101 protein-coding genes, 1 tRNA gene, 1 other RNA gene and 1 pseudogene (1 of these 104 running past the window's edge) are annotated in these 113771 nt (G+C 64.6%); 48 read left to right on the top strand and 56 right to left on the bottom strand.

The genetic code is table 11. The features are described 5' to 3' along the window. The 9 genes from ABS769_RS01430 to ABS769_RS01390 form a co-directional block, all read right to left on the bottom strand. Nucleotides 1–2766 carry the 5' portion of a discoidin domain-containing protein gene (locus ABS769_RS01430; RefSeq protein WP_317060982.1) on the bottom strand. 372 nt of this gene lie to the left of the window's left edge, so only the first 2766 of its 3138 coding nucleotides appear in the window; its start codon is at nucleotides 2764–2766; its stop codon lies off the left edge, out of view. Nucleotides 2767–2792: 26 nt separating this feature from the next. Further along, a complete protein-coding gene (locus ABS769_RS01425; RefSeq protein WP_317060983.1) occupies nucleotides 2793–3629 on the bottom strand; it encodes a carbohydrate ABC transporter permease in 837 nt (278 codons plus the stop codon). Further along, nucleotides 3626–4510: a carbohydrate ABC transporter permease gene (locus tag ABS769_RS01420; RefSeq protein WP_006451816.1), complete on the bottom strand. Its 885-nt coding sequence runs from the start codon at nucleotides 4508–4510 to the stop codon at nucleotides 3626–3628. The genes ABS769_RS01425 and ABS769_RS01420 overlap by 4 nt, the downstream gene beginning before the upstream one ends. Next, entirely contained in the window at nucleotides 4507–5889 is a 1383-nt protein-coding gene (locus ABS769_RS01415) for a sugar ABC transporter substrate-binding protein (protein ID WP_317060984.1), read from the bottom strand. Before ABS769_RS01415 ends, ABS769_RS01420 begins: the two co-directional genes overlap by 4 nt. Nucleotides 5890–5892: 3 nt before the next feature. Continuing rightward, nucleotides 5893–7530: a glucoamylase family protein gene (locus ABS769_RS01410; RefSeq protein ID WP_317060985.1), complete on the bottom strand. Its 1638-nt coding sequence runs from the start codon at nucleotides 7528–7530 to the stop codon at nucleotides 5893–5895. A gap of 101 nt (nucleotides 7531–7631) precedes the next feature. Beyond that, nucleotides 7632–10619, bottom strand: coding sequence for a TonB-dependent receptor (locus ABS769_RS01405; protein WP_317060986.1), 2988 nt, complete (start codon nucleotides 10617–10619; stop codon nucleotides 7632–7634). Nucleotides 10620–10771: 152 nt separating this feature from the next. Continuing rightward, on the bottom strand, nucleotides 10772–11794 hold the full coding sequence (locus ABS769_RS01400) for a LacI family DNA-binding transcriptional regulator (protein WP_317060987.1): 1023 nt from the start codon (nucleotides 11792–11794) through the stop codon (nucleotides 10772–10774). Nucleotides 11795–12148: 354 nt separating this feature from the next. Beyond that, complete coding sequence (locus ABS769_RS01395; protein WP_317060988.1) at nucleotides 12149–12418, bottom strand: BolA family protein; 270 nt, start codon at nucleotides 12416–12418, stop codon at nucleotides 12149–12151. After that, nucleotides 12415–12714 carry a YciI family protein gene (locus tag ABS769_RS01390; RefSeq protein WP_176339860.1) on the bottom strand — a complete coding sequence of 100 codons (300 nt, stop codon included), beginning with the start codon at nucleotides 12712–12714 and terminating at the stop codon, nucleotides 12415–12417. Before ABS769_RS01390 ends, ABS769_RS01395 begins: the two co-directional genes overlap by 4 nt. Before the next feature lie 368 nt (nucleotides 12715–13082). On the opposite strand from ABS769_RS01390, the gene ABS769_RS01385 reads away from it, so the two are divergent. From ABS769_RS01385 to ABS769_RS01375, 3 genes are read left to right on the top strand one after another with little or no spacing between them, the layout of a single operon-like run. Beyond that, nucleotides 13083–13988 (top strand): segregation and condensation protein A, encoded by a 906-nt coding sequence (locus ABS769_RS01385; RefSeq protein WP_317060989.1) that lies wholly within the window; start codon nucleotides 13083–13085, stop codon nucleotides 13986–13988. Nucleotides 13989–14001: 13 nt separating this feature from the next. Beyond that, the gene (scpB, locus tag ABS769_RS01380) at nucleotides 14002–14955 is read left to right on the top strand and encodes an SMC-Scp complex subunit ScpB (RefSeq protein WP_350498046.1); all 954 of its coding nucleotides are present in this window, start codon (nucleotides 14002–14004) and stop codon (nucleotides 14953–14955) included. Then, nucleotides 14948–16579: a pseudouridine synthase gene (locus ABS769_RS01375; RefSeq protein ID WP_317060991.1), complete on the top strand. Its 1632-nt coding sequence runs from the start codon at nucleotides 14948–14950 to the stop codon at nucleotides 16577–16579. The genes scpB and ABS769_RS01375 overlap by 8 nt, the downstream gene beginning before the upstream one ends. Nucleotides 16580–17430: 851 nt before the next feature. On the opposite strand, the gene ABS769_RS01370 is transcribed toward ABS769_RS01375, so the two are convergent. After that, entirely contained in the window at nucleotides 17431–17868 is a 438-nt protein-coding gene (locus ABS769_RS01370) for a hypothetical protein (RefSeq protein WP_317060992.1), read from the bottom strand. Between the two features lie 165 nt (nucleotides 17869–18033). Here ABS769_RS01370 and ABS769_RS01365 point away from each other — a divergent pair, with 165 nt between their 5' ends. Next, a complete protein-coding gene (locus ABS769_RS01365) occupies nucleotides 18034–18804 on the top strand; it encodes a glutaminyl-peptide cyclotransferase (RefSeq protein ID WP_317060993.1) in 771 nt (256 codons plus the stop codon). 120 nt (nucleotides 18805–18924) lie between these two features. Here ABS769_RS01365 and ABS769_RS01360 read toward each other — a convergent pair whose 3' ends face one another. Further along, nucleotides 18925–19725 carry an amidohydrolase gene (locus tag ABS769_RS01360; protein ID WP_317060994.1) on the bottom strand — a complete coding sequence of 267 codons (801 nt, stop codon included), beginning with the start codon at nucleotides 19723–19725 and terminating at the stop codon, nucleotides 18925–18927. A gap of 163 nt (nucleotides 19726–19888) precedes the next feature. Then, the gene (locus ABS769_RS01355; protein WP_317060995.1) at nucleotides 19889–21037 is read right to left on the bottom strand and encodes a pyridoxal phosphate-dependent aminotransferase; all 1149 of its coding nucleotides are present in this window, start codon (nucleotides 21035–21037) and stop codon (nucleotides 19889–19891) included. 214 nt (nucleotides 21038–21251) lie between these two features. On the opposite strand from ABS769_RS01355, the gene ccmA reads away from it, so the two are divergent. The 9 genes from ccmA to ABS769_RS01310 all read left to right on the top strand — a co-directional run bounded on the left by ccmA (nucleotide 21252) and on the right by ABS769_RS01310 (nucleotide 28255). Further along, complete coding sequence (gene ccmA, locus ABS769_RS01350; RefSeq protein WP_006452114.1) at nucleotides 21252–21896, top strand: heme ABC exporter ATP-binding protein CcmA; 645 nt, start codon at nucleotides 21252–21254, stop codon at nucleotides 21894–21896. Further along, the gene (ccmB, locus tag ABS769_RS01345) at nucleotides 21893–22588 is read left to right on the top strand and encodes a heme exporter protein CcmB (RefSeq protein ID WP_006452115.1); all 696 of its coding nucleotides are present in this window, start codon (nucleotides 21893–21895) and stop codon (nucleotides 22586–22588) included. Before ccmA ends, ccmB begins: the two co-directional genes overlap by 4 nt. Nucleotides 22589–22717: 129 nt before the next feature. After that, nucleotides 22718–23470, top strand: a complete 753-nt coding sequence (ccmC, locus tag ABS769_RS01340) for a heme ABC transporter permease CcmC (protein ID WP_055826273.1) — start codon at nucleotides 22718–22720, stop codon at nucleotides 23468–23470. Continuing rightward, nucleotides 23467–23640 carry a heme exporter protein CcmD gene (locus ABS769_RS01335; RefSeq protein ID WP_023904167.1) on the top strand — a complete coding sequence of 58 codons (174 nt, stop codon included), beginning with the start codon at nucleotides 23467–23469 and terminating at the stop codon, nucleotides 23638–23640. The genes ccmC and ABS769_RS01335 overlap by 4 nt, the downstream gene beginning before the upstream one ends. Beyond that, complete coding sequence (gene ccmE, locus ABS769_RS01330) at nucleotides 23637–24107, top strand: cytochrome c maturation protein CcmE (RefSeq protein WP_176339854.1); 471 nt, start codon at nucleotides 23637–23639, stop codon at nucleotides 24105–24107. Before ABS769_RS01335 ends, ccmE begins: the two co-directional genes overlap by 4 nt. 174 nt (nucleotides 24108–24281) lie before the next feature. Beyond that, nucleotides 24282–26219 (top strand): heme lyase CcmF/NrfE family subunit, encoded by a 1938-nt coding sequence (locus tag ABS769_RS01325; protein ID WP_317060996.1) that lies wholly within the window; start codon nucleotides 24282–24284, stop codon nucleotides 26217–26219. Beyond that, complete coding sequence (locus tag ABS769_RS01320; RefSeq protein ID WP_317060997.1) at nucleotides 26212–26814, top strand: DsbE family thiol:disulfide interchange protein; 603 nt, start codon at nucleotides 26212–26214, stop codon at nucleotides 26812–26814. Before ABS769_RS01325 ends, ABS769_RS01320 begins: the two co-directional genes overlap by 8 nt. After that, a complete protein-coding gene (locus tag ABS769_RS01315; protein WP_317060998.1) occupies nucleotides 26811–27245 on the top strand; it encodes a cytochrome c-type biogenesis protein in 435 nt (144 codons plus the stop codon). Before ABS769_RS01320 ends, ABS769_RS01315 begins: the two co-directional genes overlap by 4 nt. Then, nucleotides 27245–28255: a tetratricopeptide repeat protein gene (locus ABS769_RS01310; RefSeq protein ID WP_317060999.1), complete on the top strand. Its 1011-nt coding sequence runs from the start codon at nucleotides 27245–27247 to the stop codon at nucleotides 28253–28255. Before ABS769_RS01315 ends, ABS769_RS01310 begins: the two co-directional genes overlap by 1 nt. A gap of 47 nt (nucleotides 28256–28302) precedes the next feature. Here ABS769_RS01310 and ABS769_RS01305 read toward each other — a convergent pair. Next, a non-coding RNA gene (locus tag ABS769_RS01305) (sX9 sRNA) lies at nucleotides 28303–28376 on the bottom strand. Nucleotides 28377–28929: 553 nt separating this feature from the next. Between ABS769_RS01305 and metX the strand changes: the two genes are divergently transcribed. After that, the gene (metX, locus tag ABS769_RS01300; RefSeq protein ID WP_317061000.1) at nucleotides 28930–30132 is read left to right on the top strand and encodes a homoserine O-acetyltransferase MetX; all 1203 of its coding nucleotides are present in this window, start codon (nucleotides 28930–28932) and stop codon (nucleotides 30130–30132) included. Between the two features lie 68 nt (nucleotides 30133–30200). Continuing rightward, on the top strand, nucleotides 30201–30548 hold the full coding sequence (locus tag ABS769_RS01295; RefSeq protein WP_317061001.1) for a DUF1294 domain-containing protein: 348 nt from the start codon (nucleotides 30201–30203) through the stop codon (nucleotides 30546–30548). Between the two features lie 116 nt (nucleotides 30549–30664). Here the strand turns inward: ABS769_RS01295 and cydC are convergent, their stop codons facing one another. Both cydC and cydD read right to left on the bottom strand, forming a co-directional pair. Then, complete coding sequence (gene cydC, locus ABS769_RS01290; protein ID WP_317061002.1) at nucleotides 30665–32341, bottom strand: thiol reductant ABC exporter subunit CydC; 1677 nt, start codon at nucleotides 32339–32341, stop codon at nucleotides 30665–30667. Next, nucleotides 32338–34050, bottom strand: a complete 1713-nt coding sequence (gene cydD, locus ABS769_RS01285) for a thiol reductant ABC exporter subunit CydD (RefSeq protein ID WP_317061003.1) — start codon at nucleotides 34048–34050, stop codon at nucleotides 32338–32340. Before cydD ends, cydC begins: the two co-directional genes overlap by 4 nt. Before the next feature lie 179 nt (nucleotides 34051–34229). Here cydD and ABS769_RS01280 point away from each other — a divergent pair, with 179 nt between their 5' ends. The 6 genes from ABS769_RS01280 (at nucleotide 34230) to ABS769_RS01255 (ending at nucleotide 40821) form a co-directional block, all read left to right on the top strand. Then, entirely contained in the window at nucleotides 34230–35852 is a 1623-nt protein-coding gene (locus tag ABS769_RS01280; protein ID WP_317061004.1) for a cytochrome ubiquinol oxidase subunit I, read from the top strand. 15 nt (nucleotides 35853–35867) lie between these two features. Next, nucleotides 35868–37019: a cytochrome d ubiquinol oxidase subunit II gene (gene cydB, locus ABS769_RS01275; protein ID WP_317061005.1), complete on the top strand. Its 1152-nt coding sequence runs from the start codon at nucleotides 35868–35870 to the stop codon at nucleotides 37017–37019. 87 nt (nucleotides 37020–37106) lie between these two features. Continuing rightward, nucleotides 37107–37217, top strand: coding sequence for a cytochrome bd-I oxidase subunit CydX (gene cydX / locus ABS769_RS01270; RefSeq protein ID WP_317061006.1), 111 nt, complete (start codon nucleotides 37107–37109; stop codon nucleotides 37215–37217). 59 nt (nucleotides 37218–37276) lie between these two features. Next, nucleotides 37277–37353: transfer RNA gene (locus ABS769_RS01265), tRNA-Pro, on the top strand. Between the two features lie 123 nt (nucleotides 37354–37476). Next, nucleotides 37477–38694, top strand: coding sequence for a CynX/NimT family MFS transporter (locus ABS769_RS01260; RefSeq protein WP_317061033.1), 1218 nt, complete (start codon nucleotides 37477–37479; stop codon nucleotides 38692–38694). Nucleotides 38695–38946: 252 nt separating this feature from the next. Continuing rightward, nucleotides 38947–40821, top strand: coding sequence for a CocE/NonD family hydrolase (locus ABS769_RS01255; RefSeq protein WP_430544144.1), 1875 nt, complete (start codon nucleotides 38947–38949; stop codon nucleotides 40819–40821). A 313-nt stretch (nucleotides 40822–41134) separates the two neighbouring features. Here ABS769_RS01255 and ABS769_RS01250 read toward each other — a convergent pair whose 3' ends face one another. The 14 genes from ABS769_RS01250 to ABS769_RS01185 all read right to left on the bottom strand — a co-directional run bounded on the left by ABS769_RS01250 (nucleotide 41135) and on the right by ABS769_RS01185 (nucleotide 55692). Next, nucleotides 41135–43048: a CocE/NonD family hydrolase gene (locus tag ABS769_RS01250; RefSeq protein ID WP_317061008.1), complete on the bottom strand. Its 1914-nt coding sequence runs from the start codon at nucleotides 43046–43048 to the stop codon at nucleotides 41135–41137. 188 nt (nucleotides 43049–43236) lie between these two features. Then, on the bottom strand, nucleotides 43237–44481 hold the full coding sequence (locus ABS769_RS01245) for a glutamate-5-semialdehyde dehydrogenase (protein ID WP_317061009.1): 1245 nt from the start codon (nucleotides 44479–44481) through the stop codon (nucleotides 43237–43239). 160 nt (nucleotides 44482–44641) lie between these two features. Next, the gene (gene proB / locus ABS769_RS01240; RefSeq protein ID WP_317061010.1) at nucleotides 44642–45796 is read right to left on the bottom strand and encodes a glutamate 5-kinase; all 1155 of its coding nucleotides are present in this window, start codon (nucleotides 45794–45796) and stop codon (nucleotides 44642–44644) included. 13 nt (nucleotides 45797–45809) lie between these two features. Further along, the gene (locus tag ABS769_RS01235) at nucleotides 45810–46070 is read right to left on the bottom strand and encodes a YciI family protein (protein WP_317061011.1); all 261 of its coding nucleotides are present in this window, start codon (nucleotides 46068–46070) and stop codon (nucleotides 45810–45812) included. After that, nucleotides 46070–46435, bottom strand: coding sequence for a cupin domain-containing protein (locus ABS769_RS01230; RefSeq protein ID WP_167393494.1), 366 nt, complete (start codon nucleotides 46433–46435; stop codon nucleotides 46070–46072). Before ABS769_RS01230 ends, ABS769_RS01235 begins: the two co-directional genes overlap by 1 nt. Next, entirely contained in the window at nucleotides 46435–47730 is a 1296-nt protein-coding gene (gene argH / locus ABS769_RS01225; RefSeq protein ID WP_317061012.1) for an argininosuccinate lyase, read from the bottom strand. Before argH ends, ABS769_RS01230 begins: the two co-directional genes overlap by 1 nt. A 124-nt stretch (nucleotides 47731–47854) precedes the next feature. After that, a complete protein-coding gene (gene argC / locus ABS769_RS01220; RefSeq protein ID WP_317061013.1) occupies nucleotides 47855–48802 on the bottom strand; it encodes an N-acetyl-gamma-glutamyl-phosphate reductase in 948 nt (315 codons plus the stop codon). Beyond that, nucleotides 48799–49410, bottom strand: coding sequence for a GNAT family N-acetyltransferase (locus ABS769_RS01215; RefSeq protein ID WP_317061014.1), 612 nt, complete (start codon nucleotides 49408–49410; stop codon nucleotides 48799–48801). The genes argC and ABS769_RS01215 overlap by 4 nt, the downstream gene beginning before the upstream one ends. A gap of 5 nt (nucleotides 49411–49415) precedes the next feature. Beyond that, entirely contained in the window at nucleotides 49416–50759 is a 1344-nt protein-coding gene (locus tag ABS769_RS01210; RefSeq protein WP_006449422.1) for an acetylglutamate kinase, read from the bottom strand. Between the two features lie 74 nt (nucleotides 50760–50833). Continuing rightward, nucleotides 50834–51934, bottom strand: a complete 1101-nt coding sequence (locus ABS769_RS01205; protein ID WP_317061015.1) for an acetylornithine deacetylase — start codon at nucleotides 51932–51934, stop codon at nucleotides 50834–50836. Between the two features lie 233 nt (nucleotides 51935–52167). After that, complete coding sequence (locus tag ABS769_RS01200) at nucleotides 52168–53361, bottom strand: argininosuccinate synthase (RefSeq protein WP_317061016.1); 1194 nt, start codon at nucleotides 53359–53361, stop codon at nucleotides 52168–52170. A gap of 31 nt (nucleotides 53362–53392) precedes the next feature. Further along, a complete protein-coding gene (locus tag ABS769_RS01195; RefSeq protein ID WP_317061017.1) occupies nucleotides 53393–53863 on the bottom strand; it encodes an OsmC family protein in 471 nt (156 codons plus the stop codon). Beyond that, nucleotides 53860–54879 carry an N-acetylornithine carbamoyltransferase gene (locus ABS769_RS01190; protein WP_317061018.1) on the bottom strand — a complete coding sequence of 340 codons (1020 nt, stop codon included), beginning with the start codon at nucleotides 54877–54879 and terminating at the stop codon, nucleotides 53860–53862. The genes ABS769_RS01195 and ABS769_RS01190 overlap by 4 nt, the downstream gene beginning before the upstream one ends. Nucleotides 54880–55191: 312 nt before the next feature. Continuing rightward, nucleotides 55192–55692: a hypothetical protein gene (locus ABS769_RS01185; RefSeq protein ID WP_317061034.1), complete on the bottom strand. Its 501-nt coding sequence runs from the start codon at nucleotides 55690–55692 to the stop codon at nucleotides 55192–55194. A gap of 199 nt (nucleotides 55693–55891) precedes the next feature. On the opposite strand from ABS769_RS01185, the gene cysS reads away from it, so the two are divergent. The 3 genes from cysS (at nucleotide 55892) to ABS769_RS01170 (ending at nucleotide 59220) form a co-directional block, all read left to right on the top strand. Next, complete coding sequence (cysS, locus tag ABS769_RS01180; RefSeq protein ID WP_317061019.1) at nucleotides 55892–57274, top strand: cysteine--tRNA ligase; 1383 nt, start codon at nucleotides 55892–55894, stop codon at nucleotides 57272–57274. Nucleotides 57275–57532: 258 nt separating this feature from the next. After that, on the top strand, nucleotides 57533–57970 hold the full coding sequence (locus ABS769_RS01175) for a SufE family protein (protein WP_006449428.1): 438 nt from the start codon (nucleotides 57533–57535) through the stop codon (nucleotides 57968–57970). Continuing rightward, nucleotides 57967–59220 carry an MFS transporter gene (locus tag ABS769_RS01170; protein ID WP_317061020.1) on the top strand — a complete coding sequence of 418 codons (1254 nt, stop codon included), beginning with the start codon at nucleotides 57967–57969 and terminating at the stop codon, nucleotides 59218–59220. The genes ABS769_RS01175 and ABS769_RS01170 overlap by 4 nt, the downstream gene beginning before the upstream one ends. A gap of 139 nt (nucleotides 59221–59359) precedes the next feature. Here the strand turns inward: ABS769_RS01170 and dksA are convergent, their stop codons facing one another. Further along, nucleotides 59360–59848 (bottom strand): RNA polymerase-binding protein DksA, encoded by a 489-nt coding sequence (dksA, locus tag ABS769_RS22690; protein WP_369910408.1) that lies wholly within the window; start codon nucleotides 59846–59848, stop codon nucleotides 59360–59362. On the opposite strand from dksA, the gene ABS769_RS22685 reads away from it, so the two are divergent. The 7 genes from ABS769_RS22685 to eutC all read left to right on the top strand — a co-directional run bounded on the left by ABS769_RS22685 (nucleotide 59838) and on the right by eutC (nucleotide 66814). Further along, a complete protein-coding gene (locus ABS769_RS22685) occupies nucleotides 59838–60485 on the top strand; it encodes a hypothetical protein (RefSeq protein ID WP_430544145.1) in 648 nt (215 codons plus the stop codon). The genes dksA and ABS769_RS22685 overlap by 11 nt on opposite strands. 5 nt (nucleotides 60486–60490) lie before the next feature. Next, nucleotides 60491–60784, top strand: a complete 294-nt coding sequence (gene yidD, locus ABS769_RS01160; RefSeq protein WP_043889253.1) for a membrane protein insertion efficiency factor YidD — start codon at nucleotides 60491–60493, stop codon at nucleotides 60782–60784. Beyond that, nucleotides 60781–62130: a dihydroorotase gene (locus tag ABS769_RS01155; RefSeq protein WP_168957392.1), complete on the top strand. Its 1350-nt coding sequence runs from the start codon at nucleotides 60781–60783 to the stop codon at nucleotides 62128–62130. The genes yidD and ABS769_RS01155 overlap by 4 nt, the downstream gene beginning before the upstream one ends. Continuing rightward, nucleotides 62130–62969, top strand: a complete 840-nt coding sequence (locus ABS769_RS01150; RefSeq protein WP_317061022.1) for a M23 family metallopeptidase — start codon at nucleotides 62130–62132, stop codon at nucleotides 62967–62969. Before ABS769_RS01155 ends, ABS769_RS01150 begins: the two co-directional genes overlap by 1 nt. 229 nt (nucleotides 62970–63198) lie before the next feature. Continuing rightward, on the top strand, nucleotides 63199–64563 hold the full coding sequence (gene eat, locus ABS769_RS01145) for an ethanolamine permease (RefSeq protein WP_317061023.1): 1365 nt from the start codon (nucleotides 63199–63201) through the stop codon (nucleotides 64561–64563). Then, nucleotides 64560–65966 (top strand): ethanolamine ammonia-lyase subunit EutB, encoded by a 1407-nt coding sequence (locus ABS769_RS01140; protein ID WP_317061024.1) that lies wholly within the window; start codon nucleotides 64560–64562, stop codon nucleotides 65964–65966. Before eat ends, ABS769_RS01140 begins: the two co-directional genes overlap by 4 nt. Beyond that, nucleotides 65966–66814: an ethanolamine ammonia-lyase subunit EutC gene (eutC, locus tag ABS769_RS01135; RefSeq protein WP_317061025.1), complete on the top strand. Its 849-nt coding sequence runs from the start codon at nucleotides 65966–65968 to the stop codon at nucleotides 66812–66814. Before ABS769_RS01140 ends, eutC begins: the two co-directional genes overlap by 1 nt. 91 nt (nucleotides 66815–66905) lie before the next feature. Here eutC and ABS769_RS01130 read toward each other — a convergent pair whose 3' ends face one another. From ABS769_RS01130 to ABS769_RS01120, 3 genes are all read right to left on the bottom strand, one after another. Continuing rightward, the gene (locus ABS769_RS01130; RefSeq protein WP_317061026.1) at nucleotides 66906–67715 is read right to left on the bottom strand and encodes a DUF4440 domain-containing protein; all 810 of its coding nucleotides are present in this window, start codon (nucleotides 67713–67715) and stop codon (nucleotides 66906–66908) included. A gap of 148 nt (nucleotides 67716–67863) precedes the next feature. After that, nucleotides 67864–68154: a hypothetical protein gene (locus ABS769_RS01125; protein WP_317061027.1), complete on the bottom strand. Its 291-nt coding sequence runs from the start codon at nucleotides 68152–68154 to the stop codon at nucleotides 67864–67866. Nucleotides 68155–68337: 183 nt separating this feature from the next. Then, a complete protein-coding gene (locus ABS769_RS01120) occupies nucleotides 68338–68826 on the bottom strand; it encodes a pyridoxamine 5'-phosphate oxidase family protein (RefSeq protein ID WP_043889254.1) in 489 nt (162 codons plus the stop codon). A 457-nt stretch (nucleotides 68827–69283) separates the two neighbouring features. On the opposite strand from ABS769_RS01120, the gene ABS769_RS01115 reads away from it, so the two are divergent. Further along, a complete protein-coding gene (locus tag ABS769_RS01115) occupies nucleotides 69284–70423 on the top strand; it encodes a putative acyl-CoA thioester hydrolase (protein WP_317061035.1) in 1140 nt (379 codons plus the stop codon). A 571-nt stretch (nucleotides 70424–70994) separates the two neighbouring features. Further along, entirely contained in the window at nucleotides 70995–72665 is a 1671-nt protein-coding gene (locus ABS769_RS01110; RefSeq protein WP_317061028.1) for a diffusible signal factor-reguated family 28 glycoside hydrolase, read from the top strand. Nucleotides 72666–72729: 64 nt separating this feature from the next. On the opposite strand, the pseudogene ABS769_RS01105 reads toward ABS769_RS01110, so the two are convergent. The 7 genes and pseudogenes from ABS769_RS01105 to efp form a co-directional block, all read right to left on the bottom strand. Then, nucleotides 72730–72920, bottom strand: a pseudogene (locus tag ABS769_RS01105) (hypothetical protein); the annotation flags it as partial. Between the two features lie 297 nt (nucleotides 72921–73217). Further along, a complete protein-coding gene (locus ABS769_RS01100; protein ID WP_317062510.1) occupies nucleotides 73218–73907 on the bottom strand; it encodes a phytoene/squalene synthase family protein in 690 nt (229 codons plus the stop codon). A gap of 28 nt (nucleotides 73908–73935) precedes the next feature. Beyond that, a complete protein-coding gene (locus tag ABS769_RS01095) occupies nucleotides 73936–74601 on the bottom strand; it encodes a phosphoglycolate phosphatase (protein WP_317062511.1) in 666 nt (221 codons plus the stop codon). A gap of 115 nt (nucleotides 74602–74716) precedes the next feature. After that, nucleotides 74717–75436, bottom strand: a complete 720-nt coding sequence (gene ubiG / locus ABS769_RS01090) for a bifunctional 2-polyprenyl-6-hydroxyphenol methylase/3-demethylubiquinol 3-O-methyltransferase UbiG (protein WP_006450329.1) — start codon at nucleotides 75434–75436, stop codon at nucleotides 74717–74719. A gap of 29 nt (nucleotides 75437–75465) precedes the next feature. Next, nucleotides 75466–76803: a TRZ/ATZ family hydrolase gene (locus ABS769_RS01085; RefSeq protein ID WP_317062509.1), complete on the bottom strand. Its 1338-nt coding sequence runs from the start codon at nucleotides 76801–76803 to the stop codon at nucleotides 75466–75468. Between the two features lie 18 nt (nucleotides 76804–76821). After that, nucleotides 76822–77619 carry a hypothetical protein gene (locus tag ABS769_RS01080; RefSeq protein WP_430544181.1) on the bottom strand — a complete coding sequence of 266 codons (798 nt, stop codon included), beginning with the start codon at nucleotides 77617–77619 and terminating at the stop codon, nucleotides 76822–76824. 56 nt (nucleotides 77620–77675) lie between these two features. Beyond that, nucleotides 77676–78242 carry an elongation factor P gene (gene efp / locus ABS769_RS01075; RefSeq protein WP_006450332.1) on the bottom strand — a complete coding sequence of 189 codons (567 nt, stop codon included), beginning with the start codon at nucleotides 78240–78242 and terminating at the stop codon, nucleotides 77676–77678. A gap of 103 nt (nucleotides 78243–78345) precedes the next feature. Here efp and epmB point away from each other — a divergent pair, with 103 nt between their 5' ends. Beyond that, nucleotides 78346–79374 (top strand): EF-P beta-lysylation protein EpmB, encoded by a 1029-nt coding sequence (gene epmB, locus ABS769_RS01070; RefSeq protein ID WP_317062507.1) that lies wholly within the window; start codon nucleotides 78346–78348, stop codon nucleotides 79372–79374. 139 nt (nucleotides 79375–79513) lie between these two features. Here the strand turns inward: epmB and ABS769_RS01065 are convergent, their stop codons facing one another. Genes ABS769_RS01065 through ABS769_RS01055 form a run of 3 tightly spaced genes read right to left on the bottom strand, consistent with a single transcriptional unit; the run spans nucleotide 79514 to nucleotide 83375 of the window. Beyond that, entirely contained in the window at nucleotides 79514–81631 is a 2118-nt protein-coding gene (locus ABS769_RS01065; protein ID WP_317062506.1) for a putative bifunctional diguanylate cyclase/phosphodiesterase, read from the bottom strand. Continuing rightward, on the bottom strand, nucleotides 81628–82557 hold the full coding sequence (locus ABS769_RS01060; RefSeq protein ID WP_317062505.1) for a phosphate/phosphite/phosphonate ABC transporter substrate-binding protein: 930 nt from the start codon (nucleotides 82555–82557) through the stop codon (nucleotides 81628–81630). Before ABS769_RS01060 ends, ABS769_RS01065 begins: the two co-directional genes overlap by 4 nt. Nucleotides 82558–82607: 50 nt before the next feature. Then, complete coding sequence (locus ABS769_RS01055) at nucleotides 82608–83375, bottom strand: RNA methyltransferase (protein WP_006450336.1); 768 nt, start codon at nucleotides 83373–83375, stop codon at nucleotides 82608–82610. A gap of 117 nt (nucleotides 83376–83492) precedes the next feature. On the opposite strand from ABS769_RS01055, the gene ABS769_RS01050 reads away from it, so the two are divergent. Beyond that, nucleotides 83493–84326, top strand: a complete 834-nt coding sequence (locus ABS769_RS01050; protein ID WP_006450337.1) for an inositol monophosphatase family protein — start codon at nucleotides 83493–83495, stop codon at nucleotides 84324–84326. Nucleotides 84327–84499: 173 nt separating this feature from the next. Here ABS769_RS01050 and ABS769_RS01045 read toward each other — a convergent pair whose 3' ends face one another. After that, nucleotides 84500–85111 (bottom strand): superoxide dismutase, encoded by a 612-nt coding sequence (locus ABS769_RS01045; RefSeq protein ID WP_016904847.1) that lies wholly within the window; start codon nucleotides 85109–85111, stop codon nucleotides 84500–84502. A 265-nt stretch (nucleotides 85112–85376) separates the two neighbouring features. Between ABS769_RS01045 and ABS769_RS01040 the strand changes: the two genes are divergently transcribed. Both ABS769_RS01040 and ABS769_RS01035 read left to right on the top strand, forming a co-directional pair. Beyond that, nucleotides 85377–85826 (top strand): ribonuclease, encoded by a 450-nt coding sequence (locus tag ABS769_RS01040; RefSeq protein WP_317062502.1) that lies wholly within the window; start codon nucleotides 85377–85379, stop codon nucleotides 85824–85826. Then, a complete protein-coding gene (locus tag ABS769_RS01035; protein WP_317062501.1) occupies nucleotides 85823–86248 on the top strand; it encodes a barstar family protein in 426 nt (141 codons plus the stop codon). The genes ABS769_RS01040 and ABS769_RS01035 overlap by 4 nt, the downstream gene beginning before the upstream one ends. 518 nt (nucleotides 86249–86766) lie before the next feature. Here ABS769_RS01035 and ABS769_RS01030 read toward each other — a convergent pair. Further along, on the bottom strand, nucleotides 86767–88662 hold the full coding sequence (locus ABS769_RS01030; protein WP_176339819.1) for an ATP-binding cassette domain-containing protein: 1896 nt from the start codon (nucleotides 88660–88662) through the stop codon (nucleotides 86767–86769). Nucleotides 88663–88762: 100 nt separating this feature from the next. Between ABS769_RS01030 and dbpA the strand changes: the two genes are divergently transcribed. Continuing rightward, complete coding sequence (dbpA, locus tag ABS769_RS01025) at nucleotides 88763–90139, top strand: ATP-dependent RNA helicase DbpA (RefSeq protein WP_006452773.1); 1377 nt, start codon at nucleotides 88763–88765, stop codon at nucleotides 90137–90139. Between the two features lie 148 nt (nucleotides 90140–90287). On the opposite strand, the gene ABS769_RS01020 is transcribed toward dbpA, so the two are convergent. Next, nucleotides 90288–90848: an adenine phosphoribosyltransferase gene (locus tag ABS769_RS01020; protein ID WP_317062500.1), complete on the bottom strand. Its 561-nt coding sequence runs from the start codon at nucleotides 90846–90848 to the stop codon at nucleotides 90288–90290. Nucleotides 90849–90944: 96 nt separating this feature from the next. Continuing rightward, nucleotides 90945–92501: a protein adenylyltransferase SelO gene (locus ABS769_RS01015; protein WP_317062499.1), complete on the bottom strand. Its 1557-nt coding sequence runs from the start codon at nucleotides 92499–92501 to the stop codon at nucleotides 90945–90947. Nucleotides 92502–92675: 174 nt separating this feature from the next. Here ABS769_RS01015 and ABS769_RS01010 point away from each other — a divergent pair, with 174 nt between their 5' ends. Next, on the top strand, nucleotides 92676–93542 hold the full coding sequence (locus ABS769_RS01010) for an alpha/beta hydrolase (protein ID WP_317062498.1): 867 nt from the start codon (nucleotides 92676–92678) through the stop codon (nucleotides 93540–93542). A gap of 139 nt (nucleotides 93543–93681) precedes the next feature. On the opposite strand, the gene ABS769_RS01005 is transcribed toward ABS769_RS01010, so the two are convergent. Beyond that, the gene (locus tag ABS769_RS01005) at nucleotides 93682–94380 is read right to left on the bottom strand and encodes a glutathione S-transferase (protein WP_317062497.1); all 699 of its coding nucleotides are present in this window, start codon (nucleotides 94378–94380) and stop codon (nucleotides 93682–93684) included. Between the two features lie 181 nt (nucleotides 94381–94561). Beyond that, nucleotides 94562–94771, bottom strand: a complete 210-nt coding sequence (locus ABS769_RS01000) for a cold-shock protein (protein WP_205394530.1) — start codon at nucleotides 94769–94771, stop codon at nucleotides 94562–94564. Nucleotides 94772–95039: 268 nt separating this feature from the next. On the opposite strand from ABS769_RS01000, the gene ABS769_RS00995 reads away from it, so the two are divergent. From ABS769_RS00995 to ABS769_RS00980, 4 genes are all read left to right on the top strand, one after another. Further along, entirely contained in the window at nucleotides 95040–95519 is a 480-nt protein-coding gene (locus ABS769_RS00995; protein ID WP_317062496.1) for a YaiI/YqxD family protein, read from the top strand. Nucleotides 95520–95581: 62 nt separating this feature from the next. Continuing rightward, nucleotides 95582–96130 carry a YaeQ family protein gene (locus ABS769_RS00990; RefSeq protein WP_115040186.1) on the top strand — a complete coding sequence of 183 codons (549 nt, stop codon included), beginning with the start codon at nucleotides 95582–95584 and terminating at the stop codon, nucleotides 96128–96130. After that, nucleotides 96127–97308, top strand: a complete 1182-nt coding sequence (locus ABS769_RS00985) for an NAD(P)/FAD-dependent oxidoreductase (RefSeq protein WP_317062494.1) — start codon at nucleotides 96127–96129, stop codon at nucleotides 97306–97308. Before ABS769_RS00990 ends, ABS769_RS00985 begins: the two co-directional genes overlap by 4 nt. A 118-nt stretch (nucleotides 97309–97426) precedes the next feature. Continuing rightward, nucleotides 97427–99496, top strand: a complete 2070-nt coding sequence (locus ABS769_RS00980; protein ID WP_317062493.1) for a GGDEF/EAL domain-containing response regulator — start codon at nucleotides 97427–97429, stop codon at nucleotides 99494–99496. Between the two features lie 256 nt (nucleotides 99497–99752). Here ABS769_RS00980 and htpX read toward each other — a convergent pair whose 3' ends face one another. Next, on the bottom strand, nucleotides 99753–100631 hold the full coding sequence (gene htpX, locus ABS769_RS00975) for a protease HtpX (RefSeq protein ID WP_317062492.1): 879 nt from the start codon (nucleotides 100629–100631) through the stop codon (nucleotides 99753–99755). Between the two features lie 98 nt (nucleotides 100632–100729). On the opposite strand from htpX, the gene gluQRS reads away from it, so the two are divergent. The 3 genes from gluQRS (at nucleotide 100730) to phaR (ending at nucleotide 103199) form a co-directional block, all read left to right on the top strand. After that, nucleotides 100730–101596, top strand: coding sequence for a tRNA glutamyl-Q(34) synthetase GluQRS (gluQRS, locus tag ABS769_RS00970; protein WP_317062491.1), 867 nt, complete (start codon nucleotides 100730–100732; stop codon nucleotides 101594–101596). A gap of 113 nt (nucleotides 101597–101709) precedes the next feature. After that, on the top strand, nucleotides 101710–102450 hold the full coding sequence (locus ABS769_RS00965) for a beta-ketoacyl-ACP reductase (protein ID WP_023904227.1): 741 nt from the start codon (nucleotides 101710–101712) through the stop codon (nucleotides 102448–102450). A gap of 158 nt (nucleotides 102451–102608) precedes the next feature. Continuing rightward, on the top strand, nucleotides 102609–103199 hold the full coding sequence (gene phaR, locus ABS769_RS00960) for a polyhydroxyalkanoate synthesis repressor PhaR (RefSeq protein ID WP_023904228.1): 591 nt from the start codon (nucleotides 102609–102611) through the stop codon (nucleotides 103197–103199). A gap of 47 nt (nucleotides 103200–103246) precedes the next feature. On the opposite strand, the gene ABS769_RS00955 is transcribed toward phaR, so the two are convergent. The 6 genes from ABS769_RS00955 to ABS769_RS00930 all read right to left on the bottom strand — a co-directional run bounded on the left by ABS769_RS00955 (nucleotide 103247) and on the right by ABS769_RS00930 (nucleotide 110949). After that, entirely contained in the window at nucleotides 103247–104212 is a 966-nt protein-coding gene (locus ABS769_RS00955) for a TraB/GumN family protein (RefSeq protein ID WP_317062489.1), read from the bottom strand. A gap of 16 nt (nucleotides 104213–104228) precedes the next feature. Then, complete coding sequence (locus ABS769_RS00950) at nucleotides 104229–105167, bottom strand: DUF1684 domain-containing protein (RefSeq protein ID WP_317062488.1); 939 nt, start codon at nucleotides 105165–105167, stop codon at nucleotides 104229–104231. After that, a complete protein-coding gene (gene mutL, locus ABS769_RS00945; RefSeq protein WP_317062487.1) occupies nucleotides 105167–107029 on the bottom strand; it encodes a DNA mismatch repair endonuclease MutL in 1863 nt (620 codons plus the stop codon). The genes ABS769_RS00950 and mutL overlap by 1 nt, the downstream gene beginning before the upstream one ends. Before the next feature lie 137 nt (nucleotides 107030–107166). Next, the gene (locus tag ABS769_RS00940) at nucleotides 107167–108894 is read right to left on the bottom strand and encodes an N-acetylmuramoyl-L-alanine amidase (RefSeq protein ID WP_317062485.1); all 1728 of its coding nucleotides are present in this window, start codon (nucleotides 108892–108894) and stop codon (nucleotides 107167–107169) included. 70 nt (nucleotides 108895–108964) lie between these two features. Then, on the bottom strand, nucleotides 108965–109465 hold the full coding sequence (tsaE, locus tag ABS769_RS00935; RefSeq protein WP_317062484.1) for a tRNA (adenosine(37)-N6)-threonylcarbamoyltransferase complex ATPase subunit type 1 TsaE: 501 nt from the start codon (nucleotides 109463–109465) through the stop codon (nucleotides 108965–108967). Continuing rightward, entirely contained in the window at nucleotides 109462–110949 is a 1488-nt protein-coding gene (locus tag ABS769_RS00930) for an NAD(P)H-hydrate dehydratase (RefSeq protein WP_317062483.1), read from the bottom strand. Before ABS769_RS00930 ends, tsaE begins: the two co-directional genes overlap by 4 nt. 24 nt (nucleotides 110950–110973) lie before the next feature. Here ABS769_RS00930 and queG point away from each other — a divergent pair, with 24 nt between their 5' ends. Beyond that, nucleotides 110974–112041, top strand: coding sequence for a tRNA epoxyqueuosine(34) reductase QueG (gene queG, locus ABS769_RS00925; RefSeq protein WP_317062481.1), 1068 nt, complete (start codon nucleotides 110974–110976; stop codon nucleotides 112039–112041). Between the two features lie 54 nt (nucleotides 112042–112095). Then, nucleotides 112096–113442: an exodeoxyribonuclease VII large subunit gene (gene xseA, locus ABS769_RS00920; RefSeq protein WP_317062479.1), complete on the top strand. Its 1347-nt coding sequence runs from the start codon at nucleotides 112096–112098 to the stop codon at nucleotides 113440–113442. Nucleotides 113443–113771: the final 329 nt, after the last annotated feature.

Below are 113771 nucleotides of genomic sequence, written 5' to 3'. Positions count from 1 at the left end.
CACGAAGTCCGAGGCGACCCAGGCATGCGGCAGGTCGCCGACGAAAAACGGCGTGCGTGGCGTGCGCGAGACCACTTCGGCCCATTGATTCCACGGTTGCGGCGCGCGGTCCTTGAAGAAGAACGCGGTGGCGTCCCAGGCGCGGTCGCGCCAGCCCAGGCGCACGAACGCGGCCACGTTGCGCCATTCGTACGGCGTGTAGTCTTTCCATTCGCGCTTGCTGTCGCGGCGGTCGGAGAACTCCTTCCAATAGCGCCCGAAGGTATTGGTCAGCAGATCCTGCGGCAGGCGTTGCTGCTCGCCACCCGGTGCCAGCGCGATGGTGGTCGAGGTCGCATCGAAGTCGCCGAGCTCGGCCGAGCCAGGCAGGAAATCGAGATTGTGCTGGCGCACCGCCGCACCCAGCGAGGCGATCAGGTCGCCACTGAATTCGTCGCGTGCGGTGCTGAAGCGGGCGACGTCATCCGGCTTGTCGAGCGCGCCGGCCAGCATCACCGCATCCTTGTAGCCGCGCAGCGCCCAGAAGTTGTCCCAGTACGAATGCACCGGCTTGGCCGAATAGCCCTCGTGACTGATCGACACCGGCATCATTCCGTAGAAGGCCGGATTGCGCATGAAGTTGTCTTCGGTGCGCTCGCTGGCGCGCAGCGTTTCCATGTAGTCGTAGGCGCCGGTGACGTGCGGCCACATCTTTTCCAGGAACGCCTTGTCGCCGGTATAGCGGTAGTACTCGGCGATGTTGAAGATCAGCTCGCCATGGCTGTCGTTCTCCGGCACCGGGTCGCTGCCGCGGTCGTCCACGCAGCACGGCACCATGCCGTTGTCGAACTGATACGGCGCGAACCAGTCGACGTACTCGCGCACCACGTCTTCGCGGCCGAGCCGCAACAGGCCTTCGGAAATCATTGCGCCATCGCGGATCCAGCTACGCGAGTACGAACGCGTCCCCGGCTGCAGACGCGGGCCGATACGCGAGATCAACATATGCGCCAGCGCGGTGCGCAAGGTATCGACCACCGGCTTGCCTTCGGCCGGGACGCTGATGCGTACGCGATCGAGCTTGCTGCGCCACTGCTGGGCAACCTGCTGTTGCGCCTTGTCGGCATCGAAGTCGGCCGGCAACTGCGCGGTGCCGGTTTGCGGAATCACCAACGCCACTTCGCGCCGTTGGCCAGGCTCCAGCTTCCAGCGATACAACAACACACCCGAGGCCAGACCGGTCTCGTCCTTGACCTGGGTGATCGTCGGCGGTGTGGCAGCGGTGAGATGGCTGACGTCCATGCCGCTGTCGAAAGCGCTGGCAAAGCCGGCATCCGGACGCTGCGCGGCGAATACGCGCGGCTTGCCGTTGACGCTGACCTGCGCGCCGTCCACGGCCAGTTGCTCGATCCGGCTGACGCCGCCCAGGGTGTTGAGGAACTGCGCCGGCGGGTTGACCTGGAACGGACGCACCGCCAATGCCAGGGTGAAGTCGCGCGCTTCCTTGCCGGTGTTGTGCAGTTGGTAGCGTGCGACCAGCTGCGCCTGATCCGGTGTGCCCTGCACGAAGGCAGTCACTCGCAGATTCATCAGGTCATGGTGCCAGTCGACGCTGGGAATCGGCAGGTAATCGTCCTGCAGGCTCTGCTCGCTGCTGACGTCGGACCAATGCAGCAGCTTGCCGCCGGTGACCACGAACGGTTCGATGCTGAAACCGCCCTTGCCCACTTCCACCGCGCCGTCTTCGCCGATCAGGCCCTGCTCGGTGCCGCCATCCAACCCCAGGATGGTCCAGTACGGCTGCTCGCCGGAAAAGCCACGCGGATAGCTGCCACGCGGCATCTGTGCGGCCAGCGACTTGATGAAGTCATTGGGTGTTGCGGCGAAGGCCAACGGCTGCAACTGCACTTCCTTGATGCCGTAACGCCAGTTGGGGCCATCCTTGAGATCGAAACGCAAATAGCGCGCCTCGGTGTCCGGCAGTGCCAGCCAATCGGTGCCGCCGGCACCGGCGGTGACGGTGCGCAGATCGCGCCAGCCACGCCCGTCGCTGGAGGCGCGCACCACGTATTGCGAGGCCTGCAGGCCCGGCACCCACTGCACCACTGCGCCGCCGAATTCGCGCACCTTGCCCAGATCCAGCGTCACGGTCTGTTGCTTGACCGCACCGCTCAGCCAGAAGGTCTCGGGCTTGCCGTCGGCCAGGCGTTGCTCCAGTGCGGGAGCGGTGTCGGTGATGGCCTCGGCCTTCAACGGCGAGGTGTCTTCTGGCGGCAGCGGGGTCAGCGTCAGGCGGTCGAAGCACACCGAGCCCTTGCCGCCGACCTTGTTGTAGATGGTGAATTCCACATCCGCACTGCTGCGCAGCTGCTTGTCCTGGCCAGGGCCCCAGGCTTTTTCGATATTCCGCTTGCGGTAGGCGAAGGTGGTCCAGCTCTTCGGAAAATTGAAACCCGGCCGGTTGACCCACCACACGTTGTCGCCGCTGGCATCGATCAGCTTGACCTGCAGATCGTTGGAGGGCGATTCGCCGCGCAGCGCAAAGCCAAGGCGGTAGTTGTCCGGATACTCGATCGGCAGGTTGCGACGGATGCCGACATAGCCGGACACGCCGTTGAAGTTGTAGTCCAGGCACAGCGCATGCCCGCCAGATGTGGTGGCCACCGGGCGCAGCGAGCCGCTGACCTGATTGGACACCACCAGGCGCCAGGCGCCGATGTCGTTGAAACCGTCGAGCACGCGCTCCTGCGCCTGCGCCGCGCCCGCAGACGTGACGACAGCGGCCATGGCAAACAGTCGCAGGAACACTCGCTTCACCCCTTCACACTCCCCAGCAGAAGACCTTGGATGTAGTAACGCTGCAGCGCGACGAACAATAGCAGCACCGGAATCACCGTCACCACCGCGCCGGCCATCATCAATTCCACGTCCATGATGTGCTCGCGCGACAGCGCCGCCAGCGCCACCGGCAAGGTGTATTGCTCTTGGTCGGTCAGCACGATCAGCGGCCACATGAAATCGTTCCACGAGCCCATGAAGGTGAAGATGGTCAAGGTGACCAGCACCGGCTTGAGCATCGGCAGCACGATCTGGAAGAAGATGCGCATCTCGCTGGCGCCATCGATGCGCGCCGCTTCGATCAGCTCATCGGGAATGCTGCGCGCGTACTGGCGCACCAGAAAGATGCCGAACACCGTCGCCAACGCCGGCACCACCACCCCGCCGATGTTGTTGACCAGATGCAACTGCTTCATCAGCAGGAACAATGGCAGCATCGCCACCTGCGCCGGGATCACCAGCGCGGCCATCAGGATCTTGAAGATGCGCTCGCGGCCGACGAACTGCAGCTTGGCGAACGCATAACCGGCCATGGTGTTGATCAGCAACGAGCCGAGCGTGATCAGCCCGGACACCATCAGGCTGTTGGCGAAGTTGCGCGCCATGCCGGTGCGCGCGAACAGCTCGTGGTAGTTGGCGGTGGTGAACGCCGAGGGCAGCATCGGCGGCGGAAAGCGGCTGGCCTCGCCGGTGGGCATGAACGACACCGACAGCATCCACAGCAGCGGCGCCAGGCTGACCAGCGCCAGCAGCAGCAGGCCACCGTTGATCAGCAAGCCATTCCAGCGCGATTGGCCGACATCACGACTCATATCAAATCCCTCTTGCGGCCAAAGCGCAGCATCACGGTGGTCACCGCCAGGATGATCAGGAACAACAGGAACGCCACCGCCGACGCGCGGCCGAGGTTCCACCACTTGAAGCCTTCCTCGAACATGAAATACAGCACGCTCACGGTGCTTTGCAGTGGGTCGCCGCGGGTCATCACATAGGGCTCGGCAAACAGCTGGAAGTAGCCGGAGATGGTGATCACCCCGACCACCATCAGCACCGGGCCGAGCATCGGCAAGGTGATGTGCAGGAACTGCTTCCAGCGCGAGGCGCCATCGATGCGCGCGGCTTCATACAGGTCCTGCGGAATCGCCTGCAGCCCGGCCAGGAAGATCACCATGTTGTAGCCGAAGTTCTTCCACACCGCGAACAGCATGATGGTCGGCATCGCCCAGCGCGGGTCGCCCAGCCAGTCGATCGGGGCGATACCCAGATGGCTCAGACCGAAGTTCACCAGGCCGTACTTGATGTGGAACAGGTAGCGCCAGATCACCGCCACCGCCACCAGCGTGGTCACCACCGGGGCGAACAACGCGGTGCGGAACACCGCCTTGAAGCGCGAGGCCTTGGCGTTGAGCAACAAGGCCGCGCCCAGCGACACGCCGATCGACATCGGCACGCCCAGCAGCACGAAATACGTGGTGTTCCACAACGATTTCCAGAACAGCGGCGTCTGCAGCAGTTCGATGTAATTGCCCAGGCCGACGAAGCGCAGATGGCTGCTGTCGGCCAGCGCGTACAGGTCGAAGTCGGTGACGCTGAGCACCAGCGCGGCGAACACCGGCACGCCGAAGAACATGCCCAGCACCAGGATCGAGGGCGCGGCAAACACCCAGCCGGCGACGGAATTGCGCTTCATCATCGTGCTGCCTCCTTGTCCGCTGCTGCAGCTGGCGCGGCGGCCGGCGTCACGACGGGCGCTGCGACCGGGGCAGCGGCAGGTTGGGCCGATTCACCTGCCGGACCGACATGCCCGCCCTCCTGTTCGAAGATCCAGCGGCGCTTGGCCAGAATCTCGTCCACGCGTTTATCCAGTTCCTGCACGGCGGCCTCGTGCGATTGGCCGCCACGCACCACGCGCTCGGTCACCAGGCGCATTTCCTGCACGATGCGCTCCCACTCCAGCACCTTGGGCGTGGCCTTGACCCGCTCCAGCTGGTCGCCGAAGGCATGCGCCAGTTCGTCGTTGGCCAGCGAGGGCAACTTCCAGGTGCTGCGACGCGGCGGCAGGTCGCCGATGATGGCGTGGAAGCGCGCCTGCACCTGCGGCTGCGACAAGTATTCGATCAGCTTCCAGCTGGCGTCCTTGTGCTGGGACGACTTGAAGATCACCAGGCTGGAACCGCCGGCAATGCCGGCACCCAAACCGTTCGGACCCGGCAACGGCGCGGTGCCCCACTTGCCTTCCATGCCCGGCGGCTGGCGCAACTTGAACTCGCGCACGTTCCACGGGCCGGACAGATAAAACGCGTAATAGCCGTTGAAGAATTCGTACCAGACATTGGAGACCTGGGTCTCGGAGACCTTCGGCGCCCAGCCTTTTTGATACATGTTGTCGTAGAAGCCCAGCGCCTTGCGGAAGCCTTCGCCACGGAAGTTGCCGTAGTTGTCGTGGTCGCGCAGCAGGCGGTCGTCCTGTTGCAGCGCGAACGAGAGCTGCTGCTCGAATTCGTTGAGCGGCATCAGGATGGCGTAGCGGTCGGGGCCGACCTTGCGCTTGATCGCCGCCATCACCTGTTCCATCCCGGCCCAGGTCTTGGGCATCTCGTCATAGCCGGCTTCGCGCAGCAGATCCTTGCGATAGAACAGCAGCCGCGTGTCCACATACCACGGCACCCCATACAAGGTGCCGTCGACCAGATTGGTGTCCCACACGCCCGGGAAGTAATCCTGCGGGTCGACGATCTTGGAGCGCGCCACGTACGGCTGCATCGGTTCCAGCGTGTCGAGCAAGGCGAACTCCGGCAGCCAGGTGTTGCCGAGCTGGCACACGTCCGGCAAGCCATCCGCAGCGAAGGCGGTGAGCAGTTTTTCGTGCGCCGCCGTCATCGGAATGTTCTGCACATCCACCCGGATGTCCGGGTTCTGCTTCTCGAACTCGGTCACCAACTCGGCGACCACCTCGGCCTCCTTGCCCATGGCCCAGAAGCGCACGGTGGTCTTGGCCGGGTCGGCGCGGTCGCATCCCGCCGCACCTGCACACAGGGCGGCGGCCAGTATCAACAATTTCAAAAGGCGCACGGATTACTCGGGTTTGGGGCGTTGCGTGGAGTTTTGCCGCTGCGATGGGTCCTGCTGGGCCTGGGCGGCGGCGGCGCGCGACTCGGCCATACCCAGCGAGCGGGCAGCGGCTGCCTGCTCGTCCTTCTTGGGCAACGGCTGCGGCTCGCCTTCGGGGGTGAGCCAACCGCCGGTGAAGCCGGCACGTTCCAGACCGGCGCGGATGTAGGGGTTCTTCTTCATCACCGTCCAGACGAATTCGTTCTGGTAGTTGGCGATCATTGCCAGGATCGGGCCCTGGTCGATGGCGATGTAGTCGCTGGCCACCCAGCCGCGGTCCGGCACCATGCGCCCGGTCTTGAGCGGGATGTCGTAGTTGAAGCTGGGGTTGAACGAATCCAGAAAGCCGTAGCTGGAATACAGGAAGTCGCCGTAGCGCTTGTGCATTTCTTCGGCCGCCGGAATCACCACCTCGGGCGCGAACACGATCGAGGAGATCGCCGCCGATGGCACGATGGTGCCGTCGTCGAAGTTCTCGCGCAGGCCGGCGCCGCGCGAGGAGTAATGGCGGAACTGACGCTGCTCGCCACGGTATTCCTGGCTGGTGTTCTGCGGGCCGTCGCCGGCGGTCAGGCCCCAGACGTTCTCGCCGTAGTCCTTCCACTTCATCGGATTGTCGATGGCGTAGTCGCGCTGGGCCAGCGTGGCGCGGCGGCTGTTGAGGAAGTAGTCGATGCCGCGCTCGCGCATGTACTGGTCCTGGATATCGCGGAAGTCGATCCAGACATGGCTGTATTGGTGACCGAACAGCGGGCCGAAGGACAGATATTCCTGACCCTGGTAGACGCCCCAGTCGTTGTTGTAGGTGCGGGTCCAGCTGGTCCATGCCTCGGCATCGACACCGTGGGTGGGCGAGCCGAGCGCGAGGATGTACAGCATCATCGCTTCGTTGTAGCCCATCCAGTCGTGGTCGATGAAGCCGCTCTCGGGGAACCAGCCCATCGAGATCAGCGGTGCACGCTGCTGCAGCCAGCGCCAATCGACGCGCTTGTACAGCGTGTCGGCGATCTGGCGGATCTCTTTCTCGCGCGGGTCCTCGCCGTCGTAATACGACTGGGTGAACAACACGCCCATCATCAGCAGCGCGGTGTCCACGCTCGACAGCTCGACCCAGCTGTCGTAACGGTTGCCCTGCTGCATGTCCAGGAAATGGTAGTAGAAGCCCTTGTAACCGGCCCTACCGGTCCGCTGCGGCCCCATTGGCGCATCGCGGAAGAATTTGAGTGTGGTCAGGGTGCGGTCGATCGCCTGATTGCGACTGACCCAGCCGTTCTCGATGCCGATCGGGTACGCGGTCAGCGCGAACCCCACCGAGGCGATGCTGGCGAACGGACGTGACGGAAACCGGTCCGGCGACAGCCCATTGAGTTCGTTGGTGGTGTCCCAGAAAAACTGGAAAGTGCGGCGCTCGATGTCCGAGAACAGCGGCGGCAGCGCGGGTTTGACCGGCTTGGGTGGCAGCTGCGCTTCCACCAGGATGACTTTCACCGGCGCCTTCTTTTCGGCCACTTTGGGTTCCTCGGCCTGCTTGCAGGACGCCAGCACCAGCGCACCCAGCAATAGTGGAATCGTCAACCAATACGAAGTCCTGCCCCTGTTCATCCGCCCCCCACGTGTGTAATCGATTACATCTCGCACGCCAACCTACCCTATCCAAGCGCCGAGTTCGACCGCCCCGGCAACTGCCGGGGCGGTCGAGTACCTCACCAGTTCAGGCCGAAGGCCAGACGGAAGGTACGCATCGGCGACGCCAGCACACCGGTCGGGGTGCCGTAAGCCGTGTTCAAGTCTCCGAGTGTCCCGGTCTCGCCGTTAAAGTTGGCGTAGTTCACCCAATTGAACACGTTGAGGATATCCGCACGCACGTTGAATTTGACACCTGCGCCGGTATCCCACTCTTTATTGGCGGCGATGCTGAACTCCTTGTAGCCCAACGTGCCGTCCGGCTTGAACTGCACGATGTAGCACTGGTCGTTGCCGGCCAGGCAGTTCTGCCCATAACGCGCGGTCTGGCTGGCCAGCGACAGCTTGCCGGACAGCTTGATCTCGTACGGCAGCTCGTAGATGCCGGTGACCACCAGGCGATTCTTCGGAATGCCGCCGGCCTCGCGCCAGCCGTAGTCCTCGATGCGTTCGCGATCCAGGGCGTAATGCTCGCCAAACTGGCGGTTCTCCTTGGCATCGGAATAGGTGTAGGCCACCGTCAGGCCCCAGCCGGACTCCTCGTCGAACGGCTTCTCGACCTGCAGGGCGAGCTGGTTGTTGCGGGTTTCAACGCCGTTGGTCCCCAGCACGATGGCGCTGTAGCCATCCGGGCCGTCGGTCGGCGAGCCGGAGGTGGTACCCGGCTGGAAGAACGACCCGTCCGGCAGACGGTTGCCGCGCACGAACGCGAAGCCGTCATGGCTTTCGATGCGGCTCAGGGTCACGTCGGTGAACCAGTCCTGGCCCCACAGCGGCACCATGTTGCGCATGCCGATGCTGAATTGATCCGAGTACGGGGTCTTGATGTTGTTGTCGATCAGGTAGACCTCGCGACCGCCGCCGCCACTGCTGGTCGCCGCCAGTGCATCGAGACCTTCCTGGGTGTTGTAGGCCGGATTCCAGGCCACGCACGGGTCGCCCAGGCAGGCTTGGCTATTCTGGTTGTTGGGGTTGGTGAAGTAATAGCTGTAGGACTTGAACGAGTTGTTGAGCTGCTCGAGCGCCAGATAGTCGAAGATGTTGCGGTCGTAGGCACGGCCGGCACCACCGTAGATCACGTGGGCCTGATCGCCGAACAGGTCATAGGAAGCACCCAGGCGCGGCTGCCAGGCGTTCTTGAACGCCTTGCGGTTGTTGCCGGTGCTGATGAAGTTGTTGATGTCGTAGTTGGCGTTCTGCAGGTTGGGCCAGTTCTGCAGCGCACCGGCGACGTCGGACGGGGTCACGAAGTCCAGGAACGCCGGGGTTTCTTCGTAGTCATAGCGCACGCCCAGGTTCAGGGTCCAGTGCTCGTTGACCTCCCAGTCGTCCTGCAGGTAGATGCCGTACTGCTTGTTCTTGGACACCACCGAACCGCCACCTTCGACCAGCGGCGCACCGAAGCGCACCCGGTACGGCGTTTCGAGATCGCCGAGGATGTTGTAGTAGTACTGCGGGTTGGCCGGATTGAACTGGGTGGAATCCAGATCGATGCTCTTGAACTTCACGCCCATCTTGACGGTGTGCGCGCCGTGCCATTCCAGGCTGTTGAGGGTCAGGTCGTCCTGGAAGGTCCAGCCCTTCTGGCCCTTGCGCTGGAAGCTGCTGCCGGCGCCGGCGGACAGCACTTCGTCCTCGATGCCGCGCACTGGCGCATAACTCAGCACATAGCCGGTGCCGTTGTTGATCGGCGCCTGGTTCCAGAACGCGCTTTCGTAGCTGAGGTTGGCTTCGTTGAGGAAGTTGGCACCGCTGTATTGCCAACGCAGGTTGGCGCGCTTTTCTTCCTGGCCGTTGATGCTGCCGTGCTCGAGGGTCGAGGTGCCGCCGACGTCGTTGAGCTCGTCTTCCTTGCGGTACTTGCCGCTCAGCTCGAACAGGTTGTTGTCGCCGATGGTCCAGTCGATCTTGGCGAAGTACAGGTCTTCCTTGAACGGGGTGCTGTAGGTGGCCACCAGCGGCTGCAGCTGCGCGGGCAGCTGGTCGATGCGGTCGGAATAGATCGAGCCGGGGATCACCACATTCGGGGTGGTGTATTCCTTGGCCTCATAGGCGATGAAGAAATGCGCCTTGTCCTTGAGGATCGGGCCGCTGAAGGTCGCGCCGTACTGGGTCTCTTCGAAGTCGTCGCGCACGCCGGCACGCTTTTCCAGCGGGCTCTCTTCGCGCCAGCCGTCGTTGCTGGTGTCCCAGAAGAAGCTGCCATGGAAATCGTTGGTACCGGACTTGGACGAGGCCACGATGGCCGCGCCGCTGACCTGGTCGAACTCGGCCTTGTAGTTCGAAGTGATGACCTTGTACTCGCCGATCGCCGACTGCGGGAACGGGTTGCCGCGGCTGGAATCCTGGCCGCTGACGCCGCCGGTCAGCACGTAGTTCTTCTGGCTCACGCCGTCGATGTAGACGTTGGTGCCTTCGGCCGAGGTGGCGCCCGAACGGACCTTGGTGGTGCCGTTGGCATCGCGGGTGAACTGCACGTTCGGCACGGTGTCGGCCAGTTCCAGGAAGTTGCGCGTGGCACGCGGCAGGTTCTGGATCTGCACGTTGGAGATATACGTGGCGTTCTCGGAGGTGCGGGTTTCCACCAAGACTGGCGGGGCCTTCACCTGCACCGCATCCAGCGTGGTGGCGTTACCACCGTCGGCCGTGGCGGGTTCGCCGCCGACGCCCAGGTTCAGCGTGGCGGTCTGGCCGACCTGCACGGTGACGTTCTGCGAGGTGGTCTGGCCGTTGGCGGTGACGTCCAGGCGGTACGAACCCGGCGGCAGGCCGCCGAGCGAATAGCCGCCGTTGCTGACCTGCACGCTGCGGGTCAGACCGGTGGCCAGGTTGGTGGCGGTGACCTGTGCCTGGGTAGCAGGTGCGGAGTCGACTGTGACCTGGCCGCGGATGGTCGCGGCAGCACTCTGCGCGAAGGCCGGTGCGGCGCCCAGCAGCAGGCAACTGGCCAGGGCGCAGCTGAGCAGCTTGCGCGCCGGACTGGCGGAATAGGGGTTGTGGTGGCGCATTGGTCCCTCCAGGGATCGGTACAGAGTGTTGTTGTGGCGTTGCGGTCTTGCAGGAACGACCGCTGCGGGGGCAGCGGGAGCGGACAGAACGTCCGCGAAGAGGTCAGTGGCCAGACAAAGATCAGGGCCGAATGGATCAGCAGCGAATGGAGTCAGAGGCCAGGCTCGCCGGCACCGCAGGAGGCGCGGATCACCAGCTCTGGCGTCAGCAACTGGCGGATGCCGTCGTCGTCGCCGGTCTGGTCGACCAGCCGCATCAGCCGGGTCATCGCCTGCCCGCCCAGGTGCGCGATGCTGACCCGCATCGTGGTCAGTGCCGGATGGACGAAACGGGCCAGCGGAATATCGTCGAAGCCCGCCAGAGCCACATCGCCAGGCACCGAGACATCGGCCTGCGCAAACGCGTACAGGCAGCCCAGCGCGGTCATGTCGTTGGCGGCGAACACCGCATCCGGCAACGTGCCGTCGGCCAGCATCGCCAGCCCGGCGCGGTGACCGGAGGCCTCGTCGAAATCGCCCGGATATTCCAGACCCTGTGCTTGATCGCCATGCGCGGCGATCGCATCGCGGAACCCGCGCAGGCGTTCGCGCGCATCGAAATTGAGCGCCGGCCCGCCGATGAAGGCGATGCGCCGATGGCCGGCGCGCAGTAGATGCTCGGTCATCGCCATGGCGCCGGCATGGTCGTCGATGCTCAGCACCGGGTAATCGGCGCCGGGAAGATGCGCGTTGATCAACACCGTCGGCAGCGCCTGCGGCAGGTTGTCGGTGAGAAAACCCGGCTGCTCGGCGTAGGGAGACAGCACCAGCAAGCCGTCCACGCGTCCGCGCATGGACTGCAACGCCCTGCCCTGCGCTTCCGGGTCGCCGTGATAGCTGGACACCAGCAGGTGCTGGCCAGCGGCGCGCGCCGCACCATCGATGCCGCGGATCAGTTCGGAAAAGAATTCGCCGTACAGATCCGGCAGCACCACGCCCAGGGTCTGGGTGCGTCGGCTGCTGAGGCTGCGCGCCGCCGCATGCGGGCTGTAGCGCAACCGTGCGGCCACTTCCTGCACCAACTGGCGCACCGGCCCGGCGACGTTTTCGTGCCCATTGAGCGCACGCGACACCGTTGCGACGGAGACCTGTGCTTCCCGAGCGACATCTTTGATGGTGACCGCACCATTGGCCATTCGTGTCGCCCTCCGCGACCGAGTTCCCAAAACTGGCGCGGACTGTAAGCGTTTTCATATGAGGGCGTAAACCCCCATCTTCACATCAATGAAAACGCTTACAGATCAAATAGCTGCAGGTGATGAATAGGTGAAAGATTGTGCTGCGTCGCAACAATCCCGCACTGTCGTGTCCACAAGCGAACCACAACGTGGATCACGGTTGGGGCAGTTTGTCCGCCATGTCGGAGGACAGTCGACCCCGTAGGAGCGCACCTGGGCACGACGGGCCTTACCGATAACCCCTGTTGCGCCCAGGTGCGCTCCTACGACGGCGATCAAGCGAGTGCGCAGAGCGCTCACCTCCTGCTTCGCCTACCCGGCCTCACTAGGCGCAAACGCCTCGATCGACAAGGCATGGATATCGGTCTGCATCATCTCGCCGACTGCGGCATACACGGCGCGGTGGCGCGCCAGAGGCGCCTTTCCAACGAACGCGGCACTGACCACGCGCACATTGAAATGCCCGCGCCCATCGCGCGCACCGGCATGCCCGGCGTGGCGATGGCTGTCGTCCACCACCTCCAGCTCGCTCGGCGCCAGGGCCATCTGCAATGCGGTGCGGATCCGCTCGACCCGGCTCATGGCAGCACCCGCCGGAACGGGCGGACCTCGGTGCGCACATACACGCCCGCCGCCACATACGGATCGGCATCGGCCCAGGCGCGGGCCTGTTCCAGCGATTCGAATTCGGCGATGACCACGCTGCCGCTGAAACCGGCCGGACCCGGATCCTCGGCATCGATGGCCGGGCATGGGCCCGCCACCAGCAAGCGGCCGGACGCCGCAAGCGCCTGCAAACGTGCCAGATGCGCCGGTCGCGCCTGCTGCCGCGCGGCCAGTGCGTCGGCCTGGTCATACCCTTCGATTACGTACCACACACGCCACCTCGCCAAAGACTTGAAGATCACTGCCGGAGATTCTAGCCGTGTCAGCGCTGGACACCGCCCCCGCGCACGCATTACCCTTGGCACCACTGCACACGCAACCGGACGCAGCGGCCCGTCGGCCCAGGCCCCACGCCTCACTCGACGACCGATTCGCTGTCTACCACCGGCCCGTGTAGACGACCTCCTCGCTGTTCCGTCGCCGCATGCCACGTGGCGCCTGCTTTCATGTGGATTGGCGTATGTGGATTTGTGGGATCGTGCCGGCACAGGCGCGACATTAGATTGTAATTACTCAAGGCAAAGCCCTGCAGGCGCGGCTCAGACCGCGGCCGGCGACCGTAACACCCGATGTCGACCTGATGAATTCCGAACTCGCGCACGACGCGAATCCGCCAGCCACAAGCGCGCCGCCACAGCAGCAGGAAATGCCGCTGGCGGTGGTGCATGGGCAACCGGTGCTGCAGATCCCGCAGGATCTGTATATTCCGCCGGACGCGCTGGAAGTCATCCTGGATGCCTTCGAAGGCCCGCTGGATCTGCTGCTGTATCTGATCCGCCGCCAGAATCTGGACATTCTGGATATTCCCGTTGCCGAGATCACCCGGCAGTACGTGGACTACATCAATGTGATGCAGGAGCTGCGCTTCGAACTGGCGGCCGAATATCTGGTGATGGCCGCGATCCTGGCCGAGATCAAATCGCGCATGCTGTTACCGCGCCCGCCCAGCCAGGAAGGCGAAGAAAACGATCCGCGTGCCGAGTTGGTACGCCGGTTGCAGGAATACGAACGCTTCAAACAGGCGGCCGAGGATCTGGACACCCTGCCCCGCATGGGCCGCGACAGTGCGCCGGTGCAGGCGCATCTGCCCGAGCGCGCCGCGGTCAAGCTGCCGCCGCCGGTGGAACTGAAAGAAATGCTGATGGCGCTGTACGACGTGCTCAAGCGCGCCGAACTGTTCACCGGCCATGCGATCAAGCGCGAGGCGCTGAGTGTGCGCCAGCGCATGGGCGATGTGCTGAGCCGTCTGGACAATGGCAAGTTTTACCGTTTCGAATCGCTGTTCACTGCCGAAGAAGGCAAGCTCGGCGTGCTGGTCACCTTTTTGGCGCTGCTCGAATTGGCCAAGGAGCAGTTGCTGGACATCGTGCAGGAAGCGCCGCTGGCGCCGATCTACGTGAAGTCGCTGGCGTTGGGCAATACCAATGCGCCGTTGCAATTCTCCAGCGAATTCGACGACAGCGATGCCGCCAACGAACCTATCTGAAGCCGATCACCGAATGGATCAAGCGTTGATCACCCGCATTATCGAAGCCGCCCTGTTGGCGAGCAGCCAGCCGCTGACGCTGGCGCAGCTGCAGGGGCTGTTTCCGGAAGAAGAACCGGCGCCGCCTGGCAGCGTCGAGCGCGCGCTGGAACGGTTGCGCGAGGGCTGCGCCGACCGCGGCGTGGAACTGGTCGAGGTGGCCTCGGGCTTCCGCTTCCAGGTCAAGGCCGACGTGCATGGCTGGGTTGCCCGGCTGTGGACCGAGCGCCGCACCAAGTACACCCGCGCCACGCTGGAAACCCTGGCGCTGATCGCCTACCGGCAACCGATCACCCGCGGCGAGATCGAGCAGGTGCGCGGCGTGGCGGTCAGCAGCAACATCATCCAGGCCCTGGAAGAACGCGAATGGATCCGCGTGGTAGGCCACCGCGACGTGCCCGGCAAGCCGGCCCTGTTCGGCACCACCAAGGGGTTTCTGGACTACTTCGGGCTAAAGCGATTGGACGAGCTGCCGCCATTGTCTGAGTTGAAGGACATCGCCGAGCTGGAACCGCAGTTGCCGCTGGACCGCGATGGTCAGCTGGATGGCGCAGTGCCGGCATCGGTGGCGATGGATGCAGCGCTGGGTGAGACGGATGCCGATGCGGCGGACGCGGACTCAGAGGGCGATAGCACCGATGCCCAATTGGATGAAGAAACACACGACTCCGGCGATGCAGACAACGCCGCCGACCCGATCGACGCAACACCGCAACACTCCGAGCATGCCTCGGCGCAGGAACAGAACACGTTGGACCCAGACGACGCCCGTGAGGGCGCCCCCGACACCGCGCCGGGCACGCGCGCGGATGCAGTGAACGAAGACGAAGACAACGCCGTCGCGACGACGACCGTGGCTGTTGACGAAGCCGATTCCGACCCAGAGGCCGACCCGCAACGCGTCGGCCGGAGCCAGACACATGAGTGACACCCCCCGCAAGCTGTCGTTGAACAAACTCTCCCTCAAGCGCGACAGCGCGCCCGAAGCGCCCAAGCTGGAAGAGCGCCTGCACAAGGTGCTGGCCCAGGCCGGCCTGGGGTCGCGCCGCGCGCTGGAACAGCGCATTGCCGATGGCCTGATCAAGGTCAATGGCGCCGTCGCGCAGACCGGCATGTCGGTGCGCAGCGGCGACAAGATCGAGCTGGACGGCCGCAGTTTCGTCGCCAGCGCGCTGACCGAACCTTCGCGCGTGCTGATCTACAACAAGCCCGAAGGCGAAGTGACCACGCGCGAAGATCCCGAAGGCCGCCCGACCGTGTTCGAGTCGCTGCCGGCATTGAAGGGCTCGCGCTGGATCGCGATCGGCCGCCTGGATATCAACACCACCGGCCTGCTGCTGCTGACCACCGACGGTGAGTTGGCCAACGCGATGATGCATCCCTCTTACGAGGTCGAACGCGAATACGTGGTGCGCGTGCGCGCGCCGGAAGGCGAGGACAAGGTCTCCGACGCCATCATCGAGCGCCTGTCGCGCGGTGTGCTGCTGGAAGACGGCGGCGCCAAGTTCGACGAAATCGAACGCATCGGCGGCACCGACTCGCACGACTGGTTCCGCGTGGTGGTCAAGGAAGGCCGCAATCGTGAAGTGCGCCGCCTGTGGGAGTCGCAAGGCTGCCAGGTCAGCCGCCTCAAGCGCAGCCGCTACGGCAAGATCTCGCTGCCGCGCGAGTTGCTGCGTGGGCAGTCGGTCGAAGTGGCGCAGGAAAAGGTCGACGCCCTGCGCGCCGAACTCAAGCTGGAAGAAGGCGCACCGTCGGCACTGACGCTGCAGCCGGTGATCGGCCAGCGCCGTGCGGCCAAGTCCACCGTGCACGTCTCGCGCGATGGTCGCAGCAACGCCTACGTCAACGGCCAGACTTCCGGCGCAGACGAAGGCCGCGAGCTGCGTCGCTTCGATAACCCGCGCGACGATCGTGGCGGCCGTGGTCGCGGCAAGCCCGGCGGTTTCAAGGGTGGCCTGACGGTCAGCGGCGAAGCGGCCGCGCGGCAGTCGCAGCAGCGCCCGTTCAAGCCGCGCGCGCCGGGCAAGGGCGATCGCGCGTTGCCGGACGGCAATCCGGCCGCGTTCCGCAGCTGGTATGTGCCCGATGGCGTGAGCACCGGCCCGAGCGGCCACCGCAACGCCGGCCCCAGCGGTCCCGGCACCGGCCAGGCACGTCCGTATGCGAAGAAGGGTCCGGGCGGCGCGCGTCCAGGTGCAGGCGGTCAGGGCCAGGGTCAAGGCCGTGGCGGTGCTGGCGGCGGTGGACAAGGCCAGTCGCAGGGTCAAGGCCAGGGTCAGCGCAAGCATCCGTACGGTCACCCGGGCAACGCACCGAGCTTCCCGTCCGACCACGCCAACCCGGGCTTCAGCCCGTATGGCGCGGCACGTCCGGCAGCTGGTCGCCCGACCGGCGCACGTGCAGGCGGCCCCGGCGGCAACCGTGGACCGGGCGGTAATCGTGGTCCCGGTGGCCCGGGCGGCGCTCCACGTGGCCCAGGTGGTCCGGGTGGTCGTCCCCCGGGTGGCGGTAACCGTCGGCCACCAGGTGGCGGCAATCGCGGTCGCTAAGCTACAAGACGCGCAATAAAAAAACGGCCCTGCGAAGGGCCGTTTTTCGTTTTCGCTTGGATCATGTCCGCTTGAATCACGCGATACATCGAAGTAAGCGCGAAGACATTAACTGTGGCTCGCACCAGCGAACCGGCACACCAGCTTTAGAGCGGCCAACAAAATGACTGCGCCTACCGCTAAGGCGGGCGCGCCCAATTTGGGTTTTCCATCAGCACACGATCATATTGCCAGGTGCGATGTCCTCACCGCTTGCGGGACCGTGTGGCGGCATGGATGCCGCCACCGAGCCTACATGGACGTACTTGCGGCGTGTCCTGCAAGCGGTGAGGGCATCGCGCCCTCGACTAACCAAGCTTTTTGACTCCATCTAAATGCGGCTAATACTCGACATTTCGATTGTCTTCTCTTGTCTTGGAGTGGAAAGTGCGGATAGATCACTTGCAGAGCGGCTTATCTGCGGCTTGGCTGCAGGGTCCTTGCCCGCCCACCGTCGCGGGACACGCTGCAAGTACTTCCATGTAAGCTCTTATGCGGCATCCATGCCGCATAAGGTCCCGCGCCGGTGGGCGGGCAAGGACCAGTCGAGAATGTCGGTGTGCATGTGCGAGCAGTGCATGCCGCGCGGGCATCCGAACTAGTTGCCGGTTTGATCAAGTCCATTCGATCCGAGCAATGTCGCTTCCAGCCCGACATCATTCCACTCGTCAATCAAGGCGAGTGTGGCCAATACGTTGTCGCCATCGCTACACGTTCCAGAGGCTTTGTTAACCACTCTTGGTAACAAAGCCTCTCGCGTACAGACTGCGCTTGTGGAGTGCAGTGCCGTCTTCAGCGCGATCTGCTGCGTCTTACTTGAGACGCTCGATCACGAAGTTGCCTACATTGACGCCCAGATCCACGCCCTCGCCCGTTCCGGCCAGGGCCAGCGAAATGTCGCCCTTGGTGACGACCTGTGCGGTGCTGGATTTGACGATGCCGGCGTGCGCTTCGGCCGCCGCGTAGGTGCCGAGCAGATCATTGAGGCTGTAGGCGCCGCTGAAGGTGCCGCGGCCGCCGGTGATCTTGGACTTGCCGACCGTCAGACCACCGCCCTTGCTGGAGATCTTGACCGGAATCACTGCACCGTTGTCGCAGGTGATGGTGCCGGTGCCGCTGGCGGTCTTGTAGAACACCGACCAGCCTTCCAGATTGAACGACAGTTTGCAGTCGATGTTGCCTGCAGCCTGGGCCTGCGGTGCGAGTGCGGCAGCGCCCAGCAGCGCGAAAAGAGAAAGCGACTTGATCATGTGGGCATTCCGGTTGATGAACGTGGCGCCGAGCCTAGCAGCGCCGGCGTGGCAGTCGCGACAACTTCCGGGCATCGCACAGGCGACCGTTCAGCGAATGATTGCCGCTGCCGCCAGGCGTGCCTGGTGATGCAGGAAGCGCCTTGCGCATGGGATGATCGCGGCATGTTACGCACCGCTCACGTCACCCTGTTGACCGCCCTGCTGTTGCCATCTGTGGCCATTGCCCGTGAGGCCATTCCGACCCAGCGCTACACCGTGGTGAAGACCTATCCGCACGACACCGCCGCGTTCACCGAGGGCCTGTTCTATCTGGACGGGTATCTGTACGAAAGCACCGGGGAACTTGGCCGTTCCAGCGTACGCAAGGTCGAGCTGGACACCGGCCGTGTGCTGCAGCAAGCCACGACACCGCCGCCCTACTTCGGCGAAGGCATCGTGGCCTGGCGCGACACGCTGATTCAACTGACCTGGCGCAATCAGCAGGGCTTTGTCTACGACCTGGCCACCCTGACGCCGCGCACGCGTTTTGCGTATTCCGGCGAGGGCTGGGCGCTGACCAGCGATGCCAGCAGCCTGTACATGAGCGATGGCAGCGCCACCATCCGCCGCCTCGATCCGGAGACGCTGCAACAGGTCGGCAGTATCAAGGTCACCGCCAGCGGCAGGCCACTGGACAACCTCAACGAGCTGGAATGGGTGAAAGGCGAGTTGTTGGCAAACGTCTGGCTGACCACGCGCATCGCACGCATCGACCCGGCCAGCGGCAAGGTGGTCGGCTGGATCGATCTGAAGGCACTGGTGCCGGATGACCAGACACTGACGGATCCGGGCAACGATGTGCTCAACGGCATCGCCTATGACGCCAAGCACGATCGCCTGTTCGTGACCGGCAAGCATTGGCCGAAGCTTTACGAAATTCGGCTGGCTGAGTAGCCGGGATTGGGGATTGGGGATTGGATATTCGGGATTCGGGATTCGGGATTGGCGCAGGCAGCAGCATGCCCGCAGTTGCGAATCCCTAATCCCTAATCCCTAATTCCTAATCCCAACCGCCTACTCCGTCAACGAAAACGTATCGGCATCCAGCATCGCAGGGAAGCGCGCGCGATGCTCGGCCAGCGCCGACGCACTGATGGTGGTGGTGACCACTTGCGGCCGCTCGCGGATTTCCACTTGCGGCTGGCCCAGGAAATCGATCACCGCGCTATCGCCGGCGTAGTGCAGCTGGTTGCCGTCGACGCCGACGCGGTTGACCGCCGCCACAAAGCACAGGTTCTCGATCGCACGCGCGCGCAGCAGCGTCTTCCACGCATAGGCGCGCGCAGACGGCCAGTTGGCCACGAACAATTGCAGATCGAAATCCATCTGGCCCGGCCGCTCGACATCGTAGCGATTGCGACAGAACACCGGAAAACGCAGGTCGTAGCAGACCTGTGGATTGATCCGCCAGCCCTTCCATTCCACCGTCAGGCGATCGCGCCCGGCGGCATAGCGCAGATGCTCGTTGCCGAAGCGGAACAGATGGCGTTTGTCGTAGTACTGCAGCGTGCCATTCGGGGTAGCCCATAGCAGGCGGTTGAACACGCCCTGCTCGGTGCGTACCTGCACGCTGCCGGTGATGGCCGCCCCCAGCGTTGCTGCCTGTGCACGGATCCACGCCACCGTGGGGCCGTCCATGCCTTCCGCCTTGAAGATGGCATCGTTGGAGAACCCACTGGTAAAGGTCTCCGGCAGGATCACCAGATCAGTCTGCCCGACCAACGGCTCCAGCAACGCGCCGTAGTAATCGCGATTACCGGCCGGGTCATGCCAGCGGGTGTCGCCCTGGACAAGCGAGATGCGGAGGTCGTGCATAAGAGGCTCGGGAATAGGGATTCGGGAATAGGGATTCGGGATTGGGGATTCGAACAGCGGGGGCTCGGGCGGTTTTATGTCTTCGGGCTTTCTGCGGATTCACATCAACAAACGAGCAACCGCCGTTGCGAATCCCAAATCCCGAATCCCGAATCCCAGCCCCTCAGAGCTTCTGCAAACGCTCGATCGCCGCATCCAATGTCGCATCGTTCTTGGCAAAGCACAGCCGTGCCAGACGCTGGCCAGCGGGCGCGGTTTCATAGAACGGCGAGAGCGGAATCGCTGCCACGCCCTTCTCCACCGTCAGCCACTTCACGAACTCGGTGTCGGGCAAATCGCTGATCGCCGAATAATCCACCAGCTGGAAATAGCCGCCGGGCACCGGCAATGGTTTCAGACGTGTGGTCAGCAGCTGCTCGCGGAAACGGTCGCGCTTGGCTTGGTAGAACGCGCCCAGTTGCTCGTCGTGTTCGGGTTCGTCGCGGATCATTGCGGCAAACGCGTGCTGGGCCGGGCCGAAGCTGGTGAAGGTGTTGTACTGGTGCACCTTGCGGAATTCGGCGCTCAGTGTGGGCGGTGCGATGGCGTAGCCGATCTTCCAGCCGGTGCAGTGATAGGTCTTGCCGAAGCTGGAAATCACGAATGCGCGCTCGCGCAACTCCGGCCAGCGCAACACCGACTCGTGACGGCGGCCGTCGAACACGATGTGTTCGTAGACCTCGTCCGAGAGCAGGAAGATCTCGGTGCCGCGCAGCAGTTCGGTCAGCGTCTGCATGTCGGCGGCAGACAGCATCGCGCCGGATGGGTTGTGCGGCGAGTTGATCATCAGCAAGCGCGTCTTCGGCGTGATCGCCGCGCGCAAGGCATCCCAATCGACCGCGAAGGTCTGCGGGTGCAGCGCCACGTGCACCGCGCGCGCGCCGGCCAGATCGATCGCCGGCTCGTAGCAGTCGTAGGCCGGGTCCAGCACGATGACCTCCTCGCCTGCGCGCACCACCGCGTGGATGGCGTTGAAGATCGCCTCGGTGGCGCCGCTGGTGACGGTGATCTCGCTGTCGGCATCGACCTGCGCGCCGTAGCAACGCTGCGCCTTGCCGGCGATGGCCTGGCGCAACGCCGCCACACCGGTCATCGGCGGGTACTGGTTGTGGCCGGCCGCCATGGCCTTGGTCAGTTCATCGACCAGCCGCGACGGCACCGCGAAATCGGGAAAACCCTGGCCCAGATTCACCGCGCCGTGCTCGGCCGCCAGCTGCGACATGACGGTGAAGATGGTGGTGCCTACCTTGGGCAGCTTGGTCGTGAGGGGCATCGTGCCGGTCCAGACAAGAAACGGGGGACCGCGAGTGTACGCAAAGCCGCCAGGCGGTTGCTCCCAGCCGGTGCAAACAGCGTTCCCGGACACATCAGGCCGCCCGGTGCACCCCCGACACCGGGCCATCGTCGCTACAATGCGCGCCCAGTCTGGAGCGTGCCATGCCCAGGCCCTTCCCCATGCCGTCCCGCGACGGGAGCCCGCTGCGCCGATGATCGAACCGCTGCACACTGCGCCACCGCTGCTGGCCGCGCGCGCCCTGGCCTTCAGCCGCAACGAGGAGCCGGTGTTCGGCCCGCTGGATTTCCATGTCGATGCCGGTGAGGCCTTGCTGGTGCAGGGCGACAATGGCGCCGGCAAGACCACGCTGTTGCGGGTGCTGGCCGGCTTGCTGCATGTGGAGCGCGGGCAGATCCTGATCGACGGCAAGACCGCGCGGCGCGGCGACCGCAGCCGCTTCATGGCCTATCTCGGTCACCTGCCGGGCCTGAAGGCTGACCTCAGCACGCTGGAGAACCTGCACTTTCTGTGCGGTTTGCATGGCCGCCGCGCCAAGCAGATGCCCGGCAGTGCGCTGGCCATCGTTGGCCTGGCCGGATACGAAGATGCGCTGGTGCGTCAATTGTCGGCCGGCCAACGCAAGCGCCTGGCATTGGCGCGGTTGTGGCTGTCGCCGGCCCCGCTGTGGCTGCTGGACGAGCCCTACGCCAACCTGGATCTGGACGGCATCACCCTGGTCAACCGGATGATCTCCGCGCATCTGCGCGGCGGTGGCGCGGCGCTGGTCACCACCCACGGCGCCTATGCGGCGCCGCCGGTGCGCACGCGCATGCTCACGCTGGAGGCGGCGGCATGAGCCTGCATTCGCCACAACCCTCGCTGTGGCAGGCCGCGCGCGCCTTGCTCAGCCGCGATCTGCAATTGCTGTGGCGGCGCCGCAGCGACGCGCTGCAGCCGGCCCTGTTCGCGCTGCTGATCGTGGTGTTGTTCGCGCTGGGCCTGGGCGGACGCCCGGACCTGCTGGCGCAGGCCGCGCCAGCGGTGCTGTGGTTGTCGGTACTGCTGGCCGGCTTGCTGTCGCTGGATGCGTTGTTCCGCAGCGATGTGGAAGACGGCTCGATGGAGCAATGGCTGCTGGCGCCGGTGCCGCTGGCTTGGCTGATCGCGGTGCGCGTGCTGCTGCACTGGGCGACCAGTGCGTTGCCGCTGATTGCGGTGACGCCGCTGCTGGGCGAATTGCTGCACCTGCCACATGACCAACTCCCTGTGTTGCTGGCATCGTTGGCGCTGGGAACACCGCTTTTAAGTCTGCTCGGCGCCGTGGTTGCAGCGCTGACGGTGACGATGAAACGCTCTGGTATTCTCGTGGCGTTGCTGGCGTTGCCGTTGTATGTGCCGGTGCTGGTGTTCGGTGCCGGCAGTGTTGCGGCAAGTGGACAAGGACAGGATGCGGTGGGTGCGTTGTTGTTGTTGGGCGCCGGCTTGGTGATCGGTGTGGTGCTGGCGCCGCTGGCTGCGGCTGCCGCGATCCGCATTTCGCTGAGCTGAGTGTGTGATCGATGCGATGGTGATGAGGCGCACAGCGCCGAGCGCCATTGCAGTTGCAAGCGCTATTTCAGTTGCAAGCGCTCCTGCTGTTTCGAGAGCTAATGCCATTCCAAGGGCTACTGCCATCGTATGAACGTCGTCGTCCACTGGTTCCACCAACTCGCCTCCCCCCCGATCTTCGACCGTTTTACTGCGCGCTGGGCGCCGTGGTGCTACGCGCTGGCCGCAGTGCTGCTGGGCGTGGGCATCTGGCAGGCCTTGTTCGCAGTGCCGGCCGATTACCAGCAGGGCGACAGCTTCCGCATTCTCTACATCCATGTGCCCAGCGCGTGGATGAGCCTGTTCGTGTTCGGGCTGATGGCTTTGTATGCGGCGATTGCGCTGATCTGGCGCATCAAGATCTGCGAAATCCTGGCGATGGCCTGCGCGCCGATCGGCGCTGCGTTCACCGTGATCACCCTGCTGACCGGCAGCATCTGGGGCAAGCCGATGTGGGGCGCATGGTGGGATTGGGACCCGCGCCTGACCACCGAATTGATCCTGTTGTTCCTGTATCTGGGCGTGATCGGCCTGTATCACGCCATCGACGATCGACGTCAGGCTGCGCGCGCGGCGGCGTTGCTGGCGATCGTCGGCGTGGCGCTGCTGCCGGTGATCCGCTATTCGGTGGTGTGGTGGAACTCGCTGCATCAAGGCCAGAGCATTCGCCTGCTCGGCCCCTCGACCATCGATGCGAGCATGTTGCTGCCGCTGTGGCTGATGGTGATCGGCACCAAGTTCTGGTTCGCCGGTTCGCTGCTGACGCGTGCACGCGCCGACAACCTGCGTCGCGAGGCCGGCAAGGCCTGGATCGTGCGCGATGCCCCGGAGGGCGCGGCATGAGCTACCTGCCCTACGTCATCGCCGCCTACGCGGTGTTCGTGCTGGTACTGCTGTGGGACCTGATCGCCGGCCGCTGGCAGGTGCGCCGCGCCTTGAAGATTGCGCAGGCGCGGCGCCTGCGCGAGCGCAAGCGCGCGGCGGTGCCCACCGATGCGGAGCTGATCCGGTGAATCCGCAACGGCGCCGCCGGATGTGGTTGGTGATCGCGCTGGTGCTGGCCGGCGGGCTGGCGACCACGCTGGTGGCGATGGCGCTGCAGCGCAACGTGGCCTATCTGTACACGCCGTCGGAAGTGCTGCGTGGCGACGCCGGCGACCACGCGCGTTTCCGGCTCGGCGGCATGGTGGAAAAAGGCTCGTTCAAACGCGCGTCCGGCTCGCTGGAAGCGCAGTTCCGTGTCACCGATGGCGATGCCCAGTTGCCGGTGCGCTACGACCGCATCCTGCCGGACCTGTTCCGCGAGGGGCAGGCGGTGGTGGCCACCGGTCGCATGCAGCAAGGCGTGTTCGTGGCCGAAGATATCCTGGCCAAGCACGACGAGACCTATATGCCGAAGGAAGTCGCCGACAAGATGGGCAGTGCGCATCGCAAGCACGATGTGCCGGCGGCGGCGGACCAGGCTGGAGGGCTGCGTTGATGGCAGATGTCGGTATGACCGTGGCGTTGCTGCAAGATGGTGGCTGGCGCGAAAGCAGCCTGGCTGACAACGTCGCTGTAGCTGCGCAACGCTACGCCGACGCTGCATCGATGAGGCCTCGTCATTGCGCGCGCAATCGCTGCACTGCTTCATCTTCAAAAACGCGCCTGCCCGATGCTGCCTGAGCTCGGCACCTTCCTGCTGATTCTGGCGTTGCTGGTGGCATTGGTGCAGGCCGCGCTGCCGCTGGCCGGCGCGCAGCGCGGACGCAGTAGCTGGATGGCGGTCGCGCGGCCGGCAGCCCTGGTGCAGCTGGGCCTGATCGCCGCTGCATTCGCGCTGTTGACGCATGCCTTCCTGGTGCAGGACTTTTCGGTGCGCTACGTCGCCGAGAATTCCAACAGTTTGTTGCCGGTGATGTATCGCTACTCGGCGGTGTGGGGCGCGCACGAAGGCTCGTTGCTGCTGTGGACGCTGGTGCTGGCGCTGTGGACCGGCGCGGTGGCGATCTGGTCGCGGCAGTTGCCCGCGCACGTTATCGCGCGCGTACTCGGCGTGATGGCGCTGGTGAGTATCGGATTCCTGGCGTTTTTGCTGTTTACCTCCAATCCGTTCGCGCGCCTGTTTCCGGTGCCGCTGGAGGGCGCCGATCTCAATCCGCTGTTGCAGGATCCGGGCCTGATCATCCATCCGCCGATGTTGTACTGCGGCTACGTCGGCTTTGCGGTGCCGTTCGCCTTCGCCATCGCCGCGCTGCTGGAAGGCCGCATGGATGCGCGCTGGCTGCGCTGGACGCGGCCATGGACCAACGTGGCCTGGGCGATGCTCACCGTCGGCATCGCGCTGGGCAGCTGGTGGGCGTATTACGAATTGGGCTGGGGCGGTTGGTGGTTCTGGGACCCGGTGGAAAACGCCAGTTTCATGCCGTGGCTGGTGGGCACTGCGTTGCTGCATTCGCAGGCGGTCACCGAAAAGCGCGGCAGCTTCGCCAGCTGGACCTTGTTGCTGGCGATCGCTGCATTTTCGCTATCGCTGTTGGGTACGTTTTTGGTGCGCTCGGGCGTGCTGACCAGCGTGCATTCGTTTGCGGCCGATCCCTCGCGCGGGCTGTTTATTCTGGTGTTCCTGCTGGCGGTGGTCGGTGGTTCGCTGGTGCTGTATGCGATTCGCGCGCCGCGCTTGTCGTTGGTGGACGATCCGCGCCGCGCGTTCGCCGGCAGCTCGCGCGAAACCTTGTTGCTGTTGAACAACCTGCTGCTCACCTGCGCCTGCGCGATGGTGCTGCTAGGCACGCTGTATCCGCTGCTGGCCGACGCGCTTGGGCTGGGCAAGTTGTCGGTGGGCCCGCCCTACTTCGGCACGCTGTTTTTGGTATTGATGGCGCCGCTGGTGGCGCTGCTGCCGTTCGGCCCGCTGACCCGCTGGCAGCGCGAGCAGGCCTCGCGCCCGTTGGCGATGTTGGCGCCCTGGGCGGGCCTGGCGGTTGCCGCAGGCGTGCTGGCATGGTTCGTTGCCCCGCAGGGTCAGCTGAAAGCGGCGATCGGTGTGGCCGGCGCAGTGTGGGTGCTGCTCGGCACGTTGCGCTTCCTGTGGACGCGACGCGCGGCCAAGGGCCGGAAATTCACTGCGGAAATGCTTGGCATGGTGCTGGCGCATCTGGGCGTGGCGGTGTTCCTGGCCGGTGCGCTGCTGGTGGAATCGCTGAGCCTGCAACGCGAGGTCGCCTTGGCACCCGGTGAGCAGATGCAGATCGGCCGCTACGCGCTGCACTTCGATCACGTCGAAGAATTGCGCGGGCCCAATTACGTCTCCGATCGTGCCAACCTGCAGGTGTTCAAGGACGATGCGCCGGTGGGCCTGTTGCATGCGGAAAAACGCCGCTACGCCAGCGGCGGGCAGACCTTGACCGAGGCGGCGATCCGTCCCGGTCCATTCGGCGATTTGTATGTCGCCCTTGGCGAACCCCTGGGCAATCAGGCCTGGGCGGTCCGCGTCCACCTCAAACCGTTCGTCCGCTGGATCTGGCTGGGAGCGCTGCTGATGGCGCTCGGCGGCCTGGTCACCGCGGCCGACCGGCGTTTTCGTCGTTCTCCGGAGATCCAAGATGGTTGAGTCACGTTCGCCCCGCCTACCCACTGCCGTACTCGTGGGTGCCATCGTGCTGCTGCTCGCACTTGCAGCGCTGCTGGTCTACGCGGTGGTGCGCTCCGGTCAGGACGATCGCAATGCCCTGCCCTCTGCGCTGATCGGCAAGCCTGCGCCGGAGTTCGCGCTGCCATTGCTGCACGATCCCAGCATCGTGGTGCACGCACGCGAGCTGCGCGGCGCGCCGTACATCATCAACGTGTGGGGCAGCTGGTGCCCGGCATGCCGCGAAGAACACCCGGTGCTGAGCCGCTTCGCACTGACCAAGCGCGTGCGCGTGATCGGCTACAACTGGAAGGACGAGCGCACCGATGCGCTGCGCTGGCTCGAACAACTGGGCAACCCGTATCTGCTGGTGGTCGCCGACAAAGACGGCCGTACCGCGATCGACTTCGGTATTGCCGCGGCGCCGGAAACCTTTCTGGTCGACGGGCGCGGCGTGGTGCGCTGGAAATACAGCGGCATGCTCACCCAATCCATCATCGACACCCAGCTGATTCCGGCGCTGAGCAAGATCGAGCGCTCGCCTAGCGCCGCACCGGACCTGCACACCAGCCGATGATGCGCGCCTGGCTGCTCATGCTGCTGTTGTTGCCCTGGCTGGCCTTGGCCCAGCCGGTCGGCGACCCGGCGCCGCTGCGTTATGCCTCTGCCGAAGAAGAAGCACGCTTCCACGCATTGACTGCCGAATTACGTTGCGTGCAATGCCAGAACCAGTCGCTGGCCGACTCCAACGCGCAAATTGCGCAGGACCTGCGCCGCGAAGTGTTGGCGTTGATGCGCGAAGGCCGCAGCGATACGCAGATCCGCCAATTTCTGGTCGCGCGCTATGGCGAGTTCGTGCTGTATCGCCCGCGTGTCGAATCGCGCACCTGGCTGCTGTGGTTCGGCCCGCTGCTGGTGTTGTTGCTGGGCGGTGGAGCGGTTGTGTTCGTGGTGCGCAGACGCAGCGTTGCTGCGCCCGCCCTGCCCGCCGATGAGCAGGAGTGGTGATGGTCGGCTTCGTCGTTGCAGTGGTGTTACTGGCATTGCTGGCCTTCGGTGTGGCGCTGCGGCCGCTGTGGCGCCAGACGCGCGGGCTGGCGGCCAGCGTCGCGGTGTTGTTGCTGGCGGCGAGCGCGGCCTTGTATTGGCTGGTCGGCACGCCGAGCGCGATTCAACAGCCGGCCAATCGACCGGCCACACCGCGCTCGTTGGACGAAGCCATCGTGCAACTGCGCGCGGCATTGGCAAGCAATCCCGATCAGGCCGAAGGCTGGGTATTGCTGGGCCGCTCACTGTCCAGCCAGCAGAAATTCGCCGAAGCGCGTGATGCGTTTGCACGCGCGGTTGCCTTGCGCCCGGATGAGCCAGACGTGCTGGTGGCTGCCGCGCAATCGCGCATGCTCGCCGACGACAGCGGGCGCCCTGACCCGGAGGCCATGCGCTTGCTCGAACACGCACTGGTGGTGCAACCGGACCATCAACGCGCGCGCTGGTTTCTGGGTGTCGTGCAGCGCCAGGCCGGTCAGCCGGCCAAGGCCAGCGAGACCTGGACGCCGTTACTCGCTGTGGTCGATGCCAACACGCGCCCCGGCTTGCTCAAACAGATCAATGCCGCGCGCCAGGAAGCAAAGCTTGAGCCGATTCAGGCACCGGATGCGCCTGCTGCTGCAGCCAGCGGCAAACGCATCCAGGTGCGCGTGACGCTGGACGCCGAATTCGCCAAACGCGCCGGATTGCCCGGCGATACCAGCGTCTTCGTGATCGCACGCGCCGCAGATACCCCGATGCCGGTAGCGGTGGAAAAACACGCGCTCAGCGACTTGCCGTTGACCATCACCCTGGACGATAGCGACAGCCCGATGCCGACGCGCACGCTGTCGTCGCTGGACAAAGTGCAGGTGCTGGCACGGCTGTCGCGCAGCGGCAACGCAATGCGCCAGGCCGACGATGTGGAAAGCGCGCCAGTGATGGTGACACTGCCTGCCGACGCGCCAGTGGAGTTGGTGATCGGGCGCTGATTGCTCGCCACGTTTCGTTGCGACGCTTGGGCCAATGGACGAAGAGCGGCCACAAAACGTAGCGCGCAGTCGTAAGGCCGATGTGGACGGCGCCGAGGAATCGGAGTGTCACGCATCACATGCCGCACCGAGTAACGGCTGCGCCATCGTTGTGTTAGCTGCTACCAACGTCATCTGGATGGTCCCAAGCCGCGTTGGTCGAGGGCGCGATGCCCTCGCCGCTCGCGGGACACGCCGTAAACCCGTCCATGGGGGCTCGGTGGCGGCATCCATGCCGCCACACGGTCCCGCAATCGGCAAGGACACCGCGCCAGGAAGTTGGTCGGTAGCCAAGTAAAAAGCGGGTCATCTCGCGGGTTGTATTGGCTTGCGAGTACGGGCCGCAACTACAGAGATCCAGCGCATCAGAAGCACGTCATGCATTGCTTGCACCATGCACACCGACCATATCGACTGGTGCTTGCCCGCCCACCGTCGCGGGACCTTACGCGGCATGGATGCCGCGTAAGAGCCTACACGGACGTACTTGCGGCGTGTCCCGCGACAGTGGGCGGGCAAGGGCCCTGCAGCCAAGAAGCAGATCAGCGCTCTGAAGGCTGACATCAAGCAGCGCAAGGGCTCAAACCCATTCCCATCCTGCACCCGGCGCACGCCATGGCAGATAGAATTGCGACATGACTGAATTCATTCCCCCCGGCACGCGCTTCCACGCCCTGCCCTCGCCGTTTCCGATGAAGCGCGGCGGCGTGCTGCATCAAGCACACGTCGCCTACGAAACCTGGGGCACGCTGGCCGCCGATTGCAGCAATGCGGTGTTGATCGTCACCGGCTTGTCGCCCAACGCGCATGCTGCGGCAAATCAAGCCAATCCAGAGCCCGGTTGGTGGGAAGCGATGCTCGGGCCAGGCAAGCCGATTGATACCGAGCGCTGGTTCGTGGTGTGCGTCAATTCCTTGGGCAGTTGCAAGGGCTCGACCGGCCCGGCCTCGATCGACCCTGCTACAGGTGCGCTGTATCGCCTGACATTCCCGGAGTTATCGATCGAAGATGTGGCCGATGCCGCAGCCGATGTCGTGCGTGCGTTGGGCATCGAACAACTTGCCTGCCTGATCGGCAACTCGATGGGCGGCATGACCGCGTTGGCGTTGCTGCTGCGGCACCAAGGCATTGCGCGCAGCCACATCAACATCTCCGGCAGCGCGCAGGCGTTGCCGTTCTCGATCGCCATCCGCTCGCTGCAGCGTGAAGCCATCCGCCTGGATCCGCACTGGAACGGCGGCCATTACGACGACACCCGTTATCCCGAATCGGGCATGCGTATGGCGCGCAAACTCGGCGTGATCACCTACCGCTCCGCGCTGGAATGGGACGGTAGGTTTGGTCGCGTACGATTGGATTCCGAGCAGGCCGCCGACGACCCGTTCGGCCTGGAATTCCAGGTCGAAAGTTATCTGGAAGGTCACGCGCGCCGCTTCGTGCGCTTCTTCGATCCTAATTGCTATCTGTATCTAAGCCGCTCGATGGACTGGTTCGATCTGGCCGAATATGTCGACGACAAGCCGGTCATTGACGCGCGTGTCGATGGCACGCAGCTCGACAACCCACACCTCGCCGCCAAGCCCGATACAGGCGTCTCCACCGACGCCACGGTGCTGGCCGGCCTGGCGCAGATCCGCATCGCGCGTGCGCTGGCGATCGGTGCCAACACCGACATCCTGTTTCCCGTGCAGCAACAGGAACAGATCGCCGAAGGCTTGCGCGCCGGTGGTGCAGATGCCCAGTTTCTCGGGCTGGATTCGCCACAGGGCCACGACGCCTTCCTGGTCGATTTCGCGCGCTTCGGTCCGGCCGTGCGTAACTTTCTGGACGCTTGCTGATTTCCAGAACCAAGCAACAGCGGCGTGACCTGCCGCAGCGTGGTGGTCTACCGCGCAAGACGCTGGCCGTGCTGTTTCTGACCGGCATGGCAGCGATGGTGGTTGCAGGTCGACTGCCGGCGCTACTGGCACTGTGGTACGCGGCCGCCAGCGTAGTGGCGATGATCGCCTACCGGCGCGACAAAAGCGCAGCACAGCGCGGCCAGCAACGCACGCCGGAAACGAGATTGCACATCATCGCGCTGCTCGGCGGATGGCCGGGGGCATTGTTGGCGCAAGGGCTGTTCCGACATAAATCCAGCAAGGCGGCCTTCCAGGCGTGGTTCTGGATCATCGTTATGGTGAACGTCGCCGTGTTGGTTCTGACATTACGCCAGCCTGCACTGATGGCTGCATTACACGCGTTGCTGAAATGAGCCGCACACGTGCAATGCGTGCGTGCAAGAAATCAACGCGAAGACCTGCAACACCCGTCCGCACGACATGGGCACGGGTCACCACCTATTCGCTGCCGGCGCATTGAAGAAAGGTTTCAGGCCAACGTTTCCAACACACCCGCACGCATGCGATACCGCCGATGCACCACACCGGCCGGCACGCTGTCGTGCGTGATCATCACCAGGCTGCGCTCGCCGAGTGCAGCGGAGAGATCCAGCAGCAACGCGTGTGCGGTGTCCACGTCCAGGCCGTCGGTGGGTTCGTCCAGCAATAGGATCGGTGCGTCGCGCAGCAGCGTGCGTGCGAGTGCCAGCCGCCGCGCCTGGCCGGCCGAGAGCGTGGCACCATTTTCGCCAACCCAGGTGTCCAGGCCGTTCTGCGCAGTGGCCCACTCGCGCAGCCGCACCTGCTCCAGCACATGCCACATCGCGGCATCGCTGGCGCTGGCATCGCCAATCAGCAGATTTTCGCGCACCGTGCCGGCAAAGACCGGGGCATTCTGCGGCAGCCAGGCGATGCGTTGATGCCATTGCGCCTGCGCGACGTGGCGCAGGTCGATATCGGCGTAGGTCACCTGCCCGGCCTGCGGGTCCCATAGCCGCAACAGCAGTGCGGACAAGGTGCTCTTGCCGCTGCCGCTGTCGCCGCTGATGGCGATACGCTCGCCAGGCGCCAGCGTCAGATCGAGCGCCTGCAGCACCGGACGCGCACTGCCCGGCCACGCAAAGCCGATCTGATGCAGTTGCAGCGTGCCGCTGCGTGGCGCATCCGTTGCGTGCGGCGGATCGACGACCGACGGCGCCTGATCGACGATGGACTGCAGGCGTTTGGCCGCAACGCGTGCGCTCTGCAGTGCCTGCAAGGCGAGCCCGGCCCCGGCCCAGACTTCCAGCAACGCCATGGTCAAAAACACTAAGCCGGCCGCCATTTCCGCCGCAATCAATCCGCGCTCTGCCGCACTCAACCCAAGCCACACCATGCCGGCCAGGCCGATGCCGCCACAGACGGCGTGCAGCAGATTGCCGCCGATCAAGCGACGGCGCTGAATGCGGTCGCCATCGACGACGGCCGCCGCTGCTGCATCGACCTGATGCAGCCAGGCACCTTGCGCATCGACAGCGGCGAGATCGGCTGCGCCTTCCAGCCCTTCGAAGGCCTGCGTCCGCAATGCGGTGCGTTGCTGCGCGCGCAGCTGTTCGCGCTGCGCACCGCCGCGTGCCACCTGCCACGGCACCACGCCACCAATGACCACACCGAGCACCATCAGCAACAGCGCGGCGGGCGGATAGATCAGCGCCGCTGCACCCGCACCAGCAAGCCAGATCCCGAGCAATGCGGTCAACGGCGCCAGCGCGCGCACGCTCAGGCCATCGACTTCGCCGATATCGGACATCAGCCGCGCCAGCAGATCGCCGGTACGCGTGGCCGACAACCGGCCTGGCGCAAGCGGCAACGCACGGCGGAAGAACCACACGCGCAGATCGCGGGCGATGCGCAGGGTAGCATCGTGGCCGATCAATTTTTCGCCATAGCGCGAAACGATGCGCGCAAAGGTCAGCGCGCGAATGCCGGCCGAGGGCGAGAAGAAATTGAAACCCGTGCCCATGCCGGCAACACCCGCCAATGCAGCGGCGGTCAGGAAACTGCCGGACAGACCGAGCAAACCGACGCCTGCCAGCATGGTGACCAGCACCAACAAGGCCGACAGCAGCAGGCGCCAGACATGCTGGCGGAATACATCGCGCAGACGATCGGGCTGTGTGATGTTCATGGCAGCTCCGTTGCGACGGCGACGCCGCGCAGATCGATCACGGTATCGGCCCAGCGCATCACCGCCGCGCTGTGCGTGGCCAGGATCACCGCACGGCTGCGTGCGAACACGCCCAGCGTGCGCAGCAATTCCGCTTCGGTGTCGGGGTCGAGAAACGCAGTGGGCTCGTCCAGCAGCAACAGGTCCGGCTCACGCAGCAACAGCCGCGCCAGGGCCACGCGCCGCGCCTCGCCACCGGAGAGCCCGAAGCCGCGTTCGCCGATCACCGTGTCCAGGCCGGCCGGCAACTGCGCGGCAAAGCGCAGTACCTGCGCCGCGTCGGCAACCGCGTGCAGCCGCGCGTCGCTGGCCTGTGGATCGGCCAGGCGCAGGTTGTCGGCGATGCTGCCGTGAAACAGATACGGCCGCTGCGTGGCATAGCCGATACGTGCACCCGGACGCAGCGCAACGCTACCCGCCTCGGGCGCAAGCCAGCTGGCCAGACCTTCCAGCAAAGTGCTCTTGCCGCTGCCGCTTGCACCGATCACCGCCACGCGCTGCCCGGGCTGCAAGATCAGCGAAAAATTCTCCACCACCACGTGTGGCGCGCCCGGTGGACGCAGCGCCAGTCCACGCGCCTGCAACAGGGGTGTATTTGCCTGCGCCGGTTCCAATGCACGCGGCGGCACCGTGGCTGCTTGCGCGATTGCGGGCGGCGCGAACCCTTCCAGCAAGCGCTCGGCTTCGGCCACCGCCGCCAGCGCATTGGCACGGTCGTGGTAATGCGCGGCCAGCCGCCGCAGCGGCGCAAAGAATTCCGGTGCCAGCAGCAGGCAGAACATGCCCGCGCCCAGCGTCGGCAAGCCGTGCAGATCGAGCATGCCCAGATAACTCAGGCCGAAGTACAGCGCCACGATCGCCACGCTCACCGAAGCGAAGAATTCCAACACGGTGGACGACAGAAACGCGATGCGCAGCACCTTGAGCGAGCGCTCGCGCACGCCCTCGGCTGCGGCGGCAATGCCGCTCAACTCGGCCTCGCCGCGCCCGTACGCACGCAGCAGGCCCAGGCCTTTGAGGCGATCGGCAAAATGCCCGCCCATCCGCGCCAGCTCGCCGAGTTGCTCGCGCCCCGCAGCTTCGGCGCCCCAGCCCACCAGCATCATGAAGAACGGGATCAGTGGCGCAGTCAGCAGCAACACCAGGCCCACCACCCAGTCGACCGAAAACACCGCGATCAAAATCAGCGGCGGCACCAGCATCATCTCGGTACGCGCGAGTTGGTAGCCGACGAAATAGCCTTCCAGCGCATCGGTGTGGGCCAGGCTCAATTCGCCCAGCTCGCCGCTGCGTTGGCGGCGCAACCACACCGGGCCGTGCTGCACCAGCCGGCGTGCGATGCGGGCACGCAGCTCGCGCTTGGCCACATCGGCCACCTCGCCGGTCAGCGACTGCGCCCAGGCATTGAGCAAGGCGCGTCCGACCAGCACAGCCAACAATCCCACGCCCACGTCGCGTAAGTGCAGCAGTGGCAGATGTTGCACCAGCACCGCCTGCAACAACCAGGCGATCGCCGCCGCCTGCGCCAGCAGCAGCACGCCCGACACCGCGACCGCCACACCAGCCAGCCGCTTCGCACGCGCAGCCGGTGCGGCGAGCGCATCCAGCCATTGGCCGCGTTGACGGCGCTGGGCTGGCGTTTCGCTGGCTCGCACGCTGGGCTGGCTCACATCGCTCTCTTAAGAAGACATCGTGTTGCAAGCGATTGTAAGTCGCCACTCCCCGCTACGGGCTGCGCATTGTGCCGCACCCGCTCGCCACGGCATTGATTTGGATCAACGCGCGTGTCGCGGCAAGCGCAGATGATCGGTTGCATTCCTTCATCGACACCCAACCAGGCCACCCCGCCATGATCGACTCGACAGTTGTTGAACTGTCGCGGCTGCAGTTCGCAGTCACCGCGATGTACCACTTCATCTTTCCGCCGCTGACCATGGGCCTGTCGTTCCTGCTCGGCATCATGGAGAGCGTCTATGTGATGACCGGCAAGCAGATCTGGCGGCGCATGACCATGTTCTGGGGCGTGCTGTTCGGCATCAACTTCGCCATGGGCGTGGGCACCGGCATCGTGATGGAGTTCGAGTTCGGCATGAACTGGTCGTACTACAGCCATTACGTGGGCGACATCTTCGGCGCACCGCTGGCGATCGAAGGCCTGATGGCGTTCTTCCTGGAGGCGACTTTTCTGGGCCTGTTCTTCCTCGGCTGGAACCGCCTGAGCAAGGTGCAGCATCTGGCCACCACCTGGCTGGTGGCGCTGGGCAGCAACTTCTCGGCACTGTGGATTTTGATCGCCAACGGCTGGATGCAGAACCCGGCCGGCGCGGTGTTCAACCCGGACACCATGCGCATGGAAGTGGTCGATTTCATGGCGGTGCTGTTCAACCCGGTGGCGCAGGCCAAGTTCGTGCATACCGTCAGCGCGGGCTACGTGCTGGGTGCGGTGTTCGTGATGTCGATCAGCGCGTTCTATCTGCTGCGCGGCAAGCACGTAGAGATGGCGCGACGCTCGTTCGCCGTGGCTGCCGCGTTCGGCCTGTTGTCGTCGCTGTCGGTGGTGGTACTGGGCGATGAGAGCGGCTATGCCGCCAACGAACATCAGAAAATGAAATTGGCCGCGATCGAGGCGATGTGGGAAACAGAAGCCGCGCCGGCCGACTTCACCGCGTTCGGCATTCCCAATCAGCAGACCCATCGCAACGACTACGCGATCAAGATCCCGTATCTGATGGGCTTGATCGCCACCCGTTCGCTGGATGAGCCGATTCCCGGCATTCTGGAGCTGGTCGGGCGTGCCGAGCACCGCATCCGCGGCGGCCAGATCGCCTACGGTGCATTGGAGCGCGTGCGCGCCAACAAGGACGATGTCGAAGCGCGCAAGGTGTTCGACGCGCATTGGCAGGATCTGGGCCACGGCCTGCTGCTCAAGCGTTATCGCGACGATATCGGCAATGCCACGCCGGAGCAGATCGCCCAGGCCGCCATGGACACCGTACCGCGCGTGCTGCCGCTGTTCTGGACCTTCCGCATCATGGCCGCCATCGGCATCTACCTGATCGTGTTCTTCGCCGTCGCGTTCTGGTTCGCCTGCAAGCACAACTTCCAGGACAAGCGCTGGTTCCTGACGCTGGCGCTGTGGACCTTGCCGCTGCCGTGGATTGCGATCGAATGCGGTTGGTTCGTGGCCGAATACGGCCGCCAGCCGTGGGCGGTGGAAGGCGTGCTGCCGACCTTCTACGCCGCCTCTGGCCTGGATCTGTACGAAATCGTGTTGACCTTGGTCGGCTTCACCGCGCTGTACACCACGCTGCTGGTCATCGCGATCAAGCTGTCGCTGAAGACCATTCGCAAGGGCCCGGATGCGCTGTTTCCGCCTACATATCAAGGCACCTCGCCTAACACCGCATCGCCCCACGCTTCCTCACCCAGCGCCCCATTGAGCACCGGTGCGTTGGCCGGCGGCGCACCGTAAGCCAGGAGAAAAACCATGGATTTCATCTTGCTCGACTACACCACACTGCGCGTGATCTGGTGGCTGCTGCTGGGCGTCTTGCTGTCCGGTTACGCGGTGATGGGCGGCTTCGATCTGGGGGTCAGCACGCTGCTGCCGCTGGTTGCCCGTAACGATGCCGAACGCCGCCTGGTGATCAACACCATCGGCCCGGTCTGGGAGGGCAACCAGGTGTGGCTGATCCTGGGCGGCGGCGCGATCTTCGCTGCATTCCCGCCGCTGTATGCAGTGAGTTTTTCCGGATTCTATCTGGCGATGTTCCTGATCCTGTTCGCCCTGATCCTGCGTCCGGTCGGTTTCAAGTTCCGTGGCAAGCTGGCCGATCAGCGCTGGCGCAATAACTGGGACTGGGCGTTGTTTATCGGCGGCTGCATTCCTGCACTGATCATGGGCGTGGCGGTCGGTAACGTGCTGCTCGGGGTGCCGTTCCATTTCGACGACAGCATGCGCATCTTCTACACCGGCAATCTGTTCGGCTTGCTGACGCCATTCGCACTGCTCGCCGGCTTGCTCAGCGTGGCGATGCTGATGGCGCACGGGGCGGCGATGCTGGTGCTCAAGACCGACGGGCCGGTGGCAGAGCGTGCGGCGCGTTTCGGCAGCATCGCCGCGCTGTGTGCGGTGGCGCTGTTTGCGGCAGCCGGTGCATGGGTCGCGCTGGGTCTGCCTGGTTACGCGGTGACTTCGGTCCTGGCCACCGATGCGCCGACCAATCCGCTGGCCAAGACCGCCGCGCTCACCGCTGCCGGTGGCTGGCTGCACAACTACAGCAGCATGCCGGCGACCTTGATGGCACCACTGATCGGTCTGGTCGGGCTTGCGATGAATGCGCTACTGCTGCGTGTGCGGCGTGGCGGCCTGGCATTCATCGCCTCGGGCTGCGCCATCGTCGGCATCATTCTCACTGTCGGCTTTGCGCTGTTTCCGTTTCTGCTGCCCTCTTCCACCGCACCGCGCATGAGCTTGACGCTGTGGGATGCCTCCAGCAGCCGTCTGACGCTGTGGATCATGTTGCTGGCGACCGCGGTGTTCATGCCGATCGTGCTGGCCTACACAAGCTGGGTCTACCGCGTGCTCAAGGGCAAGGTCACGGCCGATGAACTGTCGGCCAATCCCAACGCGTATTGACCGCGCCCGCTGCGACTGCGGTGCACAAGCACGTTGCCGCGCCCGCTCGACATCTCACACACTTCAACAATTTTAAGGAGAACACCGATGTGGTATTTCGCATGGATCCTCGGCACCGGCCTGGCTGCGTTGGCTGCCGTGCTCAACGGCATGTGGTTCGAAGCACGCGAATCCGAGCGTGGTCAGTCGCGCCAGTAAAATAAATCGCGCAGATGCTTGCCGATTCGGCAATCCGTATGTAACATACGCGGCTCCTTCGGGGTGTAGCTCAGTCTGGTAGAGCGCTACGTTCGGGACGTAGAGGTCGCAGGTTCGAATCCTGTCTCCCCGACCAGTTTCAAAACACAAAACCGGCCTCGTGCCGGTTTTGTGTTTTCAGGCGTTGGCGCAGCGATGCGCGCAATGCGGATGGTCTGTCATGTCTGTTGTCATTGCCGGTGCTTGCTCGTCTGCCCAGTTGCGTGGCCGCGGGTTGGTGCTGGCTGCCATTTTGTTGTCCGCATTCAACTTGCGTACGGCGGTCACCTCGTTGACGCCGCTGCTGGAACGCATCGCAGATGAGTACGCATTCGGCGCGCCCACCATGGGTGCGATCGGCATGTTGCCGACCGCTGCGTTCGCACTCACCGGCGTCGCAACGCCCGCGTTGCTGCGCCGCTTCGGCCTGCTGCGCACTGCGCTGTTGTCGATGGCATTGGCCACGCTCGGATTAGTGTTGCGACCGCTGCTGCCGGACACCGCCGGCCTGCTGGTCGGATCGCTGATTGCGCTGGCCGGCATGGGCATGGGCAACGTGGTGTTGCCGCCGCTGGTGAAGCGCTATTTCGGCGATCGCGTGGGCGGTGTCAGCACGCTGTACATCACCGTGCTGCAGGTCGGCACCTTGTTGCCCGCGCTGCTGGCGGTGCCGGTGGCCGATGCGCTGGGCTGGCGTAGCTCGATGGTGGTGTGGGTATTGCCGGCATTGCTGGCGTTTGCGGCCTGGGCGTTGGTGTACGCCAATCATCGCCGCCTGCGCGCCACCGGGCCGGCACCGATCACGCCGACAACCGAGGCCGAAGGCCGCGTCGCACGCACCGCGTTGGGCTGGAGCATGGCGCTGACCTTCGGCATGACCTCGCTGATCACCTACTCGATGTTCACCTGGTTACCGACACTGCTGCGCGAAGCCGGCGCCTCGCCCGCATTCGGCGGCACCATGGTGGCGCTGTTCGCGGCACTGGGCATGGTCGGCGCGTTGACCATGCCGGCGCTGGCGGTGCGCATGCGCAATCCCTTCCCGATCGTGCTGCTGTGCGCTGCCTGCCATCTGGTCGCGTTTGCCGGGCTGTGGTGGGCACCACTGGCCGCGCCGATTCTCTGGGTGACCTTGCTGGGTTTGGGCCCGAGCACGTTTCCACTGGCGCTGGTGCTGGTCAATCAGCGCTGCCGCACCGCTGCCGGGTCAGCAGCGTTGTCCGGATTCTCGCAAGGCATGGGCTATGCGGTGAGCTGCCTGGGGCCGTTCCTGTTCGGCTGGTTGCACGCGCACCACGGCGGCTGGACGTCGCCGTTCGTGTTCCTGGTCATCTGCCTGCTGGTGCAGCTGGCCGCCGCCTGGGTGGCCTGCCGCCCGCAGCTGCTGGAAGACGTATGGGCGCCGCCTGCGCGAGCCGCCGTCAGATCGGCAAACTGAAATCGCTCAACCATCAATGCCGGCGTGAATCGCGGAAAGATCAAGGCAATATCGCCCTTTTTCACATGATTGGCCAACTACAGGTTGGATGAGGAAGCGACTGGTCTGATGGCGAAGCGTTGAAAGCATCAAGCGTCGTTGTGGCGGCTAGGATCCAGATCTACCGCTCCTTGTGGATTAACCATGCGCCGCCTCGCTTTTTGTCTCCTCGCAACGGCAATTACTGCCGCCACAGGTATCGCAACCGCACAGATGGCGGCAACCCGACCTTCCGCCAACAGCAACCCGCCGGAAGCAGCGGGCACCGCGAGCAGCGCGGAAAACGACTACATCAAGCGCGAAGTGATGATCCCGATGCGCGATGGGGTCAAGCTGCACACCATCATCGTGCTTCCCAAGGGCGCGCATCACGCACCGATGCTGCTCACGCGTACGCCGTTCGGTGCCAACCGACGCACCCAGCGCGCAATCTCACCGCACATGAAGGATATGCTCGTCCAAGGCGACGACGTGTTCGTGGAAGGCGGCTACATCCGCGTGATGCAGGACATCCGCGGCAAAGGCGGTTCGGAAGGCGACTACGTGATGAACCGGCCGTTGCGCGGCCCGCTCAATCCCAGCGAGGTCGACCACTCCACCGATGCCTGGGACACCATCGACTGGCTGGTGAAGAACGTCAAAGAGTCCAATGGCAAGGTCGGCATGATCGGCTCATCCTACGAAGGCTTTACCGTGACGATGGCGCTGATCGATCCGCACCCGGCGCTCAAGGTCGCAGCGCCGGAAAGCCCGATGATCGACACCTGGATGGGTGATGACTGGTTCAACTACGGCGCGTTTCGCCAGGTGATGTTCGGCTTTATGGGCTTCATCTTTGCGCCACCCGGCAGCAACGCCGGGCCAGGTAACGCGCCGCCTCCCGCCGCCGGCGCTCCTGATGACTACAGCACTTACCTGGCCGCCGGCTCGGCCAACGACTACGCCAAGAGCGCAGGGCTGGATAAGTACCCGCTGTGGGGCAAGATCACCGAACACCCGGCCTACGACAGCTTCTGGCAGGGGCAAGCGCTGGACAAGGTCATGGCGCGTACTCCGTTGAAAGTGCCGACCATGTGGGTGCAAGGCCTGTGGGACCAGGAAGACATGTGGGGCGCGATCCACAGTTATGCAGCGATGGAGCCGCGCGACAGAAGCAATACGCTCAATTATCTGGTGATGGGCCCATGGCGCCATAGCCAGGCCAATTACGACGGCAGCGCACTCGGTGAACTTCGTTTCAATGGCGACACTGCCAGGCAGTTCCGTGCCGATGTCTTGCGCCCGTTCTTCGACCAATACCTGGTCGACGGCGCGCCCAAGGCGGAGACGCCACCGGTGTTCATTTACAACACCGGCGAAAATCACTGGGACCGGCTGCAGAAATGGCCGCGCAGTTGTGAAAAAGGCTGCGCATCGACCAGCAAGCCGCTGTACCTGCAGGCGGGCGGCAAGTTGTCGCTCCAGAAACCGTCGGCCGGGCAGCCGGGCTTCGAAGAATATGTCTCCGACCCCGCCATGCCGGTGCCGTTTGCACCGCGCCCTTTCCACTTTGACGATCGCGACCAGTGGGGCACCTGGCTGGTACAGGACCAACGTTTCATGAAGGGCCGCCCGGATGTGCTGACCTTCATCACCGAGCCACTCAGCCAACCCTTGCGGATCGCAGGTGCGCCCATGGTCCACCTCACTGCCTCCACCAGCGGCAGCGATAGCGACTGGGTCGTCAAGCTGATCGATGTCTACCCGGACCAGGTGACAGCGAACCCGAAGATGGGTGGCTACGAACTGCCAGTCTCACTGGCGATCTTCCGTGGCCGTTACCGCGAGAGTTTCAGCACGCCCAAGCCGCTGGCGCCCAACCAGCCGCTGACCTATCAGTTCGGCCTGCCCACCGCTAATCACACCTTTCAGCCCGGACACCGGGTGATGGTGCAGGTGCAGTCCAGCCTGTTTCCGCTCTATGACCGCAACCCGCAGACCTTTGTCCCGAATATCTTCTTCGCCAGGCCAGAGGATTACCGCAAAGCGACGCAGCGCATCTACGTGGCACCTGGCAACGCAAGCTACATTGACCTGCCAGTGCGCTAACGGTGCAGCGCGTGCGCTCACGGCGTCGCGCTTGCGTGCATTGCGGCCAGGAATGGAAGCAGCAGCACGCTTGGGCACAGGCACTGGTAGACGCGCCACTGCTGGCGGGCGCAGCTCATCTAAATGCAGGAAAGCCGCGTGCCCTGCAGTCAGCAGTGCCGACGATAAGCATACAGAACCCCGCGTGGTCGCACACATACACCCGACCACGCGGTAGATTGGACCGTGATACTGCAACATCGCGCGGCGGCGCAGTGATCTGTCGCTCTCTGGCAGCGCGAAACACGTCGAAGCCAGACACGACTTAGCCGACTCATCGCACCGGCAGACTGATGTAACTGGGCTGCTCCGGTGTCACGTAAACCCGCTGCGTGGCTTTCCGGTAATCGCCCGGCTTGGCGAAGAAGATATTCGGCACATAGGTCTGCGGGTTGCGGTCGTACAGCGGAAACAGGCTGGACTGCACCTGCACCATCACCCGGTGCCCGGGCTGGAAGGTGTGATTGGCCGTCGGCAGGCCGAACTGGAACGCCAGCGGCTGGTTGGCTGCCAGCGGCTTGGGCGTGCTGAAACTCTCGCGGTAGCGGCCACGGAAGATCGCCAGCGACACCGGCAGCTCGTAACCGCCCATCTTGGGGTTGGAGGCCATCTCATCCGGATACACGTCGATCAGCTTCACCACCCAATCGCTGTCGCTGCCGCTGGTGGAGGCCTGCAGATGCACTTCCGGTGCGCCGGCGATCTGCAAGGGCTCGGTCAGCGGCTCGGTGACGAAGGTCAGCACGTCCGGGCGGCCATCGACGAAGCGCTGATCCTGCACCAGCCAGGTGGTCCACATGCTGCGATCGGCAAAATCCACCGGCCGCGGCACGAACGGCACCGGCTTGGCCGGGTCGGAGACGTATTCCTCAAAGCCCACCTGCCCCGCCGCCGGCTGCTGGAACGATAGCTTGCCGCCGGCCTGCAGATACAGCGGCTTGCTGGTCGAGGCACAGCCCTTGGCGCAACTGCGCGGCCAGGCCTGCAGACGGTCCCAATGGTTTTCGCCGGTGTTGTAGATAAACACCGGCGGTGTGCTCGCCTTGGGCGCGCCATCGACCAGGTATTGATCGAAGAACGGGCGCAGCACATCGCGACGGAACTGGCGCGCGGTATCGCCGTCGAAATTCAGTGCGCCCAGTGAACTGGCATCGCTATTGACCTGGCTGTGCCGCCACGGCCCCATCACCAGATAGTTGAGCGTATTGCGCTTGTCGCGCGCCTCCATCGCCGCATAGCTATGGATGGCGCCCCACATGTCCTCCTGGTCCCACAGGCCCTGCAGCCACATGGTCGGCACTTTCAACGGCGTGCGTGCCATCACCTTGTCCAGCGCCTGCTCCTGCCAGAAGTTGTCGTAAGCCGCGTGTTCGGTGAGCTTGTGCCACCACGGCAGCTGCTCCAGGCCGGCGGCCTTGGCGAAGTCGCCGGCCGAGCCCGCCTGCAGGAAATTGCTGTAATCGTCGTGCCCCTGACGCGGGATGCCGGTGCCCTTGCCGCGCTTGCTGAGCTGGCCGGTGAAGTAATCGAAATTGACCTGGCGGAACGCACCGTAATTGAACCAGTCGTCGCCCATCCAGCCATCGATCATCGGGCTCTCCGGCGCGGCCACCTTCAATGCCGGATGCGGATTGGTCAGCGCCATCACCACGGTGAAACCTTCGTAGGACGAGCCGATCATGCCGACCTTGCCGTTGGACTCCTTGAGGTTTTTCACCAGCCAATCGATGGTGTCCCAGGCATCGGTGGCATGGTCGACCTCGCTGGGATTGAGCGCGCCACGCAGCGGCCGGGTCATCACGTACTCGCCTTCCGAGCCGTACTTGCCGCGCACATCCTGGAACACGCGGATATAGCCGCCTTCCACGAACACGTCATCGCCCGCAGACAACAGGTCCTTCATATGCGGCGAGGCCAGACGCTCGGTGCGGCCGCTGGCGTCGTACGGCGTGCGCGTGAGCACGATCGGCGCGTTGCGCGCGCCCTTGGGCAGCACGATCACCGTATGCAGCTTGACCCCGTCGCGCATCGGGATCATCACCTCGCGTTTGACGTAGTCGTTGGCGGCGTCGCCTGCCACGAACGGCTTGCCGGTGATATCCGGCGTCATCGGCGAGGTTTGCGCCAGTGCGCTACCGGTGGCGGCAGCAATGGCGGTGGCGAGCAGGCAGGCGGCAAAACGGCGCATCGACGACTCCGAAAGTGCGGGGGCAGTCGTCGACTGTAGGCAGACGGCGGCCTGCCGGGGGAGTGTCAAAGGTCGTGGTTGCGGGGTTACCTGGTAAAGATGGCGACAAGATTGCGCGCGATCAGGCGCGCGGTGCGCGGTTCGGCTTTCGGCAGCAACTGACTTGCGTTTCGTTGCGCCGTTGCCAATCAGTGGCGCACCTGCCCCTCTCCACGCACAACAAAGCGCTCCACCGTGAGCGCTTCCAGGCCCATCGGGCCATAGGAATGCAGACGCGTAGTGGAGATGCCGATTTCGGCGCCTAGCCCAAGCTCGCCGCCGTCGGAAAACCGCGAGGACGCGTTGACCATCACCACGGCCGAGCGCAGCGATTGCACGAAGTGTTCGGCATTGGCTGCGTCCTGCGTGGCGATCACTTCGGTGTGGTCCGAGCCGTACTGGCGAATATGCGCCAGCGCGGTGTCCAGATCCGGCACCACGCGGATCGCCAGGATCAGATCGAGAAATTCGGCGGCGTAGTCGTCATCGCTGGCAGGCGCGACATCGGGCAGCAGCGCACGCGTTGCTGCATCGCCACGCAACTCCACATGGCGTTCGCGCAACGCTTGCGCGGCGGCCGGCAGAAAGCGCTCGGCGATGTCTGCATGCACCAGCAAGGTCTCCAGCGAATTGCAGGCCGACGGTCGGCTGGCCTTGCCATCGACCAACAGACGTACGGCCAGGTCCACGTCGGCCGAGGCATCCACGAACAGATGGCACACGCCCTTGTAATGCTTGATCACCGGCACGCGCGCGTGTTCGGCAACAAAACGGATCAGGCCCTCGCCGCCGCGCGGAATCGCCAGGTCGACGATATCGCTGAGCTGCAGCAGCTCCAGCATGGTCTCGCGGCGCAGGTCCTCGACCAGCGTCAACGCGGCCTCCGGCACATTGGCCTGACGCAAGGCGCGCTGCAGTGCCCGCGCAATCGCGGTGTTGGAGTGAATCGCCTCCGAGCCGCCACGCAGAATCACCCCGTTGCCAGCCTTGATGCACAGCGCCGCGGCGTCGGCGGTCACGTTCGGGCGCGCCTCGTAGATCATCGCGATCACCCCCAGCGGCACGCGCACCTTCTGCACGACGATGCCATTGGGGCGCACGTCTTCGCGCGTGATCTGCCCGACCGGATCCGGCAACTGCGCAACCTCGCGCAATGCGGCGGCAATCCCGTCCAGGCGCTTTGTGTCCAGCGCCAGACGATCGAGCATCGCAGTGCCCACGCCCTTCTCGCGCGCCGCCTCCAGATCGCGCGCATTCGCCGCCAGGATCACCGCCCCATCGTGTTCCAGCGCAGCGGCCATCGCCTCCAGCAAGGCCTGTTTGGCAGACGACGACAGTTGCGACAGCACGTGCGCGGCATCACGGCATTGCAGGGCGAGGGTTTTGATGGTCATTTGGGGGCCGGGATTGGGGAGTCGGGATTGGGGATTGGCAAAAGCAGGCGACACCGTTTTATCACCACAAGGGAATCAGTCGTTGGGATACAGAGGCAACGTTTGGGAAACGCAGTACAGATGTTTTTGCGAATCTCCAATCCCGACTCCCCAATCCCCGCTACAACAGCACCAGATCATCGCGATGCACCACATTCTCGCCATAGCTGTAACCGAGCACGGTTTCGATCTCGCGCGAATGACGGCCCGCGATGCGGCGGATATCCACTGCCGAATACTGGCTGACGCCGCGTGCCAGGCAGCGTTCGCCATCGGCGTCGCGCAGGCGGATCTCCACCATGTCGCCGCGCCGGAAATCGCCTTGCGCGTTGGCCACACCGCCCGGTAGCAGCGATGCGCCCTTGCCAGCCAGCGCCGCCGCGGCACCGGCATCGATCAGGATCGCGCCCGGTTCCACCGGTGCGTGGCGCAGCCAGTATTTGCGGGCGGCGATGCGCGTGCGTGCAGGGTGGATGCGCGTGCCGCGCAGGCGATCTTGCGCAAGCCCGCGCACCACCTCGCTGCTGCGGCCGTTGAACAGATAGGTTTCGATGCCGGCAGCACCGGCTTTTGCGGCGGCTTCCAGCTTGGTGCGCATGCCGCCGGTGCCCACACTGCTGCCGCTGCCGCCGGCCATCGCCAGCACCTCGGCGGTGAGTTCGGACACCTCATCGAGAGGACGCGCCAACGGATTGCTGCGCGGGTCGGCGCTGTACAAGCCATCGATATCGGTGGCGATGAACAACGCATCGGCATCGACCAGTGCGGCGACGATCGCGGCGAGATTGTCGTTATCGCCCAGCTTGAGCTCGTCCACCGAGACGGTGTCGTTCTCGTTGATCACCGGCAACGCACCCAGCCGCAACAACTCGCCCAGGGTGGCGCGCGCATTGAGATACCGGCGGCGGTTGCGCAGGTCATCGTGGGTGAGCAGCACCTGCGCCACCGGACGTTCGAAAAAGCGCTGCCACAGCGCGATCAATTGCGCTTGCCCCAATGCGGCCAGCGCCTGGCGCGCGGCGATCGGTGCACCGGCTTCGGCGGCTTTCGGCAGAATCGCGCGGCCTGCCGCCACCGCACCGGAAGAGACGATCACCAGCTCGCGTCCTGCGGCCAGATTGGCCGAGACGAACTGCGCCAGGCCCAACGCAAACCGCGGCGACAGGCCGCCACCATCGGCGGCCAACAGGCTGCTGCCGACCTTGAGCACCGCGCGCCGCCATGGCGGCAACGGCTGCTCGGTAAATAATGAAGGCATGTCGGCAGGGGTTGTCATGGCAGCCAGACGCTCAGTGCGTGTTCCACTCATACACGGTCAACGTCGAGGCATCGCGCAGCACCAAGGGATCGCGCGCAACGATCTGCTGCGCCTCCTCCAGACTGCTTACGTTGACCAACACATACGCACCGCCAGTGCGATCGCTGAAACCACCGGTCATTTCGAGCTGCCCGGCCGCGCGCAATGCAGCGAGAAAATCCAGATGCGGCTGCACTACATCGGCGGGAAAAGCCTGCTTGCGCATCGCCAGCACCAGATAGCGCGTGGTCATCAGCTGACGTCCTTCGCACGTGCTGTCGTGGGTGCACGATCGTCGCGACCATGCGGTGCGGAGATCACCAGAAAGCGCGCCTCGACATCGGACAGATTGTGCATCTGGTGCGTGGTGCCAGGCGGCACGTCCAGGCCCTGCCCAACCCCGAGCACGTGCTGCGCGCCATCCAGTTGCAGCATCACTTCGCCGGCCAGCACATAGAAAAAATGCCGTGCGCGACTATGTCGATGACGCGACTCCGCAACGCCTGGCGGCATGCGTTCTTCGAGCACGCTCAAGCTGGGGTCGCGCAACAGGTGCCAGCCTTCGCAGGCTTCGCCCCAGGGATAGTGTTCTGCGGTCTCGGTGCTGATCACGGCCATCAGCGCAGGGCCTCCCAACGGGCACGCAAGAGATCCAGCTGCAGATCCGCGGCGGCGCCTGGCGAGACGCGTGCGGCCAGGCTGCCTTCCGGCGTGCGCCCCTGCCCTGCAGTGTCGGACGATTCCGCTGCGGCCTTGTAGGCCTCGCGGAACGGCACACCGGCCACGGCCGCTTCCACCGCCACATCGGTGGCGTACATGCCCGAATCGATCGCCGCACGCAGCTTGTCCGGGCGCCATTCCAGATTGGCCAGCAACGCCGGCAGCAGTTCAAGCGCGGCCAGGCCGCGCCCGAAGCCGTGCACGATCGCGCCCTTGCTGCTCTGCAGATCGCGGTGATAACCCGAAGGCAGCGACAACAACTGTTCGATTTCGGTCCGCGCTGCCGCAATGCTGGCATGGGTGGCACGCATCAGTTCGATGACGTCGGGGTTGCGCTTGTTCGGCATGATCGAACTGCCGGTAGTGTATTGCGCCGGCAACGCGACGAAGGCGAATTCGCCGCTGGTGAACAACGACAGATCCCAGGCAATGCGACGCAGATCCAGGGTGGCGCTGCCCAACGCTTCGAGCGCAGCCAGTTCGTACTTGCCGCGCGAGAGCTGTGCGTAGATCGGCGAGACCTGCAGGCGCGCAAAGCCGAGCTCGGCAGTGGTATGCGCACGGTCCAGCGGCAGATTGACGCCGTAACCGGCCGCAGTGCCGAGCGGATTGCTGTCCACCAACCGCAAGGTGTCGGTTGCGCGCAGTGCATTGTCGATAAAGGCTTCTGCCCAGCCCGCCCACCACATGCCGGCCGACGACACCACCGCACGCTGGATATGCGTGTAGCCGGGCACCGGCAGGTCGGCCTCGGCCTGCGCGCGGTCCAGCGCCACTTTGGCGATCTCCGCGCTGAGCTCGGCCACACGTTGCAGCTTGTCCTTCAACCATAGCCGCGTGGCGACCAGAATCTGGTCGTTGCGGCTGCGTCCGGTGTGGATCTTGCGGCCGGCATCGCCCAGGCGCTCGGTCAGGCGCGCCTCGATCGCCGAATGGCAATCTTCGTATTGCGCATCGAGCACGAACGCGCCGCTGCGAAAATCATCGGCCAGCTGATCCAGTTGCTCGCTCAGCCCGCCCAGTTCCTGCAGCGACAGGATCCCGATGTGCTGCAGCCCCTGCGCATGCGCCTTGCTGGCAGCGATGTCGTGCAGGAAGAACTCGCGGTCCAGGATGACGTCGTCGCCGGCCAGGAAGCGCTGGATCTTGGCGTCCACTGCCACACCGGGTTTTTGCCACAACAGATTGGTCATCGGAAAGCGTCTCGAAATAAGTCGTCCAGTTGAATCCCCGCACATGGATGTGTGGGCTTCTGCGAGGGACTCGCATCTTTGAATCCTCGCACATGGATGTGCGGGCTCTTGCGAGGGACTCGCATCAACGAATCGCAGTCAATTCGTCCCAGCCAAATGCCAGGTTGAGATTCTGCATCGCCTGCGTCGCCGCGCCCTTGAGCAGGTTGTCCAGTGTTGCCACCACCACCACGCGCTTGTTGCCCGGCGCCAATGTCACGCCACCGACCTGCACGCCATGCTTGCCGGCGATGCGGCTGACCCACGGCGCCTCATCGACAATCTCGATCAGCGGCTCGTCGGCATAACGCTGCGCGTAGCGCGCCTGGATCTGCTCGCGTGTGAGCGGTTGCTGCAGCCACAGGTTGACGGTCATGGTGAGGCCACGGAAATGCGGCGCCACATGCGGCATGAACTCCACCGGCACGCCGAGCTGCGCAGAGACTTCGCGCTCGTGCATGTGGTTGGTCAGCGCATACGGCATCAGGTTATCGGCCAGCAACTCGGGGTTGTTCTTGTCCGAGGGCGTGGTGCCCGCGCCGGAATACCCAGAGACGCCAAAGCATTGTGGGGGGCCTGCCAGCTGATCGAGCAATGGTGCGATCGTCAGCTGCATCGCGGTGGCATAGCAGCCCGGGTTGCTGATGCGCTTCTGCCCGGCGTACTTTCCGCGCGTCAACTCCGGCAGCCCGTAATACCAGGCCGGATCGAAGCGGTAATCGGCCGACAGGTCGATCAACAGCGTCTGTGGCCGGGCGGCGTCGATCGCAGCGACAAACGGCTCTGCCTTGCCGTTGGGCAGCGCCAGGATCACCACATCGGCGGCCTTGGCGGCCACCGCATCGGCATCCAGGCTCTCGTAACGCAACTCACCTTGATACGCATCGTTGTAGTCGGCCACAGGCTGCCCGGCCAGCTCGCGTGAGGACACGAACACCAGCCGCAGGTGCGGATGCGCCACCACCAGCTTGATCAATTCCGAACCGGTATGCCCGCGGGCGCCGATGATGCCGATCGTTGTTTGAACAGTCATGCGTTTGCTTCCAGGCGGAACTGCAGGTGGCGTTTGACCCCGGCCCATTCCGTATCGATGATGGAGAACACCACGGTATCGCGCGGTGTGCCGTCGGGGTGGCGGGTGTGATTGCGCAGCACGCCATCCTGCTTGGCCCCGAGCCGCGCGATTGCCGCGCGCGAGGTGTGATTGAACCAACTGGTTTCGAAGACCACGCTCAAACAGCCCAGCGTTTCGAAGGCATGCTGCAACAGCAGCAGCTTGGTGTCGGTATTGACGCCGCTGCGCTGCACGCGCGGCGCGTACCAGGTGTAGCCGATCGACAGCCTGGGCACGGTCGCATCCAGCCCGTAATAGCGCGTGCAGCCGACGATCTCACCGGCCGCATCGCGCACCACGTAAGGCAGCACCAGCCCGTCGACTTGCGCAGCCAACGCCGCGCCCACGTAGTCGTCCACCTGCGTCGGTGCCGGCACGCCGGTGTACCACAGCCGCGACAAGCCACCGTCGCCCAGCGCATTACGCAGACCGTCGGCATGCGCAGCTTGCAGCGGTTCCAGCGTTGCGTGTTGCCCACGTAGCGTCGGCAAATCGCGCCAGCGTGGTGGCAAGGTGGTGGGCGCCATCGTGCTCAGCCCAGCAGCGTCGGCTGACGCGTCGCGCAATGCGCCACGCAGTGCTGGATCTGCTCGAAGTTCTCCAGCCCGTACCAGAACACCTTCCACTTTTCCTGCTTGATGCAGCCGTCGGACTCGGCGTAATAGAAAATGTTGACCTGGTTGTTATGACGCGAGCGCCAGAACAGCTGCGGGGTTTCTTCGCGCATCACATTCCACACCGCGCGGCCCAGGCCTTCGCCCTGCGCATCGTCGAGCACGGCAAACTTGTCCAGATAAATCAGCGCGCTTGCACCCAGCATGCCCTCGTCGGTGAGGATCACCGCGGCGCGGTAGTTCTCGCTGACATAGGCGCGCAGCAACTTGGTGTTGCTGAAGTAATCGGGAACCAGGGTGCGGCCGAAACTGGATTCGATCAGCGAGGTCAGGCGCGGCAGATCCAGTTCGTCCCACGAGGTCGCACGCAGCACGCGCTCGCCACGCCGCACCAACGTACCCGAGCCCTTGTGCGTGAACAGCTCCTTGGCCAGATCCGCCGGCCGGGTGATCGATACCGACGATTCCAGCGGCAGGCGATCGAGCAGATCCTTGATCTGCTCGATCTTGACCCGCATGCCGCCATTGATCCACGGCTGCTGCATCAGGTGATCGAACTCGGTGGACAGGTTGATCGAATCGATCACCTTGCCGTCGGGATCCAGCAAGCCACCGGTGCCGGTGAGGAAGATGATCTTGTACGGCTGCAGTTCCTGCACCAGTTCGTTGGCGGCAAAATCGGCGTTGACGTTGAGGATCTGCCCGCTTGGCGTCTCGCCCAGGCTTGTGATCACCGGGATCGAGCCGGCCTGCAGGCTCGCTTCGATCGGCGCCAGATTTACCGCCTTGACCTCACCGACCAGGCCATAGGTGTCGCGGTCCAGATACTCGGCTTCGAACACGCCGCCGGTGATCGAGGTCGCACGCGCACCGTTCTGCTGCAGCGCTTCGACCAGCTTGAGGTTGGAGGCCTGGAACACCTTGCGCACGATCGCCAGGGCTTCCGGCGAGGTCACCCGCAGTCCGTTGACGGTGCGCTTCTCGATGCCGGCTGCAGAGAGTTCGGCATCCAGCTGCGGGCCGGCACCATGCAGCACGATCGGGGTCAGCCCCACCTCCTGCAGGAACGACAGCGACGAGGTCAGCGCGTCCAGGTCGTCGCGCAGCACCGCGCCGCCCACCTTGACCACCGCAAAGCGTTTGGCATCCAGCTGCGAAAAACGCTTGAGGTACTGGCTGATTTCCTTGGCGCTGGCCATGCTCGAAAGCAGGCGCACGATGGTCTGGCGGGTCTGTTTGTGGGGCTGTGCGGAGAGGGACATTGCCGTGATCGAAAAGAGGAATGGCCGCGCCAGGCGCGGAATGCGGCTTTGGTACGAGCCGTTAGTGGAAGCGGTCAGTGCGCGCCGTTGATGATGCGGTGGACCGACTCGGCGTAACGCTGCAACTGCGCAAGCGTCACGAATTCGTCGGCGGTGTGTGCCTGTGCGATATCGCCGGGGCCATACACCAAAGCGGTGTAACCACCAGCCGAAAACAGCGAGGCCTCGGTCCAGAAGTCCACCGCGTTGCCGATCGGCAAGTCCAGCGCATCGGCTACATCGCGCGCGGCCAGGCGGCGTTCTTCTGCACGCGCGATATCGCCGGACGGCAGGCTCGGCCCGCGAAAGGTTTCTTCGACCTGCGCTGCAGCCGGCTCGGCAAATCCGGCGAAGGTGGCCAGCAATCCATCCACGTCCATCGACGGCAGCGGACGAAAGCCGAACCGCACTTCGGCTGCCGGCGCGATCATGTTGGCCTTGATGCCGCCATCGACGCGACCGATGTTGAAGCGCAAGCCGGTCAAGCCACCGAAACGCGCATGCGCCAGCGACTCGACATGATCCAGCGCCCTGCCGCCCCAGCGCATCGCCTGATGCAAGGCACTTGCCGACGGATCCTGCTTGCCCGACGCATGCCCGGCACGCCCGGCAAAACGCATCAGTACCGAGCTGATCCCGCGATGCGCCAGCACCGCCTCGCTCATGGTCGGCTCGGCCACCAGCACCGCTTCATACGGCAATCCACGCGCCAGAAACGCGGCGATGCAGCGCGGGTCGTTGGCTTCTTCGTCGGAGGAAAACAGAAACGCCGCATCACCCTGCCCGGCATTGGCCGCCGCCACCAGCGCCGCCGCCGCACCTTTGATATCGCAGACACCCAGCCCGATCACACGGTCGTCGGTACGCCGCATCACGTGCGGATCGGCACTCCAGTGCGGCGAATCCGGCACCGTGTCCAGATGCACGTTGAACAGGTAGTTGGGCTTTCCACGCACCGCATACAGGCTCACCGCGCCGGCACCGTGGTCGATCACCTCGACCTGGAAACCGGGCAGCTGCGCACGCAAGTAATCGAAGATGCCGCCCTCGGCAGCGATCGCACGCGGCGGATTGCGGGTGTCGAAGGACACCAGCGTTTCCAGGTGTTTGAGGGTGGATGCGAGTAGATCGGTCATGTTGGTTCGATCAAAGGTCCGAAGCAGCGGCTAAGCGGAAGTAAGGAAGGTACGCAAACAGCTCATGAATCTCATCGAAGCCACCCTTCTCCCACCGGGAGAAGGTGCCCCAAAGGGGCGGATGAGGGTGCGGGCGAAGCTCTCGCACTGTTCAATTGCACCAGGCTTCGCTCCGTACCCTCACCCCAACCCCTCTCCCGACGGGAGAGGGGCCTTGCAACTGCCCCGAAACCTCAGCGATTCACCTGCGCATACAACGTCGAACTCATCCCGAACAGCTTGATGAACCCCTCGGCTTCTTCCACGCCCCAGTCGGCCGACTGCGCATAGGTCGCGCCCTTGGTGTTGAGCAGGTGCGGCGAACGCACCGCCACCGCATCGACGCGACCACCGCGGGTTTCCAGCGTGACTTCACCATTGACCTTGGACTGCGAGGACTGCAAGAACGCCTCGATGTCGGTCTTGAGCGGGTCGTGATAGAAGCCCTCGTACACCAGCTCCACCCACTTGCGCGCCACGTCCGGCTTGAAGCGGTTCTGCTGCTTGGTCAGCACCGCATCTTCCAGCGCACGGTGCGCGGTGAGCAGGGAGATCAGGCCCGGCGCCTCGAACACGATGCGGCCCTTCAGGCCGATCACGGTGTCGCCGGTGTACACGCCGCGGCCCACCCCGTACTGGGCAAACAAGGTATTGAGCTTGGCCAGGATCTTGGCGCCCGGCAGCGGCTTGCCGTCCAGCTCCACCGCCTCGCCTTCGACGAACTTCAAGGTCACCGTCAACGCTTCGGTCGGCCACGCACTGCGCGGTGCGCACCAGCCACGCGCACCTTCGCCCGGCGCTTCCCACCGGTCGATTTCGCCGCCGGACATGGTCAGGCCCAGCAGGTTCTCGTTGATGGTGTAGGCCTGCTGCTTGGCGCGCACGCCGAAGCCGCGCGCTTCCAGATACTTCTGCTCGTAAGCGCGGGTCTGGGTGTGTTCCTTCTGGATCTCGCGGATCGGCGCGACGATCTGGTAATCGCCCAGCGCCTTCACCGCCAGGTCGAAACGCACCTGGTCGTTGCCCATGCCGGTGCAGCCGTGCGCAATGATGCGCGTGCCCAGCTCTTCGGCGCGCTTGAGCGCGGCATCGACGATCAGGTAACGGTCCGACACCAGCAACGGGTACTGGCCCTGGTAGCCCTCGCCCGCCCACACGAACGGCTTGACGAAGCCTTCCCAGATCGCCGGGCCACCATCGACGGTGACATGGCTGGCCGCGCCCAACTCGGCGGCGCGCTTCTCGATGAAGTCACGCTCCTCGGCATCCACACCGCCGGTGTCGGCAAACACGGTATGCACCGCATAACCACGCTCCTGCAGATACGGAATGCAGAAGCTGGTGTCGAGGCCACCGGAGAAAGCGAGAACGATATCTTTGCTGCTCATGACGAAGATCCTGGGGAAGGGAAAAGAAAACTCACTCGGCGACCACGATGCGCGGTTCGCAGCGCACCGGAAAGTTGACCGAACGGGCGATGAAACAGGCTGCGTGCGCGGCGTGATGCAGCGCCTCGGCGGTGGCCGGATCACCGGCGGAAATCGTGACGAGAGGATGCAGCACCACCTCGCTGAATTGACCGCCGCCAGCATCGGTCAGCATCGTGCCGGCTGCATCGTCGACGTAGCCGCGCACCACGACGCCGGCCTCGGCGGCCAGGTGCAGATACCACAGCATGTGGCAGGCCGACAGCGAGGCCACCAGCAGATCTTCGGGGTTGTGCCGCGCTGCGTCGCCACGGAACGCAGGGTCCGCCGAACCGGCCAGGGTCGGCTTGCCGGCGATGGCGACCTCGTGCTCGCGACCGTAGCTGCGGTAGTCGCGGGTACCTTCGCCGCGGTCGCCGGTCCAGATCACCTGCGCCGCGTAGCGATGGACATGCCCGCTCATGCCCGGCCCTGCCCTGCGAGCGCGGCCATGATCGCCTTCTGCACATGCAGGCGATTTTCGGCTTCATCGATGGCGATGCAGTTGGGCGAATCCATCACCGCGTCGGTGGCCTTGACGTTGCGACGCAGCGGCAGGCAGTGCGAGAACACGCCGTTGTTGGTCAGCGCCATCTTGCGTTCGTCGACGATGAAGTGCTGGTACTGGTCGCGGATCGGCTTTTCCGGTTCCCAGTTGCCGAAGAACGGCAGCGCACCCCAACTCTTGGCGTAGACGACATCGGCGCCGGCATAGGCGCTGTCGATGTCGTGGCTGACCTGCAACGAGCCGCCGCTTTCGGCCACGTTCTGCGCCGCCCAATCCATGTAGCGCGGATCCAGGATGTAGTCCGGCGTCGGGCACAACAAGGTCACGTCCATGCCCATGCGGGTGGCGATGGTCAGCGCCGAGTTGGCCACTGCGGTGTTCAACGGCTTGGGGTGATAGGTCCAGGTCAGCACGTACTTCTTGCCGCGCAGATCCTGCGTGCCGAAGTGTTCCTGCAACGCCATCGCATGCGCCAGCTCCTGGCACGGGTGGGTGATCGTCTCCATGTTGATCACCGGCACCGGCGAATACTTGGCGAAGCTCTTGAGCACCTGATCCTCGCGGTCCTTGGACCAGTCGACGAACTTGGGAAACGCACGCACGCCGATCAGGTCGACATATCGGCCCAGCACCCGCGCCACTTCGGCGATGTGCTCTTCGGTGTCGCCGTCCATGACTGTGCCCAGGTTGAACTCGATCGGCCAGGCATCCTTGCCCGGCTGCAGCACCACCGCATGCCCGCCCAGCTGGAACGCGCCCAGCTCAAAGCTGGTACGGGTGCGCATGGACGGGTTGAAGAACACCAGCGCGATCGATTTGCCCTTCAGCTCGCTTCCCAGCTTGTTGCGTTTGAACAACGCGGCCTGGGTCAACAGCGCATCCAGTTCGGCGCGGCTCCAGTCCTGGGTGTTCAAGAAGTGCTTCAGTGACATCGATCGATCCTTGTGCTGCGTGCTTCTGCTGCGTGGTCCGCCAGGAGCGACGGGGTGCGCGACATGCGCGTTTCTTGCGGTTGAAACTTTTATGACGCCTGAAACGAAAAAACCCAGCCTTGAGGCTGGGTTTTCAACAACGGACAGCAACACGCCCGGGTCACCCAGCGAAAATGTGGGATTCCGGTCGGCGGGCACGCGAGGTCATGCCGGAGGCCATCCGGGCGGCGCTGGTGTCGTGCTGAAAGGCGTTTGCGTGCATAGGGCGCGAATCCTCGCATGCATGCGCGCACTGCGCAACCGCTGCGCGCGTCATCGCGGCGGCGCGACGATGGCGTCGGGAATGTACGGGGTCACCGAGACCCGGATACGCAGCCGGTTGCCCGGATCTTCCGGCAGCCGCGAACGGTACTTGGTGCCCTTGTAGACGTAATCCACATCGAAGGCGATCGGCCGCCGGAACTCGCGCGGCACTTCCACCACCCGGCAATTGCGCCGCGTGCTGGTCGGCGGCACCGCCACCGGTGCAGACGGCAGCTCGGGCCGGCGCGAAAACATCTCCTTGACCGAATCGACCATCCGGTTGATCCGGCCCTCGTCATCTACCGCAGGCGCGGCGGCGACCGGCGCAATCTGCTCGGCCTCGCACTGTTCTTCGATGCGGGTGGCGCGCAAGGTCTGGTAGACCGGCTCCACGTTGAGCACCTGCGCGTAATCCAGCTTCACGTTCTCGATCACCACGACCCGGTTCTCGGGGTCGGGCTCTGCCGCATGCGCCGCCAGTGCCTGCCAGGCAAACACACACAGCAGCATGAAGAACAGGGAAGGTCGCATCAGTACCAGAGAAGGCGTCGCCAGGCAGTACGTAAGTGTATGGAGCTTGCGATCTCCGGGGCTGAACGCAACCCATCCGATTGCGAGTGCCGGCCATGACATGCCATCGCCTGGGGGTCTGGTTCGCCTAGCCGCCGCGACCGGCTAGAATCGTGCAGTTACCCTTTTCCAGATGCCGATGAGCCTGCGCCTGTACAACAACCTGACGCGGCGGGTCGAGCCGTTCGCGCCGCTCGATCCCACCAGCCCCACCCTGTATGTGTGCGGCCCCACCGTCTACAACTACGCGCATATCGGCAACGCCCGCGGCCCGGTGGTGTTCGATGTGCTGGCCGCACTGCTGCGGCGGCGCTATGGCGCGCTGCGCTACGCGCGCAACATCACCGACGTGGACGACAAGATCAACGCCGCCGCCCAGGCGCAGGGCGTGCCGATCTCGACCATCACCGATCGCTTCGCCGCGATCTACCGCCAGGACATGGCTGCGCTCGGCGTGGTCCCCCCGGACATCGAACCGGCAGCCACCGCGCATATCCCACAGATCGTGGCGATGATCGAGCAGCTGATCGCCAACGGGCATGCGTATGCCGCCGAAGGCCATGTGCTGTTCGCGGTGGCCAGCTTCGAACACTACGGCAAGCTCTCTCGCCGCGACCCGGACGAGATGCTGGCCGGTGCGCGCGTGGATGTGGCTCCCTACAAGCGCGACCCCGGCGACTTCGTGCTGTGGAAACCCTCCAGCGACGAGCTGCCCGGTTGGGAATCGCCCTGGGGCCGTGGCCGCCCCGGCTGGCATATCGAATGCTCGGCGATGGCCGCCGCGCATCTGGGCCCGACCATCGACATCCATGCCGGCGGCGTGGACCTGCAGTTCCCGCATCACGAGAACGAGATCGCGCAGAGCGAGTGCGCGCATGGCGGTGCGACCTTTGCGCGGTTCTGGCTGCACAACGGCATGCTCAATTTCAGCGGCGCCAAGATGAGCAAGTCGCTGGGCAACATCGAAACCGTGCACGACCTGATCGCCAGGCACCCGCCCGAAGCGCTGCGCTACGCCCTGCTGAGCGCGCATTACCGGCAGCCGCTGGACTGGTCCGATGGCCTGATCGAACAGGCCAAGAACACGCTGGACCGACTGTATGGCACGTTGCGCTACTTGGATTCCATCAATGTCGAGCCAGATATCAAACCGAGCATCCCGCAAAGTGTCGAAGATGCGTTGAATGATGATCTCAATACTCCACTCGCCTTAAGTGAGCTTGCTCGCATCGCCACAGAAGCTCGCAAGACGACGATCCTCGGAGGCGGCGGAACGCAAAGAAAGTCCGAGCTGCTCGGTGCCGGACTAGCGTTGGGACTGCTACAGCAAGACCCCGCCGCATGGTTCTCGCGCGGCACCGATGCAGGCGACGATGCGCGCATCACCACGCTGGTCGAAGAGCGCAATGCCGCAAAGAAAGCCAAGGATTTCGCCCGCGCCGACGCTATCCGCAAGCAACTGGCCGACGAAGGCATCTTGCTGGAAGACACCCCGCAGGGCGTACGCTGGAAGCACGCATGACCCCCCTTCTCCCTTCGGGAGAAGGTGGCGCGTAGCGCCGGATGAGGGTACGGGCGAAGCCACATGAGAAGAAGTTAATGCACGTGGCTCCGCCCGCACCCTCACCCCAACCCCCGCTCCGCGCCCCGGCCCGCGCTGGCGGCGCAGGCGCTCCAAGGCACGCGCGCCAGTGGCGCGCAAACCGCGCCTTCTCGCCCCGGAGTGAGAGGGGCTTTGATCGAACGACCCTGGATTTTTGCGAATGATTCTGGACTTTAGATGACCACTACCCCCTTCCCGCTCGAACCCACCGCCATCGAAGCACAGGCCACCATCGCCGAGGAATTTTCCTTCTTCAGCGACTGGTCCGAGCGCTACCAGTACCTGATCGACCTGGGCCGCAAGCTGCCCACCTTCCCGGAACAGTGGAAGACCGAAGAACACCGCCTGCATGGCTGCCAGTCGATGGTGTGGATCGTGCCGGAGGGCAACGCCGAGCGGCTGGACTTCCACGCCGTCAGCGATTCGGCGATCGTCTCCGGGCTGATCTATCTCGCCTTGCGCGTGTACTCGGGGCGTAGCGCGCAGGAGATCATGGCCACCGAGCCGGACTACATCGCCGGCATCGGCCTGGCCAAGCACCTGTCGCCGACCCGCAGCAACGGTGTGGCGGCGATGCTGGCCTTCATTCGCGACACCGCCCGCGCTCAGCAGTGAGCACGCCCACGCCTCCCTCGCCCGCCGCCTCGCTGCGCACGCTGTTCGCCTACCCCGGCTTCGGTCTGGTGCTGCTGTATCGCGTAGCGGCAATGCTGTCGTACCAGATCGTCGCGGTCACGGTCGGTTGGCATATCTACGAGATCACCCGCAATCCGCTCTCGCTCGGGCTGATCGGGCTGGCGGAGATCCTGCCGTTCTTCTGCATCGCGCCGTTTGCCGGTTATCTGGTCGATCACTTGCCGCGCCGCCGTCTGGGCATGGTCGCAGTGCTGGGTCTGGTCGCCACTGCGCTACTGCTGTTGGCGATCACGCATGGCTGGCTGCCGGTACAAGGCGTGTGGCCGATCTATGCGGCCATCGCACTGACCGGTGCAGCACGTTCGTTCCTGTCGCCGGTCTACAACGCCTTGTTCGCACGTGCGTTGCCACGCGAAGCCTTCGCGCGCGGCGCCAGCATCGGCAGCGTCACTTTTCAGGCCGGCATGGTCATCGGCCCGGCGCTGGGCGGCGTGCTGGTCGGCTGGGGCGGCAAGGGCCTGGCTTATGGCGTGGCCGCCGGCGTGGCGCTGGTGGCGATCCTGGCGCTGGCGCTGCTGCGAGTCAGCGAGCCGGTCAACGCAGGCCCGCGTGCGCCGATCTTCCGCAGCATCGCCGAAGGCGCGCAGTTCGTGCTGTCCAACCAGATCATGCTGGGCGCGATGGCGCTGGACATGTTCTCGGTGCTGCTGGGTGGCGCGGTGTCGATGCTGCCCGCCTTCATCCACGACATCCTGCACTACGGCCCGGAGGGCCTGGGCATCCTGCGTGGCGCACCGGCACTGGGCTCGATCGTGGTCGGCGTGTGGCTGGCGCGTCACCCGCTGCAGCGCAATGCCGGGCGCATCCTGATGCTGTCGGTGGCCGGTTTCGGTTTGTGCACGATCGCGTTCGGCCTGTCGCGGCATTTCTGGCTGTCGGCGGCCATCCTGCTGGTCTACGGCATGTGCGACGGCGTCTCGGTGGTGGTGCGTCAGACCATCCTGCAGCTGGCCACGCCCGATGCGATGCGCGGCCGGGTGTCGTCGATCAACGGCATCTTCATCGGCTCTTCCAACGAGCTGGGCGCGTTCTACGACGGGGTGATGGCGCGCCTGGTCGGCCTGGTGCCGGCGGTGGTGATCGGCGGCTGCGTGACCCTGGGCGTGGTCGCCACCACAGCGTGGAAGGCGCCGAAGCTACGCAAGCTGGATCTGCGCGATTTGCAGTGATGTGCGCAGTGGCGCGAGATGCCGGTAGCGAACGCAGCCGGCATCGCCGTTTCCTTGACGCATCAAAAACCCCGCATGGCGGGGTTTTTGTAGTCGACCAATGAGGCTTCGACGCTTGCTTAACGGTCAATCTTAACGATCAATCGCCCTGCTGCTTCTGCAGATGCTCCCAACGCTCTTGCGCGTCGATGGTGCGCTCAGCGGTCAGACGCGCTTCCAGGCGGTCCAGGCCGATCTCTTCGCCGGTGTCCACGCAATAGCCGTAGTCGCCATCTTCCAGACGCTTGAGCGTGCTGTCGATCTTGGAGATCAGCTTGCGTGCACGGTCGCGAGCACGCAGTTCCAGCGAGTTCTCGGTCTCGCGGGTGGCACGCTCGGCTTCGTCGCCGATATCGCGCACTTCTTCACGCAGGTTCTCGATGGTCTGCTTGGATTCCTCGACCATCTCGTTGCGCCACCGCTGCAGACGCTGACGGAAGTACTCCTGCTGCAGCTTGCTCATGTACTCCTCGTCCGCGGCAGGCTTGTAGCCCTGCGGCAGGATCGGGCGACCGGTGGTCTCGTCGATCTTGTAGTCGACCACCTTGTACTTGGTCTTGGGCGTCGGGCTGGACGACTTGGCAGTCACGGCCACGGCCACCTTACCGACCGGACGGGTCGCGGCGGGCTTGGCGGGGGCTTCGGTTTTGGTTGGTGTTTTTGCTGAAGATTTCGAAACGGGCACGGGATTCTTAACTGACGGGGTCGCAGGCTTTGCCGGCTTCGCAGGGACGGCCTTGGGGGCCGGTGCGGGCGCGGGCTTTTCAGCCTTGACCGGGACTGACTTGGCCGGAGTCGGCTTGGCAGCCGGCTTCGGTACGGACTTGGGCGCCACCGGCGTGGCGGCCGGTTTGGCGGCAGCCGGAGCTGCCTTGTTTGCCGCCGGCTTTGCAGCACTCTTGGCGGCCGGTTTTACAGGTTTGACAGCCGCGGGCTGGGGCACTGCGGCCTTGGAGGCCGGCGCCGGCTTGGCAGCGGCCTTGGTCACAGCTGCCTTCTTGGCGACAGATTGCTTGGTGGCCGGCGTCGCCTGCTTGGCAGCCGGTTTTGCAGCGGCAGGCGCCGCCGCTTTCTTCGCAACGGGTTTGGCGGACTTCTTGGCGGCCTCTACGGCCTTGTTTGCAGTTTTTTTAGCAGCCACGAAACGCTCATCCTTGGTTCCCCCGGGGCCCGGGAAAGCGGGCCTTTATAGCTTACCCCAAGGACCCCCGGCAACCACCCATTAGTCCAAGTGGCATATCATTGGCAAGTGATCTCACGCCTGCTCATCGCGCTGCTGCGCTTCTACAAAATATTCATTAGCCCTCTGTTAGGGCCGCGCTGCCGGTTTGCGCCCAGTTGCTCGGAGTATGCAATGACCGCGATCGGCCGCTTCGGCCCGCTTCGCGGCTGCTGGCTGGCTGCGCGCCGGCTGGGCCGTTGCCATCCTTTCCATCCGGGCGGGTTCGATCCCGTCCCCGACGCGCCTACGTCCGCGTCTTCGCCCTCTTCCACTTCCTGCCGCTGCAAAGGACCCCACCCATGAGCCGAACCGTCATCGTCAATGCCCGCCTGGTCAATGAAGGCAAGGAGTTCGATGCCGATCTCCTGATCGAAGCTGGCCGCATCGCCAAGATCGCCGACAAGATCACTCCGGCTGCAGGCGATACGGTGGTGGACGCGGCCGGGCGCTGGGTGCTGCCGGGCATGATCGACGACCAGGTGCACTTCCGCGAGCCGGGGCTGACCCACAAGGGTGATATCGCCACCGAATCCGGTGCTGCCGTGGCCGGCGGCCTGACCAGCTTCATGGACATGCCCAATACTAATCCGCCGACCCTGGATGCGGCTGCGCTGCAGTCCAAGTACGACGCTGCGGCCGGGCGCGCATGGGCCAATTACGGCTTCTACATGGGCGCCAGCAACGACAATCTGGCCGCGATCCAGACGCTGGATCCCAAGACCGCGCCGGGCATCAAGGTGTTCATGGGCGCCTCAACCGGCAACATGCTGGTCGACAACCCCGAAACACTGGACGCGATCTTCCGCGACGCGCCGACGCCGATCATCACCCACTGCGAAGACACCCCGACCATCGATGCGACGCTGGCGCAGTTCAAGGAAAAGTACGGCGATGCATTGACTCCGGAGATGCATCCGGACATCCGCTCGCGTGAGGCGTGTCTGAAGTCCTCGCAGCTGGCGGTGTCGTTGGCGCGCAAGCACAACACGCGCCTGCACGTGCTGCATATCTCCACCGCCGACGAGCTGGCGCTGTTCGAAGCAGGCCCGCTGGTCGACGCCGACGGCAAAGTGCGCAAGCGCATCACCGCCGAGACCTGCATCCACTTTTTGCGCTTCGACCGCAGCGACTACGCGCGGCTAGGCAACCTGATCAAGTGCAACCCCGCGATCAAGGACGCCGACGACCGCCTGGCGCTGATCGAGGCGCTGGCCGAAGATGTCATCGACGTGCTCGCCACCGACCACGCCCCGCATACCTGGGAAGAGAAGCAGAAGCCCTACGCGCAGGCACCGTCGGGCCTGCCCTTGGTGCAGTACGCGCTGGTCGCCGCGCTGGAGCTGGTGCATGAAGGCAAGCTGCCGATCACCCGCATCGTGCAGAAGTTCGCGCATGCGCCGGCGCAGTTGTTCGATGTGGAAGAGCGCGGTTTTCTGCGCGAAGGCTATTTCGCCGACCTGGTGATGATCGACAACACCCCGTTCACCGTGAAGCGCGAGCAGGTGTTGTCCAAGTGCGGCTGGTCGCCGTTCGAAGGCACTACGTTCCGCTCGCGCATCGCCGCGACCTGGGTCAACGGCCAGCAGGTGTGGGATGGCGAACAGTTGGTCGGTAGCGCCGCCGGTCAGCGCCTGACCTTCGACCGCTGATGCGCGCAACCCTGTTTGGCGCCTGGCTTGCCCTGGCGCCGCTCGCATTTGCTGTTGGTGATGCCTCTGCGCAATCTGCGAGCGCTGCGGATGTGGTGTTTCCGCCAAGCGCCTCGCAAGGCGCGATGGTGATCGGCAAGGTGCCGGCGGGCAGCCAGGTGCAGTACGCCGGCCGTGCGCTGCGGGTGAGTGGCTATGGCAGCGTGGTGTTCGGTATCGGCCGCGATGCCACCGGCCCGTTACAGGTGCAGATCACCCGGCCCGATGGCGGCAAGGAGACTGCCAGCATCGCAGTGACGCCGCGCGATTGGCCGGTGGAACGCGTCAACGGCGTGCCGCCCAAGACCGTCAACCCGCCTGCGGCGATCGCCGAGCGGATCAAGCGCGAACAGGCGCAGGTGACCGCTGCACGCGATCGCGACGATGCGCGCACCGATTTCGCGCAGCCCTTCATCTGGCCGGTGCAGGGCCGCATCAGCGGGCGCTTCGGCAATGCACGTGTCTACAACGGCCAGCCCGGTACCGGTCATTCGGGCATGGATATCGCGGTACCCACCGGCACGCCGGTCAAGGCGCCGGCCGCCGGCGTGGTCACCTTCGCAGCGCCGGATCTGTATCTGACCGGTGGCACCGTGCTGCTGGACCATGGCTTCGGGGTGAGCTCCAACTTTCTGCACCTCTCACGCATCGACGTGAAAGTGGGCGATCGCGTGGAGCAGGGTCAGGTGATTGCCGCCGTGGGCGCCACCGGGCGCGCGACCGGGCCGCATCTGCATTGGGGGATGAATTGGTTCGATGTGCGCATCGATCCGTTGCTGGTGCTTGAGCGCAACAAATAGAGCCGTTGGGTAGCGAAATGAAACAGCGGGCACCGGTTGCGTCAGCGTGGCGGCCTGTTCTCTGTGGCCTACCCGCTGTGCCTGTGTTGGACGCGGGGCTTTGGGGTATAACCGGGACGACCGTCGATCTTCGATCCTCGCCACTTTCTTAGCGGACGATCGAGCCAGACGGTTGGTCCACCGCTGCGGCGTCGGACGTGCTTCATCTCCCCTCCCCCGACCGCAGGAGATGTGCGACATGCGCAACGAGCAACTCAAACCCACACTGGGCACCTGGCAACTGTGGGGGATCGCCGTGGGACTGGTGATTTCCGGCGAGTATTTCGGTTGGAGCTACGGCTGGGGCACCGCCGGTACCCTGGGATTTCTGGTGACCACCGTGCTGGTGGCGGTGATGTACACCTGCTTCATCTTCAGCTTCACCGAGCTGACCACGGCCATCCCGAACGCCGGTGGGCCGTTCGCCTACAGCCTGCGCGCGTTCGGCACCTATGGCGGCATGTTGGCGGGCCTGGCCACGCTGATCGAATTCGTGTTCGCACCGCCGGCCATTGCGATGGCGATCGGCGCCTATCTCAACGTGCAGTTTCCGACCCTGGACCCACGTATTGCCGCAATCGGGGCGTATGTGATCTTCATGAGCTTGAACATCGTCGGCGTGGCGATCGCCGCCACCTTCGAGTTGGTGGTGACCTTGCTGGCGGTGATCGAACTGCTGGTGTTCATGGGTGTGGTGGCGCCGGGTTTCAGCGTCGCGCGCTTTGCCGCCAACGGTTGGGCCGGCAGCAACGATTTCGGCCCGGCGGCGATCTCCGGCATCTTCGCTGCGATTCCCTTTGCGATCTGGTTCTTTCTGGCGATCGAGGGCGCGGCGATGGCGGCCGAAGAAGCCAAGGATCCCAAGCGCACGATCCCGCGCGCCTACATCGCCGGCATCCTCACGCTGGTGGTGCTGGCGTTGGGAACGATGGTGTTTGCCGGCGGCGTCGGCGATTGGCGCCAGCTGTCCAACATCAACGACCCGTTGCCGCAGGCAATGAAAGCGGTAGTCGGCAATAGCTCGACCTGGCTGCACATGCTGGTGTGGATCGGTTTGTTCGGTCTGGTGGCCAGTTTTCACGGCATCATCCTGGGCTATTCGCGGCAGTTCTTCGCATTGGCGCGTGCGGGTTTTTTGCCGCACGGGCTGGCCAAACTGTCGCGCTTTCGCACGCCGCATCGCGCGATTCTTGCCGGCGGCGCGATCGGTATCGCGGCGATCTGCAGCGATGGCGTGGTCAAGATCCAGGGCATGTCGCTGAGCGCGGCGATGATCACCATGTCGGTGTTCGGCGCGATCGTGATGTATGTGATGAGCATGCTCAGCCTGTTCAAACTGCGCCGCGCAGAGCCATTGCTTGAGCGCAGTTTTCGCGCACCGGGTTATCCGGTAGTGCCGGCGATTGCGCTGCTGCTGGCGCTGGTGTGCCTGGTGGCGATGGTGTGGTTCAACCCGATCGTGGCGCTGATCTTTGTAGGCCTGCTGCTGTTTGGTGCGGTGTGTTGCGTACTGAGCTTGCGCGGCCAACACACGCCTGCGAGCACTGTCAGATGAGTGGGTTCGCCTTCACCGCAGGCGGCGAGCGCTTCCAGTTTGCCGATCTCAAGACGTTGCTGGCCAAGGCCACGCCGGCACGCTCGGGCGATCAACTGGCCGGGTTGGCCGCCGACTCCGGTCTGCAGCGCGTCGCTGCGCAGATGGCGCTGGCGGACCTGCCGCTGCGCCATTTTCTGGATGAAGCGGTGGTGCCGTACGAAACGGATGAAGTCACACGCTTGATCGTCGACCAACACGATGCGACCGCGTTCGCCTCGGTCGCGCATCTCACCGTCGGCGGCTTTCGCGATTGGCTGTTGAGTGCGCAGGCCGACGAAGCCGCACTCACCGCACTGGCGCCCGGACTGACACCGGAGATGGTGGCGGCGGTGTCCAAGCTGATGCGGGTGCAGGACCTGATTCTGGTCGCGCAGAAAACGCGCGTGGTCACGCGCTTTCGCAACACGCTGGGCTTGCGTGGGCGGCTGTCAACGCGGCTGCAACCCAACCACCCCACCGACGATGCCACCGGCATTGCCGCCAGCGTGCTCGACGGTTTGTTGTACGGCAACGGCGATGCGGTGATCGGCATCAACCCGGCCAGCGACAGCCTGGCCGCCACCACCGCGTTGTTGCGCATGCTCGATGCGGTGATCACCGGCTACCAGATTCCCACGCAGTCCTGCGTGCTGGCGCACATCACCACCACCATCGAGGCGATCGGACGCGGCGTGCCGGTGGATCTGGTGTTCCAGTCCATCGCCGGCACGGAAGCGGCCAATACCAGCTTCGGCATCAATCTGGCCCTGCTGCAGGAGGGTTATGAGGCGGGTCTGTCGTTGCGCCGTGGCAATGTCGGCGACAACGTGATGTATTTCGAGACCGGCCAGGGCAGCGCGTTGTCGGCCAATGCGCACCATGGCGTCGATCAGCAGACCTGCGAGGTGCGCGCGTATGCAGTGGCGCGGCAGTTCAAACCATTGCTGGTGAACACCGTGGTGGGCTTTATCGGCCCGGAATATCTCTACGATGGCAAGCAAATCATCCGCGCCGGGCTGGAGGATCATTTCTGCGGCAAGTTGCTCGGCGTGCCGATGGGCTGCGACATCTGCTACACCAACCATGCCGAAGCCGATCAGGACGACATGGATGTGCTGCTGACCCTGCTCGGCACCGCAGGCATCAACTTCATCATGGGCATTCCCGGCTCCGACGATGTGATGCTCAACTACCAGACCACCTCGTTTCACGATGCGCTGTATGCGCGCCAGGCACTGGGCCTGCGTGCTGCGCCCGAGTTCGAACAGTGGCTGGAACAGCAAGGCATTTTGCGCCTGCGCGATGGCCGCTTCGAGCTCGGTAGCGAGGTGCCGGCACCGTTCCGGCGTGCGCTGGCGCAATTGAACAGCGGCGCCGCGTAATGAGCAGCACTACACCACTACCACCGCGTGATGCCTGGGCGCAGCTGCGTCACCTCACGCCGGCACGGATCGCGCTGGGGCGCGTCGGCACCAGCCTGCCGACAGCTGCGCATCTGGATTTCCAGCTGGCGCATGCGCAGGCACGCGATGCGGTGCATCTGGCATTCGATCCAGCGCCGCTGCAGGCCGCGCTGGAACAGCGCGGGCGTATCAGCATGCTGCTGCACAGCGCGGCGGCGGATCGGCATGTGTATCTGCAACGCCCGGATCTGGGCCGGCGCCTGGCCGCCGACGCCGCCACGCAACTGCGTGGTCTGACCGCCGTGCATGGCGGTGGACATGACGTGGCGGTCGTGGTCGCGGACGGGCTCTCGGCGCTGGCCGTACACCGCAATGCCCCGCAGATGCTGGAACATATCGATCGCTTGGCCGCACACGAGGGCTGGTCGCTGGCACCGGTGGTGCTGATCGCGCAAGGGCGTGTGGCCATCGGCGACGAGGTCGGCGAATTGCTCAAGGCCCGTGCAGTGATCGTGCTGATCGGCGAGCGGCCGGGACTGAGTTCGCCCGACAGCCTGGGCCTGTATCTGACTTACACCCCACGGCTCGGCCTGACCGACGCCGCGCGCAATTGCATCTCCAACATCCGCGCCGAAGGGCTGAGTTACGCCGAAGCCACGTACAAACTTGCGTACCTGTTACGCGAGGCGTTTCGACGCAAGCTATCCGGCGTGCAACTCAAGGACGAAGCCGAGCAACCGGCACTGCCATCGGCTGGCCCGCCAGATGCCGCACCGCGTACGTTTTTGCTACCGGATGGTCTATCACCGGACGTTGCTGGCAGCTAAGCCAACTACCCACGCGATATGGCGGCGTGGCTACATCGATCTGTGCGCTTGAGTGCTTCCAAATGCGGTTGGCGGAATATGACTCTGCTCGTTATTCGCGCGCAGGTGCGTCTTCGCGCACGGCACGTTCGCTGACAACGCCGTTCTCGTAGACGGCCAGCGATCTGGGAAGCTCCTTGTCACCGCCCTCGAAATCAAAACGCAGATCGCGCTCCATCGCGAAGAAACGCGTGGTGGATTGCGGATAGAGCGTAGCGACAAAACTGCCGGCCGTGAGTGTCAGATGGTCGCCTGCGACCGCGACCTGGATGATGCCGATGCGAGGCGAGCGATAGAGCCCCGCGTAACGCTCCAGCAGTTCAGGCGGAAGCGTGGTCGTTCTTGATGGCGGCGTGTAAGGCACGGGCCCGTGCGCATAACTGAGCACGCGATGCATGCGCCAGCGCCCGTCGGCAACTTTCCAGACCGTGGTGAAGTCGGCTTGCCCATCCAATCGCTCTGCTTTCTGACGTTCCTGCACGTAGAAGCGGTGACGGCCCGACAGCAGCGCGTAACCGCCCTTAAGCGGATGGAACTCGATACTGTCGCTCAGCGCCTCGCGTCGAAGCCGCAAGTTTTCATCGGCACAGGGTCCGTTGCGCAACGAATCGACCACCGCTTCGCGTGAGGTCGTGAGCCCGGTCTTGTCGTGATAGAACTCAACATCTGCAGTAAAAAGATCCGTAACGGCCCTCATATCGCAAGCGTTGTAGGCCTTCCAGAATGCCGCGTCGGCTTGTCGAATCTTGTCTTCGTCTTGTTGAACAGTCGCACCGAATGTATCGAACGCGACAAGAATCGATAGCACGATTGCCAGCTTGCCGAGTCTCATCATCCGATCCCACTGCTTGGAGTTCGACAATAAGAGATCGGCAAACAGCTGGCACGACCCGGAAGTCACTGTGCCGCATGGGCTGGTTTTAGCGACAAGTAGACTCGACCGCCGACAGACATTCAGGCGAAACACCAGACGGCTACAAATCCCTGCATCCTTCGCATCGAGCTACGACTTACTTGAGCGCCCCATCCTGCGGATTGCTTGCGGCATACGTACTGGTTCGCAACTCGTTGTCGTGCGGATGGCGCAGCGCGTCGCGCACTTCTTCAGGCAACTGATCGACATCCAGCATCACCTTGCCGGAATGCACATCGCGCACCACCGATGCAGGCAGGACGAAGTCACCCCCGTTTTCGATATTGATGACGAGCTCGGCACCGTCTTTGAGAATGTCGCGCACTGCGCCGACGCCGACTTCGCCATCGCGCAGAAACACCATCTGGCCAATCTCGATCTGTTGCATATCGCATCTCCTGGTAAGGCACTCAGCGCGTAGCTGCACTGTGCCGGCTGCCGCTCTGCGTGCGTTTCACTTCTACAACGACGACCCAGCATTTCAGCTGGGTCGTCGTATGCGCAAGCGACAGCACTTGAACCAACGGATCGACATGCAGACCTTCAAGGTCATGCATGCTTCCACAAAGACTCAGCGCAACGGAACGTCCGCCACCTTGTCCTGATAGTCCTTCTTCGGATCGACACCGAACAGCACCTTGATACCTGCAAGCAGGCTGGAACCGTTGAGCCAGATCTGTGCGTGGTCCGCGTCCAGGCGCAGCAGCGCCAATTTCGGGTCATCCTTGCCGCCCTCGTACCACGCAGCAACGTGCGGGTTCCATAAGCGATCGATCACTGCAGGGTCAGTGTCTTCGTGCAAGGCGCCACTGATGCTGGCGAACAGATCATGCCCCTTGCTGCTGAAGGCGCCGATGACGCGACGGCCCTGCCCCAGCATCGCGATCAGCGCATTGTCCTTGGAGGTAAAGAACCAGATCGGGCCGCCGCTGTCACCTTCGATTTGCGCGGTCATCGGGCGCGCGTGGCCGTCTTCGACGCCGTCCAGGCCCAGCATCACGGTGCGATCGGATTTGAGCGCCTTCCAGAACTTTTCCTGCAACTCTTTGGGATCTGTCATTTCGATTCCTGACAAGCGCATCTCTACGCGGGTGATTGAGTCTGTAAGCGCGAGCGACCACAGCATGTGACGACGCGCACCGTTGTCTGCACACAACAGCAACGTGCAGTACGCAATAAGACTGCGCACGTGTATCGCAGCACAGCACACGTGGCCCGTTTGCGACGCAATCTTGCCGAAAACCGTGATGCCGCCGATGGTCCTGGACATTGCACCTGGTAGCGAAGCCGGAACAAACGGACACGGCAGTACCATCTCCTCGCCGCTCGCGTGGTGACAACACAGAGGACTCAACCATGGCGATCGACACCTGCCTTCCTATGTCGCGCCATGGCTTCCCCATCCCGCGCGCAAGGTTCAGCGTCCGAAGCGTATCGACCTATCCACCGTGCCCTGTCCATGGAGAGCGCCACTCATGTCTGCACTGCCTATCCGCACGAGCTGCATCGCTGCCGCACTGCTGAGTCTTGTCAGCATCGATGCGACTGCCTTGACCGGCACCGCCAGCCGGCCACAACTCACCAGCAGCGAAGCGAGCACCTACACGATTGCCAAGGCGCTGGCGAAGGCCGGGCCGCTCAACGCACTGGTGACCGACAACTGGAATCCCACTGCGGGCGTTGCATTGCTCAGCGCGGATTACGCGGTCGCAGCCGACGGCTCCACGCGCTATCGCACCGTGCAAGCGGCGATCGATGCAGCCGTGGCCGCAGGCGGCACCACGCGTCGTTACATCAGCATCAAGGCAGGTACCTATACCGAGTTGGTCTGCGTGCCGACGGGCGCACCGCCGCTGACCGTGTTCGGCTTGGGCACGAACACCGCAGACACCGTTATCCGCTTCAACAACGCCAATCCCACGCCCAAGCCGGCGGGCACCGCAAGCCACGCCTGTGCCAGCAATGCATCGGCAACCACGGTGGGAACGTCCAATAGCGCAACGCTGACCATACGCGCCGCCGGCTTTCAGGCACGCCATCTGCGCGTGGACAACAACTATGTCGAAGGCACCTACACCAACAACAACCAGGCAGCAGTGGCGCTGGCAGTACGTGGCGACAAAGCCAGCTTCGAAGATGTGCTTGTGACCGGCAATCAGGACACCTTGTTGATCAGCGCCACCAACGCGGCCAACCTGATCCGTGCCTATTTCAAGAACAGCACGATCGATGGCGATGTCGATTTCATCTTCGGCTCTGGCGTAGGCGTGTTCGATCACGCCACCATCCGCTCCACCGGCGCGCGGCTTGGCACCAGCCGCGGCGGCTACATCTTTGCGCCCAGCACGCGCCCCGGCAGCAGCTACGGCTTTCTGGCGATCGACAGCAACTTCGTCGCCATTTCCGGCTCACCCGACAACAACACCTATCTGGGGCGCGCCTGGGATGAGGGCATCAGCGATCTGAGTGCCTATGTCGATGGCACCTCGCCCAACGGTCAAGTCACGGTGCGCAATTCCAACCTGGGCAGCCATCTCCGCAAGACCGCACCGTGGAATGCGTCCACCGCGAGCCGTCCGTATTGCAGCAGCAATTGCGCCAATTCGCCGAACCGTTTTTACGAATACAGCAATAGCGGTGCCGGCAGCGCAGACTGACTCTTCACGTCAACACGCGGTTCAACGCCGCCATCATCGCCTGTCGGCACTCGGTGTTGTAGAGCGGCTGATCTGCTGATTCGCTGGAGGGTCCTTGCCCGCTCGCCATCGCGGGACACGCCGCAAGTACGTCCGTGTGGGCTCTTCTGCGGCATCCATGCCGCAGAAGAGCCCGCGATGGCGGCCGGGCAAGGACTGGTGGAAATGGTCGGTGTGCTTGGTTGCGCGCAGTGCGTGCTGTGCGGTTGCCGAGCACAGCCTCCACATTGCATGGCATGCGCAACGCATGTCTTGCACCAGGCCGTGCGCGGAGCATTGCACTGCACCGATTGCGACAACGCCTGCGTTGCCTTCGGCGATGCGGCGCTGAATTCGCCCATCCGACATCGCGCGCTGGCATGAGAGGCTACGCTTGGTCGTCGATCGCTCCCGATCACGCTGTGTAGCGATCGATACTTCGGGCCCGCCAACGGCGCGTGTTTGCAATCGCTGTCATGCGAATGCAACAGACCGGCGACGCGCCTGTGACTGATCGACGGCGTTTTTCGCATTCCACTCTCGGAGTCATTCCATGCAGTCTCATTCCCCCTTTCCAGCGCTTGCGCCGTTGACGCTCGCGCTACTCGGTCTGGTGACATACGAAGCCAGCGCCGCACGGCCGCACACGCCAGACGTGGCCGATACCGCGCACAGCATCTCCACCAGTTGGGGATTGATCCAGCAGCCCACGCTACCGACGCAGGTCTGCGCCACGCTCAAGGCCGCGCTGGTGCCGGTTGCCGGTTCGCTGGATACGCTCGACAACGATCCGGCGCAATCCAAGCGCGATACCGCGCGTGTGCAGGCGGCCATCGATGACTGCCCCGCCGGCAGCGCAGTGCGTCTGGTCACCGGCGACGCCGGCGAATCTGGCGTATTGAGCGGCCCGTTGACGATCAAGAGCGGGGTCACGCTGTGGATCGACCGCGGCGTCACCTTGTTCGGCTCGCGCAATCCGCGCGACTACGACAATGGCCTGGGCACCTGCGGCACCGCCACCAGCGACAAGGCCAAATCCTGCAACCCGCTGATTCATGTCGCCGATACCGCCAACAGCGCGATTGTGGGTGCCGGCAAGATCGACGGCCGCGGCGGCAGCACGCTCACCGCCGGACCCAATGCCGGCACCGCCAGCTGGTGGGATCTGGCCTATCTCAACGTCACCAAGGGCCTGAGCCAGCACGTACCGCGCCTGCTGCAGATCGACGACAGCACCGACTTCACCCTGTACGACATCACGCTGGAAAACTCGCCCAACTTCCACGTCACCACCGATAACGTGGTCGGCTTGACGGCATGGGGCATCAAGATTCTCGCGCCCAGCCTGGTCTATTCGCGGCCGGGGTATCGCTGCCCGGCCGGCAGCACGCCGGACGTCAATCCGCATGCGACCTGCTTCACTCCAGAAACGGCCAAGAACACCGATGGCTTCGACCCTGGCCAGTCGAAGAAGGTATTGCTGGCCTACTCGTATATCGGCACCGGCGACGATGGCGTGGCGATCAAGGCGCATGCCAGCAGCAAGCGCAGCATCGCCTCGGAAAACATGCTGTTCGCCTACAACCAGTTCTATTACACGCACGGTTTTTCACTGGGCAGCGAAACCGATTCGGGCATGCGCCATATCGCCGTGCGCGGCCTGAGCATCGATGGCTTCAACAGCAACGACGTCCACACCGATCCGTATTCGGCTAACGGCCTGCGCATCAAATCCGATGGCAGCCGTGGCGGCCAGGTCTACGACATCAGCTTCGAAAACGTCTGCATGCGCGGCGTTGCCAGGCCGCTGGTATTCGATGCCAGCTACGCCAATGCAGCGGTGCGCAACAAGCTGCCCAATTTCAGCGGCATTGCGTTGACCAACGTGCACTCGCTCGGTTCCAAGGCGTTTGGCGGCGGTGAGCTGAGCTTCTACGGCTATCGCGATGCGACCACCACCTTGCCGATCACCCTGTCGCTGGACAACGTGGTGCTGGAAGGTGGCCCGATCTCGTTCGCAAAGCCACATTTCGGCGGGCCGGCCAGCAATCCGGGCGCGACGCACTTCACCTTCAAGGGCGGCCCGGTGAGCTTCTTCGATCAGCTGTCGGAATCGTTGCCCAACGATGTGCAACTGCAAGGCAAGCCTGGGCCTGGTACGCCACTGCAGTGCAGTGACGCGTTTATTGCTTACCACTCGGTATTGCCTGATTCGCCGATCTGAGTGTGCTCGAGGCCGCGCTGCGTGCACTGCCACCAACCATGCGCTGAAACTCGGATGGTCGAGGGGCGCGGTGACCTCGCCGCTCGCGGGACACGCCGCAAGTACGTCCATGTAGGCTCGGTGGCGGCATCCATGCCGCCACACGGTCCCGCAATCGGCGAGGACACCGCACCAGACACTTTGCTGTTCGCTTTGAGAAGAGCTAAGCACACCGACCATCTCGACTGGTCCTTGCCCGCCCACCGTCGCGGGACCTTACGCGGCATGGATGCCGCGTAAGAGCCTACATGGACGTACTTGCGGCGTGTCCCGCGATGGTGGGCGGGCAAGGGCCCTGCGGCCAAGCCTCAGATCATCCGCTTGACGAGTGATCTACCCACACCCTCTCATCGCTTCAAGACGAACGAGGTTTCGAGTCGTAGCGTAATTAGATGGGATAAGAAGCTTAGTCAGTCGAAGGCATTGCACCGGTTAACGTGGTGGTGGCTGATGGGAACCACAAAGCCGGCCACGCCCAACTGGCGATGAGCACAGTAGTTTTGTTAGTCGCTCTTAGTCCGCACCGCTGGCCGCACGCCAGCTATGCCAAAGCTGCTGCAGCGGCGGCGGATATGCCGCCTTCCCAGCGAGTTCGCGCTGCAAGCGCAAACGTGCCAGCCGCGACCACACCCGATGCGGCCGCGCCAACCCAGGCTTGCGCGGCCAGGCCTGCAGCAATTGCGCGCGCCATGCAGCTGTCGTCATGCTACTGGGCGTTGCGCTGTCGCCGGCCACACGCTGACGTGCGTCCAGCCATTGCACCGCCACCGCCGTGGCATCGCCAGGCTGGTTGCGCGTAAACATCACCGCCTCGACTGCAACCACGGCCTCGGCAAAGGCGCCCAAGCTGTCCAGCGCTTGCTGCAACGATTGCGGCGGCACGCGGGCGTCCTGCATCGCCGGCAAGGTGTCGGCCAATTGCGCCCATGGCGCACGCACCGGTTCCAGCACGCGCCCGAGCGGATGGCGCGAGCGCTGCTGCGCCCAATCGCGCAGCTCCTGCTGCCACCAGGCCAGCTTGGCATCGGCCGGCAACGGGTCGCCGGCGATATTCATGATGTCTTCCCATTCCTGCAGCAACGCAAACCAGGCGGTAGCCAGGGGGCGTTGCGGTTGCGGAACGAAAGGCTCGGCAACCGACCATTCCGGCCAGCGGGTGCGCCACTTGTCGAGAAAACTGTCGAGAGCGCTGGATTGGCTCATGGCGGGTCCAGAAAAAAACGAAAGAAGATCAGGGCTGCGGCCACGTCGCGGCATCCCACAACAGTTGCGGCTGCTCGACCAACACATCGGCTTGCCAACTCAAGGGATCGTCATCGTTCAGCCGATAGCCCCACAACACCGCTACCGATGGCATCGCTGCCGCGCGTGCGGCCAGGATGTCGCGCTCATCGTCGCCCACATAGACGCACTGCGCAGGCGCAATGCCGATGCGTTCGGCAGCTGTCAGCAACGGCAACGGATGCGGCTTGCGCTCGGCCAGCGTATCGCCGCCGATCAACACCGCGCAGCGCTGTTCCCAGCCAAGTTGCGGCAGGATCAGCCGCGCTAGGTATTCGGGCTTGTTGGTGACGATGCCCCACACGCACCCCGCACGATCCAGCCGCAGCAGCAATTCTTCGACACCCTCGAACAGCTGCGATTGCGTACCGATCAAGGCTTCATAGCGACGCAGGAATTCCGGCACCAAGGCATCGCGGGCGTCCGCATCGAGTTCGGCAAACGCAACTGACAGCATCGCGCGCGAGCCTTTCGACACCACGGGGCGCAGCTGCGCCAACGCGATCGGCGCACGTCCCCGCTCGCTCAGCATCGCGTTGACGGTGGCCAGCATGTCCGGCGCGCTGTCCAGCAAGGTGCCATCCAGATCGAACAACACCGCACGCGGGAAATTCATAGACGCCCCGCCGCTGGAAGGCTGCGTCTCGCCATCCGCAAGGTGCGAATGCGCAGACATCAAGCACCCACCTGCTGTTGCCAATCCCGACTCCCCACTCCCCAATCCCTGCTCGTCACGGCTTCACCGCATAGGCCAGATAATTCACCTCGGTGCGCGACGACAGCCGCGCACGATTGCGCCACGGCTCGTACAGCATGCCGCTGACGTCTTCCAGCTGCAGCTCGGCGCTGCGCAACCACGCCGCAAGTTCTGCCGGCTTGATGAAGTCCTTGTAGTGATGCGTGCCTTTGGGCAGCAACCGCGCGATGTATTCGGCACCGACCACCGCCAGCGCAAACGCGGCCGGGGTGCGATTGAGCGTGGACAGGAACAGCTTGCCGCCCGGCTTGAGCAGGCTGGCGCAGGCGCGGATGATCGCGGTCGGGTCCGGCACGTGCTCGAGCATTTCCATGCAGGTCACCGCATCGAAACTGCCCGGCTGCTCGGCCGCCAGGTCTTCCACCGATTGCACGCGGTAATCCACCTGCACGCCCGATTCCAGGCTGTGCAGGCGCGCCACCTTGACCAACTCCGGGGCCAGATCGATCGCGGTGACCTGCGCGCCCAGACGCGCCATCGACTCGCTGAGCAACCCGCCGCCGCAGCCGACATCGAGCACGCGCGCGCCGGCAAGATCCAGCCGCGCGGAGACGTAATCCAGACGCACCGGGTTCAGCGCATGTAGCGGCTTCTGCGGGCCGTCGGCATCCCACCAGCGCGTTGCAAGCGCGGCGAATTTATCCAATTCGCTCTGATGAAAATTGCCGGAGGTGGTGTGAGTATTCGGATTCATGCGGAGCTCCGTGTTGCGATGACGCGCGCTCAGGCGCGGACGGTGCGGATGCGGTCGCGCCACTGCCGCGCATTGGCGACCAGGGCAGCGGTATCCATGTCGACCAGCTCGCGCTGCACCAGTTTGGGCTTGCCGGCGATCCACACATCGGTGACCTGATGGCGGCCGGCCGAATAGATCAGTTGCGACAGCACATGATGCAGCGGCTGGGTCTCCAATGCAGACAGATCCACGCAGACCAGATCGGCCTGCTTGCCGATTTCGATCGAACCGATCTTGTCGCCGAAGCCCAGTGCACGCGCGCCGCCCAGGGTGGCCGCACGCAAGGTGGTGGCCGCATCCAGCGCAGTGGCATCGTTGGCCACCGCTTTGGCCAGAATGGCCGCGGTGCGGTTCTCGCTGAACATGTCCAGATCGTTGTTGCTGGCGCAGCCATCGGTGCCGATGGCCAGGTTCACGCCGGCACGTTGCAGCGCGCAGGCCGGGCAAAACCCCGAGGCCAGCTTGAGATTGGATTCCGGGCAATGCACCACGCTCACACCGCGCTCGGCGCATAGATGGATTTCCGCCTCGGTGAGCTGGGTCATGTGCACGGCGATCAGGCGGTCGTTGACCAGACCCAATCGATCCAGACGCGCCAGCGGGCGCTGACCATACTGCTTGATCGAATCGGCCACTTCCTGCGCGGTCTCGTGCGTATGCAGATGCACCGGCAGGTCGAGCTGGTCGGCCAGCATGCGCACACGCTCGAAGTTGGCATCGTTCACCGTGTACGGCGCATGCGGCGCAAACGCGGTGCTGATCAGCGGATCGTCGCGCCATTGGTCGTGCAATTCACCGGCACGCGCAAAGTATTCGTCGTCCGACGAGGCCCACGCGGTGGGGAAATCGATGATCACCGCGCCCACCAGCGCGCGGAAGCCATGCTGCTTGTAGACCGCCGCCTGCACATCGGCGAAGAAGTAGTTTTCGTTGACGCAGGTGGTGCCGCCACGCAGCATTTCAGCAATGGCGAGCGTGGTGCCGTCGGCCACGAACTCCGGCCCGATCACCGCCGCTTCCACCGGCCAGATGTGCTGCTGCAGCCACACCATCAGCGGCAGATCGTCGGCAATGCCGCGCAGCAGCGTCATCGGGTTATGCGTATGTGCATTCACCAGGCCCGGCATCAGCGCTGCCTCCGGGCGTGAGACGGTCTGCTTCGGCGCAAACCGTGCGCGTGCTTCGGCAATCGGCAGGATCGCCACGATGGCGCCGTTGCTGACCGCCACCGCGTGGCCTTCGAGCACCACCGCATGCGGTTCGATCGGCACCACGTAGCCGGCTTCGATCAACAGGTCGCATGCTTCGGGAGGGGCATTGGTCATGAGCGGATCCATAAAGGGTTAGTTGTCGAACGGCCAGCTGGTATCGCCACCCGCCACAGCCACATAGCGCTGGCCGTTGTAGCGCAGCACCTGGCGCACGCGACGGGTGCGTTCGGTAATGGTGTCGCTGTCAGCTACGCTTTCCGCGGTAGATACGTTGGCTGTCAGCAGGATGTCCGCATAGCCGGCATGTGCCTGCGGTGCCATGCTCAGGCTCAGATTGGCGACTTCGGTGATCACATCGCTTTTCCCCACACTGCACGGCTCGCCTTTCACACGTTGCCACGCATAGAGATCGCGTTGCAGTACCGGGCGCAAGCTGCGCCCCTCGCGCACCAGCAAGGTCAATGCCTGATTGCTGTAAAAATCCGGGCAGCTGGGCCCCTGCGCGGCGCTATGTACTACCACGCCGATCGCACGCACGCCCTTGGCCAGGTCGTAGCGCGCGGTATCCAGACGCAAACTGTCTGCATCGAGTTCGAAGGCGGCGTCCTCACCCATCTCCTGCGCGTAGAACGCCAGCACCTTGCCACTGGCCGCATCGAGCATGGCCACACGCAACTCAATGTCGCGCTCGCCAGGCACGGTCTGGGCGTCGCCAGCAAATGCGATTGCCGCCAGCCGGATCGCCGCATCGTTCGGCCACGGCTTGCACGTCTGAGCCACCGCACGCTCGACCGGTACCGTGGCTGCAGCGCCGCCCACGACCCCGGAGGTTGCAATGGCCGCAACGGCGGCCACGTCACCTGCGCCGCAGGTTGCGGCCGCCGCTTGCGCCAAGGCCGGGCACGCTGCGAGCGCCGCCCACAGCCCCATCAGGACACCGGCACTGCGTACCGCTCGACCAGGCCAGCGTCCCGGGCGCATCCGGCTTACTTGACGCGCGCCGAGTATTCGCCCGAGCGCGTATCGACCTTGATGATTTCATCCTGGTTGACGAACAGCGGCACGCGCACCACCGCGCCGGTTTCCAGCGTCGCCGGCTTGCCGCCGCCGCCGGAGGTATCGCCCCGCACGCCCGGATCGGTCTCGGTGATCTTGAGCTCGACGAAGTTCGGCGGCTGCACCCAGATCGGCGCGCCATTCCACAACGTCACGATGCAGTCTTCCTCGCCCTTGAGCCACTTCTCGGCGCCGCCCATGCCGGCCTTGTCGGTCTGCACCTGCTCGAAGGTTTCCGGGTCCATGAAGTGCCAGTACTCGCCATCGCTGTACAGGTAACGCATGTCGGTATCGACGACGTCGGCCACTTCCACGTCGTCGGTCGCCTTCATGGTCATTTCGACCACGCGACCGGACTTGATGAAGCGGTACTTCATGCGGGTGAAGGCCTGGCCCTTGCCCGGCTTGACGTATTCGGTCTCGGTGATGACCGCCGGCTCGTTGTTGACCAGGATCTTCATGCCGTTCTTGACGTCGTTCATGCCAACAGTGGCCATGGTGCAGCTCCTCGATAAGACCACGACCTGCCACAGGCCGTGGCAGGTCGGATTAGAATGGGGCGCCCGCCGCAACCGGCGGGCATTGGTTTTGTGACCGCACATGATACCCGCAGCCCCCCTCGCCTTACAGCCATCTCCGCCCCCCACCCTGCAGCCGCAGCGCTGGCAGCAGCAGTGGCGCGATGCCGTGCGCGACCCACGCGAGCTACTGGCGCTGCTGGGCCTGGACGCGGCGGCTGCCGGCATCAGCGCAGAGGCAGTCGCCCAGTTCCCGCTGCGGGTACCACGCGCGTTCGTGGCGCGCATGCGCCGTGGCGACCTGCACGACCCATTGCTGCGCCAGGTGCTGCCGCTGGATGCCGAAATGCGGCCGGTGCCGGGCTTCGGCCTGGATGCGGTGGGCGATGGCGCCGCCAAGACCGCAGACGGTGTGATCCAGAAATACCGCGGCCGCGCCCTGCTGATCGCCACCGGCAGCTGCGCGGTGCACTGCCGCTACTGCTTCCGCCGCCACTTCCCGTACGCCGAGGAAACCGCCGCGCGCGATGGATGGCGCGAGGCGGTGGCCGCGATCGCCGCCGACCCCGGCATCGACGAAGTGCTGCTGTCCGGCGGCGACCCGCTGTCGCTGGCCACCAGCAAACTGGCCGAACTCACCGACGCGCTGGCCGCCATCGGGCACATCAAACGCCTGCGCATCCATAGCCGGCTGCCGGTCGTGCTGCCCGAGCGCGTCGATGCGCCGCTGCTGGCCTGGCTGCGCAGCCTGCCCTGGCCAGTGGCCTTTGTGATACACGCCAACCACGCCAACGAATTCGATTCCACCGTGGACGCCGCCATGCGTGCTCTGCGCGAGGCCGGCGCGCAACTGCTCAACCAGGCCGTGCTGCTGCGCGGGGTCAACGACAGCGTGGACGCGCTGGCCGCCTTGAGCGAACGCAGCTTCGCCGCCGGCGTGCTGCCGTATTACCTGCACCAGCTCGACCGGGTTGCCGGGGTTGCACACTTCGAAGTCGACGATGCGCAGGCGCGCGCCCTGCATACCGAACTGGCAACGCGTCTGTCGGGTTATCTGGTGCCGCGCCTGGTGCGCGAGATTCCTGGCGATACCGGAAAGCGGCCGCTGTAATCACGACCGCAGTGGACGCTGGCGTGCAACGTAGGAGCGCCCTTGGGCGCGATGAAGCCTTCCCGGTAACGCCCCATCGCGCGCAGGCACGCTCCTACGCACCGCGCCACGGCACGTTAAACCAACCTACGCACGCCACTCACCCCGCCGCGATCAGCTTGACCAAATCGGCCGGGCTCAGCGGCCTGCTGAACCAGTAGCCCTGGCCCAGGTCGCAGCCGCGATCGCGCAATAGATTGAATTGCGCTTCCTGCTCGATCCCCTCGGCCACCACCGTGATGCCCAGCGAATGCGCCATGCCGATGATGGCGGTGGTCAGCGCCAGATCGTCCGGGTCGCGCTGCAGGTCGGCAATGAAACTCTTGTCGATCTTGACCCCGTCCACCGGCACCTGGCGCAGATGGCTCAAACCGGAGAACCCGGTACCGAAGTCGTCCAGCCACACCTTCACCCCGGTGCGGTGCAACTGATCGAGCAGGCTGGCGGCCATCATTTCGTCGCCGATCACTGCGGTTTCGGTCAGTTCCAGATGCAGGCGCGCGGCCGGCAAGCCGGATTCGGCCAGGCACTCGGCCACAGTGTCGATCAGGTCGCCACTGCGCAACTGACGCGGTGAGACGTTGACCGAGATGAACAAGCCATCGCCCACCACCGGCCACTGAGCCGCCTCCAGGCAGGCCGCGCGCAGCACCCTGGGGCCGATCACTTCGATCAGGCCGCTCTGCTCGGCGATATCGATGAAGGTGGACGGCGGAATCGTGCCGAGGGCCGGGTGCTGCCAGCGCAACAACACCTCCACACCGACCAGCACACGGTCGATGGTGCGGTAGATCGGTTGATAGACCAGGCGCAGCTCGTCGCGCTCCCACGCCCCGCGCAGCTCATGCTCCATATGCACACGGCGTTCGACTGCATGATCAGCGGCGCGGCTATAGAAACGATGGCAATTCTTGCCGGCAACCTTGGCCTGGTACATCGCGATGTCGCCGTTCTTCAACAGCGCGGTGGCGTCGTTGGCATCGTCCGGGAACAACGTGATGCCGATCGAGGTGCCCAGGAACACCTCGCGGCCCTGCACATTCAACGGCCGGCTCAACTCGTGCACCAGCCGGTCTGCGAGCTGGGCGGCCAGCAGCGTGACATCGCCGCTCTGCAGCAGGATCACGAACTCGTCGCCGCCGAAGCGCGCCAGAATCGCATCGTCGCCACCCAGGGCGCCCACCGCACGGCTGATGCGGCTGGCGAACTGCAGCAGCGCCTCATCGCCGGCCTCGTGCCCAAGTGTGTCGTTGACGCGTTTGAAGTCGTCGATATCGGCAAACAGCAGCGCCAGCTTGCTGTCGGTGCTGCGCGCGGTATTGAGCAGATGGTCCAGGCCTTCGCGAAAGCCCAGCCGGTTGGTCAGCCCGGTCAACGCGTCGGTATAGGCCATGTGGCGCACTTCGCGATCGTGCCGGGCGATGCTTTCGCTCATGCGCCCGAACGCGGACATCAACTCGCCGATTTCGTCGTTACGCGGATGCGGCGGCAGTTGCACTGCGTAATCGCCGCGCTCGATCTGCTTGGCCGCTGCAGCCAGCAAGCGCACCGGCGCCACCAGCGTGCGCTGCACGTAGATGGCCAGCAACACACCCAATGCGACCAATGCCGCCAGCAGCACCAGTAGCCAGCCAAGATCGCGCTTGCCGATCGCGTTGAGGTTTTGCACCAGGGTCAGATTCGCGCCGGACTCGATCTTGCGCACCCGCTCGCGCGACATGCCCACGCGCACGCCGCCGATGCGCTGGTCGCCGATCTTGATCGGCACCGTCACATCCAGCACCTCAGGCGAGGATTGCAGCAGCATGGTGCGCGCGCTGGCCGCCTTGGCCGCCAGCGGGTCGTTCATCGTCTGACCGTAGCGCTGCAGCGTCGGCGTGCCGTCGTGCACCAGCCGGCCACGTCGGTCGAACACCAGCACGTAACTCACCACCTGCTGACGCGAGGCGTTGCGCACCAGTGCACCCACCGCTCCCAGGTCGGAGTAGTACAGCGGATTGGCCAGGCCGGCCGCCAGCTCGGTGGCCAGTGTTTCGCCACGCGAGCGCAGGCTGCGATCGAACAGCTCGTGCAGAATCTGTGCACTGAGCCCGCGCACCTCGCGCTGCATCGCGCTCTGGCGTTGCAACAACGAGGCCAGAATCGCGCCGACCAGCAGCAGCGTCAGCGCCATCACCAACAGAAAACGTGCCTGCAAACCAAAGCGCACCTGAGTCATTCCACCTGGTCCCTGACACGTTGCACACCGGCGCTCAACGCATTCAGGCGTCGGCGGCTGTTGTCATCCAGAGGATGGAATGCGGTGGTGCCAAAAAAGCGCTTCAATGCCGGGCCGGCTTGCGGGTCGGACGCGGCCTGCAGCAAGACGATGCGCAACTGCCGCTCCACCGCCGGGTCCAGCCCGGTACGCACCATCTCCACCGCACGCGGCACCGGCGCACTGCGGTGCACGATGCGGAAGTCGCGCTTGAAGGTCGCCGGCAAGTGGCGTTCGTCGTCCCAATCGGCATTGCTGAAAGCGCCCGCATCGATCAGGCGCTTGTGCACGAATGCGGCCACGTTCAATTTCGTACCGACCATCAAATAACCGACCGACCCCGGCACCTGGATATCGTCCGGCGACAACAGCACATCGCAGGCGATGCCGTTGCGCAGCAACTCCAGCATCGGCAGCAGATAGCCACTGGTGGACGAGGCGTTCTGCAACGCAAGAGTGTGCCCGCGCAGTTGCTTGAGCGACTGGATCGGGCTGTCGCGGCGCACGAAGAACACGGTGTGGAACTCGCGCATACCGCCGCGCTCGGTCATCACCAACGGATGCGCACCGCCGCGCTGTTCCAGCAGCATTGCCGCACCGGTGGTTTCGCTGACCCAATCGACCCGGCCACGGCGCAGGTAGCTGGACATCTGCCGCGCATCCGGCGCCATCAGGATTTCGCCACGGCGGATGCCGACCTCGCGCATGCGCGGCACCACGTAATCCAGCAAGGGCTTGAGTTGCTCGTAATGGGTGGCGGGATCGTCGCTGATCCGGCCAAGCACCAGGACCGAAGAAGGCGCTGCCGCCGCCGTCACGGCAAAGCCCGCCCCAGCGAGCAGCCAACAGGCAATCAGACACCATCGTAGACCGCGCAAACGGGACACTCCCTAGAGCCGCCGACAGCCTAGCCGAATCTCTCAAGATGTGACAGACGTCAGTTTCCGGCCCGCTTTGCCAGCATGGCCATGCGCTGGGCATCGGACAGGATGCCGCGCAGCAAGCGCACCTCCTGCTCGCTCATTTCGGTGCGCAACAACAGCCGCCGCAGCTTGCGCATCGCCGACTCCGGCGCGCGGCCCTTGTGGAAATCGATGTCGTCCAGCGTCTCGCCCAACTGGGCAAACATGCCTTCCAGTTGCGCGTGACTGGCGGGGCCTTCGCGCAGTGCGCCGGTGGTGGCTGCCGGCGCCGGTTCCGCCTGGCCCGCTTCCAACTGTGCCAACCGCACTTCATAGGCAAGCACCTGTACTGCGGCGGCCAGGTTGAGCGAACTGAAAGCCGGGTCGGACGGGATATGCACGGCCGCGTGGCAGAGCTGCAACTCGTCGTTGGTCAGCCCGGTGCGCTCGCGGCCGAACACGATCGCCACTTCCGCCGGCTCGCCGGCCTTGGCCAGGGCACGGCGTGCGCCGGCGTCCGGCAGCAACTCTTCCAACGCCACCCGGCGCGCGCGCGCGGTGCAGCCGATCACCAGCGTGCAATCGGCCACCGCCTCGCCCAGCGTGGCGAAGACCGGTGCATCGCCGAGCACGTCCTCGGCACCGGCAGAGCGCCGGTAGGCGTCTTCGTCGAGGGCGCGCTCGGGGGCGACCAGCACCAGACGCGAGATCCCCATCGTCTTCATCGCGCGCGCGGCGGCGCCGATGTTGCCTGGATGCTGGGTACCGACAAGAACAAAACGGATGCGCTGACTGACGGACATGAACGGAGATTGGGGAGCTGTTCGGTCGTAGATGGTAAACTGCGCGACCGGTTTCGTGCCGGACCGCTCTTTTACCTTCGCCAATTCTTCAATTCTGCCTTCACGGGAGCTTTAACCATGCAGAAACCCGCCGTCACCGTCATGGTCAAAGCCGCCCGCCTCGCCGGCAATGTGCTGTTGCGCGGTATCAACAAGCTCGACTCGCTCAATGTGGTGCAGAAGGGCCGCATGGATTACGCCAGCGAAGTCGATGCCGATGCCGAGAAGGTCATCATCAAGGAACTCAAGCGCGGCTACCCCGAGTACGCCGTGTTCGGCGAAGAAGGCGGCGTGCAGGGCGGCAAGAGTGGCCGTTACACCTGGGTCATCGACCCGTTGGATGGCACCAGCAACTATCTGCGCGGCTTTCCGCATTACTGCGTGTCGATCGCGCTGGTGGAAAACGGCGAGCCCACCGATGCGGTGATCTTCGACCCGCTGCGCAACGAGCTGTTCACCGCCAGCCGCGGTGCCGGCGCGGTGCTCAACGACCGCCGCATCCGCATTGCCGAACGCAAGGACCTGGAGGGCGCGATGGTCCACACGGGCTTCCCGCCGCGCGAGCGTGCACGCATCAGTGCGCAGCTGAAGTGCGTCGATGCGCTGCTGGTGCAGGCCGAAGATGTGCGTCGCACCGGTTCTGCCGCGCTGGATCTGGCCTATGTGGCCTGCGGCCGCGCCGATGCGTATTTCGAAGCTGGCGTCAAAGCCTGGGACATCGCCGCCGGCGTGCTGCTGGTACGCGAAGCCGGTGGCCGGGTCTGCGACTACAAGGGCGCCACCCCGCCGCGCATGGACAACATGGGCCCGGAAACGCAGCAGATCGTGGCCGGCAACATCAAGATCAGCGATGCGCTGCAGAAGGTCATCGTCAACACCGGCTACGCGCGCGAGTTCGACGCCAAGTTCTGATCAGCGCTCCGGCAATCGTAGGAGCGCGCTTGCGCGCGATGAAGCTTTCCCAGGGAACGCCTCTTTGCGACCAAGGTCGCTCCTACACGACAGACCGCAGCAAACGAAGAAGGCCTGGATCGCTCCCGGCCTTCTTCGTTGATGGCGCTGTTGTTACAGCGCCACTGCAGAACTCAGGCGATCGCAGCGTGGTAGCGGCGCTCGACTTCTTCCCAGTTCACCGCGTTATAGAACGCGCCGATGTATTCCGGGCGACGGTTCTGATACTTCAGGTAGTACGCGTGTTCCCACACGTCCAGGCCCAGGATCGGGGTGTTGCCTTCGAACAGCGGGCTGTCCTGGTTGGCGGTGCTTTCGACCACCAGCTTCTTGTCCGGGGTCACGCTCAACCACGCCCAGCCCGAGCCGAAGCGGCTGACGGCAGCCTTGGTGAAGGCTTCCTTGAACTTCTCGAAACCACCGATGTCCTTGTCGATCGCCTTGGCGACCTCGCCCTTGGGCTCGCCGCCGCCATTGGGCGACAGCACGGTCCAGAACAGCGAATGGTTGGCGTGGCCACCACCGTTGTTGCGCACCGGGCCCTGCAGGTTTTCCGGCAGGCTCTTCAGCTTGGACACCAACTCTTCGACCGGCAGGTCCGCATACTCCGTCCCTTCCAGCGCCGCATTGACGTTGTTGATGTAGGTCTGGTGATGCTTGGTGTGATGGATCTCCATCGTCTGCGCATCGATATTCGGTTCCAGCGCGTCGTAGGCGTAGGGCAACTGCGGAAGGGTGTAAGCCATGCGTGTCTCCTGAACTTGCCGCCCGGCGAAGACCGGGCGTTGCGGGATAAATAGTAGGGACGGCGGCGGCGCTTACCAAGAGTGCTGGCAGGGAAACTTCATCCCATCGCACACCGCGTCGTGTTCGCTGCACACCTTGCACCATGCCCCGGTTACTTGGGCGTGAATCGCGCAGGCGTACACATGCCGCGGCGTTCAAAGTCGACACAGTCGCGCAACGGCATACTTGATCTGCCGTCTCCACATTCGTTTCCGGATCGTCTTCATGCGCAAGCCCGCTTTGTTGATCGTCGCCATCGTGCTGCTTGTCGCCGGCTTATGGGGCATGCGCGTGATGCAGACGCCCAAGCCGCAGTTCGCACCACAGCTCAACGCGCCGATCGCCGCGACAGCGCCGCCCGAACAGACGCCTCGGCAGCAGGGTCTTCCGGGTTTTCTACCACCCGAAGCAATGGCCACGATCACGTTGATCCAGCGCGGCGGGCCGTTCCCGCATGCGCAAGACGGCAGCGTATTCGGCAATCGCGAACAACGCCTGCCCGAGCGCGAGCGCGGCTACTACCACGAGTACACCGTGGAGACGCCCGGCAGCCCTGACCGCGGCGCACGCCGCATCGTCACTGGCGGCACGCCGCCGCAAGCTTGGTACTACAGCGACGATCATTACCAGAGCTTCAAATCGTTCAAAGGCCCCACGCAGGAGCAGGCGCCATGAGCGCAGGCGACTTCGCACTGGACCTGTCCGATCCGCAACAATCAGGCGTCTATCAAGCCGACACCGACGATCTGGACACCATGGCCGCGCTCGCCCGCGACGCCGGCCTGCACATCCTGCGTGTGGATCTGGCCAGTTGCAGCGACAAGCACATGTTGCTGATGCGCCTGGCCACCCAACTGGATTTCCCGGCCAGCTTCGGTCGCAACTGGGACGCGCTCTCCGATGCCTTGCGCGACCTGGCCTGGCTCCCCGCAGCACATGGCTATGCGCTGTTGATCAACGGCGCAGACGCACTCGCGCGCACTGCACCGAACGATCGCAACACCTTGCTGGATATTTTCGATGAAGCCGCCACTGCCTGGGCCGCTCGCGGGCTCACATTTGCAGCATTTGTGGCGCCCGCGAGTGCTTGCGACTGAGAGCGGCTAACAAACCCTCTCGAACGCTGTAGCGATGGCGGCAACGTGTTGGCCGCACTCGCCTTCGTTGGCGAATGACGCACTGTCGGAAATGGCAGCGAAATCTAGATGCGAATCAAAAGCCTGGTTAGTCGAGTGCGCGGTGCCCTCACCGCCCGCGGGACACGCCGTGAATCCGTCCCTGGAGGCTCGGTGGCGGCATCCATGCCGCCACACGGTCCCGCAATCGGTGAGGACACCGCACCAGACAGTTAATAGGTTGCCTTGTTCAAAAGCATGCACACCGACCATCTCGACTGGTCCTTGCCCGCCTACCGTCGCGGGACCTTACGCGGCATGGATGCCGCGTAAGAGCCTACATGGACGTACTTGCGGCGTGTCCCGCGATGGTGGGCGGGCAAGGACCCTGCAGCAAACCCGCAGATCAGCCGCTCTACAAGTCATCTATCAGCTCGCGATGCTTGTTTGCCGCGCCTAAAAACCAAAGACCGGCACGCAGTCGTACGCCGGTTGAGCTATCAACTATCCAGTTCGCTCCAGCGCGCGAACGCCGCATCCAGCTGCGCCTGTGCATCGCCCAGCGCGGCGGTATGCGCGGCCATCGCTGCGCTGTCGCGCTGATAGAAGGCCGGGTCGTTCATCGCATTGGTGAGCGCTGCGACCTGTTGCTCCAGGCTGTCGATCAAGGCCGGCAACTGCTCCAGTTCGCGCGCATCCTTGTAGCTGAGCTTGCGCTTGGGCGCAGCTTCCGCCGGTGCGGCAGCAGGCGCCGCTGGCGTAGTCGCAGCCGCCGTCGCCGATGCCTTGGCAACCGCCATCGCGTTGGGCGCCGGGGTGCGGCGCTGACGCAGCGAATCGCTGTAACCACCAACGTAATCGCCGACCAAGCCCTCGCCTTCCATCACCAAGGTGGAGGTCACCACGTTGTCGAGGAAGTCGCGGTCATGGCTGACCAGCAACAAGGTGCCGGTGTATTCGCCTAGCAGCTCTTCCAGCAGCTCCAGCGTTTCCACGTCCAGATCGTTGGTCGGTTCGTCCATCACAAGCAGGTTGGACGGCTGCGCAAACAGCCGCGCCAGCAGCAGGCGATTGCGTTCGCCACCGGAGAGACGTGTGATCGGCGCGCGGGCGCGCTCCGGGGTGAACAAGAAGTCCTGCAGATACGCATGCACATGCTTGCGCTTGCCGTTGATCTCGATGAAATCGCGGCCTTCGGCCACGTTTTCGATCGCACTCCAGTCTTCGCGCAACGTGGAGCGGTACTGATCGAAATACGCAATCTGAAGATTGGTGCCGATGCGGATTTCGCCCTGCTGCGCCTGCAGATCGCCCAGCAACAGCTTGAGCAAGGTGGTCTTGCCGCTGCCGTTGGGGCCGATCAGACCGATGCGGTCGCCACGCTGGATGATGGTCGAAAAATCCTTGACCATCGTGCGTGCGCCGAACGCGAAGCCGACCTCCTTGGTCTCGATCACCTTCTTGCCGGACGACTCGCCCTGCGAGACTTCCATGCGCACATTGCCGCTCAGATCGCGGCGCTGGCCACGTTCGTTGCGCATCGATTCCAGACGCCGCACACGACCTTCGTCGCGGGTCCGACGCGCCTTGATACCTTGCCGGATCCAGATTTCTTCCTGCGCCAGCATCTTGTCGAAACGCGCATTCTCCTGCGCCTGCGCATTGAGTCGTTCCTCGCGACGGCGCTCGTAATTGGCCCAGTCGCCCGGCCAGCTGGTGACCTGGCCGCGATCGATTTCGACGATGCGCGTGGCCAACGCACGCAAGAAGCGCCGGTCATGGGTCACGAACAGCACGCTGCCGTTCCAGCCTTTCAGGAACGACTCCAGCCAATCGATGGCTTCGATATCCAGATGGTTGGTCGGCTCGTCCAGCAGCAGCACGTCCGGCGAAGACACCAGCGAGCGCGCCAGCAGCACACGACGCTTCATGCCGCCGGACAGGCGTGCAAACTCCGCATCGCCGTCCAGTTCCAGCTTGGTCAGCGTCTCGGTGACGCGCTGATCCAGCGCCCAACCGTCGGCCGCATCGATCTTGGCCTGCACCTTGCCGAACGCATCGCCATCGAACACCTCGGCATGGCTGAGCTGATGGAATTCGGCCAGCCAATGGCCAAGCTCGCCCAGGCCATCGGCCACCACCTCGAACACGCTGCCGCCGGTGCCCTGCGGCACCTCCTGCTCCAGCCGTGCGATGCGCACGCCCTGTTGCACGCGTACTTCGCCGTCGTCTGGCTTGAGCTCGCCGGCGATCAATTTCATCAAGGTCGATTTGCCGGCGCCGTTGCGGCCGATCAGGGCGATACGCTCGCCCGGCTCGATCGTGAGGTCGGTTTTTTCCAGCAACAAGGGGCCGCCGACGCTGTAGTCGACGCTTTGCAGAGTGATTAAAGGCATGGGCCGATTGTACGGGAATCGGGAATAGTGAATCGGGAATGGAAACCCCTCGCCGTTGCAATTCCCCATTCCCCACTCCCGATTCCCGCTAAAATGCGCCATGAACGAATTCTCCGCGCTGCCGCTGTCGCCGGCCCTGGCCCCCGGCATCGACGCCCTTGGCTACACCGTACTCACTCCCATCCAGGCGCAAAGCCTGCCGCCGATCCTGCAAGGGCTCGATGTCATCGCCCAGGCGCCGACCGGTAGCGGCAAGACCGCTGCCTTCGGGCTGGGCCTGCTGCAAAAGCTCGACCCTGCGCTGACCCGCGCGCAGGCGCTGGTGCTATGCCCTACCCGCGAGCTGGCCGATCAGGTCGGCAAGCAGCTGCGCAAGCTGGCCACCGGCATTCCGAACATGAAACTGGTGGTACTGACCGGCGGCATGCCGCTGGGCCCGCAACTGGCCTCGCTGGAAGCGCACGACCCGCAAGTGGTGGTCGGCACGCCCGGACGCATCCAGGAACTGGCCCGCAAGCGCGCACTGCATCTGGGTGGCGTACGCACGCTGGTGCTGGACGAGGCCGACCGCATGCTCGACATGGGCTTCGAAGAACCCATCCGCGAGATCGCCAGCCGCTGCGACAAACACCGTCAGAGCCTGCTGTTTTCGGCCACCTTCCCGGACATCATCCGCACGCTGGCGCGCGAGATCCTGAAGGACCCGATCGAAATCACCGTCGAAGGCGCCGATAACGCGCCGGAAATCGACCAGCAATTCTTCGAGGTCGACCCGACCTATCGACAGAAAGCCGTCGCCGGGCTGCTGCTGCGCTTCAATCCCGAATCCAGCGTGGTGTTCTGCAATACCCGCAAGGAAGTGGACGAAGTGGCCGGTTCGCTGCAGGAGTTCGGCTTCTCTGCGCTGGCCCTGCATGGCGACATGGAGCAGCGCGACCGCGATGAAGTGCTGGTGCGCTTCGTCAACCGCAGCTGCAACGTGTTGGTGGCCAGCGATGTGGCCGCCCGCGGGCTGGACGTGGAAGACCTTGCGGCAGTGGTCAATTACGAGCTGCCCACCGATACCGAAACCTACCGCCACCGCATCGGCCGCACCGCGCGCGCCGGCAAGCGTGGGCTGGCACTCAGCCTGGTGGCCTCACGCGAAACAGGGCGCGCACAGGCACTGGAAGCCGAACAAGGCCAGCCGCTGAAGTGGTCGCGTGCACCGTTGGCCACCGCGCGCCCGGCGCAGCTGCCGCAGGCGGCCATGACCACCTTGCGCATCGACGGCGGCAAGACCGACAAGCTGCGTGCCGGCGACATTCTCGGCGCGTTGACCGGCGAAGCAGGACTCTCGGGCGCGGCGATCGGCAAGATCGCCATCTACCCCACCCGCTCCTATGTCGCCATCGCCCGCGCGCACGTTGCCAAGGCACTGGCGCATCTGCATGCGGGCAAGATCAAGGGACGCCGGTTTCGGGTCAGCAAGCTGTAATCAGCCGCCTGGCAGGCACCCTGCCGGCCATACGATCAAGCGGAGGTGCTGAAGCGCCTGCCGCACCATCTACAGGGATGCGCATTCTCGCGCATCCATGTCGCCAGACGATCGATCGGCAAGCCGCTCGATCAGCAAGCCGTGTGAATCAGTAGCTCAACGTGGCCAGCAACGGCACGTCATCGGCCCACTTGCTGCGGCCCTGCAGCGCCAGCAACTCGACCAGCACCGCCGCACCGACGATTTCCAGTTCCAGCTGTGCAGCAAGCCCCAGCGCCGCGCGCAGCGTGCCGCCGGTGGCGAGCACGTCATCGACGATCAACACGCGCGCGCCACGCGGCAACGCGTCCTCGTGCATTTCGATGCGATCGGTGCCGTATTCCAGCGCGTATTCCTGGACCAACGTCCGTCCGGGCAGCTTGCCTGGCTTGCGCACCGGCACAAAACCCGTGCGCAGTTCGCGCGCCAGCGCCGCGCCCAGAATGAAACCACGCGCCTCGATGCCCAGGACCGCGTCCAGCGGCGTGGTGCGCCAGGGCTGCGCCATTTCGTCCAGCGCCGAGGCAAAGTCCGGGCCGTCCGACAGCAGCGGGGTGATGTCCTTGAAGACGATGCCCGGCTTGGGAAAGTCGGTGATATCGCGGATCCGTTCAGCCCAATGGTTGGGTCCGGAAGAATTAGTGCCGGCGCAGCGGGTGCAGTCAGTCATGGTGGCGGTGGGGCATCAAAGCCGGTGGGGATCACCCCATTCTAGGCTGCGTGGAAGCATGACGCTGCGTTTACGGCATACGTGCTGCTGAGCGCGTCAGGAACTGCACGACAGCATCGAGCAGCCGGCACGGTCGCGCGCCCACTCCGGCCGCCGCGCAGCAAACGCGTCGCGGCCAGGTTGGTCGTCGCAGGGCCGGCGCATGACCTCCAGCAACTCCTGCACGCCGGAGGGATCGCCCTGCTCTGCCAGATCGATCGCCTGCTGCGCCAGATAGTTGCGCAGCACGTAGCGTGGGTTGGCCAGGCGCATGCGTTCGCGGCGTTGGTCCGGCGACAGCGTGTCCTGACCCAGTCGCGTGGCATAGCGTTGCAGCCATTCCTGCAACTGCCCGGCGTGCGCAAGGCGCTTGTCCTGGTCGTAGAACGCTTCGCGCAGCAGCTCCGGGTCGGGATGCTCCGGCGACAACTCGATCAGGCCGCGAAATGTCAGCGTCATGTCCATCTCGGCCGCGTGCATCAATTCACGCAGCGCATCGATCAAGTGCAGATCCTCGTCGCGACAGTCGGCCAGACCCAGCTTGGCCGCGGTGTCGCGGCGGTCGCAGGCCAGGTAGGTATCGCGGAAGTGGTCCAGCCCCTGCTGCAACGGCGCCGCATCGGCAAACAGCGGCGCCAGCGCCTGCGCCAGGCGTCCCAGATTCCAGTACGCCACTTGCGGCTGGGTGCCGAAGCGGTAACGCCGGCCCTGCGCATCGGTGGTATTCGGCGTCCAGTCCGGGTCGTAGTCGTCGACCCAGCCATATGGGCCGTAATCGATGGTCAGGCCCAGGATCGACATGTTGTCGGTGTTCATCACCCCATGCACGAAACCGACCCGCATCCAGTGCGCCACCATCACGGCGGTGCGCTCGCAGACCTGCGCAAACCAGGCCGCGTACAGATTCTCGCCAGCACCTTCCAACTCCGGGAAATCGCGTGCAATGGTGAAATCCGCCCACTGCCGCAGCAGCGCGGTATCGCCGCGCGCACTGGGCAACTCGAAATTGCCGAAGCGAATGAACGACGGCGCCACCCGGCATACGATGGCGCCGGGCTCGCGCTGCGGGCGGCCGTCGTAAAACATGTCGCGCACCACTGCATCGCCGGTCGTGACCAGGCTCAGTGCGCGCGTGGTCGGCACACCCAGATGGTGCATCGCTTCGCTGCACAGGAATTCGCGAATCGACGAGCGCAGCACCGCGCGCCCATCGGCACCACGCGAATACGGGGTCGGGCCGGCGCCCTTGAGCTGCAATTCGTAGCGACCACCATCGACCGCGATCGCCTCGCCCAGCGAAATCGCCCGGCCATCGCCGAGCTGGCCGGCCCAATGCCCGAACTGATGCCCGCCGTAATTGACCGCCCACGGCTGCATGCCCGGATATAACGCGTTGCCGCCAAACACCTCGGCAAAACGGGCACTGGCAAGCTCGGCCTCGTCCAGCCCGAGTTGCTGCGCCATCTCGGCAGAATAGGCGAGCAGCCTGGGCGCTGCGACCGGCGTCGGCGACACCGACGACCAGGCAGCGACCACATCCCGGCGACGCGGCCCTTCTTCCGGATCACCAGGCAACTGCTGACGCAGACGGTTGTCGAACTGGATATCTGTCATGGCGACAAGCCTAGGCCAGAGCGGGTGAACTTCGCATGGGTGAACCGCGCATCCTATTCGCTACCGACCTCGTATCCCCATTCGAGACACGCTGAACTACCAGCATCCAGCCGCACTCGTACATCACAACAGCCGCAGATTTATTCCTCTTCAGTTATTACAGCGACCCTACCCATGCGCTTGCACACTTCCCGTTGGCTTCGCCCGGCCCTTTTGCTACTCGGCTCGTTAAGCCTGAGCGCCTGCAGCAGCGTGTTCTTCGGCGGCATCAACGCTGCATCCAGCCGCACTGGCGTCATCGAACACCGTCACGAGGTTTTCGACCCGGAACACGGCCTGGCGCTGGACGTCTACCAACCGCGCGGCGCCGTCGATGCGCCGGTGGTGGTGTTTTTCTATGGCGGCACCTGGAAGCGTGGCGCCCGCGCCAACTATCGCTGGGTCGGCCGCTCGCTGGCCCGCGAGGGCATGGTGGTGATGGTGGCCGACTACCGAAAGTACCCGCAGGTCCGGCTGGACGGCTTCATGACCGATGCCGCACAGGCCACCGCCTGGAGCCATCAGCACGCACGCGCCTACGGCGGAGACCCAGCCCGCCTGGCCGTGATGGGCCACTCCGCAGGTGCGCACATCGCCGGACTGCTCGCCACCGATCGCCGATGGCTGCAGGCACAGGGCATGCAGCCACGCCAACTCTGCGGTTTCGTCGGCCTCGCAGGCCCTTACGACTTCTCGCCGATGACCGACCCCGAATTGATCCAGATCTTCGGGACCTCACCTGCCGAACAGGAAGCCTCACAACCCATTCGTCATGTGGATGGGGACGAGCCGCCGATGTTGCTGCTGCACGGCGATGCCGATCACGTGGTGGAACCGCGCAACAGCACGGTTCTCGCTGCCGCCGAACAACAGGCGGGAGTCCAGGCGCACCGCATTTTTTATCCAGGAATGGGCCATATGCGCTTGGTGCTGTCACTCCGCAAGGACTCGCAAGTGATGCGCGACACATTGCAGTTCCTGCGGCAGTGTCGCGCACCCTGAGGTCTGGACGTCCGCGCGCAGGTGGTTGCGGGCGGAATTGGGACGTCGGGATTGGGGAGTCGCAAACCCAGACGACTGGCGGCAAGCAAAGTGATCTCTGCTTGCCGCAGCATTACGGCTCACCAAGCCGCTGCCAGCATTACTCTGGGGACTTGCGTCCCATCAGCTCGAACGGGCCGCCCTTTTTCAGCGCGGCCTGATACGCCGGACGCGCTTCGATCCGCTCCAGAAACGCGCGCAAACGCGGATAATTTTCAAATCCGCCACCACGCGCCGCGGCGGCCTGCACCGGAAAGCTCATCTGAATGTCGGCCGCAGTAAAGCGCTCACCGGCGAACCAGTTGCTGGCCTGCAAGGATTGCTCTATCCAGTCCAGATGCAGCTTGAGTTGCGGGCTGACGAAGCCCGACATCGCCTTGTCCGCAATCGCGCGCGCAATGGGCTTGACGAAAAACGGCATCGGCGCACTGCGAATGCGCGCGAAGATCAGCGTCATCAACAATGGCGGCATCGCCGAACCTTCGGCGTAATGCATCCAGTAGCGAAACTGCATGCGCTCCGGCGAATCCTGCGGACGCGGCGATGGCGACAGCGCGCATTCGGTGTCGTAGCGTTCGGTCACATACTCCATGATCGCGCCGGACTCGGCCACGGTCAGATCGCCATCCACAATCAGGGGTGATTTGCCGAGCGGATGGATCGCACGCAATGCGGCCGGTGCCAGCATGGTCTTGGGGTCGCGCTCATGCCGCACGATCTGGTACGGCAGCGCCAGTTCTTCCAGCAGCCACAGCACGCGCTGGGAACGGGAATTATTGAGATGGTGGACAGTGATCATGAGAAGAGCTGCGCGCGGAAAGCGCACATCCTACCCATCCACGCGTCGTCGCCGCGCTCACTCGCGCCTGCAGCCTCGGCGATGCTAACGATGTAAGCGCTTTACTTAAACGACGCCCAATAAAAAAACGCCGGTCGCTTGCGCGACCGGCGTTTTTGGCAACCTTACGGTTGCAGACGGATTAGACCGCCTGCACCTGGTCAGCCTGCATGCCCTTCTGGCCCTGCACGGCGACGAAGGTCACTTTCTGGCCTTCCTGCAGCGACTTGAAGCCTGTGCCCTGGATGGCGCGGAAGTGCACGAACAGGTCCGGGCCGCTTTCCGGGGTGATGAAGCCGAAGCCCTTGGCATCGTTGAACCACTTCACAGTACCGTTTAGACGTTCTGACATTTTACTAACTCCTGAACTATTGATTGATAAATCGCAGCGTCCGAAAAGCCGGAGCTGAGACTGAGTTGCAGGCGTTGGTAAAGCGGAACGATGAAGCGAGATCTGTAACGATCCGGCTGCATCAGGCCACGATTCACGGTGACCCTTGCAAACACAGTGCGTGCACAATACTCGCGATTCCAATAAAAAGCGACACCCCGCGTCAAAATTTTTACTATCGGGCCAAATCCGACCACATGTCAGGTCCCTTCCCTATCGATATCACCTTATGAATACGCCGAGTACGCCAACCCAGGCGCAGATCTGGGTCGATGCCGATGCCTGTCCTGCCGTGGTCCGCGACATCTTGTTCAGAGCTGCCGTGCGCACCGGCACCGCAGTGACCCTGGTGGCCAATCATTTCCTGCCCACGCCCCGCCTGGCGCATGTGCGCGCCGTCCAGGTTCCGGGCGGACCGGACGCGGCCGATGATGCCATTGCCGAACGGGTAGCCGCCGGCGATCTTGTCGTCACGCAGGACATTCCATTGGCCGCCCGTGTCCTGGAGCAAGGCGCGACCGCCATCAGCCCGCGCGGCGAGCCATTCACCAACAACTCCATCAAGGAGCGCCTGTCGGTACGCAGCTTTCTGGAAGAACTGCGCGGTGCCGGCGTCGCCACCGGTGGGCCGCCTGCGCTGCATGCACGCGACCGCCAGGCGTTTGCTGCGCAACTGGACCGCTGGCTGGCCGCGCAACCGCGCGCCTAGCGCCAGCACGCCGGGCTTGCAGCGGGGGCGTATCATAGGCGCCCTTTGCAACCGGCATCCTGATGGCTCTTACCGCCACCGTCCGCAGGGCGGAACTTCAGATCAGCGACATGGACCGTGGCTATTACGCCAACCATTCGCTGACCCTGGCCCAGCACCCCTCCGAAACCGACGAGCGCCTGATGGTGCGGCTGCTGGCGTTCGCGCTGTTTGCCGACGACCGCCTGGAGTTCGGCCGCGGGCTGAGCAACGACGACGAGCCCGACCTGTGGCGGCGCGATTACACCGGCGACCCGGATCTGTGGATCGACCTCGGCCAGCCGGACGAAAGCCGCGTGCGCAAGGCCTGCAATCGCTCGCGTGAGGCAGTGGTGATCGGCTACGGCGGCCAGGCCACCGAAACCTGGTGGAAGAAGCAGGCCAATGCGCTCGGCCGGCAACGCAACCTGCGCGTGCTGGAGCTCGATTCGCAGGCCACCGAGGCACTTGGCGCCTTGATCCAGCGCGGCATGCGTTTCGATGTGATCATCCAGGACGGCGAGGTGCAGATGCTCGCAGATCAGGGCAGCGTCACCCTGACCCCGATGGTGCGGCAAGCCCCGGCCGAATGAGCACGCGTTACGACGTGCTGGTCATCGGTGCCGGCGCGGCCGGACTGATGAGCGCCTTCACCGCCGGCCGACGTGGCCGCCAGGTGCTGGTGATCGACCACGCCAACAAGGTCGGCAAGAAGATCCTGATGTCCGGTGGCGGGCGCTGCAACTTCACCAATACCGGCACCACGCCAGGCAACTTTTTGTCGGCCAATCGGCATTTCTGCAAATCCGCGCTGGCCCGCTACAGCCCGGCGGATTTCGTGGAAATGGTCGAGCGCCACGGCATCGCCTATCACGAGAAAGAGCTGGGCCAGCTGTTCTGCGACATCTCGTCCAAGCAGATCGTGCGCATGTTGCTGGACGAATGCGAAGCGGCTGGCGTGCAGGTGCGTACCGAGTGCGAAGTACGCTCGGTGCGGCGCGACAGCGATGGCTTCAGTATCGAAACCAGCCAGGGGCGCGTGCAGGCGCAATCGCTGATCGTGGCCACCGGCGGGCTGTCGATTCCGAGCATGGGCGCCAGCGGCTTCGGCTATACGCTGGCCAAACAGTTTGGCCACGAGCTGCTGCCGACACGCGCCGGGCTGGTTCCGCTGACGCTGAGTGGCAAGCATCAGGAGCGGCTGCAGGAGTTGTCCGGGCTGGCCTTGCCGGTCGAGGCGCACTGCAACGGGGTCAGCTTTCGCAATTTCATGCTGGTTACCCACCGCGGCGTCAGTGGCCCGGCGATCCTGCAGATCTCCTCGTTTTGGCAGCCCGGCGATGATCTGCGCCTGGACCTGCTGCCCGGCCAGGATGCTGCAGTGTGGTTGCGCGAACAAAAAAACCAACGCGGCGCCACCGAACTGCGCAATGTACTGGCCGATGTGCTGCCGCGACGCTTTGCGCAGCGCTTGTGCGAAGTGTGGCTGCCGGACAAGCCGGTGCGTCAGCTCGATCCGCCGCAACTGCAGGGCGCGGCAGACCTGCTCGGCGCATTTCCGCTGGTCGCCAGCGGAACCGAAGGCTACCGTACCGCTGAAGTAACCCTCGGCGGTGTCGATACCAACCAGGTCTCCAGTGCATCCATGGAGTCGCGTCTGGTGGCCGGCTTGTATTTCGTCGGCGAGGTGCTGGATGTAACGGGATGGTTGGGCGGCTACAACTTTCAGTGGGCATGGGCATCCGGTCACGCCGCAGGAAGCGTCGCTTAAGCCTATGCTGGGTGATAGAAACGTGGCCCAAGTCTCACCCCGGATGCGGGCTTGTCCACACACATGGACGCCTCCGACCCCCTTCGTGTATTTGAGAGCCGTCTTCAGGAAGCCGCGCATGCAGAAAGGTAAAGATCTCACCCTCCGCCTGATGATCGTCGACGACAGTGTCGAGAGCGCGGAGGCGATCGTGACCGCGTTGCGCAACGGCGGCATTGCAGTGCGTCCATCGCGGCCGCAGACTCTGGAAGACCTCGCCAGCATGTTGTCCGGCCAGATCGATCTGGCCCTGCATGGCCAGGCGCTGCAGATTCCGATGAGCGCCCTGCAGCAGCAGATCGCGAGCAGCGGCAAGGACATTCCGATCATTCTGCTGGCCGAACGAATCGAAGAAAACGCGTTGGTCGAAGCCGCTTCGCACGGCATTCGCGCGCTCGTGCTGCGGCATCGTCCCGAGCATCTGCTGGCACTGGTGCGTTCGGAATGGGCCGATCTGCAGGCCCGGCGCGGACTGCGCCGCATCGAAGCGCAGATGCGCGAAACCGAGCGGCGGTGCGATGCCTTGATCGCCTCTTCGCGCGACCCCATCGCCTACGTGCACGAGGGCATGCACATCCGTGCCAACGAGGCGTATCTGGAGATGTTCGGCTTCGAATCGTTCGAGGATGTCGAGGGCGTGTCGTTGTTGGACATGATCGCCGCGCAATACGTCGACGATTTCAAGCAATTGCTCAAGTCGCTGTCCAAGGGCGAACCGCCGCCGGCGCAGTACAAGGTCGACGCACGCCGGCTGGAAGGCGACACCTTCCCGGCGACGATGGAATTTGCCACCGCCACGTATGAAGGCGAGCCGTGCATCCAGGTGGTGTTCCGCCGCCGCGAGGAATTCGACCCGGAACTGGCACGCGAGGTCGAAGATCTGCGCCAACGCGATCAGGTCACCGGTCTGCTCAACCGGCCGACCTTCATGGTCGCGCTGGAACAGGCGGTGGCACGGGCCAGTCGCAGCGAAGGCCAATCCGGCTTCCTGCTGATCGAGCCGGACCATTACGCGCGGTTATTGCCCGAAATCGGCCTGGATTCGGCCGACGCGTTGATCGCCGCCCTGGCCGCGCACGTGGCCAGCGTGCTGGATGACAGCGTGGTGGCGGCGCGCTTCGGCGAGCACAGCTTTGCGTTGCTGATGGACGGCAACTACGCGCGCACCCACGCATTAGCTGAAATGGTGCGCGATGCGTTCGCGCAGCATGTCTTCAGCATCGGCGCGCGCTCGGCCACGGTCACGGTGAGCATCGGGGGCGTGCAGATTGGCGAAAAGATCGCCAGCATCGGCCAGGTGCTCAATCGTGGCACCGAGGCGGTACGCACCACTGCCGAGCTCGGCGGCAATGCACTCAGCATCTATGACCCGGCCGCCTCTGATCGCGCCGAAGAAGAACGCATCGAACGTTGGGTAGAACAGCTGCGCGAAGCACTGGTCGGCGATGGCTTCTCGCTGCACTACCAGCCTGTGCTCAACCTGCAGGGCGAACCGGTGGAGTTGTACCAGGCGTTTCTGCGGCTGGAACGCAATGGCGAAATCATGTCGCCGAACGCGTTTATCGCCATCGCCGAAGAGCACGACCTGATCACCGAAATCGACCGCTGGGTGGTGGCGCGCGCGATTCGCCAGCTCGGCGAGCGGCAGCGTGCCGGACACAAGACACACCTGTTGGTGCGGATCGGACCGAACTCGTTCTCCGACCCACAGATGATCGACACCATCCGCGAGCAGTTGGCGGTGTACGGCGTGCCCGGCGAGCGGCTGTGGTTGCAGACGCCGGAGTCGAAGGTGTTCACGCATCTGCGCAACGCCCAGCAGTTTCTGGCCTCGCTGTCTTCGATGGGCTGCAAGGTAGGGCTGGAACAATTCGGTTCTGGCCTGGATTCGTTCCAGTTGCTGGCGCACTTCCAGCCGGCATTTCTCAAGCTGGATCGCGGTATCACCGGCGATGTCGCATCGGCCCGCGAAAGTCAGGAAAAAATTCGCGAGATCACCTCGCGCGCGCAACCGGCAGGCATTCTCACCGTGGCCGAATTCGTGGCCGATGCGCAGTCGATGAGCAGCTTCTTCAGTGCCGGCGTGGACTATGTGCAAGGCGACTTCGTCGCACCGACCGGGCCGTTGATGAACTACGAGTTCGGCTGAAGGCCTGGTTGGCAGTCACGCAGTCGTTCTGGCTGAAACCATGCACACCGACCATCCTGACTGGTCCTTGCCCGCCCACCGTCGCGGGACCTTACGCGGCATGGATGCCGCGTAAGAGCCTACACGGACGTACTTGCGGCGTGTCCCGCGAGGGTGGGCGGGCAAGGGCCCTGCAGCCAATCAACAGATCAGCAGCTCTACAACCGATCTATCCGCGCTGACCAGCCAATTCAAAACAATCGACAGCAGTGCAGCCTTATCGCGCAGCGCCGTTCGCGGCACGCAGCGCAGCGATGCGCTCGGTCAGCGGCGGATGGCTCAGGAACAGACGACGCAGGCCATCGCCGACGCCACCGGAGATCCCGAACGCCTGCACCTGCGAAGGCAAGGTGTTCTGGCCGTGATTGAGCGACAAGCGCTCCAGCGCGGCGATCATCTTGCTACGCCCTGCCAGCTGCGCACCACCGGCATCGGCGCGAAACTCGCGACGGCGCGAAAACCACATTGCGATCATGGTCGCGAACAAGCCGAATACCATCTCCAGCGCGAACACGATGATGTAATACGCAAAACCGCGGCCACCTTCGCGATTGCTGGAGATGGCGCCGTCGATGACACCGCCGACCACACGCGCCAGCACGATCACGAAGGTATTGAGCACGCCTTGCAGCAGCGCCATGGTCACCATGTCGCCGTTGGCGACGTGCGCGATTTCATGACCCAATACCGCTTCGGCCTCGTCCTGGCTCATGTTCTGCAGCAAGCCGGTGGACACCGCCACCAAGGCATTGTTGCGGTTGGCACCGGTGGCGAAGGCGTTGATCTCCGGGCCGTCGTAGACCGCCACCTCCGGCATGCCGATGCCGGCCGCCTGCGCCTGGCGACGCACGGTCTCCAGCAGCCAGCGCTCGGTCGGCGTGCGCGGCTCGGTGATGACATGGGCGCCGGTGCCGCGCTTGGCCATGAACTTGGACAGCAGCAAAGAAACGAGCGACCCACCAAAACCGAACACGGCCGCCATCACCAACAAGCCGCTCATCTGCGCGGGATTGACGCCCAGCACGGACATGACGATGCCGGCCAGCATCAGCACCGCAAAATTGGTCAGCAGAAACAGGAAAATGCGGTTGAACATGGCGCGATGACTCCACACATGCGGGAATGAACTGCTGCGGATTTGCGGCCGCCAGCGCTTGAAATCAAGCAAGCATCTGACCGACGATTCAGCTGCCCATGTCATCACCCAGCTACCGCGGCCGCTTTGCGCCCTCCCCCACCGGCCCCCTGCACTTCGGCTCCCTGCTGGCGGCCTTCGGCAGCTGGCTGCTCGCGCGGCATGCCGGAGGTGAGTGGTGCGTGCGCATCGAAGACATCGACCCGCCGCGCGCCGAGCCCGGCGCCACCCAACGCCAGTTGCGCACGTTGGCGGCATTCGGGCTGAGCTCGGACATCCCGGTGATGTATCAATCCGATCGCGACGCGCAGTACGCCGCCGCTCTGACCACGTTGCTGGAGGCCGGGCTGGCCTTCGAATGCAGCTGCAGCCGCGCCGATCTTGCGGGCATGGACGGCATCCACCACGCCTGTGTGGCGCCGCTGAGTACCCGCCGCGCGGTGCGCCTGCGGGTGCCGCCGCAGGCGCCGGTCGGCTTCGACGACGCACTGCAGGGCCACGTGGTGCAGGACGTGTATGCCGAGATTGGCGACGTGGTGCTGCGCCGCGCCGATGGCTATTGGGCCTACCAGCTGGCTGTGGTGGTGGACGATGCCGGGCAAGCCATCACCGATGTGGTGCGTGGCGCGGACCTGCTCGACTCCACCCCGCGCCAGCTGCTGCTGCAGCGCGCCCTGGGCCTGCCGCAGCCGCGCTATCTGCATCTGCCGCTGATCCTGGATGGCGACGGCCGCAAGCTGTCCAAGTCGCATGACGCCCCCGCACTCGACGATGCCGACCCGCTGCCGGCCCTGCACGCCGCCTGGGCCGCACTAGGACAGAACGCGGCAGCGCTGCCGCGGCATGCTGCAGTCGACACGCTGCTGCAACATGCCGTGCAGCATTTTTCGCCTCAACTGCTGCCCCGCCACCACCTCCGAACGTGACCGAACGCGCATCACAGCGCCGGCGTGACTAGAATTGCGACCCAGCACCGGCAACCGGGCGCGGCGCCAGTGTCCGCGTCCCACTCGCCTACCATCTGTTCATTGGAGTCGTCATGACATCTCGCGTCGCATTGATTACCGGCGGCACCGGCGGCATCGGTACCGCCATCTGCAAGCGCCTGGCCGACCAGGGGCACCGGGTCGCCAGCAATTTCCGCAATGCCGAAAAAGGCCGCGCATGGCAGCAGCGCATGCAGGCGCAGGGCTACGAGTTCGCCCTGTTTCGCGGCGATGTGGCCTCCTCCGAGCATGCGCGCGCCTTGGTCGAAGAAGTGGAAGCCTCACTGGGGCCGATCGAAATACTGGTCAACAACGCAGGCATCACCCGCGATACCACCTTCCACCGCATGACCGCCGAGCAGTGGCACGAGGTCATCAATACCAACCTGAACTCGGTCTTCAACGTCACCCGCCCGGTGATCGAGGGCATGCGCAAGCGCGGCTGGGGCCGGGTGATCCAGATCAGCTCCATCAACGGATTGAAAGGCCAGTACGGGCAGGCCAACTACGCCGCCGCCAAGGCCGGCATGCACGGCTTCACGATCTCGCTGGCGCGCGAAAACGCGGCATTCGGGGTGACCGTCAACACTGTCTCGCCAGGCTACGTGGCCACCGACATGGTGATGGCGGTGCCGGAAGAGGTGCGTGCCAAGATCGTTGCCGACATCCCCACGGGGCGGCTGGGTCGCCCGGAAGAGATCGCCTACGCGGTGGCATTTCTGGTCGCAGAAGAGGCCGCCTGGATCACCGGATCCAACCTGGATATCAACGGCGGCCATCACATGGGCTGGTAGCGTTTGCTGCACCTTCGCGCTGCAGCATGAAATTTCCTTAGAAATCATGCTGCGCAGCATTTTTTAGGTGTCTGCTTAAGAAAATAAGGCCTTTTGCTGTTGCAAGCGCTGTTGCGGTGCGCCATCCTGCGCGCACTATCGTTGTGAGTGAACGTTCCATGGCCGGACTTCGCATCATCAAGAAGTATCCCAATCGCCGTCTTTACGACACGGAAATTTCCAGCTACATCACCATAGAGGATGTGCGTCAGCTCATCATCGACGGCGAAGAATTCGAAGTACGCGACGCCAAGAGTGGCGAAGACCTCAGTCGCGCCGTATTGCTGCAGATCATTGCCGACCGCGAACAGGACGGCGAGCCGATGCTCTCCACCCAGTTGCTGAGTCAGATCATCCGTTTCTACGGCGACTCGCTGCAAGGCTTCATGGGCAACTACCTGGAGCGCAGCATGCAGGTGTTCCTGGATCAGCAGCAGCAGTTCCGCCAGCAGATGGGCAACCTGCTTGGGCAGACCCCGTGGGCAATGATGAATCAGCTGACCGAGCGCAACCTGGAGTTGTGGCAGGAATTCCAGCGCAATTTCGGCGCCGGCTTCGGCCGCCCGGGCGGCCCTGGTACGCCGCCGACACCACCAGGTTCTTCTGGCATCGGCAGTGGCCCGATGGGCACCGGGACGCACAAGGGAACCGGTACACACGGCACGTCCAGCAACACGGGCACCACCGGCAAGGCCCGCAATCGCGGCTGAAAGACGACGGCTGCGCTGGAGCGTGACACGCTCCCGGCGCAGCCAGATCAGCGGCCGGCCTGCTCCGCGCAGGCCGAGCAGATTCGCTCCACGTGGTAGCCACGTGCACGCAGACGCTCTACCACGCCGTCGCTACCCAGCAGATGCAGCGTACCGACCACCACCAGCGTAGTTCCACTGCCTTTACTTAGCCGTTGCTCCAGGAGCGGCACCCAACGCGCATTGCGCTCGACGTTGATGTCCTGGTACAGCGCCGGGTATTGCCGACGCATGTCTTCGGCCATTTGCGTGGACAGCGTATGCACATCGCCATTGCGCCAGGCCGTGTGCAGCTGACGCACCTGATCGGTAGCCTCCGCCTCGTCCAGCGACTCTTCCAGCAACTGATGCTGCTCGGTGGGCGACATGCCATCGAGCATGGCGATCTGTTGTTCGGCGCGCTCCAGGCCATCGGCCGGTTTGCCCTTGGCCTGCGCCTGCTCCATCAGGTAATGATCCAGACCGGCGTTCGGGTCCATGCCTTGCCGGCTCATCTCGGCCAGGCTGATCGTCAAGGCGACAAACCAGGGCTCGAGTGGCTGCAGGGTGTCGAGCGACATGCCGTATTTGCGCGCGTAGGCGCTCAAGGCCTGCCAAGTTTTTGCATCGAGCGCGTCCTGCAACCGGCGCCCGTCGGTGCGCCGTGCCGCCTGCAGCATGCGGCCGGCCAGCTCCGGCGATTGCGCATCCGATGGCGGTAGTTCGAACACCAGCCGGTCGGCCTTGGCGAAGGCCTGCATGACGTCCGGCGACAGCGGGTAATCGCCGGGCTTGAGCACATGGAACGAGCCCAGCAGATACAACGTGCCGCCCTTGCCATCGACCTTCCACAACAACGGTACCGGTGGTCCGGCCGCAGCCTCACCGCCGGCACGCGCCCAGATCGGTACGACTGCCCCGCTCCACAGCGCCAGTCCGATCAGTGCGCTGCTGCACCATGTTGCAAATCGGGTTCGCGCGCTTGTCTTTACCACGTCGGTTTTCTCCACGTCAGTGCGGCACCTTGTAAGCCTTCTCGCCCGCTGACACGGCCAGGTCGATACGGTTTTCCGGTGGCGGCAACAGACAGGTCGCGAACGGCGTAAACGCGCACGGCGGGGTGTAGGCGCGATTGAAGTCGATCACCACATGTCCGGAGGCATCGGCGACATCCAGATCCAGAAAACGCCCGGCCGGGTAGCTCCCATGCCCGCTGGTACGGTCGGCGAACACCACGAACATCGGCCGCCCCGGCTCGCCGATAGTTTCCAGCCGATAGGGCTTGCCGTCGCGCTCGAATTCGACTGCCCCCGCGTTCGGCTGCTCGCTGCTGATGCCCACGATATCCACCACCGGGATGGTCTTGCCGACATCGTTGGGCACGTAGCGTCCGCTGATACGCCAGGACGGATCGACTGGCCAGTATTCCAAACCGGCGAAGCCGGTGCGCGATGGTGCATCGGCATGCTTGACCCGCAGCGCATTGCGGTCGCCGCGACGGATCAGGCTCAACACGCCCTTGCCGTCATCGAAATGGATCAAGGTCGGCTGTGGGTCGTCATCGGAGTGGAAGCGGATCCTGCCGGTCAGCGGTTTGCCATCGACGCTCAGCGCTACGCCGCGCTCGGGCACGAACCAGACCGTGTTGGCCTCGGAGGACACCATGCCCATCTTGGGCGGCCCGACCGCCAGCTTGATGCCGCTGTCGGCACTGCTGCCGATGTAGTGCGCTTTCAGCGATAGCCAGTGCAGGCCGACCAGACTGGTCCAGCCGTCTGGCGCACGCAGCTCTGCCAGGCGGGCTTCGCGCCAGGCGGCGTTGTCGGCCAGGAAGGTCTTGTCCAGGGCGACGGGCGCCGGCGGCGGCGGTGCGTCTCGCCCGCACCCGGCCAGCGTCATGAGCACCAGCATGCCGAGCAGCCAGTGCTTCCCCTTGCGCAACCCAGCCATCAACGCCCCCTGAGAAACCAACGATCGATTTCGCCCAGCGTAAACCGTGCCCAGGTCGGTCGGCCATGGTTGCATTGGCCGGAGCGTTCGGTGGCTTCCATATCGCGCAACAGTGCGTTCATTTCGGGCACGGTAAGGCGCCGATTCGCGCGTACCGCACCGTGGCAGGCCATAGTCGACAGCAGCTCGTCGCGCGCAGTGGCGATGCGGCGGCTCTGACCGTGTTCGCGCAGGTCGCCGAGCACATCGCGCAGCAGCGCTTCCGGCTCGGCATTGGCCAGCAGCGCGGGAATACTGCGCACATGCAGCGATTGCGGGCCGGCGCGGGTGATCTCGAAACCCAAGCTGGCCAGCGTATCGGCTTCGCGCTCGGCGGTGTCGGCTTCGCGCTCGCCCACTGCCAGCGTCATCGGCACCAGCAGCGGCTGCGCGTGCAGACCGATGCTGTCGTGCGCGTTCTTGAGCCGTTCGTAACCGATGCGTTCGTGCGCGGCGTGCATGTCCACCACGATCAAGCCTTCGGCGTTTTCAGCCAGGATGTAGATGCCATGCAATTGCGCAACGGCATAACCGAGCGGCGGTACACCGCTGTCTTGCGAGGTTGCCGGCAAGCCGCTGCCAGAGAAGGTTTGCATGGCCGCGGACTGCTGCTGTGCGCTGCCCGATGGCGGCGCGTACAGCGCGCTGTACGCGGCGCGCGCTTCATCCACGCGCAGGCCCAAGGGTGTTTGCGATGGCGTCCAGTTGCCGTAGCCGGTGCCGCCACCACTGCCGGTTGCGCCACCGTAGTTCGGAGTGTTGGCCATCCCACTCGGTGCAGCACCTGTATCGCTGGTGCCTTCCGTGCCGATGCTGTTTGGCATCGCGCCGGCACGCGTGTGCGCCAGCGCGTCCTGCAAGGTGCGATACACGAAATCGTGGATCAGCCGCGCCTCGCGGAAGCGCACCTCATGCTTGGCCGGGTGCACGTTGACGTCCACGCGCGCCGGGTCCAGTTCCAGAAACAACACATACGCCGGCTGGCGGCCATGGAACAGCACATCGCCATAGGCCATCTTCACCGCATGCGCCACGCTGCGATCGCGCACCGAACGGCCATTGACGTAGAGATATTGCTGGTCGGTACTGGCGCGCGAGTAATGCGGCTGCGCGACCCAACCATGCAGCCGCAGACCGGCGCCGCTGTGATCCACGCGCAAGGCCTGTCGTGCGAAATCTTCGCCCAAGGTTTCGCCAAGACGCGCATCCGAATACAGATCGCCTGGCTTGTAGCGGCGCGAGGGTTTGCCGTTATGCGAGACCCGCAATTCCACATCCGGCCGCGCCAGTGCCAACGAGCGCAGCCACTCTTCGATATGCCCGAGCTCGGTACGCTCGGCACGCAGGAACTTGCGCCGCGCCGGCACGTTATAGAACAGCTCGCGCACTTCCACCGTGGTGCCCGGCGCATGCGCACGCGGCGTCACCTCGCCCAGGCGCCCGCCTTCGATTTCCAACGCGGAGCCATGTTCGGCGTCGTGACGGCGCGAGACCAGGGTAAAGCGGCTGACCGAGGCGATCGATGGCAGGGCTTCACCGCGAAAACCGAGCGTGGCCACGGTTTCCAGATCGTCCAGCGAGGCGATCTTGCTGGTGGCATGCCGCGACACCGCCAACGGTAGTTCGTCCGGCGGGATGCCGCCGCCGTTGTCGCGGATACGGATCAAGCGCACGCCGCCTTCTTCGAGCTCGATATCCACGCGGGTGGCGCCGGCATCGAGCGCGTTTTCGACCAGTTCCTTGACCACCGATGCAGGCCGCTCGACCACTTCGCCGGCAGCAATCTGGTTGATCAGGATGTCGGGCAGCTGACGAATCGCCATCAGCGCAGGCACTCGCGCTGGTCGCAAACTGGGAAGCGCATCGAGGGTGTAGCAAGCAAAACAGACGTCGGCACGGCAATCCGGCGGCGCGCAGGCGCCGTCATCAAGGAATCAGTGCGGAATGATAGCCGAGCGGGTCAGCGGCTGCCGCCGGCCACGGTGCCGGCGCTTGCATCGGCTTCGGCCTGCGCACGCGCGGCGAACAGCGTGCCCGGCGGCGGCTGGCGGGTGAAGAAGGTATCGATGCCGTCCAGCACGGCCGAGGCGATCTTGCGCTGGTAGGCCGGATCGATCAGGCGACGCTCTTCATCCGGATTGGAGATGAAGGCGGTCTCCACCAGCATCGCCGGCATGTCCGAGGTCCGCAGTACCGCGAAGTTGGCGCGTTCCAGAAACGGCTTGTGGTTGTTGCCGATCCGCTTGAGCCCGCCCAGCACATGGCCGGCGGCATCTTCGGAAGCCTTCATGTGGCCGCTTTGCGCCAGATCCAGCAAGACGTTGGCAAGCGTGCTTTCGGTTTGCTGCAAGCGCACGCCACCCACCAGGTCGGCAGCATTTTCCTTGTCGGCCAGCCAGCGTGCGCGCTGCGAGGAGGCGCCCTTGGTCGACAGCACGTAGACGGATGAACCGGTTGCGCTGCGATTTTCTGCGGCGTCGGCGTGGATCGAAATGAAGATGTCGGCCTTGGCGGCGCGCGCTTTTTGCGCACGCATCGGCAGCGGAATGAACACGTCGGTGTCGCGCGTCATGTACGCCTTCATGCCGGGCGTGGCATTGATCTGGCGTGCCAGTTCGCGGCCGACCGCCAGGGTGACGTCTTTTTCGCGCTTGCCGGTGGGGCCCATCGCACCCGGGTCCTGGCCACCGTGGCCGGGATCGATTGCCACGATCAACGGGCGCATGCCCGGCGCCATCTTGATCCGCGAGGCTTCGCTGGGCAGGACCGGGCGCGGTGGGATATCGTCGCTGTCTGTGCCCGCAACCACGCCTGAGGCCGCGTTCGGCATGGCTGCCGCGGTGTTGCCAGGTGCAGCGCCCATCGGCGCAGTGCCACCGTTCAAGATCGCAGCGGGCGATGCGCTGCCGCCAGTCATCGCCACGCCTGTGGGTGCATTGGCAGTGGTGACCGTGACGCGATTGGGCGTATTGCTGCCGGCGCTTGCCGGCATAGCCGTACTGGTCGTCACCGCGCTCGTGGCAACGCCGGGACGCGGCGTCGGCACGCCAGTGGCGACCGTTGTCGGAACGGGTGCCGTTGTGACGGTAGGCATGGCCGATGCAGGCACGTACGCCGCTGGTGCTGGCGGCGGTGGCGCGGATGAGGCGCGCTGCGCAGATGCAGCCAAGGCTGCAGTCGCACGCGCTGCTTCCGCCTCTGCATTCACCGGCTGCGCCGTGACCGGGCGCGGCACCGGCATTGCTGCAGGCGCTGTCGCCGTGGTGGCGGCCGTGGCCGCAACCGGCGTCGGATCGCCCGGCCACTCGATCACCAAGGTCGAGGCACTGCCCAGCGTCTGCATCTGCGGCTTCAGCGGCGTGACCGGCGTTGCCAGCTCGAACACCACCCGGAACGTGCCGGGCACCGGCTGGCCAGTACGCACCGAAGTCACCAGACCGGCAGCGGCAGGCAGCTTGAGACCACGCACGCCCGCAGAATCGGGAAAATCCACCACCAACCGATTGGGGTTGGCCAACGACAGCGTCTTGAAGCCGCCGCTGCCGGCAAGCTGAATCTCGGCGCGCGTGCCGGTTGCACCGGTGCTGACACCAACGCTCTTGATTTCGCCGGCCCACGCAGCAAAAACCGCCAGGCTCAGGCTGGCGGTCAGGGCAGAAACACAGAACTGGCGGATCCCCGGTGTCATGGGGCTGGATTCAATCACCCAATAGTGTCAATTGCAAGGTGATTTCCCTTAATAATCCACAACCTGGCGTTCATTGTTCTTGTGAGCCGACAGAAAGCGCCTGCAACTCGGGGTGTTGTAGCAGACGTACCAGCCAGCCGCGCCCGGTTTCGCTACGGCCCAGCAGCTTGACGCTGCGACCCTCGCCTTCAACGGCCAGTTCTACGTCCAGATCCACCGGCGGCAGTGCGCCTGCGCCACGTTCCGGCCATTCGACCAGCCACAGGCTCGCGCTGCCCTCGTCGAGCCCGAGAAAGTCCAATTCGCCGGCATGCCCGATGCGGTACAGATCCAGGTGCCAGGCCTCGTCGCCGGTACTGAGCGGATAGCGCTCGACCAAGGTGTAGGTGGGGCTGCGGATCGGCCCGGTAACGCCGAGTGCGCGCAACAGCGCGCGCGCCAGGGTGGATTTGCCGGCACCAAGATCGCCATGCAGCTGCACCATCGCAGTCGTGGGTCGCACTGCGGCCAGGGCCTGGCCCAGGGTTTCGGTGGCCTGCGCATCGACCAATTGTGCGGTGAGTTGGCTCATGCAATGGCTCCGGCGTTGGCGAGGCGGCGCAGTTCGGGTAACAAATCCGTTGGCAGCAGGCCGCGCTCGCCATCGCGCGCGGCCGCGTCGCCAGCGCAGGCATGCAACAAAGCGCCCAGGCTGGCGGCATCGAGCGGCGACCAGCCCTGCGCCAGCAAGGCCGCGATCACGCCGGTCAGTAGATCGCCCATACCGCCGACCGCCATGCCTGGATTGCCGGCGTCGATGATGCGTGGCACCGAATGCGGCGCGGCGATGACGCTGCCGGCGCCCTTGAGCACCACAACTGCGTCGAAGCGCTTGGCCAAGGCGTCTGCGGCGGCCAGGCGATTGTGCTGGACTTGTGCAGTAGACAGGCCGAGCAGACGGCCGGCCTCGCCAGGATGCGGGGTCAACACACGCGGGCCGCGGCTCGGCACTGCGTTGGAAGCCAGCAGATTCAGGCCATCGGCATCGATGACGACCGCGGTATCCGAGGCAAGCACCGCATGCCACAACGCCTGCGCCCAGGCGTCCTGACCCAGGCCCGGCCCCAGTGCGACCACATCGGCCGCATCGGCCAATGCGGCGATGTCTTCGTCGGCCTGCACCGCGCGCACCATCGCTTCCGGGCAGCGCGCCAATAGCGGCGCCACGTGCTCGGCGCGGGTGGCGACCTGCACCAGCCCGGCGCCGCTGCGCAAGGCCGCTTCGGCGGTGAGCATGATCGCGCCGCCGCTGCCGAGATTGCCGCCCACGCACAGCACCCGCCCGGATTCGCCCTTGTGCGTATTGCGTCGGCGCGGCCGCAACTGTGCGGCCAAGGCGTCGATGTCCCAACTGTGTGCGGCAGGCTCCAGCCCATCGAATGCGGCATCCGGCACCTCAAGCGAGACAATCGCGCGCTCGCCGGCATGCTCCAGCGCATCGCCGGTGTACAGCCCGATATGCGGCACGATGAACTGCAAGGTGACCTCTGCGCGCACCGCGGCATCGAAGGCCACGCCGTGATCGGCATCGATGCCGCTGGGCACATCCAGCGCGAACACCGGCACGCCGGCTGCGTTGATGGCCTCGATCAATGACGCGGTGTCAGCATCGGGCGCGCGGTTGAGGCCGATGCCGAACAGCGCATCGACGATCACATCGGCCTGCGCCAGCGGAGACGGAAACAATGCGATCGCGCCACCAACGCCCAGGTAATCGGTGCAGGCCCGCTGTGCCAGCGCCGAGGCCGGGCCGTGCTCGGGTAGATGCACCACTCGTACATCACGCCCGGCCCGCTGGGCGAGGCGCGCCAGTACATAGCCATCGCCACCGTTGTTGCCGGTGCCGCACACCACCACGATGCGGCGCGCTTGCGGCCAGCGTTCAAGCAGGTAATGCCAGGCGGCCTGCCCGGCGCGTTGCATCAACAGATAGCCATCGCCACCGAGCAGCGCGGTGGCCTGCGCATCCAGCCGGCGCGCAGCGGCGGTGTCGTAAAGATCGAGCGGTACGTACATGCCGGGAATTCTATACTTGTCACCATGTCTGCCGTCCTCGCCCGCTCCGACCCCACCGACGCTGCCGCGCGCATCCGTACGCTTGCGCGCGAGGCCGGCTTTCAACGCTGCGGCATCACCGGCATCGAGCTGGGCGAAGACGAGGTACATCTGCGCAGCTGGCTGGAAGAAGGCCTGTACGGGACCATGCACTGGATGGCCCAGCACGGCGACAAGCGTTCGCGCCCGCAGGAGCTGGTGCCCGGCACCTTGCGCGTGTTGTCGGTAGGCATGGACTACGGCCGCAAGGACGACACCGAAGCCTGGAACACCTTGCACGACGGGCGCCGCGCCTATGTGGCGCGGTATGCGCTGGGGCGCGATTACCACAAGCTGATGCGTAACCGGCTGCAGAAACTGGCCGAGCGCATCCAGGGCGAAGTCGGCGCGTTCGGCTATCGCGTGTTTGTCGATTCCGCACCGGTGCTGGAGCGCGCACTGGCGCGCAACGCCGGATTGGGCTGGATCGGCAAACACACCTGCCTGATCGACCGCAATGGCGGTTCGTGGTTCTTTCTGGGCGAGATCTACCTCGATCTGCCCTTGCCCATCGATACCCCCGCCACCGCGCATTGCGGCACCTGCACGCGCTGCATCGACATCTGCCCGACCCAGGCCATCATCGCCCCGTACCGGCTGGATGCGCGCCGCTGCATCGCCTATCTCACCATCGAACACGATGGCGCAATCCCCGAGCAGATGCGCAAGCCGATCGGCAACCGCATCTTCGGTTGCGACGACTGCCAGCTGGTCTGCCCCTGGAACAAGTTCGCCCAGCGCACCGACGAAGCCGATTTCCGCGCCCGCAACGACCTGGATGTGGCGACGCTGCCGCAGCTGTTCACCTGGGACACGGAAGAATTCCTGCGCCGCACCGAAGGCAGCCCCATCCGCCGCAGCGGCCACGAACGCTGGCTGCGCAATATCGCAGTGGGGCTGGGCAATGCGCCCGGCACGCCGGAGGTGTTGGCGGCGCTGGAAGCCCGTCGCAACGACGATTCGGAACTGGTACGCGAACACGTGGGTTGGGCGCTGGCGCAACACGGTCTGTGAGCGTCCGCGTGATGCGCTCACGCATGCGCATCGCCGCTGCGGGATAATGCGGCGATGGCCGACCGCAACGAACAGATCCTCACCCCCAGCCAGCTCAACACGCTGGCACGCGATCTGCTGGAAGGCAGCTTCCCGCTGGTCTGGGTGGAAGCAGAGCTGAGTAGCGTCACGCGCCCCTCTTCGGGCCATCTGTATTTCACGCTCAAGGACGCACGTGCGCAGATCCGTTGCGCGATGTTCAAGCCCAAGAGCACCTGGCTGAAGTTCCAGCCGCGCGAAGGCCTGCGCGTGCTCGCACGCGGACGTCTCACCCTGTACGAGGCACGCGGCGACTACCAGCTGGTGCTGGACCACATGGAAGAAGCCGGCGAAGGCGCCTTGCGCCGCGCCTTCGACGAGCTGCGCGCACGCCTGGCCGCCGAAGGCCTGTTCGATGCCGAGCGCAAGCAGCCGTTGCCGGCGCATGTGCGGCGGCTGGCAGTGATCACCTCACCCAGCGGTGCGGCGGTGCGCGACGTGCTCAGCGTGCTGGCGCGACGTTTCCCGCTGCTGGAAGTGGACCTGCTGCCCTCGCTGGTACAAGGCGACAGCGCCGCCGCGCAGATCACCTCGCTGCTGCAGCGCGCAGACGCCTCCGGGCGCTACGACGTCATTTTGATCACCCGCGGCGGCGGCTCGCTGGAAGATCTCTGGGCGTTCAACGACGAGCGCCTGGCCCGCGCAATTGCCGCCGCGCAGACACCGGTGGTGTCGGCGGTTGGTCACGAGACCGACTTCAGCCTGAGCGACTTCGTTGCCGATGTGCGTGCGCCCACGCCCTCCGTGGCCGCCGAGTTGCTGGTGCCCGATCAACGCGAGCTGGTCGCCCGCGTGCGGCGTGCACATGCGCGCATGGCTCAGCTGCAACAACACGCGCTGGGCAACGCGATGCAGCGCGCCGACCGGCTTGCATTGCGTCTGCGTGCGCATAGCCCTCAGGCGCGGCTGCAACTGCTACACCGCCGCCAGGAGGATGCCGGCCGCCAGTTGCGTGCACGCATGACCCAGGTACTGGAGCGGCTGCAAGCACGTGTGCAACGTGGGCAGGCACGCCTGCATGCGCACAACCCGCAACGCGATCTGGCTAACTTGCAGCAGCGCCTGCAGGCCTTGCATCCGCAGGCAGCCATGCAGCGACGCTTGCAACACGATCAACTGCGGCTGCGTGGTCTTGCGCGCTCGCTGGAAGCGGTCAGCCCGCTAGCCACGGTGGCGCGCGGCTATGCGATCGTGACCCGCCCCACCGATGGCAGCGTGGTACGCAGCGCTGGCGAGGTGAGTCCCGGCGAGCGCCTGCGTGCGCAGCTGGCTGATGGCAGCATCGAGGTACGCGTAGAACGCAGCGAAGCTAAGAGCAGCTGACACACCCTCTTGAACGCTGTATCGATGGCGGCAACATGTTTGGCGCACTCGGCTTCGTTGACGCGTGGAGTGATGTCCAGAATGGCAGCGACAATGGCAGCGACATTGATCGAATCGAAAAGCGCTGATCAGACCGCCCGTCATCGGACAAAACTCGCGACATGCACCGCTCGCACCAAGCGCACCGACCTTCCCGACTGGTCCTTGCCCGCCCACCGTCGCGGGACCTTACGCGGCATGGATGCCGCGTAAGAGCCTACATGGACGTACTTGCGGCGTGTCCCGCGACGGTGGGCGGGCAAGGGCCCTGCAGCCAAGCCGCAGATCAG

The sequence above is a fragment of the Xanthomonas hortorum genome (assembly GCF_040279205.1).
Classification (GTDB): Bacteria; Pseudomonadota; Gammaproteobacteria; order Xanthomonadales; family Xanthomonadaceae; genus Xanthomonas; species Xanthomonas hortorum_F.
Note: the sequence above shows the minus strand (reverse complement) of the source record. Positions and strands in the feature narration are given on the sequence as shown.

Excerpts from the sequence above, each read along its gene's own strand:
- xseA (WP_317062479.1), top strand. The coding sequence starts at position 112,096 with ATGGCCGACCGCAACGAACAGATCCTCACCCCCAGCCAGCTCAACACG.
- ABS769_RS01395 (WP_317060988.1), bottom strand. The coding sequence starts at position 12,418 with ATGAGCCGGGTCGAGCGGATCCGCACCGCATTGCAGATGGCCCTGGCG.
- efp (WP_006450332.1), bottom strand. The coding sequence starts at position 78,242 with ATGGCCACTGTTGGCATGAACGACGTCAAGAACGGCATGAAGATCCTG.
- ccmB (WP_006452115.1), top strand. The coding sequence starts at position 21,893 with ATGAGCCTGCATTCGCCACAACCCTCGCTGTGGCAGGCCGCGCGCGCC.
- ABS769_RS01375 (WP_317060991.1), top strand. The coding sequence starts at position 14,948 with ATGAGTGACACCCCCCGCAAGCTGTCGTTGAACAAACTCTCCCTCAAG.
- ABS769_RS00980 (WP_317062493.1), top strand. The coding sequence starts at position 97,427 with ATGCAGAAAGGTAAAGATCTCACCCTCCGCCTGATGATCGTCGACGAC.
- ABS769_RS01315 (WP_317060998.1), top strand. The coding sequence starts at position 26,811 with ATGATGCGCGCCTGGCTGCTCATGCTGCTGTTGTTGCCCTGGCTGGCC.
- ABS769_RS01190 (WP_317061018.1), bottom strand. The coding sequence starts at position 54,879 with ATGTCACTGAAGCACTTCTTGAACACCCAGGACTGGAGCCGCGCCGAA.
- ABS769_RS01110 (WP_317061028.1), top strand. The coding sequence starts at position 70,995 with ATGCAGTCTCATTCCCCCTTTCCAGCGCTTGCGCCGTTGACGCTCGCG.
- ABS769_RS01320 (WP_317060997.1), top strand. The coding sequence starts at position 26,212 with ATGGTTGAGTCACGTTCGCCCCGCCTACCCACTGCCGTACTCGTGGGT.
- ABS769_RS01175 (WP_006449428.1), top strand. The coding sequence starts at position 57,533 with ATGACCACTACCCCCTTCCCGCTCGAACCCACCGCCATCGAAGCACAG.
- ABS769_RS01030 (WP_176339819.1), bottom strand. The coding sequence starts at position 88,662 with ATGCCTTTAATCACTCTGCAAAGCGTCGACTACAGCGTCGGCGGCCCC.
- ABS769_RS01050 (WP_006450337.1), top strand. The coding sequence starts at position 83,493 with ATGCAGAAACCCGCCGTCACCGTCATGGTCAAAGCCGCCCGCCTCGCC.
- ABS769_RS01155 (WP_168957392.1), top strand. The coding sequence starts at position 60,781 with ATGAGCCGAACCGTCATCGTCAATGCCCGCCTGGTCAATGAAGGCAAG.
- cydC (WP_317061002.1), bottom strand. The coding sequence starts at position 32,341 with ATGAACATCACACAGCCCGATCGTCTGCGCGATGTATTCCGCCAGCAT.
- proB (WP_317061010.1), bottom strand. The coding sequence starts at position 45,796 with ATGACAACCCCTGCCGACATGCCTTCATTATTTACCGAGCAGCCGTTG.
- mutL (WP_317062487.1), bottom strand. The coding sequence starts at position 107,029 with ATGGCGATTCGTCAGCTGCCCGACATCCTGATCAACCAGATTGCTGCC.
- ABS769_RS01370 (WP_317060992.1), bottom strand. The coding sequence starts at position 17,868 with ATGATCAAGTCGCTTTCTCTTTTCGCGCTGCTGGGCGCTGCCGCACTC.
- ABS769_RS01235 (WP_317061011.1), bottom strand. The coding sequence starts at position 46,070 with ATGACCACGCGCTATCTGGTGCTGGCGATGCGCAAGCAGGCTTTTCCC.
- ABS769_RS01195 (WP_317061017.1), bottom strand. The coding sequence starts at position 53,863 with ATGAGCGGGCATGTCCATCGCTACGCGGCGCAGGTGATCTGGACCGGC.
- argH (WP_317061012.1), bottom strand. The coding sequence starts at position 47,730 with ATGACCAATCTGTTGTGGCAAAAACCCGGTGTGGCAGTGGACGCCAAG.
- ABS769_RS00950 (WP_317062488.1), bottom strand. The coding sequence starts at position 105,167 with ATGGCTGGGTTGCGCAAGGGGAAGCACTGGCTGCTCGGCATGCTGGTG.
- ABS769_RS01120 (WP_043889254.1), bottom strand. The coding sequence starts at position 68,826 with ATGACAGATCCCAAAGAGTTGCAGGAAAAGTTCTGGAAGGCGCTCAAA.
- ABS769_RS01000 (WP_205394530.1), bottom strand. The coding sequence starts at position 94,771 with ATGTCAGAACGTCTAAACGGTACTGTGAAGTGGTTCAACGATGCCAAG.
- ABS769_RS01100 (WP_317062510.1), bottom strand. The coding sequence starts at position 73,907 with ATGAGCCAATCCAGCGCTCTCGACAGTTTTCTCGACAAGTGGCGCACC.
- ABS769_RS00985 (WP_317062494.1), top strand. The coding sequence starts at position 96,127 with ATGAGCACGCGTTACGACGTGCTGGTCATCGGTGCCGGCGCGGCCGGA.
- ABS769_RS01085 (WP_317062509.1), bottom strand. The coding sequence starts at position 76,803 with ATGACCAATGCCCCTCCCGAAGCATGCGACCTGTTGATCGAAGCCGGC.
- ABS769_RS01335 (WP_023904167.1), top strand. The coding sequence starts at position 23,467 with ATGAGCTACCTGCCCTACGTCATCGCCGCCTACGCGGTGTTCGTGCTG.
- ABS769_RS01310 (WP_317060999.1), top strand. The coding sequence starts at position 27,245 with ATGGTCGGCTTCGTCGTTGCAGTGGTGTTACTGGCATTGCTGGCCTTC.
- ABS769_RS01325 (WP_317060996.1), top strand. The coding sequence starts at position 24,282 with ATGCTGCCTGAGCTCGGCACCTTCCTGCTGATTCTGGCGTTGCTGGTG.
- ABS769_RS00930 (WP_317062483.1), bottom strand. The coding sequence starts at position 110,949 with ATGTACGTACCGCTCGATCTTTACGACACCGCCGCTGCGCGCCGGCTG.
- ABS769_RS01250 (WP_317061008.1), bottom strand. The coding sequence starts at position 43,048 with ATGCGCCGTTTTGCCGCCTGCCTGCTCGCCACCGCCATTGCTGCCGCC.
- phaR (WP_023904228.1), top strand. The coding sequence starts at position 102,609 with ATGGCCGGACTTCGCATCATCAAGAAGTATCCCAATCGCCGTCTTTAC.
- ABS769_RS01245 (WP_317061009.1), bottom strand. The coding sequence starts at position 44,481 with ATGACCATCAAAACCCTCGCCCTGCAATGCCGTGATGCCGCGCACGTG.
- ABS769_RS01360 (WP_317060994.1), bottom strand. The coding sequence starts at position 19,725 with ATGCACGACCTCCGCATCTCGCTTGTCCAGGGCGACACCCGCTGGCAT.
- ABS769_RS00990 (WP_115040186.1), top strand. The coding sequence starts at position 95,582 with ATGGCTCTTACCGCCACCGTCCGCAGGGCGGAACTTCAGATCAGCGAC.
- ABS769_RS01065 (WP_317062506.1), bottom strand. The coding sequence starts at position 81,631 with ATGACTCAGGTGCGCTTTGGTTTGCAGGCACGTTTTCTGTTGGTGATG.
- ABS769_RS01185 (WP_317061034.1), bottom strand. The coding sequence starts at position 55,692 with ATGCTGCTGTGTGTGTTTGCCTGGCAGGCACTGGCGGCGCATGCGGCA.
- ABS769_RS01005 (WP_317062497.1), bottom strand. The coding sequence starts at position 94,380 with ATGATCACTGTCCACCATCTCAATAATTCCCGTTCCCAGCGCGTGCTG.
- tsaE (WP_317062484.1), bottom strand. The coding sequence starts at position 109,465 with ATGAGCCAACTCACCGCACAATTGGTCGATGCGCAGGCCACCGAAACC.
- ccmA (WP_006452114.1), top strand. The coding sequence starts at position 21,252 with ATGATCGAACCGCTGCACACTGCGCCACCGCTGCTGGCCGCGCGCGCC.
- ABS769_RS01410 (WP_317060985.1), bottom strand. The coding sequence starts at position 7,530 with ATGAACAGGGGCAGGACTTCGTATTGGTTGACGATTCCACTATTGCTG.
- ABS769_RS01230 (WP_167393494.1), bottom strand. The coding sequence starts at position 46,435 with ATGGCCGTGATCAGCACCGAGACCGCAGAACACTATCCCTGGGGCGAA.
- ABS769_RS01055 (WP_006450336.1), bottom strand. The coding sequence starts at position 83,375 with ATGTCCGTCAGTCAGCGCATCCGTTTTGTTCTTGTCGGTACCCAGCAT.
- ABS769_RS01280 (WP_317061004.1), top strand. The coding sequence starts at position 34,230 with ATGATCGACTCGACAGTTGTTGAACTGTCGCGGCTGCAGTTCGCAGTC.
- cydX (WP_317061006.1), top strand. The coding sequence starts at position 37,107 with ATGTGGTATTTCGCATGGATCCTCGGCACCGGCCTGGCTGCGTTGGCT.
- ABS769_RS01010 (WP_317062498.1), top strand. The coding sequence starts at position 92,676 with ATGCGCTTGCACACTTCCCGTTGGCTTCGCCCGGCCCTTTTGCTACTC.
- ABS769_RS01150 (WP_317061022.1), top strand. The coding sequence starts at position 62,130 with ATGCGCGCAACCCTGTTTGGCGCCTGGCTTGCCCTGGCGCCGCTCGCA.
- ABS769_RS01420 (WP_006451816.1), bottom strand. The coding sequence starts at position 4,510 with ATGATGAAGCGCAATTCCGTCGCCGGCTGGGTGTTTGCCGCGCCCTCG.
- ABS769_RS01140 (WP_317061024.1), top strand. The coding sequence starts at position 64,560 with ATGAGTGGGTTCGCCTTCACCGCAGGCGGCGAGCGCTTCCAGTTTGCC.
- ABS769_RS01035 (WP_317062501.1), top strand. The coding sequence starts at position 85,823 with ATGAGCGCAGGCGACTTCGCACTGGACCTGTCCGATCCGCAACAATCA.
- ABS769_RS01045 (WP_016904847.1), bottom strand. The coding sequence starts at position 85,111 with ATGGCTTACACCCTTCCGCAGTTGCCCTACGCCTACGACGCGCTGGAA.
- ABS769_RS00995 (WP_317062496.1), top strand. The coding sequence starts at position 95,040 with ATGAATACGCCGAGTACGCCAACCCAGGCGCAGATCTGGGTCGATGCC.
- ABS769_RS01125 (WP_317061027.1), bottom strand. The coding sequence starts at position 68,154 with ATGCAACAGATCGAGATTGGCCAGATGGTGTTTCTGCGCGATGGCGAA.
- ABS769_RS01215 (WP_317061014.1), bottom strand. The coding sequence starts at position 49,410 with ATGGCGCCCACCACCTTGCCACCACGCTGGCGCGATTTGCCGACGCTA.
- epmB (WP_317062507.1), top strand. The coding sequence starts at position 78,346 with ATGATACCCGCAGCCCCCCTCGCCTTACAGCCATCTCCGCCCCCCACC.
- ABS769_RS01205 (WP_317061015.1), bottom strand. The coding sequence starts at position 51,934 with ATGACCGATCTACTCGCATCCACCCTCAAACACCTGGAAACGCTGGTG.
- gluQRS (WP_317062491.1), top strand. The coding sequence starts at position 100,730 with ATGTCATCACCCAGCTACCGCGGCCGCTTTGCGCCCTCCCCCACCGGC.
- ABS769_RS00965 (WP_023904227.1), top strand. The coding sequence starts at position 101,710 with ATGACATCTCGCGTCGCATTGATTACCGGCGGCACCGGCGGCATCGGT.
- ABS769_RS01020 (WP_317062500.1), bottom strand. The coding sequence starts at position 90,848 with ATGACTGACTGCACCCGCTGCGCCGGCACTAATTCTTCCGGACCCAAC.
- argC (WP_317061013.1), bottom strand. The coding sequence starts at position 48,802 with ATGACTGTTCAAACAACGATCGGCATCATCGGCGCCCGCGGGCATACC.
- ccmC (WP_055826273.1), top strand. The coding sequence starts at position 22,718 with ATGAACGTCGTCGTCCACTGGTTCCACCAACTCGCCTCCCCCCCGATC.
- ABS769_RS01200 (WP_317061016.1), bottom strand. The coding sequence starts at position 53,361 with ATGAGCAGCAAAGATATCGTTCTCGCTTTCTCCGGTGGCCTCGACACC.
- ABS769_RS01355 (WP_317060995.1), bottom strand. The coding sequence starts at position 21,037 with ATGCCCCTCACGACCAAGCTGCCCAAGGTAGGCACCACCATCTTCACC.
- ABS769_RS01040 (WP_317062502.1), top strand. The coding sequence starts at position 85,377 with ATGCGCAAGCCCGCTTTGTTGATCGTCGCCATCGTGCTGCTTGTCGCC.
- cysS (WP_317061019.1), top strand. The coding sequence starts at position 55,892 with ATGAGCCTGCGCCTGTACAACAACCTGACGCGGCGGGTCGAGCCGTTC.
- eutC (WP_317061025.1), top strand. The coding sequence starts at position 65,966 with ATGAGCAGCACTACACCACTACCACCGCGTGATGCCTGGGCGCAGCTG.
- scpB (WP_350498046.1), top strand. The coding sequence starts at position 14,002 with ATGGATCAAGCGTTGATCACCCGCATTATCGAAGCCGCCCTGTTGGCG.
- ABS769_RS01365 (WP_317060993.1), top strand. The coding sequence starts at position 18,034 with ATGTTACGCACCGCTCACGTCACCCTGTTGACCGCCCTGCTGTTGCCA.
- htpX (WP_317062492.1), bottom strand. The coding sequence starts at position 100,631 with ATGTTCAACCGCATTTTCCTGTTTCTGCTGACCAATTTTGCGGTGCTG.
- ABS769_RS01255 (WP_430544144.1), top strand. The coding sequence starts at position 38,947 with ATGGCGGCAACCCGACCTTCCGCCAACAGCAACCCGCCGGAAGCAGCG.
- metX (WP_317061000.1), top strand. The coding sequence starts at position 28,930 with ATGACTGAATTCATTCCCCCCGGCACGCGCTTCCACGCCCTGCCCTCG.
- ABS769_RS01385 (WP_317060989.1), top strand. The coding sequence starts at position 13,083 with ATGAATTCCGAACTCGCGCACGACGCGAATCCGCCAGCCACAAGCGCG.
- cydB (WP_317061005.1), top strand. The coding sequence starts at position 35,868 with ATGGATTTCATCTTGCTCGACTACACCACACTGCGCGTGATCTGGTGG.
- ABS769_RS01405 (WP_317060986.1), bottom strand. The coding sequence starts at position 10,619 with ATGCGCCACCACAACCCCTATTCCGCCAGTCCGGCGCGCAAGCTGCTC.
- ABS769_RS01080 (WP_430544181.1), bottom strand. The coding sequence starts at position 77,619 with ATGGGGCTGTGGGCGGCGCTCGCAGCGTGCCCGGCCTTGGCGCAAGCG.
- ABS769_RS00940 (WP_317062485.1), bottom strand. The coding sequence starts at position 108,894 with ATGACACCGGGGATCCGCCAGTTCTGTGTTTCTGCCCTGACCGCCAGC.
- eat (WP_317061023.1), top strand. The coding sequence starts at position 63,199 with ATGTGCGACATGCGCAACGAGCAACTCAAACCCACACTGGGCACCTGG.
- dbpA (WP_006452773.1), top strand. The coding sequence starts at position 88,763 with ATGAACGAATTCTCCGCGCTGCCGCTGTCGCCGGCCCTGGCCCCCGGC.
- queG (WP_317062481.1), top strand. The coding sequence starts at position 110,974 with ATGTCTGCCGTCCTCGCCCGCTCCGACCCCACCGACGCTGCCGCGCGC.
- ABS769_RS01095 (WP_317062511.1), bottom strand. The coding sequence starts at position 74,601 with ATGAATTTCCCGCGTGCGGTGTTGTTCGATCTGGATGGCACCTTGCTG.
- ubiG (WP_006450329.1), bottom strand. The coding sequence starts at position 75,436 with ATGAATCCGAATACTCACACCACCTCCGGCAATTTTCATCAGAGCGAA.
- ABS769_RS01210 (WP_006449422.1), bottom strand. The coding sequence starts at position 50,759 with ATGTCCCTCTCCGCACAGCCCCACAAACAGACCCGCCAGACCATCGTG.
- ABS769_RS01400 (WP_317060987.1), bottom strand. The coding sequence starts at position 11,794 with ATGGCCAATGGTGCGGTCACCATCAAAGATGTCGCTCGGGAAGCACAG.
- ABS769_RS01425 (WP_317060983.1), bottom strand. The coding sequence starts at position 3,629 with ATGAGTCGTGATGTCGGCCAATCGCGCTGGAATGGCTTGCTGATCAAC.
- ABS769_RS01015 (WP_317062499.1), bottom strand. The coding sequence starts at position 92,501 with ATGACAGATATCCAGTTCGACAACCGTCTGCGTCAGCAGTTGCCTGGT.